Genomic DNA, 115,343 nt, shown 5'->3' on the forward strand with positions numbered 1-115,343 from the left:
GCTAAAAGAATCATAAAATCCATTTTCCATATTTACCATATATTGATGGCTGACTTTTTAATGAAAATTTGGCACACAAGTTAAGTATAAAATACACATTCCTTATAGTTAATCTAAAACTCCTATATTTGGTGATATAACACCAACATTTATTCCATTTACATTCCTTATAGTTAATCTAAAACTAACCTTTTTCCTATATCGAAATATCTCATAGCACTATTTACATTCCTTATAGTTAATCTAAAACTCTGTTAATAGTCCATTGATAGCTAAATCTTTTAATTTACATTCCTTATAGTTAATCTAAAACTATTGCTTTAAATTTCTTTTTAAAGCAATAAAAAACATTTACATTCCTTATAGTTAATCTAAAACTATTATATTTTCTGCTTCTGATTTTTGAGCTGATAAATTTACATTCCTTATAGTTAATCTAAAACCTTTCAGCGAAGATGAAGTTATGTTAAAAAGTATCGAATTTACATTCCTTATAGTTAATCTAAAACGCCATTTTCCGCCAACAAACACAACACCAAGCCCAAATTTACATTCCTTATAGTTAATCTAAAACGATAATCTTTTTGACTAAGAAATTCTTTTTTTATAACATTTACATTCCTTATAGTTAATCTAAAACTTGTTGCAAGTTGTCCACCAGCGTCGGGATTTATCCCATTTACATTCCTTATAGTTAATCTAAAACCAGACCTCCTTTTTTTAATTTTTAATCACAAACCTAAATTTACATTCCTTATAGTTAATCTAAAACAATGATATGTTATTATAAATACAATACCACAGCTTTATTTACATTCCTTATAGTTAATCTAAAACGAAACTAGATCCTAGTATACTTCCAGCCGAACAGAAATTTACATTCCTTATAGTTAATCTAAAACAAAAATTCGTCAGCATAGGCACGATGGTTTAGATCTTATTTACATTCCTTATAGTTAATCTAAAACTTCATATTCAACAACGTATAGATTTTCTTTTACAAAATTTACATTCCTTATAGTTAATCTAAAACGCGTTTAATAATGATATTGTTCCACTAATTATACTATTTACATTCCTTATAGTTAATCTAAAACTAAAGACGATAATAACAAAAAAAACAGAAGAAGAAAATTTACATTCCTTATAGTTAATCTAAAACCCTAAATATTTTAATAGTTTTTCTAGATAAATAGCTACTTGAGCCAATCTATTTCTATTATATATTACTTTAATTTGCAGTACACCATCAATAATATATTTTTATATTTAGAAAAATGCCTTGTTAACATAGATATAATACTAATTACAGAAATATATTATAAAAATCGACTTACTGCATTAATAAATTATAGCCTTATTATAATAACACTGTTATCAGCGAAATTGTAAAAAGCTGACTTCTGTCCAATACAGAAATCAGCTTCTTGCTACTTAACTCTTTTTTATATTTATCCTTGACATAGAGAGCAGTTTACTATTTATTTTCTGTTCTCTTTACATCCCATATTTCATCTGCATATTGAAGTATTGTTCTATCACTAGAGAATATTCCTGCATTACATACATTTAAGAAACATTTCTTTGCCCAAGCCATTTTATTTTTATAAGCATTAAATACTTCATCTTCTGTCTTTTTAAAACTTTCAAAATCAGCTAATAAGAAATATTGATCTCCTTCTTTGATTAATGAATCAAATAAATCATCAAAGTCTCCTGTTCCTCCATCATTTAAAGTTCCATCTATCAGTGTATCCATTACTCTTCTTATTGAATCATCACTTTCATAATATGATTTTGCTTTATATTTTCCTTGAATTTCTTGAATATCCTCAACCTTTAATCCAAAGATAAAATTGTTTTCTTCTCCACTTTCTCTTACTATTTCTACATTAGCTCCATCTAATGTTCCAAAAGTAGGTGCCCCATTAAGCATAAACTTCATATTTCCTGTTCCTGATGCTTCTTTTCCTGCAGTTGAAATTTGTTTTGAAAGATCAGCTGCTGGGAATAATTTTTCTGCATATGAAACTCTATAGTTTTCTACAAAATGAACTTTGATTTTCTTACTTACTTCTTCATCTTCATCAACAAGTCTTGCTATTTCATTAATAAATTTAACTATTGTCTTTGCTCTCCTATATCCTGGGAAAGCCTTAGCTCCAAATATAAAAGTTGTTTTTGGTATATCCATTTCAGGATTTTCTTTAATTCTATAGTATAAATCTAGAATATAAAAGGCATTAAGAAGTTGTCTCTTATATTCATGCATTCTCTTAATTTGAATATCAAACATTGAATCTGGATCTATTTCTACCCCTTCAGTATCTTTGATATATTTTGCTAATTGTTCCTTCTTTGCATGTTTTATATCCATAAACCTTGTTAAGACTTTTTCATCATCTGCATATTTTTCAAGATTTTTTAATAAAGATAGCTCTCTCACCCAATCTTCATTACCTAATAGTTCTGTAATTAATTTTGATAATTCTTTATTACACAATCTTAGCCATCTTCTTGGAGTGATTCCATTAGTTTTATTTTGGAATTTTTCTGGATATAATTTATACCAATTATTTAATTCTGTTTTCTTTAAAATATCAGTGTGAAGTTGTGCTACTCCATTTACTGTATGTCCAACATGTATAGCTAAGTTGGCCATTCTAACTGTATTGTTATTAATTATTCTGAACTCTTGAATTTCTGCCCCAGCATATCCCTTGTCTTTTAATTCTTCTAAAAATCTTTTATCAATTTCTTTTATTATATCTAATACTTCTGGAAATAGTTCCTTAAATAAATCTTCATTCCATTTTTCCAAAGCTTCCGCTAAAATTGTATGGTTAGTATAAGCAAATACTTTATTTGCAACTCTTAAAGCTGCATCAAATTCAACTCCTTCTTCCTGTGTTAATATTCTTATAAGCTCAGGAATTGCAATAGTAGGATGAGTATCATTTAATTGTACAGCAATCATATCTCCTATATCTTCTGTTACCTTACCATATTTCTTTTTATAACTTCTTATTATATCTTGCAGTGATGCACTTGAGAAGAAATATTGTTGTCTAAGTCTAAGCATCTTACCTTCTTTATTAGAATCATTTGGATATAACACTCTTGAGATATCTTCTGCTCTATTTTTATCTTCTAAGGCTTCATCATATTTTTGAGCATTAAATAATGTGAAATTAAACTCTTCTATAGGTTCACATTTCCATAATCTTAATGTATTTATATTTTTATTTCCATAACCAATGATTGGAGTATCATAAGGTACTGCTTTAACCTTCATATCTTTGTAATTGATAATAACAGTCTCACAGTCTTTTCTTATGCTCCATGGATCTCCATATTTAAGCCAAAAATCCCCAGTTTCCTTTTGTACTCCATTTTCAATATATTGAGAGAATAATCCATTGCTATATCTTATTCCATAACCTGTAAGTGGTACTTCCATTGTAGCTGCTGAATCCATAAAGCAAGCAGCAAGTCTTCCAAGACCTCCATTACCAAGTCCTGCATCTTCTTCAATTTCTTCTATTTTATTTATATCAATATTAAGCTCTTCTAAAACTGCTTTAACATCTTCATATAATCCAGTTGATATCAAATTGTTACCTAATGCTCGTCCCATTAAATACTCAGCAGATAGATAAAATGCTTGCTTTCCATTTTCATATAATTCCTTTGTATCATTCCATTTATCAATTATTTCTTCCATTATTGTAAGAGAAAGAGCATTAAATATTTCAAAATCCTCTGCATCTTCAATTCTTTTTGCGTATTTTATCTTTAAATATCTCTCAATTCCTCTTTTTATTTCTTCTCTTACCACTTTTATTCACACCTTCCATACATTTTTGTATATTTATATATTTTATCTGCTAAATCACAGTTTAATATATTCTCTCTAACTCTCCATTTCCAATTTTCACCTAAGGTTGATGGTAAATTCATTCTTGCTTCATTTCCTAAATTCAAGAAATCTTGCATAGGTGCTATGGCTAAACTTCCAACACTAGACCATGCACCTCTTATGAAGCCCCAATTATATCCTTCATTGCTATTCATGGCTAAATATTCCTTACAATATTTAACATCTTCCTTAGCTCCTGTTTTTTCATACCATCCTCTGAAGGTATCATTATCGTGAGTACCTGTATACACTATGCATTTGTTCATATAATTATGTGGTAAATAATCACTTTCTTCTCTTGCATCAAAAGCAAATTGAAGAACTTTCATACCTGGGAAATCTGATTCTTTTAAGAATTCTATAACTTCCTCAGTGAGATATCCTAAATCTTCTGCTATTATATCTACTTTACCTAATTTATTCTTTATGGCTTCAAAAAGCTTCATTGCAGGTCCTTTGACCCATTTGCCATTCACTGCTGTTTTTTCTCCATATGGCACACTCCAATAGCTTTCAAAGCCTCTAAAATGATCTATTCTCAGAACATCATATAACTTTAAACTTTCTTCAACTCTTCTTATCCACCAAGTAAATCCATCTTCCTCCATTGCCTTCCAATTATATATAGGATTTCCCCATAATTGTCCTGTTTTTGAGAAAGCATCTGGTGGACATCCTGCTACAGCTTTAGGTTCTAATGTATCTTCATCTACTAAGTAATCTTTTGGATTACTCCATACATCTGCACTATCTATAGCCACATATATAGGTATATCCCCTATTATCTTAATGCCTTGCATATTGGCATAGCTTTTAAGCTTGTGCCATTGCTTAAAAAATAAATACTGTATAAAGCTCCAATATTCAATTTCATCTTTTAGCAGTAACTCACATTTTTCTAAAGTTTCTATATCTCTTCTTTTAATATCATCATCCCACTTAAGCCATGATACTAAGCCAAAGTATTCTTTTATAGCCATATATAATGAATAATCTTTTAACCATTTCTTATTTGCTTTTTTAAATGCTGCTATTTCATTGCTAATTCTAAGATTGCCACTTTCTTTATAATTTAGATAAGCTTTCTTAAGCACCTTGTATTTAGTTTTAAATAATAATCCATAATCAATACTTTCTTTATCTTTGTAATAATCTTCATCTTCATAATCTAACTTTTCTAAAATACCTTCTTCATTTAAGATGTCAAAATCAATAAAATATGGATTGCCTGCAAAGGCTGAAAATGATTGATATGGTGAATCTCCATATCCAGTAGGCCCAAGAGGAAGTACCTGCCAATAACTTAATCCTGTCCTACTTAAAAAATCAACAAATTTATATGCTTCCTTGCCAAATGTCCCTATACCAAACTTACCTGGCAGAGAAGAAATATGCATTATAACTCCTGCACTTCTATCCATGATTATCCTCCCTTAAGAATAAATAATCTATAGTAATTACTATAGGTATTCCTAAACTTTCAAAACTATTTTCTGTTCCATCTATAAAGTTTCCTCATAAACATATTATCCCTTGTAGTCTCTTTTCTTTTACAAATGATATAAACATATCAATATTAATGTATAATCATTTTGCTAGAATATCATTGTATATTTAGATTCCTTTATCTTATTACCTATTATACTGATCATTTCAGAAAAGAGTGGGTTAAAAACCCCTTTTACTAAAACACCAATATTTTTTTGTATTATTTTGCTTTAGTATTCTAGCACTGTTATTAGGGATATAATTACTATCCTTAATAAATTCTAACACCTTTTCTATTGTACTTTCTTTAACATCTGGATGATTATTAAGCGCTCTTGAAATTATGCTTACTCCAACTCCTGTCAACTTAGCTATATCTCTTATATTCATTTTTAACCCTTCTTTTGGAACAATACATCGGTAACTATTCCAAAAAATCATTAAAAAATAATTTTAATGGCTTGTACAATTATTACCACTAAAATTATTTACATATTTTTCTATATTTACATTATATTATCGTTTTAAACTGTTTTCAAATATAATATTATTTTTTTCTTTCCAAATAAAAAAAACAACCTTAAATAATACTGCACTATTAAAGTTACGTATATCATAAGCAGTGTATTTTTCTATCTTATCCAGCCTATATATAAGTGTATTTCTATGAATATATAACTCCTTAGCTGCATCACTTAAATTAAGTCCACACCTAAAAAACACTTCTATAGTTCGTATCATTTCATTGTCAAGCTTAGAAAATCCCTCATTAAATATATGATATATCTTCTCCTTCTTTTCTTCTGATACTGAATCAATAATTCCTTCTAAAATTAATTTTTTTTCATTAATAACACTTTCACTTACTTTATATTTATTAGCTAACATAAGTTTATATTCACACTCTTCAAAAGATTTTTTTAAGGCTTCATAATTTTCAATCTGGCAATAGCTTATATAATATCTACTGGTAAAATTATTAAGTAAAGCATCCTTTATTCCTATAATATGCTCATAAATTTCTTTTACTTCAGCAATCAAAAGTAACTTATCATTAATTAAAATAACTTCTATATCACTATCATGATATAACTCTTTTATATATAGATAAGCATCGTATAATTTACTTTCTATATATATATCTATTAAATAAAACTTATCTAAAAGAGCAGGCCATACTGCCGAAATTATATCTTTTTCTATATTTTTTCCTTCTAGTAATGATGTAACTATACTTTCCTTATGAATCAAAATATCTTTTAGCTTATTTTCTAAAGAATATGCCAATAAATTTAATGTACTACCAAATGCTGCTTTTGTTTTCAAGCAGCATTCGGTTCCATTAAATTTAATACTTTTACTTACTATCTGATCACTATCATCATATTCTAAAGTTTCATAAACTCCTAAGCTTTCAATTGATAATCGGAAAGGTATATTACAACATTCATAAATATTTTTTACCATGTTCTCAATACATTCCACAATATCACCTCTTAAGCACTTACATATACTTTATCTTAGATTACCCTTAAAGTTGTATCCTTATCAAATACATGTAAACTATTAGCATCTAAGTATATCTTAGCTTTTTCTCCTACTTTTAAATTCGTAGTCCCTTCTATTCTTATTGTTACTGAAGCATTTCCACATTTAGTATAAACATAACTTTCTGCTCCCATATGTTCTACAACTTCAATATCACCAACAATAGTTGAATGTGGATTATTTGCTATAAGTTCTTTGTCATCACTTAAGCTTTGTGGTCTTATACCAAAAGTAACCTCTTTTCCTATATAAGATTTTAATGCATCACATTTATCTGCTGGAAACTTGATCTTATTTCCATTAAATGATGCAAATAAATCATTTCCTGATTTTTCAATAACACCATCTATAAAATTCATTTGTGGGCTTCCCATAAATCCAGCAACGAATAAATTTGTTGGATAGTTATAAATATTTTGTGGAGTATCAACTTGTTGAATTACACCATCTTTCATAACAACAATTCTTGTACCCATTGTCATAGCTTCTACTTGGTCATGTGTAACATAAATAAATGTTGTTTGTAATTTTCTATATAATTTACTAATTTCAGTTCTCATTTGAACTCTTAGTTTTGCATCAAGGTTAGATAATGGCTCGTCCATTAAGAATACCTTAGGATTTCTTACAATGGCTCTTCCTAATGCAACTCTTTGTCTTTGCCCTCCTGATAAAGCCTTCGGTTTTCTCTTTAATAAATGTTCGATGTCAAGAATTTTAGCTGCTTCTGTAACTTTCTTTTCTATTTCATCCTTTGGCATCTTTCTTAATTTTAATGCAAAAGCCATATTGTCATATACAGACATATGAGGATATAAAGCATAGTTTTGGAAAACCATTGCTATATCTCTTTCTTTTGGTTCAACATCATTTACTAATGTATCCCCTATATATAATTCACCTTTTGAAATATCTTCTAACCCTGCAATCATTCTTAATGTAGTTGACTTACCACAACCAGATGGTCCAACGAAAACTATAAATTCTTTATCTTCTATTTCTAAGTTGAAATCTTTAACTGCTGTTACATCGCCTTGATAAATTTTATAAATATGTCTTAATGATAAACTTGCCATATATATTCCCTCCATAAATTCATTTTTAAACTCTTAATATATTTATATTGTACTTCTTGAAATTGTTTTCATCCATATGTAATAGTTACAAATTAACATATTATTTTTTGTAATAATATCTAATATGTTAATTTCTTACATATATACTTTTACTTTGTAATCATAACATAACATAAAGTTTATTTTCAATGTATTAAAGTTTCTACTCACTATATACATCAAAAAAATTCATCCTTTTTTACTTATTATTTTTTAATTATCCAAGAAGTATTTTTCATTTATTTATGGTAATTCAAAAAGAATATTAGAAATCGGTTACTATCTGTATATTCCTATATTTAAAACTCTATTATTTTTTATAATTTTACTATTTACATTTTTATAGTAATCGGTTACTATAATATTAATGGTATATTTAGGAGGTAATTAATATGCATAAGAATATAGTATCAATGTTACAAGACAATTTTATAAACGTATTTAATGTAAAGGATCAACACTTATTCTTCTCACCAGGAAGAGTTAATTTAATAGGTGAACATACAGATTATAATGGTGGACATGTTTTCCCTTGTGCACTTTCTTTTGGAACATATGGAATAATATCTAAAAGAAATGATAGAAAAGTAAGATTATATTCAATGAACTTTGAAGATTTAGGAGTTATTGAGTTTAGTCTAGATTATATGGTTTATGATAAAGCACATGATTGGGCAAACTATCCAAAAGCAGTTATAAAAACTTTTGAAAATCATGGATATAGAACTGAACACGGTTTTGATATATTATTCTACGGAAATATTCCAAACGGAGCTGGACTTTCATCTTCAGCTTCATTAGAAGTATTAATGGCTGTAATCATTAATGATTTAAACAACTTTAATTTAGATATGATATCTATGGTGAAAATGTGCCAAGAAGCTGAAAATAAATTCATTGGCGTTAACTGTGGTATCATGGATCAATTTGCTATTGGTATGGGTACTGAAGGATGTGCTATACTGTTAGACTGTAACACTTTAGAATATAGATATAGTAAAATCAATATGGAAGGATATAAAATAGTAATCGGTAATACTAATAAGAAACGTGGACTTGCTGATTCTAAATATAATGAAAGACGTTCTGAATGCGAAACTGCATTAGCTCAAATACAAACTGTTAAAAATATCAATTCTTTAGGAGAACTTACTGAAGAAGAATTTGAAGAAGTTAAGAACGTAATAACAGATCCAATAGTAAGAAAAAGAGCGAAACATGCCGTTTATGAAAACCAACGTACTTTAAAAGCTGTTAAGGCTTTAGAAAATAACAATTTATTATTATTTGGAAAACTTATGTCTGAATCTCATATTTCTTTAAGAGATGATTATGAAGTTACTGGTAAGGAGTTAGATACTTTAGTATCTTTAGCATGGGAAATGCCTGGAGTAATAGGTGCTCGTATGACTGGTGCTGGATTCGGTGGATGTACAGTTAGTATAGTCAAAGAAGAAAATGTTCAAAACTTCATAGATACTATCACTAAAAAATATACTGAAATCATCGGTTATGCTCCTGATTTCTATGTGGCAACTATATCTGATGGTGCTAGAAAATTATTATAATATATTATACAATTATTTAAATAGGCTATCCATAAAAGGATAGCCTATTTATTACTATGCAAGGTGTGATTAAATGAAGATTACTATTCAAGATGTTGCTAAAAAGGCTGAAGTTTCTGTTGCCACAGTATCTAGAGTGCTAAATGGCAACTATCCTGTAAAAGCTGAAACAAAAGAAAAAGTTCAAAAAGTAATAAAAGAACTTAATTTTATTCCTAATATACAAGCTAGAGAACTTACTAGACAAAAATCCACTGCCATAGGAGTTGTTCTCCCTAGTATTAATAATATGTTTTTCCCTGAAGTTGTTACAAGCATAGAAACTGCTTTAAAAGCAAAAGGATATTCTTTAATTCTTTGCTGCTCTAATAATGATAGAGAAGGAGAGGTAAGATGTATCAATGACCTCCTTGCACGAAATGTTGCAGGCGTAATTGTACTAGATCCTAACACTTCAAATATCAATTCAGATTTTTATAAATCAATTGCTAAAACAGTTCCTATTGTATTTATAAACGGGCATGCTTCCGTAGAAAACATATCTTCTGTTTCCAATGATGAAAGCATTGGTGCTGAGATTGCTTTAAAATATCTCATCAATAATAACCATAAGAATATTCTTTTCATTCGTGGAGAAAATAGTGCTTCTTATGATATCAAAGAAAAAAAATATATAAGCATGCTTACAAATTCAAATCATTACCACCCATCTAATGTAATTAATATCGGTAAGGGAAATGGTAGTGAAACCGTAGATAATACAATTGTATCTGTAACTAATTTCTTAACTAAAAATAGAAAAATAACAGCTATCTTTGCTTGTAATGATCTTATGGCCGTTGGTGCCATAAATGCCTGCAAAAGACTAGGCTTAAATGTTCCAGAAGATATTTCTGTAATTGGTTTTGATAATACTGAGTTAAGCAAAATAGTAGAACCTAAATTAACTACCATAGATCAAAATATGTCTCTTTTAGGAGAAAATGCTGCTGAACTATTATTAGAAAAGATAACTTATAATAATGAATTCAGCAAAAAAATAATTTTAAATAACAAACTTGTGATAAGAGAAACTGTTAATCAGCAAGGTGATTAATCTTCAAAACTAATAAAAATAACCCAGTAATTTAAAATTACCAGGTTATTTTTATTAGTTTTTCATTATCTTGCTTTCGTAAGCTTTTAATTCTATATTATTGAAGTTCTTAACCTTGTCAGTGTGGTTCATAACAAAGTAATAAGTTTCTCCATTAACTTCTCTCTTAACTACTTCAACGCCTTCTTCTGTATCTATCCATTCAATAGCTGCATCAGTAATTATCTTTGTTGCTATGGCATCCATAGTACAGTTATCAAGACCTGTTCCTATATAATAAACTTGACCTTCTTCAAAATTATTAACAGTTACAGCGCTTAAATGATTGTAGAATTCATCATTATACACAAATAGAGGTTTCGCAGTAGTAGTTTTTAACATATCTCTAAAGACAACTCCACTACCTGAAATGCCTGCAAATTCATCTATACCTTTTATATCTATCTCTTGTCCTTCTTGAAGAGATTCTATTTCTTCAACATAACCACCAATTAACTCATTATAATATGTTGGATTAAGCTCTCCAAGAGTTAGATTATTATAGTAATCTTTAATAGCCGTTCTAAAGCTAAATACAACTTTTCCACCATTTTTAACAAATTCTCTAATTCTTTCTTGAACCTCTGATTTAAATACTATCATTGTTGGTATTAATAATACTTTATATTCACTAAAATCAGTATAAGATGGAATAACGTCAATATTTATATTCTTATTATAGAATGGTCTGTAAAGTCTATATACTTCATTCTTATAATCCATTAAGAAACTTTGCTTTTGAATTCTAAATGAAGCCATAGATTCATAATCATAAATAACTGCTACTTCAGCTTTTACTTTACTATTAACTACTTCTTCATTTTCTTTAATATCCTTAAAGAAATCTTGAACTTCAAAGAATTTTCTTCTCTTTATATTATCTTGATCTAATATTCCATAACAATATTGCTCTGCACCTTTAACAGCTCCTCTATATCTAAAATACATAAGCGAATTACATCCATGAGCCATTGCTTGATATGACCACATTTTTGCTTGATTTGGTCTTGGAAGATATCCAATTACATCGTGTCCTTGAGCACCCATTATGGCTTCAGTTATCCAGAAATTTTGTTTTTTAGCACCTCTCATATAATCTAAACCACATGCTATTTCATGAGCTGGAATTGGCTCTCTTTGCCCACCCCATACTGGATAATTATTGTAAGCTACAACATCTAAATGCTGTGCAACTTTTGAAAAATCATAGCTCTTATCAAAATATCCACCTGAAAAATCATGCATTACTACAGAATCTTCACCTAATACTTCCTTTAATAAATCCACTTGCATCTTTGCATATCTTTCAACACTTAAACTTCTAAATCTTTCCCACTCCATACGTAATGAAGGATTATGAGTGGTTATAGTTTTAGCTGGAAGAGGTATTTCATCAAAGTCATTGTACTCTTGCGACCAAAATACTGTTCCCCAAATTTCATTAAGTCTATTTATATCATTATTATAAGCCTCTTTTAAATAATCTCTAAAAGCTCTCTTACATTCATCACAGAAACAAATATCGCTTCCTTCATGACCAAACTCATTATCTATTTGCCATGCAGCAATTCCTTTTTCATTTTTATAGTGCTCTGCAAGAGCTCTTATTATTTTTTCACTAAACTTATGATATGTTCTGCTGTTAAAGCAATACTGTCTTCTTCCTCCAAAAGCTCTCTTTGTGTTATCTTCAAATTCTGATAACACATCAGGATAGTTTTTTGCAAGCCATGCTGGCATAGTAGCTGTAGGAGTACCGAAAATAACTTTCAATCCCTTTTCCTTAGCTTTTGCTATCACATAATCGAAATAAGAAAAATCATATTCCCCTTCAATTCTCTCCATCATATGCCATGCAAATTCACCTATTCTTATTACATTACTACCTAATTCTATTATATTATCTAAATCTTCATTTAACATATTTTCATTCCAGTGCTCTGGATAATAATCAACACCTAAGTACATTTTTATACCTCCATTACCTTAACTCTTTTTTATAATAATTTTACCACATTTATATATGTTTTTAACTATTTTTTACTAAATTTTACTAAAAAATATTATTTAAACCCAGCCCTAAGACTGGGTTTTGTATATTATGCCATTTCAGCATTTCTTTTTTCTTCTAACTTATTGATAATTTCATCTTGGAATTGTCCTTCGATCTTATATCCTTTTTTATAAATTATAAAGGCTATAATACTTATTACTGAAGGTATACCAATCATTAAAACTCTCATACCAAATATTGTACCAGCTGTTTGAACTACATTTGCTTTATATCCTACTATTGTTAAACCTACACCGATTAACCATGCAGAAACTGCTGATGCACCTTTAACTAAAAGTGTTTGGAATGAAGCTATAATACTTTCATTTCTAGTACCAAATTTAACTTCGTTATAATCAATAACGTCAGCAAGCATAACTGTTGTTGCTCCTAAGATAAATCCTGTACCCATCTTCATGATAATTCCTGAAGTTGCTATTAATGTTGCATTTGTTGGCATAAATATTCCTACTAATAATAACATTATTAAACCAACTGCTGGTAAGTAACATGCCATTCTAAATACATTTCTCTTACTCATTTTCTTTGATATTATTGGGAATAATATTAAAGCACTGATTTCAGCAAGTGAAGCAAATGCTGTAAATACTGAATACATATTTTCATTTCCTGTAACATATTTGAAATAATAGATTGCCATACCACCTGCTAATTGAGCAACTAAGTTGTAAGCTAATACTACACCAATATATACTAATAATTGATCATTTTCTTTAATTACTTTAAACGCTTGTTTTAATGTTGTCTTTTCAGCTGATTGTCCTGATGAAGCCATATTGCAGCTACTATCTTTAACATTTACCACTGTAATTATTGATGATATAACAAATATTACCGAAATTATAATTGCTAATTTTCCATATCCTATTGTTTGGTCTCCACTACCTAGCTTATTAACCATTGCTAAACCAAATGCTCCTATAATAAGCCATGCTGAACTAGCAAAAATTCTTGGAATAACTGACATTTGATCTCTTTCTTCCTTAGTCTTAGATAATGAAGGAAGCATTGACCAGTATGGTATATCCATTAATGTATATGTCATTCCCCATAAAATATACATAACTGAGAAATAAGCATAAAGGCTTGTCCCTGTTAAATTTGGCTTTTTAAATAAGAAAATTAATACTACTGCATTAACCAATGTTCCAAGTAAAATCCATGGTCTAAATTTACCATATTTACTTCTTGTATTATCAACTATCATCCCCATCATTGGATCATTAAAAGCATCCCATACTCTAGCTACTAAAAATAAGTTCCCAACAAATAGCGGTGATATTCCAACTAAGTCTGTTAAGTAAATCATTAAGTATGATGAAACTATAGCATAAACTAAATCTTTACCTAAGGCTCCTACACCAAATGAATATTTTGTTTTAAAAGATAAATTCATATTTCCCATCCCTTTCATTTTCAATTTCACATTTATCTTTGAAACTGTTTACATCTGTTACAAGATTTATGATAACATTTTCACCAATAATTTGCAAGAGTTTTTTACTATTTTTTACTATCTTTTTTATATACATTTTACTAAAAAGTTAAAAATAGACTGTATAACCATCTTATACAGTCTTATTTTAAGCCTATTTACAAATAAATTTTATTATCTTGCTATCATAATCTCCAATTAATTTTATATCAATTCCTTGATTCATTAAATAGCTTCCGCTTTTTTCAATTTCTTCTTCATTTATTTGGAATTTATAAATTTTATCACCATCTAATCCTCTAAGCTTTACCCTTGCAGCTCTATGTCCTAACTTACTTTGAGGTAAGAATGCAAATAATAATACCTCTCCCTCTTTTAAGTATTGGAATAGGGCATAATCATTTTCAGATGTGTTTTCTAGCCTATAGAAACTTCCTTCTTGAACTATATGACGAATATTTTTATATTCATTAATCATCTCTTTAGAAAGCTCTATTTCATCTTCACTTAACTTTAATATATTACAGCCAATGCCTAGTGTACCCATCATGGCACTATGGTATCTAAATTTCATAGGTATTACTCTTTGTGATAAAAAATTTGGGCAATCTGTCACCCAAGCTCTCATGGCCTTTATTGGATAAATATATGAATAACTATTTTGAATTTTTAATCTATCATATGCATCAGTATTGTCACTTGTCCAGAAATCATCAAATATACCTAGTATACCATAATCAGTTCTTCCTCCACCTGAAGCACAAGCTTCAAATAATACATCTGGATGCTTCTTCTTTAATTCTTTTACAATATCATAAATTGCTTCAATATGCTTATACCAGATATCTTTTTCAACACCAGCTTGTGATATAGGTCTATTAGCATCCCATTTTATATAATCTATTTCATATGAAGATAACAAATTGTCTAGCATTTGGTAAACAAACTCTTTAACTTCTTTTTTAGTCATATTTAATACATATTGTCCTCTTGAAGTATCACTAGCTCTAGTTTCATAGTGATATATCCAATCTGGATGCTCTTTATATAAGCTTGCTAACGGATTTACCATCTCAGGCTCAACCCATATACCAAATTTCATATCTAACCCCTTAACTTCATCAATCAAAGGTTTTAAACCATTAGGAAATTTTTCTTCATTTACATACCAATCACCAAGACCATTATATATACAATCTCTTTCACCAAACCATCCATCATCAACAACAAATAATTCTGCTCCTATTTCCTTTGCTTTTTTAGCTAGTTTTATTTGTTCATTACAAGTAACTTTAAATTCAGTAGCTTCCCATGAATTATATAATACTGGTCTTAAACCACTTCTTAAAATATTATCATTAGCAAACTTATGCAGATTATGGCTCATTCTTTCAAAACCTCTGCTTGTATATCCACATATAATTGCTGGCGCTATAAAACTCTTTCCTGCTTCAAGAGATAATTCAAAATCAAATTCATTAATTCCCATTTGAACTAAAGTTTCACCATATTGCGTCTGTTCAACAACACCTTTGAAGTTTCCGCTTAGCTTTAAAGCTCCAAAATAAACTTCCCCTGTACTTTCTGTGGCATCTTTATCTAAAATAAAATGAGGATTATGATTATGAGTTGATATTCCTCTTCTATTTTCAATAACTACTTTTCCAAAGCTCATCTTTTGAGTGAATCTTTGTTGTTCAGCTCCCCAATGTCCACGAGTATTAGAAAAATTTAATCCTTCATATGGAATATGGAATTGAGCACTATGTATCTTTTCCACCAATACTTGATCTTTAGTATTATTTACAATTTCAACCCATCTTTCCATAAGATCATAATCATAATGTGATCTATAATGTAAATTTACATCAAAATAATAATGATTATCTTTTAATTTTATGATTAGTTCTTGTCCATTTATTTCATATCCTTCATATCGTAATACTATTTCTCTTGTCTTATCACTAAAATTAACTTTTAAACAAGTTTCTTTATATCTTAATCCTCCATGCACTGGAAACTCTTCTGGAGTTATTTCATGAACTGGATCATTAGTTGATACTTCATTTAAAACAGGCATTTGGAAGTCATTAATATTATCAATTCTATTTCCCCAATATAAATGCCTTATAAGTCCTAAATTATCAACTCCAAAGATATAAGATGTATTTTTAGTTTCAATGCTAAATATATTTTGATTTTCATTAATCTTAATTCCCATAATTTCTCCTTTTTCAATCCCTTTACTAAGATAACGTTTTCTTAATTAGATTATAATATACTCATAGTAAAAAAATCAATATTTTTACTAAATTTCATTATAAAATTTTACTATTTCCTTTAAATATGGCTCTAAGATATCATCATTTTCAAAATATAACTCATGTTTGCCATTATCAAATCTAACAAATTTACAATTTTTAGCATATTTACGAAAAGTATTATGTCCTTCATCATTTACAAAAGTATCTTTTCCTGATTGAAATAATAAAATTGGAATTTGAATTTTCTTTATATTTTCTTCTTTTTTTAATTTTCTTGTTGCTTTTATTGCTTCATTAATCCACTTAAAAGATCCTCCATTTCTCTGAAGCACTTCATTTGCTCGTAATGCATTTAAATGTCGTGAATATCTATATTGGTTTGATGTAGCTGATTCTTCTAAATTATACTCTCCATTGAAAGGACCTTGTCCAAAAATATAATTATTACCTTTTCCAACATATATAAAGAATTTACTGATTAAATAAGCCATATTTTCACTATAATTTCCTGTGTTTATTTCCATCATCGGTGAACTTAATACAGCTTTTTCAAAATATTCTTGATATTTTTCTAAAAATAAAGCTCCAATGCCTCCACCCATAGAATGAGCAAATAAAAATACAGATTCACCTTTCTTTTTCACTACTTCATCCATAAAAATCTTTAAATCCTCTATATAGTAATCAAAGCTATCTATATGAATTTGACTCTTTTCCTTAAAATTTAAATTAGATGATCTTCCATGACCTCTATGTTCTAGACCATATACCGAATATCCCATTTCTGTAAAGTAATAAATAAGTTCAGTATACTTTTCTAAACATTCAGTAAATCCATGGCTTATAACAATGATTCCCTTTTCATCTTGAACAATAAATTTTTCATAATAGATATTTATATTATTACAACCTTTAAAATACCCACTTTCCTTCTTTGTATTTAATTTTCTTTCCACATATCTAATAATTTCTTCATCTTGTCCATAATTTGAACAAAATATATTTGCTATTTCATTCATTTTTATCCCTCTTTTTAGTTTTATATGTACAACCTAATCATATATTATACTACTATTCATTGTAAATATCGAAAAATAAAGAAGTATGAACTTTTTTTAAATAATCATACTTCCTTTTCAATATATGGCTATATTATTCTCTTTACACTTTCTCGAATCACAAACTCCGATGGTACTATAACCTTTTTAGCATAGCGCCTATCATTAGAAAGTTTTTCTACCATAAGTTCTACAGCTACCTCTCCTAAGTATTCTGTATGTACAGAAACTGATGTCAATGGTGGATTAGTATATTGAGACACTATTGTATCATTAAAAGCAATTATACTGATATCTTTTGGAACTTCATATCCAGCTTCCTTAAGTCCCCTTATAACCCCTACTGCCACTGCATCATTTGATGCGAATAAAGCTGTTGGAAGACTATCATTATTTTTTAAATACTCACTTATTGAACGATATCCACCATCATATGTCATTTTACTATCTATAATAAACTGCTCATTATATAGCGATTTTTCTTTCATATATTCATTATAAAATTTCAATCTATCATCAAGACTAAATATCTTTAAATCATTTAGTGTTTTTTTTGAACCAACAAACCCTATTTTTTCATGACCCATTTTAGTAAAATAATTTAACGCTTGGAATACACCTAATTTAAAATTAGTTTTAACCCCATCATATATTTCATCATTTGGACTTGAATCAAGGAAGACTAAATTAGAAGAAATTGCTGATACTTCTTTTACTTCCTCTTCTGTAAATTTACCAATGCAAATGATTCCATTTAGCTTAGTGTCTTCAAACAATTGATAAGCTCCCCCATTTTTAAATACACTTACTACTTTTATACCTTTTTGAAAACATTGCTTTTCAACTATACTTCTTAAAAAAAGATAATATGGATCTTGCAGTTGTTGTGCAACATCAAACATTTCAACAATTCCAACTACATAGATATTCTTACTTTTATTCTTTCTTTGCTTTGCTGTCTTATATTTCAATTCTTCTGCTACTCTCAATATTTGTATCCTTGTCTCATCAGAAACTACAATCTTAGAATCGTTATTTAAAACTCTCGATACAGTAGCTAAAGAAACTCCTACCTTATCAGCTATTTCCTTTAAAGTTGCCACTTTTACCCCCTATAATGCCTTTTTACTTTATTATAATATATTTTATAAATAATTACACTACTTACATCTCTTATTTATACAGCCCCCAACTTTAATAATATGAATTTTTCTTTTAGTCTCTTCTTAATCTTATTGTATGCATCTTCACATGTACAATGGCAACAATAAAAAATGTTTCTTTATCCTTTAGTGCTTTAGTAATACTCTCAATAAAATTATCATTTATTAAATCTGAAGAAGGTGTAAATTTGAAAACTTTATTTATTAAAATTTTTGTATATTTCGCTTTATTTTCACTATTAATTTCATGCTTTAATTGTGTATACAGTAATGCTTATGATAAAATTAACACAGAAAAAGTTGTATATTTAACCTTTGATGATGGTCCTAGTAAAAACACCTCTAAAATTTTAGATATCCTTAAAACAAATGATGTACATGCAACTTTTTTCGTAATTTGTCCTTACATAGAGTCCCATAATGCTCTAATAAAACGTGCTTATGATGAAGGTAATGCTATTGGCAACCATACTCATAATCACGAATTTAAATATATATATTTATCAGAAGAAGCTTTTTGGAATAACTTTAATAAACATCAAAACTTCCTTAAAGAAATAACTGGAAAAGATTGTACAATATTTAGATTTCCTGGTGGATCTCATAACACTTTAGTTAGAAATGCTCATGGAAGTTCTTTTACAGAAAACATCATATTAAAGCTAAATGAACAAGGTATAAATTGTTATGATTGGAATGTTGATTCTGGAGATGCCAAAGGAAATAATATTCCCGCTACAACCATCTATAACAATGTAGTTAAAGATTCAAAAGATAAAGATGGACATTTAAAATCACCAGCTATCGTCCTTATGCATGATTGTATGACAAAAACAACAACTGTTGAAGCATTGCCAAAAATAATTGAATATTTTAAAGAGCAAGGTTATAAATTTGATACTTTAAATTAAAATAGGAGCTTAAATTTTTAGCTCCTATTTAATATCAAATTTATATTTACAAATTAAAATTCATATTGGCATTATATTGACCAGTAGACATTAAATATCTTTTTAATACTTTCGATGAATAAACTTTAAAAGGAAGTAAATCGCTTATATTAATAGAATATTCTTCTGACTTTATAGCTTTTCTTATTTCTTCTATAGTACTACATTCTTTATTGAAAGTAGTAAATATAGCCCCTATCTGTAAAGGAGTATGGCTATCGCTTCCTGTAACTATATTAACAGAAAGCTTTTTAGATAGCTCAATAAGTTCATTTTTAGCTTTTGTTTCCCCTTTTCTAAATATATCTTTAGCATTTAAGTCAATGGCATCTAACCTTTTTAAACTTTCTTCTGAATGCTTAAAAAGCTTGTGTCCCTTTCTACAAGGATGAGCTCCAATTTTCAAACAGTTATAAATATCTGACATATCTAGTAATTCTTCAAATTCAATCAAATTTTCTTTTTCCATGTATTGTTCTAAGATTTTATGAATATCCATTATGTCATCTCTATCTCCTGCTATTATAACGTGGCCCTTTCCTTTCACATTAACTTCTAATGCTGGGAATATAGCTACTCCATCAACCATATATCTATTTCCTTCATATATATAGTTTTCTTCTAAATATTTATATATTACATTGAAGCATATAGCATTAAAATGCTCACATAAAATTATTCCATCTATCTTATTTTCCTTGGCATATTTTATTTCATTTAAAAAAAAATTTTCATTAAAATCTTTTCTTTTACTTAGCAAACCATGAACATGGAAGTCTATGTTCATACTGTTTTCTCCTTATTAATTATTTTTTAATCTATACAAAACTTTAATTTTCATCTTATTATATGTATATGCTTAATATGAGATTTCTGCCTACATATTAATATAATAATTATTATTGTATTTTCATCTCTTTTATACTTTACAAATATATTTTTTTATATAATAATAATTCTTATATAACTTTATATTATATAGGAGGTACTTATGGAAAATATAATTTTAGAAGAAGGAATGAAAGCACCTGATTTCACACTTCCTGGTTCAGATGAAAAAAACCATAAATTAAGTGATTATCTTGGAAAAAAAGTTGTTCTATATTTCTACCCAAGAGACAATACCCCTGGCTGCTCAAGAGAAGCTGAAGCATTTAGAGATAATGCTGAAGAATTCAATAAGAATAACACTGTAATACTTGGAGTTAGCAGAGACACTATAGCTTCACATAATAAATTTATAGCTAAGTATGATTTACCTTTTGTACTTTTATCAGACAGAAGTGAAGAAGTTTGTAAATTATATGATGTCCTTAAGGAAAAAACTATGTGTGGACGTACAGGAATAGGTGTAGAACGTAGTACTTTTATAATTAACGAAGAAGGAACTATAACTAAGATTTATAGAAAAGTAAAAGTTGCCGGCCACGTAGATGATGTAAAATGCAACCTTTAGGAACTCCAATGGAGTTCCCTCCTCAATTTTTCATTCTTAATTAAATTTCGTTCCTTCTTTAAGCATCTCTTTGAATTTGTTCCACTCTACAAACTCTCCCCCCATACTCTCAAGATGATTGGTATGCATTTGACAATCTATAAATAAAAACCCTTCTTCTTCTAGCTTCTTAGCTAAAGATATCAGTGCAGCTTTTGAAGCATTGCTTACCTTTGAAAACATACTTTCTCCAAAGAAACATTTCCCTATTTTAACTCCATAAAGACCACCTACTAACTGCTCATCTTCATATACTTCAACACTAGATGCTAATCCTAAGTTATGTAATTTTATATATGCTTCTTTCATATGGTCTGTTATCCATGTACCTTCTTGACACTCCCTAATCTCCTTGCAATTTGAAATCATGGCAGCAAAATCATTATCAAAAGTTATTTTAAACTGATTCTTCTTTAAAATTTTCTTCATGGAATTTGATATTTTAATTTTACTTGTGTAAATAATAAACCTTGGTTTAGGGCACCACCATAATATTTCCTCTCCTGGATTATACCAAGGAAATATTCCATTACAATATGCTAGTATTAATCTTTCTACAGATAAATCACCGCCTATAGCTAATAATCCATCTTCTTCTGATAATTCAGGATTTGGAAATACTATTTCATTATTTAATCTAAATACTGCCATTTTCTTTTCCTCACTACTTAATTTTTTATTATATGTTGTATTATACCGTATTTCATCTGTTATAATATATAAAGAGGTGTAAAAATATGAAAAATTTATCAAAAGTACTTATAGGTATACTGGTAGTAATAATAATCATAGCTATACCAGTAGTTAGTGGCTACAATAACTTAGTAGCTTTAGAGCAAAAAGTTGATACTGCTCAATCTAATATTGATACTCAACTTCAAAGAAGATCAGATTTAATTCCAAATCTAGTGAGCACAGTAAAGGGATATGCTAACTTAGAAAGCGAAATTTATACAAATATCTCTGATGCAAGAAGCAAACTAGCAGGTGCTTCTACCATCCAAGAAGAAGCTGCTGCTGACCAGGAGTTAACTAGTGCTTTATCAAGACTTCTTGTGGTTGTAGAAAACTATCCTGATTTAAAATCAAGTTCAAATTTTCAAGACTTAACTATTGAACTTGAAGGTACAGAAAATCGAATTACTATAGCCCGTCAGGATTATAATGCTGCTGTTACCGAATATAATACTAAGAGGAGAAAGTTCCCAAGCAATATAATTGCTTCTATTTTTAATTTTGAACAAAAGCCATTATATAAAGCTAGCGAAGGTGCTGAAACTGCTCCTTCTGTAGATTTTTCAAGTTAATATATAATGAAACTTTTTAAAAAGGTATTATTAATTTCTTCTCTTTTATTAGTATGTATTTATTCTATTACCTTTGCGGCAAATACCAAATTCCCTTCAGTTACAACCAATAAGTATATTAATGATTATACTGGAACAATTTCAAAAAATTATACTGAAAAAATTATATCAATTGGTAAGGAACTTGAAGAAAAAACAACTGCACAATGTGTTATTGTAGTAATAAATTCCACTAATAATGTACCTATAGAGAAATATGCAAATGAATTATTTCGCTCATGGGGTATCGGTACCTCTGAAAAAAATAATGGTCTTTTAATATTATTAGCTATGGATGATAGAAATTGGAGAGTTGAAGTAGGTAAAGGTCTTGAAGGTGCTGTACCAGATGTACTTAGCAACAAAATTATGACTTCTTATGGAAAGCCTTATTTCCGTGATGGAAATTATAATGACGGTCTCTTGAATTGTTATTATGAATTTTCTAATAAAATTGCTGAAGAATATGGAGTTTCCTTAACTTCCCTAGAAAATATAAATGTTTCTTCTAAAGATTACAACAATAATAACTCTTCATCTAATACTTCCAATAAGGTTATTCCTGGAGTTATTATACTACTTATCTTTTTAGATATCATTTTAAATAGAGGAAGAGTATGCCGTACTTTTTTACAAATGATAATTATCTCTAGTCATCATCGTGGTCCTAGAGGCGGTGGTGGCGGATTTGGTGGTGGCAGCAGCGGATTTGGTGGTGGAAACAGTGGTGGAAACGGCGGATTCGGTGGTGGCTCTTCCAATGGTGGAGGTTCTTCAGGTTCATGGTAAAATTTTTACCCAATAATAAATAATTTTTAAATAAAAAAAAATAACCATAAGAGAAATCTTATGGTTATTTTTTATATTATTTTCTTAATTATTTGCTTAATTGAGCTTTAGCAACTTCTACTAAATCAGCAAATGCTTTTGGATCGTTTATAGCTATTTCAGATAACATTTTTCTGTTCATGTCGATTCCAGCTAATTTCATTCCGTTCATGAATTTTGAATATGATAATCCATTCATTCTTGAAGCAGCATTGATTCTAGCAATCCATAATCTTCTGAAATCTCTCTTCTTTAATCTTCTTCCTACATATGCATTTCTTAATGCTCTTATTACAGTTTCATTAGCAGTTTTAAATAATCTGCTCTTTCCACCGTAGTAACCCTTAGCAAGTTTTAATACTTTTTTATGATTTTTACGTGAATTAACCGCTCTTTTAACTCTAGCCATTCTTAGTTCCTCCTAGGTAATAATATTATAGGTATGGTAATAATTTCTTCATTGCTTTTTCTTGAGTAGTTGAAACATAAGCACCTTTTCTTAAGTTTCTCTTTCTCTTAGCGCTTTTCTTAGGATATGGCTCTTAAAAGCTTTAGCTCTTTTAAGTTTACCTGTACCTGTCTTTCTAAATCTCTTTGCTGCACCTTTATGTGTCTTCATTTTTGGCATGATAGTAACTCCCCTCTACTTTTGTTTTTTTGGCTTATCTATATGTGCAAACCTCTTTATGAAAAAAATAGAGGCAGCATGAAGCCGCCTCTACTATTTATAAACACTAGAATATCTCTTTTCTAGATATAATTCAATAGCTCTATACCTTACTAAGCTCTGCCGTAAGGTGAGAAACGGCTTGTTTCTACTTTACAAACACTATTGTATCATCTTTTTTTCACCCTGTCAATTTTTTTTATATTTATTATATATAAATTTTTAGTTAGATAACCCTTTATAGTTTGTTTTTATAATTATTTAACTTATATATATTTTTAATATACTATATGCCTAATTAACTATTTATTCTTTTTCTTTTTATTTAAATAGAAACCTACACCTGCACTTACTACACCTATTGCAGATAAAATTCCTGAACTAACCACACTACCTGTTTTTGGCAGTGATTTACTTGGTTTGATTTCTGGTTTGACTTCTGGTTTAACTTCTGGTTTCACCTCAACTTCTGGAGTCCCAGGAACTTCAACATTAGTTGGAATAGCAAATCCTTTTTGAGAAGTCGTTTCATTGCCTTCTAATGTATTCTCATACATTAAATAATAAGCTGATGCAGACCAACTGAAGTTTTTAGTATGTAATCCTTTTCCAGTTAATGGATTGTAATTTTCTCTTATTGGTCCATCTCCCATTAATCCTTCAGCATTATTGAACATCTTTTTAGCAGATGTCACTGCTTGATCATAGTAACCATAGTTCTGAAGAGCTTCAACTCCATATAAGGCTTGGTCTAACCAAACTGGTCCTCTCCAATATTGATTTGCACTGAAACTTGGATTATCTTGAGAAGCTGTTCCAAATGGTACAGTTGTATTGAATTTATTTCCATCTAACATATTTTCTACAACTTTATCTGCTTCTTCTTTAGTAGCCATTTTAGCCCATAATGGTATCCAACCTTCTGGTCCTTTTCCTCTATTAACTAGTAATTTCTTCTTTGAACCATCTTCATTTATTTGTAAATCATAGAAATATCCACTTTCTTTGTCAAACATATTTTTACTTACATATTCTCTTACGAACTCTGCTTCTTCAGTATATTTTTTAACATCTTCAGTTTTTCCTAAAACCTCAGCCATTGATTTTAAGAATCCTTTTTCAGCATAAAGGTATGCATTTAAGTCTACTGATTCTTGATTTATAGAATATCCTAAAACCCTTCCATCTTCAGATTTATTTTCAAATACATCTATACCTGTATCTTCTTCACCATATCCTCCAACATCAAATCTTGGAGCATTATCCATTCCACTTTCCCAAGCTGCTGCTAATGAAGGTTTAGAGTTTCTTTCATTCCAATTTCCACCGTCTCCTCCTCTGGCTTCATCTTTGTTATAGAATATAGCATCAATTATTGTTCCAGAATCTTGTGGTCTTAATTTATCATCTTCTTTAATTTGGTAATCAAATAATGCTCTTATATTATTTTTAGCTAATTCTCCATCAAATTTTGCTGTAGCTACTGCTTGTTTCCATGAATCCCAAGCTCACATTCCAATAAACCATTTATATGACATTGAAGGAACTACACCATCATGTAATATATCTCCTGCTGCACTTCTCCAGTTAGTAGTTAATGTCTCAATAGATTTTATAGCTGCATTTTTATAACTTTTATCATTATTCCCTTTTATATTAGCAAAAGTCTTATCTAAGTAACCTTGCCAACGAATATTATTTTCTTCAAAATATTTTTCTGAATTCTTAAACATATCTTGAATTTTTGATTGCTCTTTATTTAACTCCTCTATTGTAAATGTATACGTTTGCGTTGAATTTATTGTAAATGATTCATTTGACTTAATAACTACTGGAGCTATAAGGTTTGTTTTATAAGAGTTTCCTTCAACTATAGTTTTAGTCTCACCTTCATAATTAACTACAAATTTAGTTTCTTCTGTTGAGAAGTAGCTCCAAGTTTCTCTAATTTTAGAGAAGTTGACTTGCACTCCATTTTCAGTAGCTTGTAAGCTTTGTCCTAATTTATATACTTGGCCACCTTCTTTTTCTTTGAATTGATTAAATATATTTCCTGTCCATTCTAAGTTTAAATTTAAATCTTTATCTGTTTTATTATCAATTTTAGTTCTTATTAATGCAGTTCTATTAGAAGCAAATATTAATTCTAAAGTTAATTTAAAATCTGTTAAATCATAAGTTTGAACTAATTTTCATTTAGATTATTTACTTGTCCAATTTTCGGAGATTTTTTTGTATAAAAACAACTCCCAATAATTTTATGTTAAAATTTATTCAAATAAATTTCTCTATACTAACATATTTATTTTTTTTATATAAAATTTTAAACTATTTTTTAAATTTTAATTAAAGCCTCCTAAAAATATAAAATATCACCATAAGTAATCGTTATCAAATAAATTCTACTTCTAAATATATATTTTGTGATAAGCTTTACACTTCAGCCTTAAGACTATCTATTATTTGAGTAGGAACTTTATTTATTTCTTCTATAAATTTATTTATATTAATTCTTATTTTTGGTAATATTGGAAATATTGAATACATTTTTTATTAATGTTAGACTTATTTATATACATTTTTTTCTAGGAGGTATATTATATGGGATTTTTAAAACCTAATTTTGAAAAGGAAGGTAAAGGTGTTTCTAAAGATACACCTGAAAAGACTGGTTTCGCTTTATTTGTAGATACATTGATTAGGGAATTTTGGAATTTAATAAAACTTAATTTCTTATTTCTACTATTTTCTATTCCAATAATCACCATTCCAGCTTCTTTTGCTGCTTTAACTAATGTTTCTATGAAAATTGCTCGCCAACAACATATATTTGTATTTTATGATTTTAAGGAATCATTTAAAAAGAATTGGAAGCAATCTTCACTTTTAGGTATAATTTTTCTATTATTATTTTCATTAATAACTATTTCCTTAATTTTTTATTCTAATGCATCATCTAATAATAATCTTTTATACGTACCTTTATTTATTTGTATTTTTATTAATTTGCTATTGGCCTTTTCATTTATATACAGTTTCCCTTTATTAACAACTGTAAAATTATCCTTAAAAGATATTTTTAAAAATTCATTCCTTTTAAGTATAATTTCATTAAAAAACACTTTAATTGCTATTGCCCTAGCTATTATAATCTTTTCAATAAGCATATTTTTATTGCCATTTACAATTTTTATAATTTTCACTTTAAGCTTTAGCTTGATTGCCTTTGCCAATGCATTCTTTAGTTGGCCTGGGATACAGCAGTATGTAATAAAAAACTAAAATTAAGAAAGCAAATGAGACTAACAACGCTCATTTGCTTTCTTAATTTTACTAAATATTATATTTTGTACTTATTGGCTCAATTTTCATTAACATACTTTTATATTCAGGAAACTCTTTAATAATTCTTGCTATAAGCTTTTGGCAAAATTGCCTTCTTAAAATTTCATTAGTATTTAAAGTACTTTTATATCCCCATAAATGAGTATATCTTTTTTGCTTTCCGCTTAATAATCTCTCTATTGTTTCCATTTCATAAATCTTCAAATTCATCTTTTCTGCAACCATAGATATTATCCTCTGCTCAGCAAAAACCATATTAGTTATCCTATTGTCATCAACCTTTGCATTCTCCATAAATACTATGGCTGCCTTTGTATATTCCTTGATAAATTTTTTATCATTAAAATAAGCAAAAGCTGTATTACAAGGCTCTACTTTCCAGTTCCATGCATCATCAAAACTATACCCTTCCTTAAGATTAAAATATTCCTTCTCTGGGTATACTAAAGGATCTATTCCTTCTCTATGAATAACAGCTAAACTACTTTCTTTTATTAATTTCTCTAGTGGCTTCCATACGATAAAGTCTGTATCTATCATTGCTATAGGCCCATCTTCCATGGATAAAGCATAAACTTTCCCTGCTGCCCAAAATATCTCCTTGTTTACTAAATCATATATACCATCTAATTTACATTCTATACCTAAATCCCATATAGCTTCTATACCGATTTTTTTATAATACTCTTTTCCAGTCTTATCAGTAACCATCTTTATACTGCCATTTTTTTCTCGCCATTTTAATGCAGATAATATGGTCATCAATATTTCATAATCCTTCATTTCATAAGTGCTACTATTTATTAAATATGGTGCTGTCCAGTTTGAATGAAATGCCTTCATTAATTAAATTAACCCCTCATATCAGCTCTACCCCATAGCAACAGTAAGAAGACCCTACTTTTGAACCCTCTTTTTTTACTGCACTTGTTGAATAGAGTTTCTTTCTTATGTTTTCTTCTCTCATTATAAATAACTCTTTTTCATCTTTTATTGTGTATATCATCTTACCATCGTCTAATCTTATTGGATACCTTAACTTACTATTCATAAATTATATTCTCCTATAAATATGTTAATGCTATTTTAATAAACTTCTAATTATTCTTGTGGCATCCATATATTTTGCTATTGACTTACCATAATTTAACCTGTTTATTATTCTTGATAAAAATTCAGACATATCAACAGCATTAAACCATTTTGCTTCTCTAAGCTCTGGTGAAATATATGTTAAATTAGTTGAATATACTTTAGCAATTATTCCATCACTATAATATTCATTAAACTTTTCAAGTCCTTCCGTAAAGAAAGCAAATGTTGTTGCAACATAGACATTTTTTGCATTCCTCTTCTTTAATTCTAATGCTATATCAAGCACTGATTCACCAGAAGCTATCATATCATCAACAATTAAAACATCTTTCCCTTCAACTTCTCTTCCCATATATTCATGTTCTACAATTGGGTTCTTTCCATTAACAACTGTTGAGTGATCTCTTCTCTTATAAAATAATCCTACATCTACTCCTAATACGCTAGAATAATATATAGCTCTATCCATAGCCCCTGTATCAGGACTTATAACTAATAGTTTTTCCTTATCTAAAGATAAAGTATCTTCATTAGATATTAATGATTTTACTATATCGTAAGTTGGATATAAATTTTCAAATGATAATAGAGGAATTGCATTTTGCACATTAGGATCATGAACATCAAATGTTAATATTTCATCTACACCTAATCTTTCTAACTCTTGTAATGCTAAAGCACAATCTAAAGATTCTCTTCCTTTTCTTCTATGTTGCCTTGATTGATATAAAAGAGGCATTATAACAGTAATTCTTGCAGCCTTTCCTCTTATTGCTGATACTGTTCTCTTAATATCTTGAAAATGTTCATCTGGACCTTTATGATTAGTAAATCCAAACATCTTATATGTACAGCTATAGTTTCCTACATCGCATAATATATATATATCTTTTCCTCTAACTGTTTCTGGAAGTTTAACCTTACCTTCACCATTTGAAAAACGTATTTCATTTGTTGGTATTAATAAAGATTCTTCAGTATTTCTCTTTTGCTGTATAATTTTATTTACTTGCTCACCTAGTTCTCTACAACTTTCTAAAGCAATTATTCCTAGTTCATGATTTATTTCGCTCATTTTTTACACCCCTTCTTCTACCACTTTATTGACCTTTAGTAATTATATACTATTTTTATATATTTTAAAACATATTTTATACTAAGCATTTTATGCTTTTTTAACTTTTATTAAATAGTATTCTATTGTATTACTCATTAAATTTCTATTAATTTATCATTTACTCTTTTAATATTCTTATTAATTATGTTAAAGTTATGTATATATTTATTATAATTAGGAGGCTAAAATGAAAATAAATTACGATAAGAAATTACTCACATATTCTATTTATGTCATATTTACTGTTATATCCATATTTATTGCTATTAGTTTAGTGTCTAATATAGGTTTAATATTTAAAACATCACTCTCATTATTAACAAGTTTTTTCTCACTAATTAAACCATTATTAATTGCCTTAGTTATTTCTTATTTGTTATACCCAATAACTAAGTATTTAGAAAAAGTATTTAAAGATAACAAATTATATAAAATAAAGAAAGAATCAAATAGAAGAATACTTTCTATAGTTTTATCCTATGTATTACTAATTGGACTAATTTTTGCATTAATATGCGGAATATATTTTATGATAGGAGGACAATTATCTAAAAATACAACTATTGCTAATATACTCTCAGATATTAATAGTTATATTAACAGTGCTTCATTTTCTAGCAACACTCTTCCTCAAGCTATTAAATCACTTAATATACCTTTATTAAATACTTTAGAGCCTTACATAGTTGATATAATAACTTCTATCCAAAATTACTTAATTACTAATATAGGAAATATGACTGCTAGTATCATGTCTATTGGTAGTAGTATTGCTTCCTTTTTAATTGCTATTGTTCTAAGTATATACCTTCTTAAAGATTCTGAATACTTCATCGGACTATGGAATAAACTTTATTATTTAGTGTTCAGGAAAACTAAAGCTGGCATATACACCAAGAAAATATTCTTAATAATTCATGATGTATTTTCAAAATTTATCCGTGGACAATTATTAGAAGCAGTATTTGTAGGTGTATTATCATCTATTGCTCTTATTATTGTAGGTATTGACTATGCTGTTGTAATTGGTATAATCGCTGGAATATGTAATATGATTCCATATGTGGGTCCTATTGTTGGTACAATTCTAGCAGCTATTATGGGACTTCTTAGTGGTAATCCTATTAAGATAATATATGCTATTATAGCCATGCTTATAGTACAGCAAATTGATAATAATCTGCTAGCTCCTAAGATTGTTGGTGAAAGCGTAGGTTTACATGCAGTATTTACGATGCTTGCCATAATAATTGGTGGAAATGCTTTTGGTCTTATAGGAATGCTTATAGCTGTTCCTTTAGCTGCTTCTTTTAGAGTTTTATTTAACATCTGGTATGAAAAAAAGGTTAATCAGATTTAAAAAATGAGCATCTGTTATATTTTTATACAGATGCTCATTTTTTAACCTGAATTTATAATATGTTCCTTCCATTGCTATCCTAAATGTTAAAAAGCATCAAGATAAACTAAATTATCTTGATGCTTTAAATTATTGTGCTAATCTTGCAGTATCTCTCGCTATCATTAACTCTTCATTAGTTGGTATAACATATACCTTAACTCTTGAATCATCAGTTGATATTTCACCAATTTCTCCTGCTATTTCATTTTTCTTAGCATCTAAATTGAATCCTAAGAACTCTAATCCTTTTAAGCTTTCACTTCTAACTAAAGCTGCATTTTCACCAATTCCTGCTGTAAACACTATAACATCAATCCCTCCCATTGCACCTGCATATGCTGCAATTTGAGTTTTAATCTTATAATGGAATATATCTAAAGCAAGTTGTGCTCTTTCATTTCCTTCTTGTGCTGCTGCTCTTACATCTCTAAAATCTGATGAAACTCCTGAAACCCCTAAAACTCCTGATTTCTTATTTAACATTTCATCAACTTGTTCTATTGTATATCCTTTTTCTTCAATTAAGAAAGATATAACAGATGGATCTATACTTCCTGCTCTTGTTCCCATCATTATTCCTGCTAATGGTGTGAATCCCATAGAAGTATCTATTGATTTTCCACCTTTAACTGCTGCTAAAGAACAACCATTTCCTAAATGACATGTAACTATCTTTAAATCTTTAATATCTTTTCCCATGACTTCAGCAACTTTATTTGAAACATATTTATGTGATGTTCCATGGAATCCATATTTTCTTACACCATATTTTTCATATAACTCATATGGTAATGGACAAATATAAGCATTCTTTGGCATTGTTTGATGGAATGCTGTATCAAACACTGCTACCATTGGAATATTTGGCATTAATTCTCTACAAGATTCAATTCCGATTATATTTGGTGGATTGTGTAAAGGTGCTAAAGCAATACAGCCTCTTATTGAATTTAAAACTTCATCAGTAATTAATACTGACTCTGAATATTTTTCACCACCATGTACTACTCTGTGTCCAACTGCTGAAATTTGATCCATTGATTTAATAACACCATATTCTTCATTTACTAATGCTTCTAATACTAATTTTATTGCATCTTTATGATCTTTTATTTCTGTATTAATAACATGCTTACCTTTTCCTGGTGTCTTTTGTGTTAAAGCAGAGCCTTCAATCCCTATTCTTTCTACTAAACCTTGAACCATCGATTCTTCATTACTCATATCTATTAATTGATATTTTAATGAAGAGCTTCCACAATTAATAACTAATGTCTTCAACTCTCTTACTCCTTTTTTATTTCATGATTATATTGTACCTAACTATTATTGTACTATAAATTTCAGGAAATTAAAAATAATTCATTATTCTAATCTTTCAGAATTGTCAATCAATTTTACTATTATATGCAGTATTAAATATTATTTAGCCATTCTATATATTCTTTATCACTACTTTCATTAGTTAACTTTTCTTTTAATGCTTTAAGTTCGTTTTCCATACCATATATCTTATAGATTTCTGGTATTAATCTCTTCTTAATTTCTTCATTCTTACTCTTCATCATCACTGCTAAAGTTTGCTTTTTAAACTCTAGATATACATTTGATCCGTATTCTTTACTTTTTTCAATTCCTGAAACAAGCATCATTTTAACAGCTTGATTTTCTGGATAAGCCATAACCATATTTAAATACCAATTAAGTAAATTTCTTTCACCTAAAAGTAACTCTTTATCTAAAAACTTTCCTTGAATTAAAGTTTGAGTTAACGAATGCCCTAATGTCGCTAAATAATGTAGTACTTCCTTATCTTCTGGAAGACTATAAAACTCAATATTACTTTTCTCTGCTCCAGCTAGTTCACTTCTTAGTTCTTTTATCATTGCGTTAAATCTATTACCAAAATTATCTTTTTGAATGAACATCTCTATTTTCTTTGATGACTTATCACTCATATTATAAACAATATTTTTTATTAAGTATCCTATTTCTGCATTTATTACACTTCCTGTAATTACTATATCAGCATTTATTTTCTTACCTATATCCTCTAGAGCTGCCTCATTATATTGTTTATTGGTTATAACTGGACCGAAATCTTTAACAAATGGCATTACCACTTTATTATTATAATCTGTATAATAATTTATCATTTCACTTACATATAGAGGAATTCCTCTTGATAACATACTTGTCTCATTATCTTTTTGATAGCCTCTTATCTCTTTTTCTCTTACAGTTTCATCTGCATAAGGAAGAACTGCTATATTTCCTTTTACTTCTTTATTATTTATAAACCATTTACTTGTTTTAAGACCATACTGCCAAACGGGATTATCTAGTACCATCATATTTATTTGTACGTCTTTCTTTGCTGTAGATACTTTTTCTTCCACTTTAAGCTTATCGAACTTATTAGATATTTTAAGTAATACATTTTTTAAATCTGCTCTTTCTAACATCATCAATTTATTTAATAAACTTTCACCTTTTTGTATTTCCTTATTTTGAAGATACGCTTGTAATAAATTTAAACCTACTCTAATATCATTTTTATTAAAATCATATACTGGTTCAATTAACTCTATTAATTCTTTGCTATAACCTTTAGCACCTAATTCACCTGAAATTACAAGTAATGCTTCCTGTGTTAAATGCCCCTCACTTAAAGCAATTTTCAGAAGTTCTTTGGCACCTTCAATATTTTTTTCATTTAACTGTTGTCTTGCTAAAAGCAATTGCGGAAGCCAGCTTCCATTTATTTCACTTGCTCTTCTTAACGCATCAATATATCCTTCCATTCCATCTTTATCTTTACATATAGATGCATACCATGGAAGACCGTTGTTTTGATTTGGATTAATAGTAAGTCCTTCCCATAAAACTTCCATTGCCTTTTCTTTTTCATCTTTTCCATAATAACTCTTAGCTAAATTAGTAAGTATTGTTCCTGTCTTTGGATTACTTTCTAGATATTCTAATAATAATTCATTAGCTTTATTAAACTCTTTATTTTTTAAATAAATTATTGCTAATGTATTATAACCTCTTTCCTTTATTGTATCTATTTCTTTCAAATGCATTGCTGCATCTTCCACATCACTTATAAAATTGTTTTGAATTGCCTTTAGTACATCGTTATATAACAAATTAGCATTATCCCAATGATTTTTTAAAGCAATTGGTAGAACTTTTTCTCTCCACTCATCCATAGTAATCTGTATTCTTTTTCCATTTTGGTCAATAATATTCATCATCTTTACATTTTCTTTAGAAGATTTATCTATTGAAATATTTGTTATCTTACTTTCTCCACTATCAGTGGAGCTATTAATCTTCTTCACATTTAAATCATTTACATCTTTTTTTTTAATTTCTTCATTAGTTTTTGTACCCTGTTCTTTTTTCCCTAATATTTTATTAAATAAACTCATCTAAATACCTCACTAAATTTTATATTATACACATTTATTGTACCATAATATTACAACTTTTTCTTTTATTAATTAATTTTTATTTATTACTATAAAAACATTAAAGTTAAAGTTTTTTTACGTAAAAAAAGGACCTAAACTAGATCCTTCTTTTAAATATTATTTTCTCTTCTTATAAATTCCTAAACCACCTAATAATGATAGTACCCCAATTGCTTCCACTGGTATTGGTGCACCAGTATTAGGCAATGTTGAAGTTGATGTTCCCTTAGTACTACTTAATGTTGTAGGTGTAGTTGATATCTTATTAGCACTTCCTAAGCTTCCAATTGTTCCACCTGTTGTTCCGCCTATTGTTCCGCCTGTTGGCCAATTAATTGATGGCCAATTACCTGATGGTTTATTTATACTTATATCTATATTAATGTTATTATCATTACCAATATTAATGTCAGTATCAATATTAATATCGTTACCAGTATCTGGTAAATCAACATCTGGAAGTTCATTTTCTCCTAAAACCCTTACAACTGCTTTTCTAGTTCTACAACTATCAGCTGTAGAAACTGTAATATATGCTTTACCAGGTGCTATAGCAACTACATTTCCATTTCCATCAACTGTAGCTACTTCTGGATTACTACTGGTAAATACTACTTCACCAGGTGAATGTAATACATTGATTGTATAGCTTTCTCCTACATGAACAATCCTTAATATATTATCAATTACAAAAGGTTGTATTAATACATCTTCATTTATACTAACTGAATCTTCTGTAATGTCTGGTGTAACAGAAATATCTGGTGCTTCTGAAGTTTCTGGGGACTGTACTGATGTTTCAGGAACAGTTATTTCAGGAAGTTCACTTACAATTTGCTCTACTGCATCTTTATAAACATTACCTGCATTATTTACATAATCGCTCCAATTAAAATCAACTGTATTATTAGTTGTACCTTCTGTTGCACTTTCATCGGCATTATTAGTAAATGAGTAATTATTAATATACTCTATCATCTTATTTTGCACATTAGATAAGGCTTCATCATTTACTGCTGCATTGGCTTCTATTGAAAATCCGCTAAAAGCAATTATTGCCATTAAAATTAATTTTCTTTTCATTCTTATTCCTCCCACAAATTAAAATTAAGCCTGCTTTAAATACCTTCATCCCCTTTAAACCAACTTTTATTTTTTAATATAGATTCACTTTCTATAGTTTATATTACCATATTTTATATTATTTTCCAATTATTTTTTTTATTCCTTTTTAGAAAAAAGAACTGTAGCACTAAATAATTAGTGCTCAGCTCCTTTAAATTATCTATAGATTTTTAAATTTAGCTAATAATTTACTAAAAAATCCTTCATCATCTGTTTTAACTGTTTTTTTATTCTCTACTTTACTACTCTTTTTATTTTCTGCTTTTATGGCTTCTGTCCTCATAATAAATTTAATATTGCCAGTCATATTTTCATTTATTCCTGAGTATAATCCATAGTCATCTGCCATTTTCACTAACTCATTTTTTACATCTTTCAATTCCTCTATAGAATCTACTGCCTCATTTCCCAAATTACAAATTTGATCTAGCCCCTCTTCTTTTATCTGCTTTGTTCCATCCACAAGCTTACCTGTGGCTTCTAACACCTGTTTTGATTTATCTCTCAATGTGCTAGTACCACCTGCTAATTCACTACTACCTTCAGCAAGCTTTCCTACTGCATCACTTAACACTGATCCTCCATCAGCAAGTTCATTTCCTCCTTTTGCCAAGGCTTCAACGCCTGTACTTAATTCGCTTGAAGCAGACTCTAATGTCTTTCCTCCTTCTGACAAGCTATTGCTTCCTTCTGCCAGCCTACTTACTCCATCTTTCAAAGTACTAGTTCCTTCAACTAACTTACTACTTCCTTCCGCTAACCTATTTACTCCTGATTCCAATTCACCAGAAGCACTTTTTAAACTTGAGCTTCCTTCTGCTAAATTACTTGTTCCTACATATAATTCATTAGCTCCATTTACCAAATCATTACTTCCAGCATATAAATTAGTAACTCCTTCTTTAATTTGCAAAGCACTTGTATTTATATTATCTGCTCCATTAACAAGAGCATCAAAATTTTCCATAAAAGAGTTGGAGCCCTCTGACACTTCACTTAGCCCTCCCTCAAGCTGACCTGCTGCTAATAATGCTTCATTAGATTTACTTATAACTTCATCTATTCCTTCTCTTTGTGCTGTTGATACATAACTTAAAGAATTACTTATATTAAGTAATTGTTCTGCTGCCTCTGGATTTGATTCTTTTATAGCTTCATATACCTGATTTATTTGAAGATTTAAACCATCTATAATATCAGTAGAATCTCTTAGACGTCCTATATCATTTATTCCTTCACTTAGTCCAATCTTAAGTTGGGAACTGCCATCTTTTGCTGCCTTAATACCAAAATCTATTTGATTATATCCATCTCTTAAACTCTTTATACTAGATGTAAATCCATTTACCCCTTCTGTAAATATACTTTCTGAATCATTTAAACTTGCTAACCCTTCATTTAATGAAGTAGCGCCAGCAGCTAATGTTTGCATATTATCATTGACAGTATTTATTCCATTATCTACTGCAGTTATTCCTCCTTCAAGTCCTGGAATCTTACTTTGCAATTCATTTAATCCACTATTTAGTTCTGTTGTTCCATTATATAATTCCGGTGCTTTATTATTTATTTGACTAATACCATCATTTAATTCTCTTGCTCCATCACTCATATCCTTAATACCCTGAACTAATTCAGGAGACTTTCCATACAATTGATTTATTCCATCCCTTAATTCTATCATTCCAGCTTTTATTGTAGGAATCTTATCATTTAGCTGTGATAATCCACTATTTAAATCTTCACTGCCTGAAGCAGCCTTGTCTACCCCTTCATCGAATAAAATGTAATTTTCTTGTAACTCTTTTTGTCCATTTAGTAGTTCCTCTCCACCTTCTTCTAATTGATTTAATTTATCTTTTATATCTGAAAAAGATTCTACTTCATCTAATCCATCAAGTTCTTCATTAATAACTGTACCCACTAATGCTATATAAGGTACTTGAAAATCTGTAGTATTTCCTTCTATCTCTATACTATCCTTTAACTGAATATCAAAAATATTTTCCTTTTTCTTAATACCCTTGGTTAATTCATTTAAATTCAAAGACTCCTCTAATCCTGGTATGGAAATTAAAGTTATCATTGAATTGCTTCCATCATCTATAATCTTCCCTGCACTTACCTTAATATTAGAGAAAACATCATTAGGCAATATACATTCTGTGGCTGTCAATATTGGAAGATATATCTTTCTATCTTCTCCTTTAATCCTCTTTGTTTCATATTTATTATTCTTTACATTAATACTTATCTTAAATGATCCTTCTTTGCCTAAAACATCTTTAGGATCCACTTCTTTATTATTAAATTCATATTTTATTTCTATACTTAAAGGAAGCTCTTTTTCACTATTGCCTTCATAATATAATTCATTAGAATTAACATTCCATTTTAAAGTCTCACCATTTATCTTCGCTTTCTCATCACTTTTAACATTTTTTATATTACTCAAAGATGATTTATCTTCAAATTCACCTAATACCTCATCACTACTTATTTTATCTGATACAATATTACTTGTTGGTTTTCCATTTTCATCTAAAATTACATATACAGTTTCATCCTTATGCATTTCCCCTGCATAAGCAGTAAAATTACTCATTGTTGTTGCCATAACAACTAAAAATACTAATTTTTTAGATAATGACTTTCTTTTCATTTACTTTTCCTCCTTCTTACATATTATAAAAGATTTACTTGTTTTTACAATTATACCTTCAAACATTAATAAAACCCCTGGTAATACAAATAGTATAACTAGCATACTTATTATTGCTCCTCTGGCCATCAACACACATAGTGAACTTATCATTTCCAATTCTGAAATAATCCCTACTCCTGCTGTAGCTCCAAAGAATGTCAATGCACTAGTTATTATTGATCTTGATGAACTTTGTAATGCTTTTATCATTGCTTCCTTCTTATCATTAGTGTTTGATAACTCTTCTTTAAATCTTGAAGTAAGAAGTATTGCATAATCTACTGTGGCTCCTAATTGTATTGTTCCTATTACGATTGATGAAATAAATGGAATTGTGGTACCTGTGTAATACGGTATTCCAAGATTTATAAAAATAGCTAGTTCTATGGCTAGCACTAATAGAACTGGTACTGATATAGATTTAAATATGACCATAATTATTAAAAATATTGCTACTATTGAAAATATACTCACCTTTTTAAAATCACTATCGGCTATTGTTACAAGGTCATTGGTAAGTGGTGCTTCCCCTCCAACTAATCCTTCTGGATCATATTTCTTCACAATCTCATTAATTTCATCTAACTGCACTGCCACTTCATTGGTAGCTGATTTATATTTTGAATTGACAATAATTCCTTCATAGCCACCTTTCTTTACCTGTTCTAATAACTCATTAGGCAAAAAGTTTTCTGGTATTCTAGATCCTAATACAGATTCTAATGCTGCCGCCATGGTAACACCATCTACATTATTTAATTCTTTAACCATTTCTTTAACCTTATATCTATCTAAATCATCTCTCACCAAGATAATGTTGGTTGATACCATATTAAACTCATTCTTCAACTTATCATTAGCAACTATTGAAGGTAAATTATCTGGCAGTGACTCATCAAGATTATAATAAACACTAGCCTTTTCCTTACCTATAGCTGCTGGAATTAATATCAATAGAGAAATTAAAACTATTACTTTATGATGTTTAATAATAAAACTACTGCTTTTTTGAAAAGTAGGTAATATATTTTTATGTTTGTACTTATGAATTACTTTATCGAAAGTTAAAACTAAAGCTGGCAATATGGTAATTGTACAAATAACTCCTATAACAACTCCTTTTGCCATTACTAATCCTATATCTTTTCCTAAAGCTAAATCCATAACACATAGTGCTAAAAAACCTGCTACTGTTGTCAAAGCACTCCCCACAACAGATTCTATGGTAGCTTCAATAGCATTAGCCATGGCTTCAACCTTATTCTCTCTACTTTCCCTCTCCTCATCATACCTATGAAGCAAGAATATTGAATAATCCATGGTAACTCCAAGCTGAAGTACTGCTGATAAAGCTTTAGTTACATAAGATATATTTTCAAAGATCACATTTGATCCCATATTATAAATAATTGCTATTCCTATACTTGATAAAAAAACAATTGGTATTACATATGATTCCATGGTAATTGATAGGATTATAATTGATAATATTACTGCTATCAGTACATAAATAGGAGTTTCTTTATTAGCCAGATCTTTTGTATCCTTTATCACCCCTGCTACGCCACTAAGAAAAGCTTGTTTCCCAGCAATCTTACGGACATCACTTAAAGCCTTTTCTGTTTCAGTACTGGCATCTGTGCCAGCAAATTTAATTATCATTAATGTGGATTTTTCTGAATAGAAAATATCTCTGATATCTTCTGGTAAAATTTCTTTTGGTACAGATAAATCTATTGCATCATCAATCCAGATAACATCATTAACCCCTTCTACCTTCTTAACTTCTTCTTTTAATTTGCTTACATCTTTGTTTTCCATATTTTCTACTATAAGCATTCCTAATGATCCACAATCAAAATCATCTTTTAAAATAGATTGTGCAATCCTCGTATCTAATTCATCTGGTAAATATCCTAAAATATCATAATTAACATCTGTCTTTAAATATCCCAATACTGATGGTATTAATAAAAGAAATGCTATTACTAATATAAGCATCCTACTTTGGGCTATGGCCTTTGATACTTTATTCATCTCTATTCCCCCTCTCGTTGTGATACATTTTAAACTGACTAGTTAGTTTAAGCAAAAGGAATTTTATGGTATTTTTTTACATTTAATCTATCCAACTTTTATTTTGCTTGATTATCACTGTAATTCTTTATTAAACAGCTTATATCTTTGTTTTTAATTAGTAGTACTAATTTTTATTAACTTTTTATTAATTAATTTTAATTTTTTCTGTATCAAGCTAAAAAGAGCCTATTTCTTATAAAATTTATTTTTTTATTATATTTACAAATTTGTAAAAGTTATTTTTAATTAAGAAATATTTTTTAACTAAAAATAAATGTTTCAGACTATTCTATAAATTATGATATTAAATATATTTTAATGTATACTATCTTTAGAGGTGATTTTATTATGAATAACAATTTAGATATCATTACTGATTCTGGACATGAAAAAATAGCCTTAGTGCTAAAATCATTGATAGTTGGTATTATTACATCATTAGTTGTTATATTATACCGATTTGCATTATCATATGCAGAAAAAATAGCCTTTAATATTTATGAATATATTTCTAAAAATAAATGGGCTATTCCTCTATGGTTTTTAATATTATTTTCCATTGCATACATAGTTGGTAAATTAATGGATAAAGAGCCTTATATCAGTGGCAGTGGTATTCCTCAAATAAAAGCTATAATGGGTGGATATATAAAAAATAGACCTGTCAGTACCATAATAAATAAATTTATCGGTGGAACTCTTTCAATTCTAGGAGGACTTTCTTTAGGTCGTGAAGGTCCTTCTGTACAACTCGGTGCTTGTACAGGCGATCTCATAAGCAAGTTTTTTAAAAGTTCAAGGCTACAAAGGCGCCTTTTAATAAGTAGTGGTGCCAGTGCCGGATTATCAGCTGCTTTTAATGCACCATTATCAGGAGTACTTTTTTGCTTAGAAGAAATATATAAATATTTTTCTCCTGTTGTTTTATTATCTACAACAGTAGCTGCTGTATCCGCAGATTTTATTTCAAAACACTTTTTTGGCTTAAATCCAGTATTCAACTTTACTTCAACTAGTGCATTACCACTTAAAAATTATTGGATTTTACTTTTTCTTGGCATAATGCTAGGAGCTCTTGGTTCCTTTTATAATTGGGCAACATTACTTACTCAAAAGTTATACAACAAAATTAAGTTATCTACTTCTATGAAATTATTAATTCCTTTTGCTTTAGCTGGTATTTTAGGACTCACATTTCCAGTATTACTATGTGGTGGACATGCAGCTCTTGAAGAATTTTCTCTAAGTAATACATTATTGCTTTTATCTTTAGTTTTTATTGGTAAATTATTATTTTCTATAATTAGTTTTGGTTCAGGAGCTCCTGGTGGAATATTCTTTCCTTTACTTATTATTGGTGGATCAATTGGTTCAATATTTGGATATATATGCATAAATTACTTTTGCATTAATGAAACCTACTTTACAAGTTTTATTATATTATCTATGGCAGGTTACTTTACTGCCATTGTCAAAGCTCCTATAACAGGTATAATTTTAATTACTGAAATGACAGGTTCCTTCAATCATTTGCTTCCATTATCAATAGTATCAATTATCGCTTACATTATTGCAGACTTATTGAACAGTGCCCCTATTTATGATTCATTAATGGAAAATTTACTGCTTAAAAATAATATTAATGAATATCATAAACATAGCAAAAAAAAAACTCTAATAACAAATATGGTTCACTATGGCTCATTAATAGAAAAAATGTCTGTTAAAGATATTAATCTTCCAGAAAATACATTAATTGTATCTATAAATCGTGGTGAAATATCTATCACACCAAATGGTAATACAATAATTAAGGCTGGTGATGAAATCATTACCATGACAAATCTTAAAGATGAATGGAAGGTTAGAAAATTTATGGATGAATTAACAGAAAAAGAATATACAGACCCAATGGAGTAATACTTTAAAAAAATAAAAAAGCTATCTTAACATTTAACTTAAGATAGCTTTTATTATCCTCTATTTATCCATACTTTTAATAATTCTTGAAATATAGCTTAAAGTATGAAAATCTCTATCAATGTTTTCTTTTATATATTTCATCCCTTTAATTAAGGTTTCCTCTGAAAATCTTTCCTTTAAAATCATTATTGATAATCCGTTTATTGAACCGTCTTTTGTATCTAATACTCTAGATTTCTTAATATATTCATTTTCCATTGCAGAAAGAATTGCCATTTCTAATTCATTATTAATATCTAAATGTGGCATTTCATCATATACTCTAATCTTAGGACTGTTTATATCAAAATTCTTTGCTGTACTTAAATCACAACCTACAAAAATTGTATTGATAAATTTAGCGTCTCTAAAATCTACATTTGCAAGACTTGCACCTTCAAAAATTGCATCTTCGAACTTAGCTTCTCTAAATTTACACCCCTTTAAGTTTGATCCTATAAATTCCGCTTCTTTAAAGCTACATCTATAAAAATTACATTTCTTAAAATGCGCTCCTCTTAAGCTGGTAAAATCAAAATTTGATCCTGAGAAATCACAATTATAACATTTACTTCTTTTTAAATTTTTATATACAAAATTTTTATTAATTTTACTTGTATTGTCATAAATAAAGTTTTCCGGTGTACTTCTATTTATTGCCATTATTACCTCCATACATATAACTTTTTATTGGTACTATTTAAATATCAATCCTTCTTATGTATAGTATATGTAGTTTTGGTAAAAGTCAACGAAATAATCTAAAAAGTCCTATTAAAAATCTCTTCTAAGTTGTGATTTTAATTTCTTCATCACTAAGTTCTATTCTTTTTTTCTTGGGCTCCATATATCCTTCTACCCTTGTAAATATATCTGTCTTATTCTCATTAGTATTTTCAATAACACATGTTCCTCCGTACATATTACAACTTTCTGATATATACTGTAACAATTCTACTGCACCTTTAGAATAATTTAATAATTTCACTCTAACTAAAAGCCCTCCAGGATTTAACGAAAACCTATAACTAATGTCTTCATTACCATAAATAAAGTCTAAATCATTAAAAACTTTAATATTATCTGGAAACTTTATATAATGAAACTCTACAATTGAAGCAAACCATCTTTTTATTTCAAAAAACATTTTTATGGTATATTGAATATTAGCAATAACTGCCTCAAACTCATCTTCATGTATTTCAATAACTTTTTGATACCTTTTTTTAGATATCTTTAATATGCTATTTAATTTAAACCACTTATCTTCTTTTTCAATAGTCAGCACCTTAAGCTTTCTTTGTCTTTTGCTATTACTTTTTAAAATATAATTGAAAGTAATCCTAGGTTTACCTTTAAAATGCTTAACTGATGCTTCAAGTTCTCCAAAATCATTAGATTCTATATAACTAGTTATCTTGTCCATATTTATTTCTCCTTAGAAATTTCTTACTTTATTATCGCCTTATATTAAGTTTTCTTAATTATGTTATCAAAAAAACATATTTTTTCCTAATATATTTGATCTATATTTATATTATAACTTTATTTTACACCTTCTTATATCTAAATATATTACAGTTTTATTACATTTTTGTAATTCTATTTTTATAATTAAAAAAGAAAAGCATTAGGTATTTCCTAATGCTTTTCATGTTGCGAGATAATCCATAAGCGGAGTTCTGTATTAAGCAATCATCTATCTAGGCTTACTGTTGCCAGCAAGCTCAAGCGACACACCACATGGCGGGACGGGCCGCCCCATAAAGCCATTACTCGGTCTTGCTCCAGGTGGGGTTTACATAGCCGATATGTCTCCATACCGCTGGTGAGCTCTTACCATCACCTTTCCACCCTTACCAATTGCTTTAAGCAAACTCAAATCCTAAGATTTTCTGGCGGTATATCTCTGTTGCACTATCCTTCAAGTCGCCTTGACTGGCCGTTAGCCAGCACCCTGCCCTTTGGAGCTCCGACTTTCCTCTCCTAGCTTAAAGCTAGCAGCGATTGCACGTATCACTCGCAAGATTTATATTATCATAAATTCTATAATAAAACAAATGTTTTTTAGATAAATTGTAAAATTATAAAAAGCATTATTATTATTAACCAACTGTAAAAACTTATGCCAGATAATAAAAGGGTCAATATCATTAAAACCAATACACAAATGCGTGCTCTTGGATTTGGAGTACTTGGTAACTTATGACTATTTTTAATAGCACAAATTACATCATTAACAGTATCTCTAACCACTTTGCCCCAATCTGTTTTTTTAGACATATGTTCCTCCATAAAAATCTTGCTTATAATTATTTATATGCAAAAATAGAGCGTAAATCGCTCTATTTAAATAAGTATTTATATAAATGTATATGGATCTTTACATTTTTTACTTTCTATAACTTCTACATCCTTAAAATCTTTATATAAACCTTCCATAACCTTTAAGAATATAGTCCACTCTGATCCAAAATGCCCTATATCTATAATGTTTATTCCCATTTCTTTATAATCTGAAGTAAAATGATATGTAGTATCACCTGTTACCACAGTATCTGCTCCCATTGCTACTGCTTTACCTATAAAATCCTGTCCGCTACCATTGATTATTGCAATCTTCTTAGCACTTTCATTACCTTTTACCAATCTTCCATGGTTAATTCCTAATGCTGCCATTACTTTTTTAGCATAATCTTCTATGGAAACTTCCTCTTCTAACAAACCTATTCTTCCTATTCCAGCTTTATTATCTTTAAAATTTACTTCTATAAGCTTACTTTCTTTTAATCCTAATATTTTTGCTATAGTTTCATTCATACCATTTTTAGCACTATCCAAGTTAGTGTGAGCAGAGTATAAGGCTATATCGTGCTTTATAAGCTCCATAATCTTACTTCCCTGTAAAGTATCAGTTGTTATACTACTTGGCTTTCTAAAAATCAATGGATGATGAGTAATAATTAAATCTACGCCATTTATTTTAGCCTCTTCAATAACCTCATTTGTGCAATCAAGAGCAAGTAATATTTTAGAAATACCTCTCTTCTTATCACCTACCATTAATCCTACATTATCAAAATCTTCCTTGATATATTTAGGAGCAAAATCTTCAATTAATTTTATAATATCACTTAATAACATCATAACTATATCACCTTATTTTATAAATAATTCATCATGGAATTTATTATACTAATTTTTTCTTCTACTTCTTTCTTTCTCAAAATAGCACTTTCGCTATCTTCAGATATGAATCCTAATATTTTAGAATAATTTTCTATTTTACTTTCTAGATATTCTTTCATTAAAGGATGTTTTTGTTTTAATAACATTGGACTTACTTCATAATAGATACTGTCTAGTTCAGTTGCATGATCTTCTGCTCTTTTAACCTTAAATAATTCATAATAAACACCTTCATCAAAACATAAATCTTCTTTTATTATTTCATAATTATTTTCATATAAGTATTCTCTTAAAACTTCTGGATTTTGTGCTGGAACTAATATTAATTCTTCTAATGAATTTACCTTTTCTATATCAGCTTCAAGAATATCTCTTATTAAATTTCCACCCATTCCAGCAATAACAACTGAATTAGCTTCTTTAATTTCTAATGGTTTTAGTCCAGAACCTAATCTAAAATCTATTTCATCTCCAACTATACCTTCAAGAATAGCATTTAATTTAGCCTTATCTAAAGGATCCTTATTTATATCACATGCAATTACCTTATCAGCCTTTTCTCTTTCTAAAGCTAAAAGGGGAACATATCCATGATCAGTTCCTATATCTGCTAAACATCCAACTTTATCTAAGCTATCTACTATAAATTCTATTCTTTTACTTACATCCATTTTTCGTACCTCTTTTTCTTCGTATTTTAAAAATATTTATCTACAAAATAAACAATTTAATTTATTAATGTACATTTTAATATTTTTATTTTCTCATTATTTTCCATGAATCACAAAATATAAAAATTAGCACCACAAGGTGCTAATTCTTAATCTAAATAATCTTTTAATTTCTTACTTCTAGATGGGTGTCTTAATTTTCTTAAAGCCTTTGCTTCAATTTGTCTAATTCTTTCTCTAGTTACATTAAATTCTTTTCCTACCTCTTCTAATGTTCTTGCTCTTCCATCATCTAATCCGAATCTTAATCTAAGTACTTTTTCTTCTCTAGGTGTTAATGTATCTAAAACATTGATTAATTGTTCCTTTAACATTGTAAAAGCTGCAGCTTCAGCTGGTGCTGGTGCATCATCATCAGGTATAAAGTCTCCTAAGTGTGAATCTTCTTCCTCACCTATAGGTGTTTCTAATGAAACAGGCTCTTGAGCTATCTTTTGAATTTCTCTTACCTTTTCTACAGGTAAATCCATAACTTTTGATATTTCTTCAGGGAATGGATCTCTTCCTAATTCTTGAAGTAATTGTCTTTGTACTCTTATAAGCTTATTTATAGTTTCTACCATGTGTACAGGTATTCTAATAGTTCTAGCTTGGTCAGCTATAGCTCTTGTTATCGCCTGTCTAATCCACCATGTAGCATAAGTAGAGAATTTATATCCTTTTCTATAATCAAACTTCTCTACAGCTTTAATTAAACCTAAATTTCCTTCTTGAATTAAATCTAAAAATAACATTCCTCTACCAACATATCTTTTCGCAATACTAACAACAAGTCTAAGGTTAGCTTCTGCAAGTTTTTTCTTTGCATATTGGCTTCCTTCTTCTATTTTCTTAGCTAATTCTATTTCTTCTTCTGAAGAAAGTAGTGGCACTTTACCAATTTCCTTAAGATACATTCTTACAGGATCATCAATTGCAACACCTTCTGGTATTGATAAATCTAATTCTAATTCTTCTTCTTCAACACCACTAACTTCGTTCATATCTCCTTGAACTTCAATTCCCATTGATTCAAGAACTTCATAAATCTTTTCAATTTGTTCAGGTTCTAAATCTATATGGTCTATTTCATCCATTATTTCCTTATATGTTAGTATACCACTCTTTTTACCTTTTTCAATTAAACTCTTAACAATAACCATTTTATTAGTTCTATCTTTATTTTCTTTTACCTTAGCTACGTTTGCTTTTGTTTTTCCTTCCACTAATCAATTACCTCCTTCATGACCACTTACCCTCTTTTTCCATTATTTAACCGTTGCATTAATTGTGATAATTTAATAGCTAATTTAATGGACTCTTCTACCTCGCCTTTACCTTCTAATACCTTTTGTTGTCTTTTTAAGTTTTCAATTTCAATTTTTAAATTTTGAGTTTTTATTTCATTAATAAAATCATCAATTTGCTTATTAACATCACCATCTAAGAATATTTTGCATTCTTTAATTTTTACTAGTTCTGCAATTGTTTCTGCAGAATCTAATTTGGACTCTAAGTAAGATATAATATTATTAATATTTTCCCCTCTACCCTCAATAATAACAGTGAAAATTTGTTTATGTTCTTCCAAAATAAAGTCTTTTTCAGATATTCTTTCCATTATATAGAATAAATACTCTGCTTCTATAATCATAAACTTAAGTAATGATCTTTCTGCCTTTATATATGCTGCTTCAGCATGTATTTTTTTTTCACTTTCTCTACTAAATCTGTTTTTGCTATTTTCCATAGCACCATTTAGCTTTTTACCTAAAATATCATATAAAGCTTGCTCTTTAATTCCTGTATTTTCAGATGCCTTTTTTATGTATACATCTTTTTCTAAAGGATTTAGATCTGCAATAATTTCCATAACATTTTGTGAATATTTAATTATTGCTTCAGTATTTCTAAAATTAATACCTTCTTCAGCTTTTCTAAGCCTGTAATCTATCAAGGGCTCTGCTGAATTTACTAATTTTAAAAATGCTTCCTTACCATTACTTTTTATGAATTCATCTGGATCTTTACCTTTTGGTATCGATAAAACTCGTACATCAAAGCCTGCATTCCTAAGTATTTCAAGTCCTCTCATAGTTGCCATTTGTCCTGCCATATCAGCATCATATGATATTACTACCTTATCGGCATATCTCTTTAATAACCTAGCCTGATTGATGGTTAGTGCTGTTCCTAAAGAGGCTACTACATTAGTTATTCCACTTTGATATAAAGCAATTAAATCCATATAGCCTTCAACTATAATAAAATATCTTTCTTGCATATTGCTTTTTAAAGCAAAATTCAAACCATATAAATTAGTTCCTTTTTGAAAAACTAAAGTTTCTGGTGAATTCAAGTATTTAGGCTTTGAGTCATCTAAAACTCTTCCTCCAAACCCTATAACCTTTCCTCGATAATCAAACACAGGAAACATTACACGATTTCTGAACCTATCATATTTTCTACCTTTTTCCGCGTTAATAGATATTAATCCTGCTTCAGTCATAAGTTCTTCAGAAAAACCTCTTTTTCTTAAGTGATAAATAAGACTGTTCCAACTATCATTTGAATAGCCTAAACCGAACCTCTTTATAGTTTCAATCTTTACTCCTCTATTTAAGAAATATTCTTTAGATTTTTGATTATTCATTAAATTTGAAAAGAAAAATCTTGCTGCCTCTACATTTATCTTATATAACAAATCTTTTTTTTGTGCAGTCTTATTATTTTCTTTATTACCAAAATCTAAATGTATATTTGCCCTATCTGCAAGATATCTTACAGCTTCTAAAAATTGCATATTTTTTGTCTTCATGACAAATGAAATTACATTACCTGCTTCACCACATCCAAAACATTTATAAATCTGTTTTTCCTGTGATACAGAAAAGGATGGGCTTTTTTCATTATGAAATGGGCATAATCCACTAAAGCTTCTTCCTGTCTTTTTTAACTTAACAGTTTCTGAAATAATATCTACTATATCATTTTGTTCTTTAATTTTTTGAATAATTTCTTCTGAAATCTGCAAGGAGATTCCCCTCCCTACTTTATATTTAAATTAATGCACATTATATAATTCGACATATTTTAATAAATTCCTTCTCAATTTATTTAAAATTTATTATTATGATTTTTTAATCATAAATACTTATAAAACTATATTTTATAACATATATTCTACCCTAAAACTCTATTTTAAACTGATTTTTCTAAAAAATTACAAACTTAGGTACATAAATTTTATTAAAGGTTGCTAAGCAATAATCATCACTCATTCCTGCAATATAATCTGCTACAGCTCTTTTAGTTCCTTCACTCTCTTCTATTTTTTTATATACATCTGGCAGTTCATTAGAGTTTTTAACATAGTAATTAACTAACTGCTCTAATACAAATTTAGCTTTATTTCTCTCTTCTTTTAAATGTGCACCTAAATATATATTTTTAAACATAAATTTTCTTAATTCAATCATAGCTTCTTTAACTTCTTTGCTTTGAGCTACACCATATTTACCATCACCAATATTCTTGATTGTCTCTTTAATAATATCATTTACTAAAGTATCTATTCTTTCTGAACGGCTATTTCCTAATACGCGTATTATTTCTTTGGGCAAAGATTCCTCAGTTAAAAGTCCTGCTCTAATAGAGTCATCAATATCATGATTTAAATAGGCTATTTTATCACTATACCTAACTATACGACCTTCTAAAGTCTTTGCTTCTGAGGTACTTTCCCCCAGCCCGCTATGATGAAGTATTCCATCGATAACTTCTTCTGTCAAATTAAGACCTCTTCCATCATTCTCTAATCTCTCCACTACTCTTACACTTTGTTCGTTGTGCCTGAACCCTTCATCTAAAAAAGCATTTAACACTTCTTCTCCATTATGAGCAAATGCTACATGCCCTAAATCATGTCCTAAAGCAATGGCTTCTATCAAGTTTTCATTAAGACCAATACCAACTCCTATAGTTCTTGCAACCTGTGAAACTTCTAGTGTATGCGTAAGCCTAGTTCTATAATGATCTCCAAAGGTCTTTATATATACTTGAGTTTTATGCTTTAACCTTCTAAAAGACTTTGAGTGAATTATTCTATCACGATCGACCATAAAACAAGTTCTAACGTTGTCACTTTCTTCTGTTACCTTTCTTCCAGAACTATTTTTACTGAAAGTTGCTTCTCTTATTAATGTCAAGTCCTCAAACTTTTCTATTTTTTCACGTATTATCATTTAACTCACCTCAAAGTAATTTATTCTATAAGTATCTCAAAATTCCTCTATTATTATATAAATAATATATACATCCTAATGAATGTATATGTATATTTCCAATATAATTCTAATATTATTATAATGAATATTGATGAAGGAGTTTTAATATGATAAATTCAGAAAATTCTTCAATAGATGAACTTTTGACAATTGATACTATTAAAAATAATATTTTACCTAAATATTCTATATATAATGCTGATATAAATACTGTTAAAATCAAAGATACCACTAAGCAACGGGCTGTATTTAAGATAAATTATAATAATAATTGCTATTGTATAAAAAAGGTTTATTATGATGAAGCAAATCTTTTATTTGTGTATTCTGCTATGGAATGGCTATATAGAAACGGTATTAAAGTCCCAAAACTTCTCCCTGCAAATAATGGTAATAGGTTTGTTATATATAATAACATGTTATTTATTTTAACTTATTGGGTAGAAGGAGACAAGTGTGATTTTGATAATATTAATCATCTTTATTTATCATCTAAAACTCTTGGCAAAATACATAAAACAAGTAAGAATTTCACTCCAATTTTTGGCAGTGTCAAAAGACAATCTTTAGATGATTACCACCTTACACTAACTAAACATTTAAATTCAATTTTGAAATGTGCTAATTTAGCTAATAATTATCAGGATAAGTTTTCTAAAATATTTCTGAAAAATTTAGACTACAATTTAGAACTTGCCAAACTTGCCCTTTCTTTTACTTCATCTATGGATAAAGATGATTTATCCACCTCGCTTTGCCATGGTGACTATGTAAATAAAAATATAATAATTAATAAAGATTGTATATGGATAATAGATTTTGATAAATGTTCTTATGATTATTGCTCACATGATATCGCCTATTTCTTAAGAAGATTATTAAAACGTCCATCTTCTAACTGGAGCACTTATCTTACTTTAAAAGTTATTGATTCATACTTAGAAAATAATTCTTTAACTGAATCTGATTTTAAATATATTTTAGCTTATATTGCTTTTCCTCAAAAATTTTGGAAAATCTCAAGAGATTACTATAACAATATCAAGAAATGTAATCCTATTTCCTTTTGCACATTGCTTGAGAAAGGCTTAGAAAGAAGTGAAACTCAATTAGATTTTATCTATAGACTTGTTCGAATTTTAAAAGATAAATATTCCATAAATATTTTATAAAATTAATAAGAGACTATATCATTTCTAATATAGTCTCTTTATTAATTATCTAGGATTTTTAACTTGAGCTTGTGCAGCAGCAAGTCTTGCTAGAGGTACTCTAAATGGTGAGCATGATACATAATCTAAACCAACATTATGACAGAATTCAACTGAAGATGGGTCTCCTCCATGTTCACCACAAATACCTAATTTAATACTTGGTCTTGTAGCTCTTCCTTTTTCTGCTGCCATCTTAACAAGTTGACCTACACCAACCTGATCTAATTTAGCAAATGGATCTTGTTCATAAATCTTTCTTTCATAATAATCATTTAAGAACTTACCTGCATCATCTCTTGAAAAACCAAAAGTCATTTGAGTCAAATCATTAGTACCAAATGAGAAAAACTCAGCTTCTTTAGCAATCTCATCAGCTGTTAATGCAGCTCTAGGTATTTCAATCATTGTACCTACGTGATATTCTAATGTAACACCCTTTTCATTCATTACAGCCTTAGCAGTACTATCAACAATATCTTTAACAAACTTCAACTCTTTAACTTCACCAACTAATGGAATCATTATTTCTGGTACTATATCATACCCTTTTTCATTCTTAACTTCTATAGCAGCTTCTATTACAGCTCTAGTTTGCATTTCAGCTATTTCTGGATAAGTTACAGCTAATCTACATCCTCTATGACCAAGCATAGGATTGAATTCATGTAATCCCTCCACAGTAGCTTTTAATTCATCGAAATCTAATGACATCTGTCCTGCAAGTTCTCTGATTTCTTCATCACTATGAGGAACAAATTCATGTAGTGGTGGATCTAAGAATCTAATAGTTGCTGGTCTTCCTTCCAAAGCTTCATACATGGCCTTAAAATCTCCTTTTTGCATTGGAAGAAGTTTTCCAAGTGCTCTTCTTCTTTCTTCTTCTGTTTTAGCAACAATCATTTCTCTCATTGGCATAATTCTATCTTCATCAAAGAACATATGCTCAGTCCTACATAATCCAATACCTTCTGCACCAAATTCAACAGCTTGCTTTGTATCCCTTGGAGTATCAGCATTAGTCCTAACTTGAAGCTTTCTTATCTCATCTGCCCAAGACATAAATGTTGCAAAATATCCTGATATTTCTGGAGTAACAGTCTTAATTGCTTCTCCATAAATATTACCAGTTGACCCATCAATAGAAATATAATCCTTGTCAGTATATACCTTACCTCCAACTTCTAAAGTTCTCTTTTCTTCATCTACTTTTAATTCTCCACATCCAGCTACACAACAAGTACCCATACCTCTAGCAACAACAGCAGCATGTGATGTCATTCCTCCACGAACTGTTAAAATACCTTCAGCAGCTATCATACCTTCGATATCTTCTGGTGAAGTTTCAAGCCTTACTAAAACTACCTTTTCACCTTTCTCTGCTCTTTCCTTTGCTTCTTCTGCTGTGAAAGCTATCTTTCCACAAGCAGCACCTGGTGAAGCTGGTAATCCCTTAGCTATTTCCTTAGTATTTTTAAGTGCTGAAGCTTCAAAGGTTGGATGTAAAAGTGAATCTAATTGTTTTGGTTCCACCTTTAAAATAGCTTCTTCTTTACTTAACATACCTTCTGAAACTAAGTCAACAGCAATCTTCAAGGCTGCTTGAGCTGTTCTCTTACCATTTCTTGTTTGCAAGAAGAATAACTTTCCTTCTTCAATGGTAAATTCCATATCCTGCATATCTTTATAATGATTTTCAAGTTTATTAACTATATCAATAAACTGTTTATACAAAGCTGGATTTTGCTCATTTAATTTAGTGATTGAAAGTGGTGTTCTAATACCTGCAACAACATCTTCTCCTTGTGCATTCATTAAATATTCACCATATATTCCTTTTTCACCTGTAGCTGGATTTCTTGAAAAAGCAACACCTGTTCCAGAAGTATCTCCCTTATTACCAAATACCATCTCTTGAACATTAACTGCTGTTCCCCATTCCCCTGGAATATCATTAAGTCTTCTATAAACTATTGCTCTTGGATTATCCCATGATCTAAATACAGCAGTTATAGCTTCAACTAATTGTTCCTTAGGATCTTGTGGGAAATCTTTTTTCATTTCCTTTTTATATAAATCCTTAAATTTAACTACCAATTCCTTCAAATCATCTGCTGTTAATTCAGTATCATAATGAACACCTCTCGCCTCTTTCATTTCATCAATGATATTTTCAAATAGCCTTTTTTCAACACCCATTACAACATCTGAAAACATTTGCACAAAACGCCTATATGAGTCGTAAGCAAACCTTGGGTTATTTGTTTGCTTTGCTACCACTTCCACTGCTTCATCATTCAAGCCAAGATTTAAAATAGTATCCATCATTCCTGGCATAGAAACTCTTGCACCTGACCTTACAGATACTAATAGTGGATTTTCTAAACTTCCAAATTTTTTACCTGTTATTTCTTCTAATTTTGCAATATGATTTTGAATTTGTTCAAGAACTTCTTCTGAAATTACTTTTCCATCATTATAATATTTATTGCAAGCCTCAGTTGTAACAATGAATCCTTGTGGAACAGGAATTCCTAATATGGTCATTTCTGCTAAGTTTGCTCCTTTACCTCCAAGTAGGTTCCTCATTGTTTCATTTCCCTCTTTGAAAAGGTAAACATACTTTTTATTATTCATCTCAATACTCCTCCGATCATTTTAATCTATAAATGTATATACTATCGAAGCTTAGCTCCGTAGCGCACTTAAGTATAAAAGCTTTCATAAGCCTTTATTTTGAGAGTAATAATAAATACTTATAAATAACCTATTTATAAGTATTTAAATTAGCTAAAAGCCACTATTAAATAGCTCTTATCCTACGTATGATATAAACCCTTTTCTTTTGCAGTTAATTTTATTAACCTTAGTTCTCTTCCCCTAATCCTGCAAATAGTTTTGTAATATTTGTCTTTGACATCTTACCAACTATCTTAATTACTTCCCTAGAACCATCATCACTTTTTACCTTTTCAACAATTGGTATACTGTCTATTTCATGTTCTATTATTTTTTTAGCTAGAATTATTGCACTATCGTCCCTGCTACCACATATTATGTTAGGCATTCTTGTCATTATTACACCTACAGGTACCTTATGAATATCAGTGCCACCAATAGCTATCTTTAAGAAATCCTTTCTAGACACTGCTCCAACTAAAGCATCATTATTTTCTACAAATAAAGTTCCTACATCGTTTAAAAATAAATATACTATCGCATCGTAAACCATAGTATTTTCATTAACGGTTACAGGCTTTGACATTACGTCTCCTGCTCTTATTTTTAGTAGGTTTTCCAAGACATCTCCATTGGTTTTTCGTCCTAAATAAACATATCCTACTTTAGGTCTTGCATCTAAAGTCCCTGTCATTGTTAGTATAGCCAAATCTGCTCTTAAAGCTGCCCTAGTAACACCTAGTTTTTCGGCTAAATTTTCACTAGTTATAGGCTGTCCCTCTTTGACTAACTTTATTATTTCCTCTTGTCTTTGTGAAAATTTCAAATTAATCCCTCTTTCTAAACAAATAGAAATATTCAGATAACTTTTATATTTTCATATTTACAGTATAATTATAACATTTTATCTTTTTTTTTCTATGCTGATTTTTCTGAAAATTCAATCAAATTATCTGAATACATATAGTTTATCATTATTTCAAATGAAATATCTCTATTTTTCTTTTATTTTCTTCGCTATTCTTTTTTATCATCTATATCTTCAAATTTAACAGTGTAAGTAAACGTATTTTCACCTAGGTCTGTATCCTTATTTTTTGAAGTACTACTGCCTATATCTACATTAATATCTTCAAATTTTTCTTTTACTTTTTCTGTTAAGTCTGCTGCTTTTTCTTTTACATCATTAACAGTCTTGGTAATGTATTTGTTTACGACTTCTACATTTCCATCACTCTTTGTTATTTCAATAGTAACTTGCGTTACCACCGCAGCCACTACTACAAAAGCTAAGATTGGCGGAATTATGATACTGATTATACCAGCTGCAATTCCTGCATTTACTGGAACATCAACTAATACCTTTTCATCCTTTGATACTCTTATTCTAGATATATTTCCCTTGTTAATAAGTTCTTTAAGCCATACCTTAAATTCTTCAATAGTTTCTGTAGTATTATTTCCTGCCATTTTATCATTAGAGGAATTTTCATTTTTCATTTCATCTTCTAAAAGAATAATTGCATCTAAAACATCGCCTTTAGTATGCTCTAATGTTTCTTTTGCCTTAGCATAAGATACTCCTGTCCTTTCCCTTACCTGATCAACTTTTTCAAGTGTTATTTCCATACCTATCACTCCTTTATATAACTTAACATTTCCAAGCTCTTTGGTCTTTTAGAGTAATTATTAGCAATTATATTAGTAACCACTCTTTCCATCTGCTTTTTTATTTCATTATTTACGTTTAGCCTATATACTTTATCCATTGGTGTATTCTTTAAAAATCTCAATGCATTATATGCAGGTTTGCTGATAAAAAAACCATATTCTTTATTGCATTCATCACAAACTCCACCATAATGTGATAATGATATATAATCAGCTACTGCTATCTTATTTTTACAAATACAACATTTATCTAACTCTAAGTTATATCCTGTTGCTTCTAAGAGCCTTAGTTCAAATGCTCTTACCAGTAGCTCATAATCTAGTACATCTGTATTTAATAAATAAAGACAGACCATAAATTCTTTAAATAGTGTAGCATTTGTTTCATCACTTTCTACACATATATCAATTAGTTCACATAAATAAGATGAATATGTTAACTTTTCCAGATTATTCAATAACCCTTGGAATGAATTTATTATTTTTCCTTCCTGAAGATTATATAAATTCTTGCCTTTAAATAACAGATATTCACCAAAACATAGAGGTAGTGTAACTGATAAAAGCTGGCTTTTACTTCTCTTTGCACCTTTAGCTATACAAGTTACCTTACCTAACTCCTCTGTATACATCCATAGCAGTTTATCATTTTCCTTGTAATCTTGTACTTTTATAATGACTCCCTTAGTTTTTACCAGTGCCAAAACTGTCCATCCCCTATTATTTTAATTTCTTATATCCTAATTCCTTAAGTAGTAAATTATTATCTCTCCACTCTTTTCTAACCTTAACCCATATTTTTAAGTTTACCTTTGCATTTAAAAGTTTTTCTATTTCATATCTTGCAGTTTCACCAATTTTCTTTAGTACTGCTCCATTTTTACCTATTATTATTCCTTTATGTGATGTTTTTTCACATATTAAGTCTACTTCTATATGATATGTTCCTTTTTCATTTTGCTTCATTTGTATTATATCTACAGCTATACCATGTGGTACTTCGTCTCTTAAATTTCTTAATGCTTTTTCTCTTACTATTTCTGAAACTATAAATCTTTCTTGTACATCTGTTATCATATCTTCTGGATAGAATTGTGGACCTTCTGGAAGATTCTGAACCATAAGCTCCACTAAAGTATCAACATTTTTTCCTCTTAAAGCTGATATCGGTATTATTTCTTTAAAATCATATTCTTTTGAATACATATCAAGTGTTTTTGCTACTCTTTCATGAGTATTTTCATCAACCTTATTCACAACTAAAAATACTGGAGCATTTTGTGATTTTAATGCTTCAATGATAAATTTATCACCTTTACCAATTTCATCACATGGATTAATAAGGAATAAAACTAAGTCCACTTCTTTAATGGAATCCTTTGCTGAATTAACCATATACTCACCTAATTTATGTTTAGGTTTATGTATACCTGGAGTATCAACAAATACTATTTGATAATCTTCCCCAGTAAGTATTGTTTGTATATTATTTCTAGTAGTTTGTGGTTTATTAGATACTATAGATAATTTTTCACCCATTATTTTATTTGTTAACGTTGATTTCCCAACATTTGGTCTTCCTACAATTGTTACAAATCCTGATTTAAACATCATTTCCTCCTGTTTACTTAAGTCTCCTCTTGAGATTTTTTACGCTAATACATCTTTTATTGAACTTTATTATATACTATTTCCTCAATTTATTACAGCTTAAATATTGTAAATACTAATAATGTCAGTAAAATACCTAAAAGTCCACCTACTATTACTTCAAAGACAGAGTGAACTTCTGAATCTACCCTACTTTGGGCAGTAATAAAAGCCATAAGATAAGCTAGAATTATGCATATAGGTTTCTCTGTTATAAGGGATATTGCTGTAGATAGTGAAAATGCTAATGCACTATGCCCACTTGGCATTCCTCCCTTAAGTGGCGTTCCTTCACCAAAAATTGCTTTAACTATCACCGTTGTTATTATTACAATCACAAGAGCTATAAATATCATATATGGCTCAGATTTTTTTACTTTATGGACAATCTCATAAGAAAATTGTGATAACTTATCCCAAAAAACTATGTAACCTACTAAAACTGCATTTATTGCAGTAATTAGAACTGCACCTGCTGCTGTATTCTTAGCTACTTTTGACAATGGATGATAGAAATTTGTATTTAAATCAACCACTGCTTCAATAGCTGTATTAATCATTTCAGCAACAATAACCATAGTTATGGTTATTGCTAAAGCTAAAAACTCACCCTTAGATATATCTAAGAAAAAACATGCACCTAGTACCAATACTGCTGCCACCAAATGAATTTTCATATTTCTCTGTGTTCTAGCAGTATCAACAATCCCATTTATTGCATGATTAAAACTCTCCAGCATTTTCTTCATTCCCATTAATCCTTCAACTCCCTAAAAATTACCTACCTTGAAATATTTAATTCTCCTAGTAACTCTTCTTCTCTTTTTCTCATAATTAATTTGTCATCTTCCTCCATATGATCATATCCTAGAAGATGTAATATTGAATGTACAACTAAATATGATACTTCCCTTTTATATGAATGATTATATTCCTGACTTTGTTCTAACGCTCTTTCTAATGATAAAACTATATCACCTAAAACTAATTCGTCGCCATCTAAAAAAGTTTCATCAAATTTGTAATCCATATAAACATCTTTAAAAAACTTTTTGTTTGGATAATCAAGCATAGGGAATGATAACACATCGGTTGCTCTATCAATATTTCTTGTTTCTCTATTTATTTCTCTAATCCCATCATTATCTACAAATAGTAATGAAATTTGATACCTACAATTTACTTCCTCTTTTTTTAATACAAAATCACATACTTTCTCTAAAGAATTAATAAATTCTTCATCAACATTTAATTTTTCTTGTCTATTATCAGTATAAATCATTTTTAAACTCCTTTTATGTATACTTCTAAAATGATTAATTTTACAAATCATAAATAAATAAGAAGGCTTTCACCTTCTCATCTACTTTTCCTCCTTCGGATACTCTATCCTTTTATGATAAAGTCCGTTTAAAACTTTTAAAAAACATTTCTTTATAGTAGCAATATCTTTTAAAGTTAGTTCACAGTCATCTAATTGATGAGAATTCAACTTATCATTAATGATATTATTAACCATATCTTCTATTTTTTCAATAGTAGGCTCTTTGATTGAACGTACTGCTGCTTCAACACTATCTGCCAACATTACTATCCCAGCTTCCCTTGAACTTGGAATTGGTCCTTCATATCTAAAATCCTCTTCCTTAACATCATCTGGATTATCTGCATTTTTCTTTGCTGTAAAATAGAAATATTTCACCATAGTTGTTCCATGATGCTCTAATATTATATCTTTTATAACTTTAGGTAGTTTATATTCATCTGCTAACTCCCCACCATCTTTTACGTGAGAAATAATAAGTGATGCACTTAAATTAGGATTTATTCTATTATGAGGATTATCCTGACCAATTTGATTTTCTCCAAAGAAAAGAGGTCTTACTATCTTTCCAACATCATGATAATATGCTCCAACTCTTACAATTACTGAATTAGCATTTATTTCTTCTGCTGCCACTTCCGCCAGATTAGCTACCATGATACTATGGTGATATGTTCCTGGTGCTTCCATCAAAAGTCTCTTTAATAACGGACTATTAGGGTTTGCCAGTTCTAACAAACTCATATTAGTATTTATATTGAAACTTGATTCTAAAAATGGTAGCATACCTATAGCAAGAATTCCTGAAATAACAGAACTAACAGCTACACAACTTGCATTTTTTAATATTACAGTTATATCACTTGATAAAAGCATTCCTGTAGCAAAAACTACTATAGCTGCTACTATTCCTACATATACCGTTGAGTATAATATGTCATTTCTTTGATTAGCTCTTTTCAATGTACTTACAGCAACAATTATACTTAATAAAGCCATAAGAATAAATTGTGGATTGAATTCAACTATGATACTTACCAAAATTAGATTTATTATATTTATTAAAAGAGAGATTCTATAATCTATCAGCACTGCCATAATCATTGGTACACAAGCAATAGGAATTATAAAAATCGATAAACTCTTTAAACCAAAAGATAATATAAGTGTTATTATATTAAGCAATAAAATTAAAATAGCCATCTTATAATTTTGTGCTATTTCTTTCTTTATTATGAAATACTCCAACACAAAAACAGTCATCACTAAAACTCCTAATATTATATAAGTAACCAGTGAGCCTCTTCCCATATAATCTCCAACTAGACCTAATTCAGTAAGTATTTTTATTTGCCTTTCTGTAATAGGCTCACCTTCCTTAACTACTGTCTGATTCTTTTTAATCATCACCTTTTCTACAGATTTAAGAGCTTCCTTAATTAATTCTTCTCTTTTTTCAGTATCTTCTACATAATTAGGCTTTATCTGGCTATTAATCATTTTAATCATAATAGATTTAATATTTGCATCGATCTCAGTATCTAATATTTTTTCTTCTGCTACTTCTTTAGCAGATTCTAATTCTTTATCATTGTCTTCAGATATGCTATCTGCATATACCGTATCCAGTATATTTAGCATTATTCTTTGAATCTCTGTATCTTTTTCAACTGTCAAACCTAGCAATGCTTTGTATTCTGTATCACTAAGTGTAAAACTTCCAAATTTCTTTAATGCCGTTATTTTTAATGTTTCATCCTCTTCACTACTTTTTAAATTAATTAATTTATTAAAAAAATTTGTTATATTTTGAAAAGCTTCTATTTTTACATCAGTCTTTAAAGAAAACTGTTTAGGAACTAATTCCCGTGCTTCATTTTCTTTCACTTCAGTAGCCTCTTCATCTACAATATCTCTTGTAGCCTTAATATCTTCACTTGCTATATCTCCCTTAACTAAATTGTACTTTTTAGGAGTTACAGCAGTTAATAAAATGAAATAAGTAATAAAGATAAGTGCAGAAAATATATAGAACTTCTTCCAATTTCTTTTACTATTATTTTGTTTTTTCATCATTTAAATCACCTTCTCATCCTTTAGTAACCTCAATACTCTACAACCTCATCACTTACAATATTTTGTTCTACAACAAAAACGACTTTTATGTTTAAGTATTCATCATCAATTCTTTCTTTTGTGACTATTTTATCTATAATTTTACTATCCCTTTTTAAATCCTTAGACAATGATTTTTCTAAAGTATCTAAAACCGATTTAACGCCTTCACTTTCAGTAATTTCAATGGTGGATGCTACTCTTTCATAATATATCACTTCATTAAATATTTTGCCACTCTTTTCTATTTTATCATACTTTTCAAAATCTTTTGTAGATTTTTTAAGATATATTTTCTTACCAAAAAGCTCTATATAAATATCTAAATCTTTGTTTCCACTTCTCTTATATTCAACTCCTGATATTTTAATATTCATTTCCTTTTCATAAAATGTATTAGCAATAACCATACCACTTGGTCTTACTACATATTCTCCACCTTCATTACCATCTATCCCTTCAATAACTACTGCACCTTTTTTTACTATATCATCATTTTTTACAACAGCTCTTCCTGAATAAGTATAAATCCTCTTTATCTGACCATCCATATCAGCCACAAGGTTACCATATTTATCTTCATCTTTCACTGGCGGATTTACTTTTTCAGTAATTACAACCTTTAATGTTGACCCTTCAACCCTTACCCTTAACCACAAAATTTCTGAATTTAAGCTTTCTAATTTCCTTTCTATTTCTTTTTCATCTAAAGAGCTTTTCCTTACCCCTGGAGATACTCCTATTTCCTTAAGTTGTTCTCTTATTTCAAAGGGTGTAACATTCTTCCCTACAGTTATATCTATAGACCATATATACGTTGATAAAAAATATATAATTGCAAAAAACACTACAACAGCTATTACTATTGAATATCTCTTCTTCATCTTTCCTAGTAAAAATATAAGCCCTTTTCCTTCTAATACTCTTACCTTACCACCAACAGAACGTACTACCTCACATAATCTACCATAATTTATATAATCTACTTCCAACCTTAAGGTAGTTATATTTACTTTTATAACTTTACTTACTGCTATATTTTGAAGCCATAGTATATTAAGTATCTTCTCTATATCTTTTACTAGTATTTCAACTTTTATTTTCCCTTTTTTTATCCCTTCCATATATTAAACATCACTCCCCATACCCTATATAATCAAAATATCCACTTATAATCAAAGTAGAAGTAGCTATATATAATATTTCAAAAGAATTTCCTTTTATCGTTAACGGCTCAAGACTTGTTTTTATTTTTATTTCATTCTTTTCAAAAATAAGTATTCCCTTATGATTTTCAATAGTTATTTCGTTACGCCCAATTACAGTAATCCTAGGTACATCTAAAACAATTTCCTTAGGCATTTCCAATTTATCTACTAAAACCTTTTTTCTCTTTTTTAGCTTATCTTCCATGAGACCTCTCCTAAATAATATTCCTTCAATGTACTTTATGTTTATGTAACTAATAAAATCACAATTTATATAAAAAAGTATCTAGCAAAAATTATTCATATTTTTGCATAAAAAAAGGACTCAATATAATTGAGTCCTTAAATATTTAACATTATTATCTAACTATTTAATTTAAAACATAATCTATATGAACTATAAGTCTCTAATTCACTTATGACAAAAGCTTATCTATGCTTTATGCTATTTTGCCAATTTAAGTAGCTAAGCTTCTTACGACCGTAAAATTTATCTTCTTTAAAATGCTGAGGAAGGCACTTCATAAAATATACATAAATATATTTTATCATTCCTTTTTTGAAGTCTAGCAAATATTTAATCATTGCTTACTTCTCTCTTTCTAATGAATAATCTCATTGTCTTAAGCATAATATATAGACCAAAAAATAGTTTTATAAATCCTACTTGAACTTTCTCTTTCTCGCAGCTTCTGATTTCTTCTTTCTCTTAACGCTTGGTTTTTCATAGTGTTCTCTCTTTCTAACTTCTGAAAGAACTCCAGCTCTTGCACATTTTCTCTTAAATCTTCTTAATGCGCTTTCAAGTGTTTCGTTTTCTCCAACTTTGATTTCTGACATCTATTATCCCTCCCTCCGCTAGCTCAATTTAGTCCGACAAACTAAAGCTACAGGCTTAATAACACATACTATATTATACTATAGTTTAACTTAAAATGTCAATAAAATTTATTTTTCTTATTAGCCTGGTGGCCACTTCATATCCCTTGCACCTAACACATGGAAATGCATATGTCCTACAGTCTGACCACCCTGTTCTCCACAGTTATTTACTATTCTATAGCCCGTTTCATTAATTTTTAACTCTCTTGCTATTTTATTAATAACAACAAATATATGTGAAACAACTTCTGCATTTTTTTCTGTTATATCATTAGCACTTACTATATGCTCTTTTGGTATAACTAAAAAATGAACTGGCGCTTCTGGACTAATATCATAAAAAGCTAATACTTTTTCATCTTCATATATTTTTTTTGAAGGTATTTCACTTTTTATAATCTTACAAAAAATACAATCACTCATAAACTTCACCACCCTTCTTTATAATTAAACGTTATAGTAATTAGTTAAGTAGCCTTTGGATAGTTAAACACTTCCATAGTTAAAATTAATACTTCACTAATTAATAATCGTAGCGTTATTCAGTGTTTAACTATAAGAGATCTCCAATAGCATATTCTCCCTCTGCTTTTTCAATCTTTATATCTACTATTTTACCAGTTATATCTGCTGCCATACAATCAATCTCAACTTTTATATAATTTTTCGTATACCCTTCAAATATATTAGGTCTATCTTTTAATTCTTTTTCAACTAAAATATCCATTTCTTTTCCTACAAACTTTTCAATAAAGTCATGTTCATTTTTGTTACTAAGTTCAATTAAAAGCTTACTTCTTTCATCTTTAGTCCTTCCATCAATTTGATTAGGCATATCTGCTGCCTTTGTACCTTTTCTTGGACTATATTTAAATACATGTGTTTTTGTCAACTTAATATCTTGTAAAAATTTATATGTTTCATTAAATTCTTCTTCAGTTTCTCCTGGGAATCCAACAATTACATCTGTAGAAATCGATACATATGGTATCGCTTTTCTTATGTTTTCTACAGCCATTTTATATTCCTCAGCTGAGTATCTTCTATTCATTCTCTTTAACACTGTATTACATCCACTTTGAAGAGATAAGTGGAAGTGAGGGCATAACTTCTTAAAACCTTTGATTTTTTCAATATTTTCTTCACTAAAGAATCCTGGTTCTAATGAACCTATTCTTATTCTTTCTATACCATCAATAGCTTCAATGTCTTCAATTATAGTAAGAAGATTTACTGTACCTTCTAAATCAAGACCATATGATGCTGTGTGTATACCTGATAAAATAACTTCTTTAAATCCATTAGTTGCTAATTCTTTTACTTCTTCTATAACTTTATTTGGGTCTTTTGAACATACAGACCCTCTTGCATATGGTATTGTACAGAAAGTACAGAATCTATTACATCCATCTTGTATTTTTAAGAAAGCTCTTGTTTTATCTTGATATTCTTCTATCTTTAAATCTTCAAACTTCTTATTTTTAAGTACGCCTTCTACATGAACTTGAGGCTCACCTTCTTCTCTAGCCTTATTTACATAATAAACTACATCTCCTTTATTACGTGTTCCAAGGACTACATCAACACCTTCTATTGCTGACACTTCTTTAGGAGACATTTGTGAATAACATCCTACAGCAGCTATTATAGCCTCTGGATTGCTTCTTCTAGCTCTACTTATAATTTGTCTTGATTTTTTATCTCCCATATTTGTAACAGTACAAGTGTTTATTACATATACATCAGCAAAAGTATCAAAGTCTACAACTTCATACCCCTCTCTAATAAATTTTTCAGCCATTGCTTCTGACTCATAAAAATTAACTCTGCACCCTAAAGTAGCAAATGCAACTTTCATTAAATAATTCCTCCTAAATCTCCAAGCTCATATTGAATTAATGAAGCTGCCGTAAAACCAGCAGTTTCCGTTCTTAAAATTCTGTTTCCTAAAGTAACTATATGAGCTCCTATTTCTTTCAATTTTAATATCTCATCTTCCTCAATTCCACCTTCAGGTCCAATAAATATTCCTACTTCACTAATTTCATTTAATGTAGCATTTTCTTCTCTTAATTTATTAATCAACGATTTTATGCCAAACCCTTCTGCATTTTCATAAGGAACAATTATTAAATCTAACTCCTTCATACTTTCTAATGCCTCATCAAAACTTATAGGTTCTAATACCTTAGGCACTATACTTCTTTTACTTTGCTTTGCTGCCTCTAATGCTATTCTATTAAGCCTATCTAGTTTTTTAAATTCACCTTTCAGTTTTACATCAACTCTTAAAGTTATTACAGGTATGAAATCACTAATTCCTAGCTCTGTTCCCTTTTGTACTATTAAATCCATCTTTTGAGCCTTTGGAAGCCCTTGATATAGGTGTATTTTAACAGGACTTTCATTGTTTACATCTAGCTTCTCAAGTATTTCAAATTCAACTTCTTGTTTGCTAGTAGAGCTTATCACTGCAAGGTATTCTGTACCTTGACAATCGTTCAAAACAACCTTTTCTCCTGCTTCTATCCTTAAAACCTTAATAATATGCTTAACATCTTCACCTATTATTTTGGCTATATTTTCACTTATTAATTCTTTAGGTGTAAAAAATTTATGCATTTTCCTTAGCTCCTATAAACTATTTTAATTTAGCTACTATACAATTCCATTCTCCATCTCTGTTCTTTTCTATAACTTCAAACCCAGTAGCTTCTAGTTTTTCACATACCATTTCCACTCTATCGTGAATTATTCCTGATGTAATAAATATACCATTATCCTTTAATACTCTCTTAACATCATCTGTTAATATACATATTATTTCTGCTAATATATTAGCAACAACAACATCAGCTTTACCATCTATTACTTCCACTAAGTTTCCTTCTAAGATTTCTATGTTGTTTAATTTATTGTATGTTACATTTTCCTTTGATGATTCAACAGCTACTGGATCTAAATCTACCCCAACTGATAATTTTGCTCCTAATTTAGCCGCTGCAATTGTTAATATTCCTGAACCACATCCTACATCAAACACTGTAGCATCTTCATTTACATATCTTTCTAATGCCTGTATGCACATTCTTGTAGTTTCGTGAGTTCCTGTACCAAATGCCATGCCTGGATCTAATTCAACCACTAATTCATTGCCCTTTGGCTCATACTCTTCCCATATCGGTTTAACCACTATTCTTTCTCCAACTAAAACTGGTTTATAATATTGTTTCCAAGTGTCAGCCCAATCTTTTTCATATTTAACTTCACTTTCAACCTTTCCTTCACCAACGTTTATTCCCAGTTCTTTTATTTCATTAACCTTTTCTTCTATATATGTAACTATCTCTTCAACATTATCTTCTTCTGAGAAATAACCTTTTACTACAGCTGCTTCTCCTCTATGTTCTAAAACATTAATATCAGCAAAATCCCAAGTTAAAGGTCCTTGCTCTCTTCCTAATATATCATTAGGGTCTTCTATTGCAACTCCCTTACAATCTAATCCATAAAATATTCCTGCTATTGGTTCTAAAGCTTCACTTATTGTTATAACTCTAACTTCTACCCAAGTGCCATTCATCTATATCATCCTTTCTTCTTTTTAACATAATGACTAATACTTTATTTTACACGGTATGACAAATAAAGTCCACCCTATTTAATTGAAATTTGATAATGGATAATTATCTATATTTTAAAATCTAATATAAAAGGAACTCATCAGAGTCCCTTCCTTAATTTTTCATTTTCAATTACTAACTTATCAATTATTTTAGTTTGCCACCATATCCTTATTGCAATCTTCAATTTCTCCTTCCTCTATCTTATCATTTTCCTTTATCCTTCCATTTGCTATATTAAACAGTATTGAATTAGCAGCAATAAACAACATACCTAACTGAGGCGCATAAACACTACAATCTACTAGTCCTTGAATTATAACCATCATATTCAAAGCAGTTAATAAACATACATAATGATCATATCTTATATATATTATCATCAAATCTTTAAAAATTTTAATTTTAACAAAAATATATATACTAAATGCTAAAATTCCACCAGAAACTAAAAAAGTTAACCAAATATTATGTGAATGAATTACATTGCCATTATTATACATGAAGTCAATTCCATGCTCTAATGTTCCTAGTGCTCCCCATCCTAACAACGGCTTTATTAAAAACATTTCAGCTGAACCAAACCAAATATCATAACGAGAACTAAAAGATGTTCTCAATTCATCTATTACAGTTATTGAATTAATTCTTCTTTGAAAAAACACAAATGATACTATAACAAATATAATGGTCATAATCATTATTATACTCTTCTTAGTTTCTCTATTTTTATCCACCAAAAAATAAGCTCCCATAGATGATAATAGAGCAATAAAAGCTCCTGTTGATTCAGTTAGTAGTAACGCTACAGTCATAAGTACCAATAAAAGATTTAACTTTTTATTTTCAGTTTTATCACTATGACCATCTTTTAAAAACATGGCTATTAGTATCATACTGCCAAACCATGCACCTGTCATATTAGGATTTCCATATGTACTAAATATTCTATGATTTTCTTTCCCATTAAAAATAAATACTATCTTTTCTACAATACCAATTAAAGCTGTTAAGGATGATAGCTTTAATAATAACCTTAAAACATCATTCACCCTCTTTTGAGTTACAAAATATTTCTGACTTAATATGGCTATCCCTATATAGATTAATAGTAAAAAAGAGCCACATACAGATAAAATGCTTGCATTCACCACCCCACTAAGGAAAAAGCATAAAAAAAGTAACATCAAACTTACAGTTAGATAGTTTTTAAGCACCTCTGCTTTTTTCTTATATAAGATATATATCCCATATATTCCAGGTATAACTGCTGTAAAAGGTGATAATACTACCATTAAAACAAATAAATTCATAATAACCACCATTAAGATATTATTTTTGAAATCAGCTAATTAATCCTTCAAATAATATTCTTTAATTCCTTATTGTTTTTGGTATTTACTTTTTACTTATTAATATTATTAACCTTTAAGTGTAAATCTATAATTATTTTAGAGATAGTTTTTAATTTTTACTAAAAAATAATAAAGGCTTAATTACAATTTTATTTATAATTAAACCTTTTTATTCTTTATTTATTATATTGTAGAATTATGAATTTAGTCTTTATCCCTTGCTCTGTAAACATTCTTTCATGCTCTGTAACTACATTTCCTTCAAATCCACTGTTATGTAAATCCCTTGTGATAAATTTTGTTTCCAAATTACATTCTTTAAAGTATTCTAAAGATTCATCAAACAGCTCATCATCATCTGTCTTAAACCAGATTTCTGAACCATCCTTTAAAAATTTTTTATATTTTTCAATTTGTCTAGGATGAGTAAGTCTTCTTTTTTTATGTCTATCTTTTGGCCATGGATTACAGAAGTTAATGTATATTCTACTTATTTCATCACCGTCACCTAACATGTTATCAATTATAGCAATTTCTTGTGACATTAATGCAACATTATCTATTTCTTGCCCCTTTTTCTCATAAGCTGCTTCAATATTTCTCTTAGCTAACACTAAAACTTCATCTTTTATATCTATAGTAATATAGTTCTTATCAGGATTTTCTGAACTATGAACAGCCATGAATGTTCCTTTTCCACATCCTAATTCCATGTATATAGGCTTATCATTGCCGAAAAACTCTTTCCATCTTCCTTTATACTCACTTGGATTTTGTATAAAGAACTTACATGCCTCTAATTCTGGTCTAGCCCAAGGCTTTTTACGCATTCTCATATTTTTTCACTCCAACTTCCATCTATAATCAATAAATTCCTTCTAACTATTCCTTGCTATAAATTAATTATACAGATTTATAGACTTATTTCAACAACAAAAGAAAGTTAGACTTTATAAAATACTTCTATAAACATAGAAATATTAATCTAACTTTCTTTATACTATATATTCTAACTATTATATTTTTCTACTAGTTCTTTAAAATCATCATTTTTAACGCTTATATATTCTCTGAAACTCTTATTACTTTCTTTTAAAATATTAGATAGTTCTAGCATAAATTTAGGTATATCTCGTTTTAAAATTTCTCCATATTTTTCAGCTAATCTAACTTCATTTGCTTTATGACTTCCATCAACAAATAACTCAAAACATTCTAATAATTCATTATCTACTCTTTTTTTCTTTCCAGCAAAACCTATTGCTCCAATTTCTTGAGCACCACAAGAATTTCCACATCCTGATATATATACTTTTGGAAGATACTTAGTATCTCCTTTATTTTCTTTTACATAAGTAATCATTTCTCTTAAAGTGTCTTGACTATCACAAATTCCTATTTGGCAAGTTGGTACACCTATACATGAAATACTTTGTTCGAAATCACTTTCTCCACCCATATCTTTAGTAATTTCTAAAAGATCTTTAGCTTCAACTCCATTAAGGTTTCTAAAATATATTCCTTCTGTTTTAGATAATCTTATCTCTGGTGATTCACATGTTTCCAGTATCATTATTATCTCTTTTAAATTTTCTAATGCTATTTGCCCTCCAACTGGATGTAAATATACACTATATAACCCTTCTTGCTTTTGCTCAATTAATCTATTATCAATAATATCAACTTTTATACCTTTTTTTGTATTTTTAATTTCTTCACACTCTAAACTTAATCCACCTTTAGCTTTAGCTGCTTCCACATGTTTCTTATAACATTCTATAAAACCTTCTTCACCTAATTTTTCAACTATATATCTAATTCTTGCTTTACTCTTATTTTCATAATTACCTTCTGAAATAAAGAAATCTACCATTCCTTGAACGTAATATAAAACTTCATTTGCATCTATTAATTCTGGATAAACTAACGCTTTTTTAGGATTTCTTCCTAGGCCTCCCCCTACATATACTCTAAAGCATTTTTTCCCTTCATTATTTACAGCCATAAATCCTAAATCTTGAACTGTACAACATGCTGTATCCTCTTCTGAGTTAGAAAATGCTACTTTTATTTTTCTTGGTAATTTATATGAAGTTATTCTCTTCATAAAATAATTATCACAAGCTATAGCATATTGAGTTACATCAAATGCTTCATTTTTATCTACTCCAGATAAAGGAGATAGTGCTACATTTCTTGGATAATTTCCTCCAGCACCTCTTGTAAAAATATTATAATTTAATGCCTCTTCCATTAAGCTACATGTATCATCTATAGTCAATCCATGATATTGAATAGATTGGCGTGTTGTAAAATGTAAATATTCTACTTCATATTTATTAGCCCATTCATATATTTTCTTTAATTGATCTAAGGCTATAACTCCAGAAGAGGTCCTAAGTCTAATAACAAAATCTTTTTGATTTCTTTGAGCATATACTCCAAATCCGCATGATATTGATCTAAAATCCATTTTTGACATATTCTTATTTAGAAATTCATACCCATTTTCTTTAAAAGGCTCTATTTCACATAATATCTCTTTTTTTATTTCTTCCATTGCTTCACCTCATACTAATCTTTTCTATCTTTACTATGCCTTCTTATTTAAATAAATATTCAAAATATATTATATATTGTTTTCATATTTCTACAATATTTTTTTTATTTTTTATTATATTAAAGAAGTAAAAATTTTATAAATTCCATTGATTTTTGTAATTTTTTTCTATAAACTTAACTTAAGTAAACATATACATAAATTAGGAGGATAATATGGAAAAAGAAACACAATTTGATTCTGAAATATCAATTAAAGAAAAATTCAAAGCTTTATCTCCCAAAGAAAAATATAGCTATATATGGGAATATTATAAAATTCATATAATTATTACATTACTTTCTATAGTAGGACTAGCTTCTTTCATTCATACAATGATGACTAAAAAATCTACTTACTGTACCATAACTTATTATAATTCTTATATAGATGAAAATCAGTTATACTCCCTTAGGGATACACTTAATGATCTACTTATTGAAAATCCTGAAAAGTCAACAATACTTATTAATCCTATCTGGAGTGACTCAAATACTGGATATAGATTAACCCCTACTGAAGAAATCGCTATAAAAATAGCTGCTAAAGAAATTGATCTTGCCATTGTTAATGAAGAATACTTCAATGCACAAGTATCACAAGATATGTTTGAAGATATCTCCACTATAGATGGTTTTGAAAACTTAAATATTCCAGAAGAACTGCTTGTTAAAGCTTCTGACTCAAATGATACTGAAGGTATATATGGTATTAAAATAGATTCTTTAAATTTACTTAAAGAGATTGACTTTCCTTCCAAGGATAATATCCTTACAATCATTGTTAACTCCGAAAGAAAAGAACATGCCATGGAGGTTTTAAATGTATTAACGAAATAAACAGCCTGTCGCTTTAAATACAACAGGCTGTTTTTAATTAAAATATATCTATTTTTTAAAGATGTTTTTAAATCCTTTTTTGTGTTGAACTTCAACATTGTCTGGTTCTTCTCCGCAAGCTTCCATAAATGCTTTTAATGCTTCCACTTGCTTTTCATTTAAATTCTTAGGAATTTCAACTACAACTTTTACGTACTGATCTCCTCTTCCTGAACCATTTACTCTTGGAACTCCTTTTCCTTTTAATCTGAAAAGTGTACCTGATTGTGTTCCTGCTGGAACAGTATATTTAACATCACCATCTACTGTAGGTACTGTTATTTCACATCCTAATGCAGCTCTAGACATAGATATATGAGTATCTATATAAATATCATGTCCACGTCTATCAAATTTACTTGATCTAGCAACATTGATTCTTACATATATATCTCCTGGAGGCCCTCCGTTAGCACCGTGCTCACCTTGTCCTCTAAGTGGTAGTACATTTCCTGTATCAACACCTGCTGGTATCTTAACATTTATCTTTCTACTCTTTCTTACTTTACCTTTTCCTGCACATGAATGACATGGTTCTTCAACTACAGTTCCTCTACCTCCACATCTATCACATGTAGATGTAGTTACGAAGTTTCCTAATGGAGTTTGTCTTTGAACCCTTACTTGCCCTGAACCATTACATGTTGGACATGTTTTTGGAGATGTTCCAGGTTTAGCTCCTGATCCATGACACTCTCCACAGTTTTCACTTCTATTAATTGTGATTTCTTTTTCAACCCCAAATATAGCTTCTTCAAAGGATAAATTAATAGTGTATTCTAAATCAGCACCTTTAACCGGTCCATTTCTTCTTCTTGATGAACTTCCGCCACCACCAAAGAAACTTTCAAAAATATCTCCAAAACCACCCATATCATTGAAGTCAAAACCACCAAATCCACCTGCTCCAAATCCACTTCCATCAAAGTCAGCTGATCCAAATTGATCATATCTTGCTTTCTTTTCAGGATCAGAAAGTACTTGATAAGCTTCATTTATCTCTTTAAACTTAGCTTCTGCTTCTGTATTTCCTTGATTTTTATCAGGATGGTATTTAATAGCTAGCTTTCTAAAGGCTCTTTTTATTTCATCTTCACTTGCCCCTTTTTGAAGGCCAAGCACTTCATAATAGTCTTTACTTGCCATCTACAAATGTCACCACCTTATTACAAATTTACCTTTATATAATAACATTATAATAATAATTATTAAATACTGTACTTTTAAAAAGGGAAGACGACTTTTGTCTTCCCTCTAAATTAATTTAATTATTTGTCATCTTTAACTTCAAAATCAGCATCTACTACATTGTCATCGTGAGCTGTACCAGCATCTGCATTTGCTCCACCCATATTGTTTGGATCAAATCCTTCAGCACCTTGTTGTCCTCCAGCTTGTGCATACATCTTAGAAGATATAGCATAGAATTCTTGATTTAATTCATCCATTGCTTTCTTAATTGATTCTAAATCTTCACCATCTTTAATAGCCTTTAATGCATCTAATTTAGCTGTAACCTTAGCTTTATCATCAGCAGATACTTTATCTCCTAATTCTTCTAAAGTTTTTTCAGTTTGATATACTATTTGATCAGCATTATTCTTAACTTCTATGCCCTCTTTTCTCTTCTTATCTTCTTCAGCAAATCTTTCTGCTTCTTTTACTGCCTTTTCTACTTCTTCATCTGAAAGGTTAGTTGAAGCTGTAATTGTGATGTTTGCTTCTTTTCCTGTTCCCTTATCTAAAGCTGAAACTTTAACTATACCATTTGCATCTATATCAAATGTTACTTCTATTTGTGGGATTCCTCTTGGAGCTGGAGCAATTCCTGATAGAGTAAATCTTCCTAAAGTCTTGTTATCAGCTGCCATTTGTCTTTCACCTTGAACTACGTGAATTTCCACTGATGTTTGACCATCTGCTGCAGTTGAGAAAACTTGACTCTTCTTAGCTGGAATAGTTGTATTTCTTTCAATTAATGGTGTAGCTATACCACCCATTGTTTCAATTCCTAATGTTAATGGTGTAACGTCTAATAATAATACGTCTTTAACTTCTCCAGTTAATACACCTGCTTGTATTGCAGCACCTACAGCAACACATTCATCTGGATTAACTCCCTTAGATGGTTCTTTTCCTGTAAAGTTCTTAACTGCTTCTTGAACAGCTGGTATTCTTGTTGATCCACCAACTAATATAACCTTGTCTATTTGACTAATTGAAAGTCCTGCATCTGCTAAAGCTTTCTTCATTGGTTCGATACTTCTTTGAACTAAATCATGAGTTAATTCATTGAATTTAGCTCTAGTTAAATCTAAATTTATGTGCTTTGGACCTGTTGCATCAGCAGTGATGAATGGTAAGTTAATATTTGTTTGCATTGAAGATGATAATTCAATCTTAGCTTTTTCAGCTGCTTCTTTTAATCTTTGAAGAGCCATCTTATCATTTCTTAAATCAATACCATTTTCTGCTTTGAATGTTTCAGCTATATAATCCATAACTTTGTTATCAAAGTCATCTCCACCAAGCTTAGTATCTCCATTTGTTGATAATACTTCGAATACACCATCACCTAATTCTAGTATAGATACGTCGAATGTACCACCACCTAAGTCATATACGAATATCTTTTCGCTGTGATCTGTTTTATCTAATCCATAAGCAAGTGAAGCTGCTGTTGGTTCGTTTATTATTCTTAATACTTCTAATCCAGCTATTCTACCAGCATCTTTAGTTGCTTGTCTTTCAGCATCATTGAAATAAGCTGGTACTGTGATAACTGCTTGAGTTACTGGCTCACCTAAATAAGCTTCTGCATCAGCTTTTATCTTTTGAAGAATCATTGCTGATATTTCTTGTGGTGAATATTCTTTATCATCAATATGAGTTTTATGGTCTGTACCCATCTCTCTCTTTATTGAAATTATTGTATGATCTGGATTAGTAATCGCTTGTCTTTTAGCTACTTGACCAACTAATCTTTCTCCGTTAGCTTGGAATGAAACTACTGATGGAGTAGTTCTTGCTCCTTCTGAGTTTGCTATTACGACTGGTTCTCCACCTTCCATAACTGCTACACATGAATTTGTTGTACCTAAGTCAATACCTATAATTTTTCCCATAATTATTTCCTCCTAAATTTCTATCTATTAAAATTAAACTAATTTGCTACTTTTACCATTGAATATCTTATTACTTTGTCACCTTTCTTATATCCTTTCAGGAATACTTCAGCAACAACGTTTTTATCTAAATTTTCATCTTGAATATGCATTACTGCTTGATGCATATTAGGATCAAATCCTTCTTCAACACTTATCTCTTCAACTCCAAGTTTTTCAAGTGAAGTTTGAAATCCTTTAATAGTCATTTCAATTCCTTTTTTCAAATCTTCAACGCTTCCATCAACTGCTAAAGCTCTTTCAAGATTATCTACTGTTGGAATAACTTCTTTTAATACATCTGCACATGCATCTGCATATATTCCTTCCTTTTCTTTGGCAGTTCTCTTTCTAAAGTTTTCATATTCGGCTGTAACCCTTAATAATCTATCTTTAAATGCTTCAACTTCTTTTGAAAGTTTATCATTTTCTTCTTTTAACTTTTTAACTAAAGCTAAATCAGTTTCTTCATTGTTTTCAGCCTCATTAACCTCTTCAGTACTTTCTGTTATAGCTTCTGCTTCATCAATGATTTCTTCATTTAAATCTTTATTTTCTTCCATTCAATACACCTCTTCTCACACTACTCAAGACTCTGATTTCTTAAACTTTTATTTAGTTCTTTTATTACTTGAGCCATTATTGAAATTACTTTTGAATAATTAATTCTCTGTGGTCCAATTAAACCTATATTACCAATTGGTCTTCCACCTAAACAATATTCTGCTGTTATTACAGAACAATCTTTTGCTTCTGGAATATAATTTTCATCACCAATCTTTATGGTAATATCACCACTTGGCTCTAATAATTCAATAACACAATCTTTATTACTTATAAGTTGAAGCATATCTTTGACTTTTTCAATATCGTTATATTCTGCATAATTGAAAAGATTGGTAGTTCCTTCAACTAATAAATCTGATTTTGTACTTTCATTTAAACTCTTATATAGAGCTGGAAGTATTGCATTAAATAAATCATCAAATCCCTTAAGTTCTTCCTTTATTTCATTAATCACCTGTAGATTTATTGCATCTATTGTTAGGTTTTTTAACTTAATATTAAGAACTTCATTGATTCTATCTAATTCACTTTCCATAGGCATATGTGATACTCTTATTCTATGGTTTTTTATAACTCCACTATCTGTAACTATTATAGCTACTATATTGGACTTATCAATACCTATAAGCTGCATCGATACTATCCTGCTTCTTTTCATAGAAGGAGTTTCCACTATACAAGTTAAATTAGTTAACTCTGATAATAGCACACATGCTTCTTTTAATACCTTATCCACTTCATACATAGCTGAATTAATGATATATTCCTTAATTCTAAGCTCTTCTTCTCTTGTAAGCTGTTCCCTCTGCATCAATTGATCTACATATAATCTATAGCCTTTACTGGAAGGGATTCTGCCTGCAGATGTATGAGGCTGCTCTAAATATCCCATCTCCTCTAAGTCGGCCATTTCATTCCTAATAGTGGCAGATCCTATACCTAAGTCGTATTTTTTAGCTATTGTTCTTGATCCAACAGGTTCACCTGTCACAATATAGTCGTTTATAATGGCTTGGAGTATTCTAATTTTTCTATCATCAATAGCCAATCTCATCACCCCTATTGTTAGCACTCACTAACACCGAGTGCTAATGACTACAATATCAATATATTCTTATTCGCTTTTTTTGTCAATTTCATATTTTCTCATATTATGCCACCTATTATTTACTATTTAAAATAGTGTGATTTTTTCTCTTTTTTTCTTTAAATTACTCTTATTTTCTATTCAATCTATTTTTCTAATATAAAGTCTGACATAGCCTCATTTGCTAAGCTTATTCCTTTTACCGTCAAAGATAATTTATCATCTTTTAGCTCAAGAAGACCTCTTTTAATATTCTTCTCTATTATATTTCCATATATACTGTCTATATCAGTGTTAAACTTTTGCTTAAATTCCATTTTACTTATACCTTCATTAAGTCTTAATCCCATAAACATATATTCTTCAATTTCATCTTTAATGGTATTTTTATATCTATCAATTTCAACACTTTCATTTTTTTGTATTTTTTCAATATAACTTTTTACATCTGGATTATTAACAACCCTAAAGCCATCTATATACGAACTAGATGACGAACCCACTCCTATATATTCTTTAAGTTTCCAATAAACTTTATTATGTTCACATTCTCTTCCTTCTAAGCTATAGTTAGATATTTCATACTGATTATAACCACCACTACCAAGTAGATCTTTTGTTAGTTTATCCATTTCTCTTTCCTCTTCTTCAGATGGTAAATTTAATTTATCCTTCATATGCAATGTATAAAAAGCAGTTCCTTCTTCTATGATAAGGCTATATGATGATATATGCTCTGGCTTTAAATTACAAATCTTTGCAAGGGTATCCTTCCATAAATCCACTGTTAAATTTGGCAGACCATACATAAGATCTACGTTTATATTATTAAAACCCAGTTTTCTAGCTAATTTATAATTATCTACAAATTCTTCATAAGTATGTATTCTTCCTATTATTTTAAGGAGTTCATTATTACATGACTGTAAACCAAAGCTTATTCTATTTATTCCACCATCTTTCATGGCAATAAGTTTTTCCTCATTAACTGTACCTGGGTTACATTCCATGGTAAACTCCATATCATCTACAAGCTGAAGCTTATTTACTGTTTCAAGAAGCTTTTTAATTTCATGTACTTCTAAATATGATGGAGTTCCTCCTCCAATAAATATACTTTTTATCTTATATTGCTGACACTTATTTAATATCTCTTTACATAAAGCTTCTATATAAGCTTCCCTATACCTCTCCTTTCCTGCAAAAGATGGAAAATCACAATAAAAACACTTCTGCTTGCAAAATGGTATATGTATATATAAACTTGTTTCCTTCATTCTTATTCCTCCAAATTTTTATAGCACTATAATTTTCTTTTTAACGCATTAGTAACGACGTATATAAGAAGTGGCTAATTTATTAGTATCCCATATTCTAAAAATTTTATAATTTTCTAAGCGTAAAAAAAATAATAGCCACTTACACTATGGCTATTATTATATATTACTTTATGAAACTATACTATTTTAAATCAATACTGCTTTTTTATATCCTTTTTTCATTACATAGCTTCATTTTGCTATCTTCCTTTACTAAATAGCAATTCATTGCTATGAAAGCTATAACACACAGCATACTACAAAGCAAAAAAGAAGTTCCTAATGAATAATCAGCAACTAATCCTATCAGCGGGTTAATAGCTGCAGAAACCACACTACCTATTACAGAATATATGGATAAAATCGTTGCCCTCTCTCCGGTGGTTACAGACTTATTTTCTATCTCCATGACTATTGGTGCAAACAATGCATCACTTAGTGAAATACTCATTACCGAAATAACACTTACCACTGCTGATGTTGTTCTCCACAATATCAACGTTGCTACTAAAATAATTAAATATAATATATTTATATATTTTCTTTCACCTAAGATTCTTTTAAAGTAATATGATTTCCCTGTAATCAAAGATATTATTTGAGAAAGAGCTAATATAATACCAAATTTTTTTACGTCTATACCACAACTAATATATTTATTTTGATTTAAATATACGGTTATGCCTTGTACGATTTCCGAAAATAAGGTAATTGAAATAATAAATACGATAATATTCTTATTATTAAACGTTTCTTTAAAATTCATTTTTATACTTGCATTTTTTTCATCCTTAGGAACTTCATCTAAGAACAGTGACAGTATAAATGCAATTCCATAAGCCACTATTGTAAATAACACTGTACTTTCCATAGAAATTTCAATTATAAAAACACTACTAAGTGAAGCTAGTAAAAATCCTAAAGTTGTATAAAAATTGTATTTTGAAAAAACCTTATCGCATAACGATTTATCATATATAGAATTATATAAATATGCCGAGTCACAGCCAGACAGTCCCGCTAAAGCTGCCGCTAAAAATATTCGTTCTATTAAAAAGCCTAAAAATGAACCTGAATTATAAAAAACTATCTTTGATAAAAAGTAAATAAAATTAGCAATGACCACTATCTTCTTGTAACCTATTTTATCAGCAAGCTTCCCCCATGGCACTTCTAAGATTATAACTATTATAAAGTACGCCGACTCAATAATAAAAATTTCCGTCATAGAAAGCCCTCTTTTTTGCCTATATAAAGTTGCTATAGAACCATAAAAAACTAAACTTTGTAAAAAAATTATTAAATACATTAAATATATGTTCTTCTTATTCAATTTTAATCCCTCCATTTTCAGTAGCACAAATAAACCTATAAAAAATATAGGTATTTTTCCTTAATGAAGTTTTTAAATTGGTCTAAACATATATTTATCTCTCCTTTATATTTCAACCTAATTTTACTATTTTTATAAAAAAGATGCAACAATCATATATTATAAGCATAAAAAGCCATACCAAGGAACTTTTCTTGATATGGCTCTTCATTGCCGCAAATAAATTTTTCAAAATAATGCAAAACTCAATAATTAAATCTTTATATTATTATATTTCTATAAAGTCCATATTAATAACATTATTCTTAGTAAAATGTCTTTGAGCTTCTTTTATATGCACATGTATTATTTCATTTTCAAATTTAACATCTAAGTCTTTGCAATAATCAGTAATAACAATATATTGTTCTAATAGATTACTTGAAAGAAAGATAGGTATTATCTGTCCATCTTTTCTTCTAAGTGTTTCAGTTACTAACCCCTTATTCCTTAGTTTATTACCTTTAATTCCTACATCCCTAATACTTAATTCCAGCATAAATCTTTTCTACCTATAAAAATAATTTTCTATATAATATACTTGTTCCAATGATGAATTGTGAATTATCAATGATGAATTACAGAACACTATTAATTTTTTCTAAACTCTGTGAGTTTATTCCTTAATTCATCATTCATCACTCATCATTCATCATTAAAAAAAAAGCTAGAGATTTTAAAATCTCCAGCTTTTTTACTAATCTACTTTTAGTACTGCCATGAATGCTTCTTGTGGTACTTCTACAGATCCCACTTGTCTCATTCTCTTCTTTCCTTCTTTTTGCTTTTCTAAAAGTTTCTTCTTTCTTGAAATATCTCCACCATAACATTTAGCAAGAACGTCTTTTCTCATAGCTTTAACAGTTTCTCTAGCTATAACTTTAGATCCAATTGCTGCTTGTATTGGAACTTCAAACATTTGTCTTGGAATTATTTCTTTTAGCTTTTCAGCAATTCCTCTACCTTTATGGTAAGCTCTTTCTTTAGGAACTATCATTGATAATGCATCAACAACATCTCCATTTAATAATATATCAAGCTTAACAAGTTCAGTAGTAGTATATCCTTTAAATTCATAATCAAATGAAGCATATCCTCTTGTTCTTGATTTTAATGTATCGAAGAAATCATATACTATTTCATTTAAAGGAATTTCATAGTTAATAGAAACTCTTGTTGTTTCAAGATATTCCATATCTATATAAACTCCTCTTCTTTCTTGGCATAAATCCATTATAGCTCCTACATACTCTGTTGGGGCAATAATTGATGCCTTAACAATTGGCTCTTCCATATAATCTATCTCTGTTGGTTCAGGAAGATTAGTAGGGTTAGTAAGTTCAATTGTTTCTCCATTAGTCTTAGTAACCTTGTAAACAACTGATGGAGCTGTTGTAATAATATCTAAATTGAATTCTCTTTCAATTCTTTCTTGAATTATTTCCATATGAAGAAGACCTAAGAATCCACATCTAAATCCAAATCCTAATGCTATAGATGTTTCAGGTTCAAAATCTAAAGCAGCATCATTAATTTGTAACTTTTCTAATGCTTCCTTTAATTCATCATACTTAGCACCATCTACTGGATATATACCAGAGTAAACCATTGGTACAGCTTTCTTATATCCCGGAAGAGCTTCTGCTGTTGGACGATTTGCTTCTGTTACTGTATCCCCAACTCTGGCATCTGCTACATTTTTTATAGATGCTGTTATATATCCTACATCTCCTGCACTTAATTCACTTATAGGCATTAACTTAGGTGTAAATACTCCTACTTCAGTTATATCATATACCTTATTTGTTGCCATAAGCTTTACTTTTGTTCCTGGTTTAACTTTACCATCTATTATTCTTACATAACATACAACACCTTTATAACTATCATAGTATGAATCAAAAATAAGTGCCTTTAATGGAGCATCTTCATCACCATTTGGTGCTGGAATTTTTTCTACAATTGTTTCCAAAACATCTTCTACATTTAATCCTGTCTTAGCAGAAATCATCGGAGCATCCTCTGCTTCAATTCCAATAACATCTTCAATTTCTTGCTTAACTTCATCAGGTCTAGCTGATGGTAAATCAATCTTATTTATTACCGGTGCTATTTCTAAATCATTATCTAATGCTAAATAGCAGTTAGCTAATGTTTGAGCTTCTATACCTTGAGCTGCATCAACAACTAAGATAGCTCCTTCACAAGCTGCTAAGCTTCTTGAAACTTCATATGTGAAGTCTACGTGCCCTGGAGTATCTATTAGATTTAAGATATATTCTTCTCCATCTTCTCTTTTATAGATAAGTCTTGCAGCTTGAGATTTTATAGTAATTCCTCTTTCCCTTTCAAGCTCCATATTGTCAAGAACTTGCTCTTCCATTTCCCTTTGAGTAAGAGTTCCTGTCTTTTCTAATAATCTATCTGCTAATGTTGACTTACCATGGTCAATATGTGCTACAATTGAAAAATTTCTAATTTTTGATTGTCTATTGCTTGCCATATATAATAACTACTAAAATTAGTAGTTTCTTCACCCCCATTATATTAAATCAGAGTAAATTATATCATAAATTATCCTGTCAGTGTCAAGATTCTTGGTTAATTAACAAATTAATCTATATTTTTAATTTTGTTGTTCTAACCATTCTATGAAATCATCAACAATTATGTCAATTTTACTTTTAGTTTTTTCATTCTCTTTTGTATTTTTTGTTATTTTCCCTAAAGTATTCTCTATTTTAGAAATTTGCTTAATAAAAAAACTTCCTATTGATTTAATTTTTGCTATAAATATATTATTTTTAGTTAACTTTATTTTCTTATTTCCAATTTGAACCTGTACATTATCCTCTCCTTTATCTAAATATATCTTTATATTGGCATTATCTTTTATAAACTCTGAAAAATCTTCACCAAATTCCTCAGTGATTATTTGATAATTATTAAGTGTATTGCCAAATGGAGATAATGCTTCTGTATTTTTGATATTGACTATAATACATCCTACTATAACCATACTAAAAAGAATTATATGAACAATTCCCTTCTTAAGCATAAAAATGCACCCCTTATTTTTTACGCAATTATAGCGTTTTAACATTGTAAAGGATGCACATATTTTAAATTCTTTATTCAATTAAGTATAATTTTTTATATACTCTGCTATTACCCTAGCTATATATTTAGCTGATAACTTTGCTTCTATAGCAGTATTTGCTATTGATCCATCCTCTAAAAGCAATATATTATTGCTTAAATTCAAATTAAAAGCGTTTATACCAGAATCATAAACAAAAATATTAGTACTTCTAAGAAGGCTTGGAAATAATCTATTAATAATTTCTATAAGCTTATTATCAAGCTGGGTATTACTTGAATAATTGCTACTGTTCCCAGCTACTACAAACATTACCTTAGCAACTGTTTCACCATTAATCTCTGCTGTAACAGCCTGCCTATTACTGTTTGAATCCCTATGTAGATCTATAATAAGCTTAAAATCTCCATACTGATTTAAATAAGAGCTTACTGTTTCATTAGACCTTCCATAGCAATCATTATATGAAGTATCGTGTATTGTCTTATCATGAATTACCGCTATGCCATAGCCATCTTGTAATTCCTTAGCAAGAACATCTCCAACACCAACTACATTGTAATCATTATTATCTGTATTATAATTATATCCCTCGTCTACATTTCCACCATCATAATAACTTTCATGGGTGTGAGTATGATATATAAGCACCTCTGGATTAGCTTCGTCTAATGTCTTCTTTAAACTTTCATCATATGCAGGACTTTCTTTAGCTATAGCTTCATTTTCTTCTTCTGTAATCATGGCAATACTATTGGAGTTAATTTCATATGGCTGTATACCACTGTTATTATTAGCCACTGCTCCTGTAATAGTTCTATTTATTTGTGCAAACACTGTCAATTCATTACTTACAATATCCTCAAATCTTAGATTATATAGTCCTAATGATTGTAAGATAACATTTTTTATACTTAAATTATTTTCCGCATAATCACTGGCATCATAATTTAACTCCTCCACCACTGGCATGCAGTAATTCAATAACTGAACATATGCATATGCTCCCCTTTCCCGATAATTATTTAATACCACTATGCATCTTATACAAAAAAATACTACTATAATCAATATAACCACTATATCAATGCTTATCCTATTCCGTCCTCTTTTATTTTCACCTCCATGAAAAACATAACTCATTCATAATTCACCTCACTTATACATTTATATGTTTAAGTGACATACTTATTACAAATTATAATGTTAAATATTTTTCTTATTTTAATTTAAAAATTTATTTATTTCCTCCATTTCCATTTCTGGTTGCACTGCTATATTTATTCCATCAGCTATTATCTTGGCAAGTGATTCAATAATAGTATCTATATCTTTAGGTGTTACAATCAATTCTCCTACAAAAGGAGTTAATATTTCTCTTATAAGCATTTGCTTTTCATTTTTATCAACTTTTTGTAACATAGAATAAAATTCCTTTCCCCTTTCAACTTTTCCTACAAGGTCATCAAGCACCATATCAATAGTATCATTAGCTATAGTAGCAGCATCTACAACAGTAGGTACTCCTACAGCTAATACTTTTACTCCTAAACTCTTTTCATTAATTTGCATTCTGTTATTTCCAACACCTGCTCCTGGAGAAATCCCTGTATCTCCTATTTGAATAGTTCTATTGACACGGTCTAACTTTCTTGAGCCTAAAGCATCAATACATATAACTAAATCTGGCTTAACTTTTTCAACTACCGCTTTAACAATCTCTCCAGTTTCAATTCCTGTTATGCCTAGTACTCCTGGTGCCAATGCACAAACTGACCTTACATGACTTTCTAAAGCATCAGGCATAATCTGCTTTATATGTCTTGTTACCATTATCTTTTCAACTACCTTAGGTCCTAAAGCATCAGGAGTTACATTCCAATTTCCAAGTCCCACTACAAGCACTAATTTTTCTTCAGTAACATCTGCCAATCTCTTAAGGACTTTTCCTACCACCATAGATAACTCATTCATACATTCACCATCATAACTTGTAAATTCCGGAAAATCTATGGTAATATAATGCCCTTTTGGTTTTCCTAATTCCTTTCCGGCTTCATCACTTTCTATAGTTACTGTAGTAACCTTTATATCTCCATCATTCTCCTCATCTACCCTAACTCCGTCAAGTTCTCTCTTATTTTCCTCAGTATATGCTTGCTTTGCTTCTATGGCTAAATCTGTACGTATACTTATCATTATTTTCCCTCCTATTTTTACCTTTTTTCACAACTACAAAATTATTTTCCCAAATTACTTTTAATTTCATACTTGAACTTCTAAACTTTCAATGATATAATATGATTTGTTGAAAATGAACTCGTACGCAGATTTCCCCAAAAACTGCAAGAGGCCCTATAAAAATTTAAGGGGGTGAATTGAATGGCAAACATAAAATCAGCAAAGAAGAGAATTAAAGTTACTGAAACTAAAACTGCTCAAAACAGAATGATAAAATCAGCTTTAAAAACTGCTATAAAGAACTTTGAAGCTGCAGTAACTGCTAACAACGCTGAAGAAGCTAAAACTTCATTCGTTAAAGCATCTAAGTCTTTAGACATGGCTGCTCAAAAAGGTGTTGTTCACAAGAACATGGCTGCTAGAAAGAAGTCAAGATTAGCTGCGAAATTAAACGCTATGGCGTAATCAATAAGGAGTCGGTGGTTTTTAATCACCGACTATTTATTTACATAAAAAATCACCTTTATATAAAAAAGGTGATTTTTTATGTAGTATTCATTATAAAACACTTTTTCTCTATATCTTACTTAGCCAAGAAAGTCTTAAATAGCATAAGCTCCATTTCTGTAGATTTATCTCCTGTGGATGACTTTAACTTATTTTCTGTATCAACACATATTCTAATAAATTGACCTAATTGCTTCAGTGAAAATTTATTAGCTTGATTCATAAGCTTTTCACAAACAAATTGTGGTAACCTATACTTGCTCATAAAATAATCTACTCTCTTTCCTTTGCTCATATAAATTTTAATTTCATATAACCTTTTAAAATGATTTTCAATGGTAGTTATTATAAGAATATGTTGATCTGCCTTAAATAATAAATCATCTAGCAAATCTAAAGCCCTATCAACCTTCTTATTAGAAATGTACTCTACTAGATCAAAAATATCATCTTCACTTTTATTGGCAATAAGCTTATCTATATCTTCTTTTTCAATTTCCCTACCATATGTATAGGCACATAATTTATCTATTTCGCTTTTTATTATATCAAAATTATTTTGTACCTTTTCCCCAAAATATCTTACTTGTATTTTGCCTATATTTTTTCCATTTTCCTTAAATATATCTTCTATTTTTTTATAATATTTATCCTTCTTTAGTTTATCACAATGAACTACCTTAATATATTTATCAAGAGTTCCTAACTTTTTATTTTTTTTAGGAGTATCTCTTTTATCATTAAATAAATAATACATTATTAGCACTGCATAAGGTGGAAGATTTTTTACATACTCAGAAATTTCTGAATATAATTTTGCTCCCTCTTTATCAGTTTTATCCTTTAAAAAGTTAGCTCTATATACAACAATTGCTTTTTTCTCACCAAAAAAAGGCATAGTTTCACATGCATTTTCTATATCATTAAAAGTAGTAGTTAATCCATCTAGTCTTTCATAATTTAAAGTCATAAATTCATCAGGTACTAACTTCTTTACAAGAATATTAATATTTTCTTTTATAAGTTCTTCATCTAAACCACAAAAAACATATCCCGATCCTATGTCACCCTTTTTTAACTCGCTTTCAAAACCATCTATATTAATCAATAAATTATTACACTCCTATCTTCTTGATATTATAATATCCTTTACTATCCATACATCTTTAATGTCACCTTTTGTAAAATCAATTATTTCATAATTATAATTTATTTTATCATAATTAACTTTAAGTAGACACTGTTCTTTCTCTGTCTTTATTATATAATTTTCTCCACTTGGCTTTATATAAACCCCATCTTTTATTAAAAACTTTTTAAAACTATTATCTAACCTTTCTTTAGATAGGGTTATCTTTTCTAACTTATCATTATTCGCATCTTCATTATATTGAATAAATGTCCTTTTCCCCTTAAAACTTATTACTATTGCTCCTTCATTATAATACTTAATATTAACTATAGGACTATAAACTATAATAGACACATAGATAAATACTATAATTGGGTAATATATAAATCGCTTATATCCCTTTTTATAAAAATAATATGTTATGAGCATGGCAATATAAAAATAAGCAGCTCCATAATATATATAAAATATATCAATTGTGATTTTATCAAAAAAATTCATAATATTATCCATTAAAATTATAATATATTTACTAACAAATAAAATATAATTAAAAACCATTGGAATCTTTAAAAATAATATTAGTAAATTACCTAATACTATTATGATGTTAATAAAAGGTATAATTAGTAGATTTCCTATGATTGAATTAGCACAAAATTCATTAAAATACATCATTGTTATTGGTAAAATAAAAATTTGTGTTGATAGAGTTATAGCAACTACTTGCCGTATTTTAGAAGGAATCTTATAAAACACCCTATTAATCTTCTTATTAAAAAAATTAATTCCAATAATGTTTACAAAAGACAATATAAATCCAATACTAAACAAACAATAAGGTTTAACTATTAATATCACTATTCCAGCTAATGATAAGGCAGCCATCATATTATACTGACGTTTAAGCTTTAAAGCTAAGTTAGATATAACAATCATTATATATGCCCTTATAGCTGCTTCCTTAGTACCTGAAAATAACATATAAAAAAAAGAAACAATCATTCCTAATAAATTAGATCCAAATAACAGTACAATAGAATATACCATTGTAATATGCAATCCCGAAACACATATGGCATGGGATATTCCATAATACTTCATCTTTTCTCTATCATAGCTCTCAATATTATCATCATATCCATAAGCCACTGAGGAAATTATTCCTGCTTTCCTTGCCCCTAATTTACTTTGAATTTTATCATATAAATCCTTTCTTAAGTCGTACAAATATAAAGTTAGATCCTTTTTTCTCTTCTCATATTTAATTATTGTAAAATCCCCTATTATACCTTTAGAAATATTAAGATTTCTATTAAAATTTCCTTTTGCGTAAATTTTACTACCTACAATTTCTTCTGAAGCTTCTATAGATATATTTACTTTTCTCCCCTTTATCTCTCCAATTCCCCTATTATATTTTAGTGAAACTACTCTAATTTCTTCGTTAGCTTTTGGGGTATAATTATAATAAAAAACATTATTCATAAGTGCAATTATAAGAATTATCAGTAAAAATATTTTAAGATATCTTTCAGTATTAAAAGTTATTAAAAAAAACAAGCTAGCTGCAATGAGAATTGCTGCCAGCTTATTATAATAATAAATTTCATATGTAAATGATGCCAATATAAACACTATAAATATGTATAATAACGGATTATTATAATAAACACCACTTTCTTTACTCATGACAACACCTCAATTAAATTATTGCCATTTTTTCGAAAACCAAATCATTGTTACGTATACTAAAAAGGATATTAATATAATACTTATTGTAAATATATTTATTAATACGTCCTTCTTATAAAGAAATATTGTTCCTATTATTACAATAATTATATATAAAGCTGTATATATAATATTTTTATATTCATATATATTTTTAAATTGATTTCTATACAAATAAGTAAGAAAATTTATACACATTATTAAAAATACCACAATTTCAATATTTTCTTTCATTGCTAATATAGCTACTATTGTCACTACATTATATATAACTGCATTTAACAAACTATGTTTATTTTCTATATTATTTATTGATAAATTATTTAAAGCTAATAGAACCATTGGTATTAGTAATAAATTTAAAGAAATAATGCTACTATTTTTAAATAATATCTTATCGTCAATAAAATAATAAGCATACATCATAAATATTTGAGATAAAATAAATTGCATATATATACTATTAGCATATTCAATTGACTTTCTTACTTCCTTATCCTTTCTCTTAAGGTGTAATAATGCTTTAATAGAACTTTTTTCAGTATATATATCACATATATGCTTTAATATTTTGGATGCTTTTGCTTTTCCTATGCCTATATTTGACATAGATATCAATGATAAATCTCCTAAGGTTTCACCTTCCACAGCAACCTTAAACCCATCGTTATAAAAAGCATTTACAATCTTCAACTTCTGATCAGGCTTAAGTCTACAAAATATTCTTGCTTTTGATACTGTTTTATAAAATTCTTCTTCAGACATATGGCTTAACTCCACACCAGAAGTAACTTCCTTAGATGATGATATAAGACCTATATTTCTTCCTAATATTTCTGCACTTATCTTATTGTCTTCACAAAATAATAATGGTAATATTCCATCATCAAAAAGACTTTCTATATCTTCTTTAACATCTTCAACTATAGAATTTTTAAGTCCAAATAATCCTACAAGAACCATATTACTTTCTATATTTTCTTCTTTTGATGGTTCATAGTTAAATCTTCTATAAGCCATTGCTTCAGTAATTAGTCCTTCCCTTGAAAAACATAAATCAGCAAGCTTTATCTTATTTATTTCTTCTTCTGTTAATGGGTATTCTACACCATTAATTAATATATTTGTACATTTAGAAAGTATTTTATCAAGACTACCTCTAGATGTAGCTCTAAATCCTCTAGAATTTTTAGTTACAGTAGTTTTTATACTATTTGTTGAATTAACTTCTGTTCTAAATTTAAATCTATTTTCCCTAGCAATTTTATCTTTATCAAAATCATATTTTTCACAAAATCTTATATACGCCTCTCCAAAAATATCCTCTTCATCTTTTGTTTCATGATAAATATTGCTTGTTGTACAACAAATACCAATCATTCTTAACAAATCACTATTTCCTTTATCTAAATCTTTTGCTAAAAAAGAAGTTTCATTGTAAAATATTTTTTCAACTTCAGCTGTATCTTCTGTTATAGAACCAAACTTTTCAACAAAAATCACCTTAACTATATCACTATCTTTTAACGTAAAAATATTATTTACATAAATATTATCTTTTTCTAATTCTTTAGATATAATTTTATCATATATATAATAGATAAGTGGATATATAAATGCTGTTGATATAAATAAACAATCTAATAAAATCTCTTTTTTAATATATACCTTCCCTGGAACCACAAAAAACAATATAACAGAAATTAATATTCCTATAATATTTATTTTACTTATAATTCCGTCTATTTCTTTAAAACCTAAATTTTTCTTTAAATCATATCTATCTAAAGCTGATAATAATTTTCCTAAATGTGTATTCATTCCTGTAGCTATAACTATACCAGTTCCACTTCCAGATTTTATAATACTTCCTCTAAATAGTATGTTACTTATATCACTTAATGAAGCAACATTATTATCAAGCATAGCTTCATATTTATCTTTTAATACCTTATCACCTGTTATATTTCTTTCATTAACTTTTAAATTTTCTGCTGATATTATTCGTAAATCTGCTGAAATAAAAGAGTTTTCCTTAAATAAAACTATATCTCCTATAACTAGGTCTTCTGCTGAAACTATTCTTTCAACACCTTCTCTTAAAACTGTTACATCACTAGTATTAAGATTACCTAGCATTTCAATATTTTTTTTATTCTTTAAACTATACCACCAAGTATGTATTATACTTAATGAAAATGCTATTAATTCTATTAATAAAAATATGTATTGTTTACTCACTATAAACAATATAATTACAAATAAATATATAAAACTACTTAAACTAAATAATTTCTCTAATAATGAACGTCCTATACTTTTTCTATTAGGAATAATTACTTTATTGTCTCCATATTGTTCTCTTCTTACGATACAATCATACTCCATTAACCCCTTATATACATTACTGCCTAAAAGCTCTACAACTCTTGTCCAGCTTTTCTGATAATATTCTTTCAAATGTTACACTCCTTTTAAAATAATAACCGTTTATAAAAGTAATTATAAACGGTTTTAATATTTTTTTAAAGTATATTAATTTTTTTATCAAACTATTCTTTTGTCTTAGGATTAAATAAACATGCCATTAGATAACCAAAAAATATCGCTGCCGTTATTCCACCAGCAGCACCTTTAATACCACCAGTAAAAGCACCTAACAATCCATCTTCCTGTACTGCTTGTATTGCAGCTTTAGCTAGACTGTTACCAAAGCTTGGAAGAGGTATTGTTGCTCCTGCCCCTCCTATATCTACTAATTTATCATATATGCCAAAGGCTCCAAGTACAGCACCTACTGTAACAAATATAACTAGGATTCTAGCTGGAGTTAGCTTAGTTGTATCCATCAATATTTGTCCAGCAACACAAATTAATCCACCTACTATAAACGCACTAACATATTCCATTTTTTACATTCCCCTTCAAAAATATTATTCATATTCAATGGCTACTGCATGAGCTATCCCTGGAATGCTTTCACCTTGTAAAGTACTAGTAGGACTCATAAGCGCTCCAGTTGAAATTAAAAGTAACTTCTTTATTTCTTTTTTCATAAGCCGCTTATAAAAATATCCACACATTACTACAGCTGAACATCCACATCCACTTCCACCTGAGCAAGTATTTTGAGTTTCATTATCAAAAATTATATCTCCACAATCAACATAATTTTTTGATAAATCATAGCCATATTCCTTTAACATCTCTAAAGTCATCTTTTTCCCTATCTTCCCTAAATCACCAGTAGCTATTATATCGTAATAATCTGGAGTTCTACCTGTATCTTTAAAGTGATTATATAATGTATCCACAGCTGCTGGAGCCATAGCCGCCCCCATATTATTAGCATCTTTTTCACCATAATCCTTTACTATACCTGTTGTTATGTATGTAACCATAGGAAAATCTCCTTCTTTAGAAAGCACCATAGCGCCTGAGCCTGTTACAGTCCATTGAGCTGTTGGTGCCCTTTGAGAGCCATATTCTAATGGAAATCTAAACTGTCTCTCAGCTGAACTAAAATGAGATGAAGTGCTAGCTACTACATACTTAGCAAAACTTCCATCTATGAATAAAGCTGCCATACTCAAAGATTCTGACATAGTTGAACATGCTCCATAAAGTCCAAAAAAAGGTATATTTAAATCTCTAGCAGCATATCCTGATGAAGTTATTTGATTTAATAAGTCTCCTGCAAATAAATAATCAATATCCTCTTCTTTTATATTTGCATTATTAATTGCCCCCTTTATAGCTGTATACATCATTTCTGACTCTGCTTTTTCAAAACTATCTTTACCTAAAGTATCATCACTTATGACTTCATGAAAATATTCACCTAATGGTCCCTGCCCTTCTTTAGGCCCTACTATTGAATAAGTTGAAATAATTTTAGGATTACTATTTAATTTAATGGTCTGATTACCTATTTTTTTCAAATCATTCTCCATTCCATAGACTCCCTTCTCTTATAGTATTGAATAATAAAGTAGCAAATAATAAATTATACCTATGATTACAGATGAGCCAATACCATATACAAGTACTGGTCCTGCTATGGTAAACATCTTTGCTGCTACACCAAAAACAAACCCTTCTTTTTTAAATTCAATAGCTGGTGATACCACAGCATTAGCAAATCCTGTTATAGGTACTACCGTTCCTGCCCCTGCAAAATTAGCAATTTTATCATATACACCAATCCCAGTTAATAATGCCCCTAAAAAAACCATTATTATTGGAAGCCATATCTTTACATCATATTCAGAAATACCAAAAGCCTTTAACAATTCAAATATTCCTTGCCCAATGGTACATATAGTTCCACCAACAAGAAAAGCCATTATAACATTCTTTATGTATTTTGGTTTTGGCTTGGCCTCTTGACTTAGCTTATCATATTTAGCTTTAATAGCTTCCTCTTTTTTAGAAACTCTGCTCATATTTACCCTCCTTACTAATTTGAATTTAGTATTCCCAATTATTAAATTATATATATCACTTATAAATTTCTCTTACTAATTATTATTTTTTAAATGTTATCCTAATAAAAAAACAGCTACAACATTAAAATTGTTATAACTGCTCATTAATAAATCGTATTCATTTTTATCCTTCTTTCGTTTACTATAATTCTTCTAATTGTTTCCTCATTTCCAAGAGCACTTTCTTTTCGATTCTCGATACTTGAACCTGACTTATTCCAAGCATCTTAGCCACTTGCACCTGCGTCTTATCTTTAAAATAGCGAAGCATAATAATTTGTCTTGATTTGCTATCTAAGTTTTGAAGTACATCTTTTAAAGCAATTCTATCTACCACACTATTGTCTTCAATATTAACTTCACTTATCTTGTCTATTAACAACACTGGTGATCCATCATCTTGATGAATAGTATCATATAGATACTGAAGATTTGCTGAAGATTCCATAGCAAGTACTATATCTTCTTTATTAAACCCTGAATACTGTGATAATTCTTCAATCGTAGGCTCACGATTTAACTCTTTAGACAACGCTTCCCTATCAAAATGTATTTTTCTTGCAATGTTTTTGACATTTCTGCTAACTTTAATTATTCCATCATCTCTTAAAAATCTTTTTATTTCCCCCATAATCATAGGGACTGCATATGTGGAAAACTTAACATTAAATTTTACATCAAAATTCTTTATTGCTTTTACCAATCCTATGGATCCTATTTGAAATATATCTTCATAATCGTATCCTCTATTAATAAACTTTTTGCTTATTGATGATACCAACGGAAGATTTATTTCTATTAATTTATTCATAGCTTCTATATCACCTGCTTTCGCAAGTGGTAATAGTTCCGAATTACTTGAATAACTATATTCATTTTTTAAACCTTTACTATTCATAATACCTTCCCTAACCATTTTAATTAAATTTTTTTGACATAATAACTGTTGTTCCTTTTCCTTCTTCACTAGTAACTTGTAAAGTATCCATAAAAGTATCCATCACTGTAAATCCCATACCTGACCTTTCTAAATCTGGCCTTGATGTATATAATGGTTCCATTACCTTTTCAACATCAATTATACCTTTACCATAGTCTATTACCTTTATAATTACATTATTTCCAGAAATACAAGCTTCTATTCGTATTATTCCATCTTTTTTATTTTCATAACCATGAATTATAGAATTTGTAACAGCTTCTGATACTGCTGTCTTCACATCTGCCATTTCATCTATAGTTGGATCAAGTTGTGCTATAAATGCAGATATAGCAACTCTGGCAAAACCTTCATTTTGTGATAAACTTTGAAATTCTATACTTATCTTATTATCTAACATTATATTTCCCTCCATTACATACTTTCCATAGCTTCCTGGACATTTTTATACGGTTTAATGATCTTATATAATCCAGATAAAGCAAAAACTTTATCGACTCTTTTATTTATTTCTACCACTGATATATGTCCAGCTTTATTTTTCAGCTTTCTATATCTTCCTATAACTACACCAATTCCAGAACTATCCATAAAGGTTACATTTCTGAAATTTAATATAACTTTCTTAATATTATCTCTATCAATTCTATCATCTATCTTAACCCTTACCTCTTCCGCACTATGATGATCCAGTTCTCCAATTAGCTCAATAATTAAAAATCCGTCTACATTTGAAAATTTTATATCCATATTGTACTGCTCTAACAAATAGAGTATCCTCCCCTTCTTTTATTTACTTTTTTTACCATAAGTTTAATTTAACATATTTTCTGTTTTGTAGTCAATGTAAATAAAAAATAAAAAATAAAAATAGAACCTTATAATAAAACTATCATAATTAGTTTCCATATAGGTTCTATCCTTATTTTATTTAGCACTATACTTTTTAAGTTCCTTCTTTATATCTTCATAAAACATTTCTAAAGTTTGTCCTTCATCAAGCATTAAAACTTCTATTGCATCATTTAAATTTTCCATTGTGTATATGTGGAATTTATTATTAATTATAGCTTCTTCAACTTCTGGCAAGATAATAAGTTCATCTCTATTGGAAGCAGGAATTAAAACTCCCTTATTTTCTATAGTATCCATTATTTTACACACCTTATAGAATCCCTCTATCTTTTCGCTAACGCCTCCAATAGCCTGTACTTCTCCAAATTGATTTACAGATCCTGTTACAGCTATATTTTGCTTTACCTTATATTTAGATAATGCTGATAATAAAGTAATTATTTCTGCTATTGATGCACTATCTCCATCCACTATGCCATAAGTCTGTTCAAAGCTTACGTGAAAATCAACTGGAATGCTCTCATAAGCATTTAATAAACTGCTTAATAATCCACGAAGTATGCTGATGGATTTTTCATGAATTTTGCCACTTAAATTACTTTCCTTTTGTATATCTACAATACGACCAGTACCCCTATATGCCACACAAGTTATCCGAATTGGTCTACCAAAAGAATAGTAACCGGTATCCAATACAGCAAGTCCATTAACTGAACCAACTTTTTCACCAGTTAAGGTTATAAGTATTTTCCCCTTCTTATACATCTTAATAAATTCTTTTTCAATAAATTCTTCTTCGTAAGCAATCTTCATTACATCTTCCTTGGTAATAACATAATCACCTTTTTCTTTTACATATATATCTGTAAGTTGCAAAAGCTTATCTAGAGTATAATCTTCTATTAAAATATTCTCTCTGCTACTAGCCTTTCTACATAAATACTTTATTATCTCACTAACTGCATCTTCATTAATTTTCAAGATTTCTTCTTGTTTCACCTTCTGATTTATTCTATCTTTTAATGTATTAATTGATCCTTCAGTTATTTCAACTATATCTGGAATTTCCGTTCTTAGAGGAAATAATTTTCTAAAATCTTCATCTGAATTATACAATATATCATATGAATCATAATCGCCTATCAATATAACTTTAACTTTTATTGGAATAGGCTTTGGCTTTAAACCATTTATATTTATGAATTCCACAAGATTCTTATTTGAATCTATAGTTACTTTATTTGATAACAGTATCTTTTTGAGATAATAATAACTAAGAGAATTCATTATTAAAGAATTTAGTCTTAGAATAAGACAACCTTCATTAGCTTTTAGAACTGCTCCTGCACTTATTAATGATATATTGGTTACATACATTCCATTATGATTTTCATATTCTACAGTTCCTATAAGATTATTTAAATTAGGATCTTCCTCATAAATCACAGGTGGTACAAAATTGTTACTATTATCCACAATTACTTTCACATCATATTTATTTAAAATTCTATATATTTCATTTTCGTCATCTTCAATACTCATGGTATAGCACTCAACTATATCTTCTTCAATGCATGTAAATAACCTTTCAAGATACTCATAAGAATCATCATCAGTAATAAATTCAAGCAAAGCATCATCTTTAAGCTCTTCCATCTTATTTGATAAGAACTTTGTATAAAGTTTTTTTAAACGCCTAATAGATTTTAACTCAATATCTCGTAGTTCTTCTAAAATAGTTTCTGCTCTCTTTTTTAGATTTCCAGCTTTGCTTACAATTATATCCTTGTGATTATCTTCTAAATTATCATATTCCTTTTCTGTCATGGTTTCTTCTTCATTATTTAAAGGTAAAAAAGCAAACCCTTTACTGGTGGCTTTCACTTCAAATCCCTCATCTTTAGCCATCTTAATCAGTTCATTAAGATAATCATTCCTCTTATTTTCCACTTCTTCCACCAAAAAATCTTTTTCATCATTAGTTGAATCGCTATAAAAGTCATCTATTACATCTAAATACGACTTTTTTATATTACTAACTGTCTCCTTTAGTTTTTTTCCTTTTCCATTAGCAACAAAAATAGCTTCAGGCTTATTTTCGTCTTCCAAGGTTACATAACATATGTCTTTAGGTGGCTCTAACTCCTTATATTCATCTTCAATGAAATTAATTAACTCTTTAAGCTTCTTTTTTGAAAATGAATCTACTAAATATAAATTGTATCCTTCCTTTGTAATCTTTAATGCTCTCTTTATCTTAGCAAAAGCCTCTTCATATTCTGATACATTATTTGACTTTTCTATATTTTTATCTATTGATATATCAAATTTAATTTCATTTGGAGTTAACTCTCTTTTCATATACTATTCCACTTGAAAAGCCTTAAGCTTTTCTAAAGCAGTCCCTCCTTACATAGCTCTATACTATATTAATATTCTCAAATTTTTTTTTTAGTAAATTATTTTATAAGCGGAGGTTTATTTTTTTATTTTTCTTTTAGTAAATAAACTTATTATTAAAATAGTGTTAATTGCTGTACATCTTCTTCCCTAATACTTGATAATGTAACTCCTATTAAGCGGATGCGGTTTTCCAATTTCTCTTCATGTAAAATATCCATGGCTGTTTTATAAATAATCTGATAATTATTAGTGTATGTATTTAAAGTCCTGCTTCTTGTATGATTCTCAAAAACAATGGTCTTATATTTTACTGTTATTGTCTTTATATAGATATTCTGCCTTACCAATGTTGCCGCAAGCTCCTTACAAAATTCCTGAATATAAGGTTCTAGCTCCTCTATTTCATCAGTATCAAACTTCAATGTGGTTTCTCTTCCATAGGATTTTCTATCTCTATTAACTTCCACAATCCTCTTATCAATTCCTCTTATTCTCTCATAAATATCTAAACCACTCTTTCCTAAATATTCTAAAAAGAACTCCTTATTTAATGGATATAAATCCTTAATAATATATATACCCATATTGTTTAATCTTTGTACCGATTTTTTTCCTAGTCCATGTATTTTAGAAATAGATAGTGGTAATAATATTTTTGGTATCATATCCTTATCTATGACTTTTATACCATTAGGCTTATTCCAGTCTGATGCTAATTTTGCTAAAAATTTATTATAAGATATTCCTATGGATAATGTTAAACCAATTTCCTTTAAAACTCTACTCTTAATATATATTGCAGCTTCCATACCACTTAAAAATCTGCTATTAGTCACATCTAAATATGCCTCATCAATAGAAAGAGGCTCCACAAGCTGTGTCACCTCTCTAAAAATAGCAAATATCTTATTGGATATTTCTTTATATCTATGATATCTTACCCTAACAAAATGTCCCTTTGGACATAACCTCTGGGCCATAAAGACTGGCATTGCAGATTTTACACCAAACTTTCTTGCTTCATATGAACATGTTGAAACAACTCCCCGTTCACTTACTCCTCCTACTATTACCGGCTTACCTCTAAGCTGTGGATTATCTAACTGCTCCACAGAAGCAAAAAAAGCATCCATATCTACATGTAAAATTATTCTATGCATTATTACCACCTTAACTTAAAGCTTCTTCAAATATACCCTTATTCTTACTATTAATAAAAGATATTACTCCATGGGCTAAAAGTTCATCTATATATCTTCTCTTATCACTTATAGTACAAAAAGATACTATTACTACTGCAATTATTGTTCTAAAGCCCTTATCTAAATAAAATTCATATTCAGCTTCCTTATCACATAAGTCTTCTATGACACCTTCAACTAAATCTACAGTTCTTCTAGGATTTGTGTTAGACAACACTCCTACTAAAGGTAAAAATTGATTGGCTATCTTTATATCTCTCTTTTGTAATTGTAACAAAAATTCCATATTTCTATACATGTGACCTGATGATCCATTTAAAATCATGGCATTTGATAGCCCTTGAACACCATTTTTAGTTCTTATATTATAATCAGCCACATGATCATAAACATTTTCTATAAAATCATTTACTACTTCCACTTCTATATTATTAATACTCCATAGTGCACATAATAAATAATCATCTTCATTAGTAATATTATTATACTTTTCTTTTAATAAAATATATGATTCCTTTAGCTTGTACACTATATCATCTTGTTTCCTTGGATTGCCATATCTTCCTATAACATATGCTGTCAGCACTAAATGGCTACATGGTCTAAAACCATTTTCCTCAAGTTTTTCCATAGCACTAAACATATTTTCTATTATTTCTTGTTGCATATCCTTATCTGTTGTCGCAATCAACAATGATATTATATATAATATATCTCCTCTAAAGGGTGACATTCTTGGTGTAACAGCTTTAATTTCTTTCCTAATTTCCTTTATTCTATCTATTGGTATCTCTCTTTCATAATGAGAAAAAACCAGTGATGCAAAGTGATTTAATATATCACCATCATTTTTTAAATACTCTTTAGCTAATCTGTAATTATCTACAGTTCTATCTATCCTATCAACAAGAAATTTTTCCATCCCTTTATCTCTCCCCGTTAATTTATATAACTTAGTTATAAATAATTTCACTATAATTATACTATGCTTTTGTGACAAAATTGCAACAGTTCATTAAAATTTAATTCTTAAAAAAATTTAAGAATTAAGGGCTCCTGTAGGAACCCTTAATTAAAAAATATTTGAATTTATTTATAAAGAGTACTGAATGATAATATTGCTTGCAACATCAATCATCTTACTACCTGTATCCATACTATTTTTTTGGATAATCCTAAAGGCTTCCCTTTCCGTTAAATTTTCACGCTCCATTAAAATTCCCTTAGCTCTTTCAATTATTTTTCGTTCTTCCATGGTGGTTTCTAATTTATTTACTTTTTCTCTCAATTTAGACACTTTCTTATTACTTTGGCATATTAAATCTAAAGAACTTATTAAAATTCCCTTAGAAATAGGATTGGTTATACAAAATATATCTGTTTGTTCCTGTACAAATGATCTATATGTCTCATTTACTATTGCCAAAAAACTACAATTATCAGCTAATGTATTATATACATCCAAAATTGTCATATCATTTAGCTTATAGCCAATAATTACAATTTCAGGGTCCAAAGCTATACATTTTCTGATTAGATCATGCCCTGAGTTGCATGTAGCTAAAACTCTGTATCCTGCTTCAATTATCAGTGAGCCAATTTTTTCTGCTGTATCTAGATTCTGAAGTGCCACAATTACTCCCCTTTGATCATTCATTTCATACCCCACCTTTATGACCTAGTATTTTGAAAGATAACTAGTTATTTCCCACTGGTGTACCTGTGTTCTATAATTATCCCACTCAACCTCCTTGGCCCTAATGTAATATTCAAAGGTGTTCTTTCCTAAAGCTTCTTTCACAAGATCACTTTTTTGCATATATGCAACTGCTTCATGTAAGCTTTCAGGTAAACTTTCTATATTTTCTCTCTTTCTTTCTTCTCTATTTAGATCAAAAATATTTTTATCAATGCATTTAGGTGGTTCTAAATTGTATTTAATACCTTCTAATCCTGCTAATAAAAGACATGCTAAGACAAGATATGGATTTGAGCTAGGATCTGGAGATCTAAGTTCTATCCTAGTTCCCTCTTCTCTGGCTGATGGAACCCTTATAAGTGGACTTCTATTTTTAGCTGACCATGCAATGTATACTGGAGCTTCATAGTCCGGCACCAATCTCTTATATGAATTTACTAAAGGATTTGTTATTGGACAAATCTCTTTAATATGCTTAAGCACACCACCTATGAAATTATATGCCACTGAACTTAAACCTAATTCATCCTCTTCATTATGAAAAGCATTTTTCCCATCTTTAATCAGTGAAATATTTATATGCATTCCTGATCCATTAACTCCATGTAATGGTTTGGGCATGAAAGTTGCATATAACCCATGTCTTTGAGCAATTGACTTAACTACGTATTTAAATGTAGCAATATTATCTGCTGTAACTAATGCATCAGCATATTTAAAATCTATTTCATTTTGTCCTGCAGCCACTTCATGATGTGAAGTTTCAATTTCAAATCCCATATCTTCTAAAGCAAGAGTCATATCCCTTCTGGCATTTTCACCTAAATCTATAGGTCCTAAATCAAAATAACTTCCTTTATCATTAGTTTTTAAGGTTGGATTACCATCATTATCAACTTCAAATAAAAAGAACTCACACTCTGGCCCTACATTCATTGTATATCCCATATCTTTTGCTTTATTAATTGCTTTTTTTAGTATATATCTAGGATCTCCTTCAAAAGGAGTTCCATCAGGCATATATACATCGCAAATTAATCTAGCCACTTTCCCCTGTTGCGGTCTCCAAGGAAAAATTACAAATGTATCTAAATCAGGTCTTAAATACATATCTGATTCTTCAACTCTTACAAAACCATTAATTGATGATCCATCAAACATACAATGATTATTTAATGCCTTTTCAAGTTGTCTGTCAGTGATGGCCACATTTTTAAGAGTCCCTAATATATCTGTAAATTGAAGTCTTATAAACTTAACGCCATTTTCTTCTACCATTGCTAAAACATCTTCTTTTGAATAATGCATATAATGCCCCCCTTTGTTTTCAAAAAAGACAATAAATTATGTCTTCATAGTCAGTAAAATGTTAATCTTGTCCAATTTCTTATTAATATTATATACATTCATTAGAAAAACTACAATCTTCTAATTATCACTATAATATTAATAAGTTATTTTTTTAAATAACTACTAAAATATTGAATTTATTTTTATACTAATATCATTTTTTTTCATACTTTTATTATTTTTTTATTTTTCACTAATGTTCTTTTCTTATACAAAGTAAAAATCATATAAAATTATTTGCAAGATATACAATATTTGTGTAAAATATTTCTAATATTATATTATTATTACAAATAATAATTCTATTGGGGGCTATTAATATGAAAACAATTGTAACAAAGTTTGGTGGAAGTTCTTTATCTGATGCCAATCAGTTTAAGAAAGTAAAAAATATATTTTTTGCAGATGAAGCTAGAAAATTCATTGTTCCATCTGCACCTGGAAAAAGACATTCAAAAGATTTTAAAATTACAGATGTCTTATATCTTTGCCATGGTCATATACAATCTGGTATACCTCTAGATGATGTATTTAAACTTATTAGTGAAAGATATGAAAGCATAGTTGAAGAATTAAATATAGATTTAAACATCCAGGATTATTTAAATATTGTAAAAGAAGATTTAGAAAATGGGGCTTCTAAAGATTATGCTGCAAGTCGTGGCGAATACTTAAATGGATTAATACTTGCTGAATATTTAGGTATAGACTTTATAGATGCTAAAGATGTTATAAAATTTAATAGATATGGTACTTTAGATAATGAGGCCACTGAACTTAAACTTAAAGATGCTTTGTCTAAATCTAAAAAAGCTGTTATTCCTGGTTTTTATGGTTCTGACCCTGAAGGTAATATTGTTACTTTTTCAAGAGGAGGATCCGATGTCACTGGTGCATTAGTGGCTGCTAATATTAACGCTGATTTATATGAAAATTGGACAGATGTATCAGGATTTCTTATGGCAGATCCCAAAATCGTTGAGCATCCCATGCAAATTAAAAAAATAACATATAGAGAGCTACGAGAATTATCATATATGGGGGCATCTGTATTACATGAAGAAGCTGTTTTTCCTGTGAGAAATGCTGGAATACCTATAAACATAAAAAATACCAATGCTCCTGAAGACAGTGGAACATTTATTGTAAGTTCTAGGGAAAATTCCTCTAATAGAACGCTTACTGGTATAGCTGGTAAAAAAAACTTTACTGTTATTTCTATCGAAAAAGCTATGATGAATACAGAACTTGGTTTCTGTAGAAAAGTGCTTTCTATCCTTGAGCAAAATAATGTTTCTTTTGAAAATATGCCTTCAGGTATAGATTCAGTATGCGTGGTCATATCAGATTCTGAACTTAAGAATAAACTTGAAATTCTTGTAGATGAAATTCAGCGTTCTTGTAACCCAGATTCTGTAGTAGTTCATCCTAATATGGCTCTTATTGCAACTGTTGGTGCTGGCATGGCCAATAAAAAAGGTGTTGCTGTAAAAATATTTGATGCTTTATCACAAGCTGATATAAATGTGAGAATGATTGATCAAGGTTCTAGTGAAATCAATATCTTAATTGGTATTGAAAATGAAGATTTTGAAAAAGGTATTAATGCTATCTACAATTCATTTAGTGATGAATATCTAAATGTTGTACCTATTAAATCAACATCAGCAAATTAGAAAAATTTTACAAACTAATACCACAAAATAAAACGGAGCTATTCAGCCCCGTTTTCTTATTATTCAACTGATTTTAAAGATTCAACCATGCTTATATTATTAAGTTTTCCATACATAGATACATTAACAAGTAAAGTAAATACTAAAGTAAATGCTGCTGCATATATAAAGCTTATACCATGAATAGATCTACCAAACATAACTATATCCATTTCAATGGTAGAAACTATATAATTGCTTAGGAAAATACCCATTACTAATCCTACTGCAATACCTATTACCGATAAAACGATATTTTCTCTATATACATAATTGGCAGATTCTTTTTCAGTAAATCCTAACACCTTTATTGTAGCAATTTCTCTCATTCTTTCAGCTACATTTATATTTGTTAAATTATATAAAACAACAAATGCTAATGCTGCTGCACAAATAATCATAAGCACTACTACTGAATTCAAACTTGATATTATATCTTCAAAACTTGATATTACATAAGAAGTTGAAGTAACAACTAAAATATCATTTTTCTTTAACCAATCCTTAGCAACTTCATCTTCATGAGCTTTACCATCTTCAGTAAGCTTTAATAAAGCTGTATTAAGCTTTAAATCTTCCCCAAACTTTTCTTCATACATCTTTCTAGATAAATATACGTAATTATATACATAATTTTCTACTATACTAGATATTTTTAAATCAACAGTTATTCCAGCATCATCTCCTACAGTTATAGTATCTCCTACAGAAAGATTTAAAAGTTTGGCTAGCTTTTCTGTTATTACCACATTATCATTGGTAAGCTCAATATTACTTTCAGAGTCCTTATCTAATAAATGTACATAGTCCTTGAATTTATCTAATGATTCTGGTACAAATAATCTTATCTGTACTTCTTTATCATCATTTGCCTTTGATCCATTCATCAAGCTTTGTTTAATCATCATTGATGATTTAACACGCTTATCTATATCAATGGAATCTTTAAGACTTTTCTTTTCATCTAAAGTACCTTCATATTTTAAGTTCATCATAGTATCATACGTAAATATCTCACCATATTGTTTAGGAACAACTACAGAAATAGAATCCTTTAAACCATATGCTGCAAGTATTAGTGCAGTACAACCAGCCACTCCTAAAACAGTCATGATAAATCTAGCTTTATATCTAAAGATATTTCTTGTAGTTACCTTTGATGAAAAATTCATTTTATTCCATATAAATGGTATCTTTTCTAAGAATATACGCTTTCCTTGCTTTGGAGCTTTAGGTCTCATTAAAGTTGCAGGATTTAGTTTTAGTTCTCTATAAGCTACTAAATATGCAACTGTACAAGTACAGAGAAGCGCACATACAACTGCTATAATTATAACTGGTATACTTATTTTAACTGCAAATATAGGTAATTTATACATTGCATCATAAGAGTGGAATATTGTCTTAGGTAAAATTAATAGTCCAACCACTATTCCTAAAATACTTCCTGTTATTGCTGCTAAAAATGCATAAAAAAAGTACTTAGCTGCTATAGTCTTATTTTCATATCCTAATGCCTTAAATGTACCTATCTGTGTTCTTTCTTCCTCAACCATTCTCGTCATTGTTGTAAGACATACAAGTGCTGCTACTATGAAGAAAAATAATGGGAACACACTAGCTATACCATTAATACGATTAGCATCTTCTGCAAAAGAAGTATACCCTGGATTATCATCTCTAGTAAATATATACCACTTACCATTGGAAAGATTTTTTAAATCATTTGATTTTTGATTTAATTCATCTTCAGCTAAAGTAAATTGAGTATCAAATTCTTTTTGTCCTTCTTCTAATTGAGCCTTTGAATCTGCTAGCTGTTTCTTTGCTTCTTCAATTTGAACTTTCCCTTCTACAATTTGCACCTTAGACTGTTCTAATTGTGCTTTTCCATCTGCAATCTGCTGTTCCGCAGCAGTCAAGTTATCTTTTTGAGTATTAATTTCATTTTGAGCTGCCTGAATTTGTGCTGCTGATGAATCTAATTGTTCTTTGGCTGCAGCAATTTGATAGTCAGCATCTGCTATCATCTGTCTTCCAGCATCAACTTGTGCAACAGCATCATTATACTGAGTTATATACGAATCAAATTGAGATTGAAGTACTGATGATAAAACTCCACCATTATCTATTATTGACTGTAAGCCACTAATTAATGGCCCATAAGTATCTAATTGAGCTTGTGCTTGATTTAATTGTGCTTCTCCAGCCTCTCTTTGTGCCATATATTCAAAATATGCTGCATTATATTGATCTACTCCAGCATTATATTCATTTATTCCTTCATTAAGTTGTTCTTCTCCAGCAACTATTTGATTCCATCCATCAGCAACTTGTGCTTCTGAGGCAGCTAACTGCTCTTCTGAAGCCTTTATTTGTGCTTCTCCATCAGTAATTTCTTGTTCTTTTTCAGCTATCGTAGCTTCTGCTTCCTGAATTTGCTTCTTCCCATCATCTAAATCTGCTTGAGCATCTGCTTTTTGAAAATCAATTTCTTTTCTTGCTGCATCTATTTGCTTCTGAGCTTGCGTAAGTATTGCTTCTTTATTTACTTCTACTCTGTCTACACCAAGACTTGATAATTTTGAAGAATAGTCTGCAATATATGATTTATAGTCATCTTCAAAGCTTGATTCATATTTTTTAGGTGTATTTACACATAAAAATACTTCTGTATATCGGCTATATGCAAAATCATCAGCAGAAATCATCATATAATTTAAGATTGATCCATCACCAACTTGTGTTATCCCTTTATCAAAAGCAATATATTGAGGACTTTCGATAAATCCTACAACCTTAAAGGTCGAAGTCTTTACTACGTCAGTTATTTCCTTATCATCGCTAGGAGAAAGAAGTTCTATGGTATCTCCTATTTCATATTTAACTGATGTATTAGAATTACTTTCAACTACACATTCACCTGATTTTTCTGGCAATCTTCCTTCTACCACATTTAGTTCATTAATAGGCTGCTTTCCATCAGAGCTTTCAGGCACAGCTTGTACCCTAACTACATTATTTGCACCACCAGTATTAACTAATAAGTCTGCTGAATAAGAAGGCATTACTTGCATAACACCTTTAAGTTCTTCTAATGATCTAATATCATCATCTTGAAAACCATAGTCTGACATAATTTTATAATCCATCAAATTATTTGCTTCAAAAAATTTATTTGCTGAATATTTCATACTTGGACTTGCAGCTTTAACTCCGACAAAAAAGCCTACTCCTAAAGCTACAATAAGTAATATTGAAATAAATCTGCTTTTAGTATCTTTTATTTGTCTGAAAAAAACCTTTTTTAAACTACTTGTCATAAAACTACGCCTCCATTACCATTCAATATCATCAATGGAGGTTAATTTTTTATTAATAACCATAGATTCTACTTTACTATTTTTAACTCTTATAACTCTATCAGCCATTGGCGTAATAGCTTGATTATGTGTTACTAGTACTACAGTCATATTTTCTTTTCTACATGTTTCCTGTAAAAGCTTTAAGATGTTCTTTCCTGTCTGATAATCCAATGCTCCTGTAGGTTCATCACATAGAAGAAGTTTTGGTCTTTTTGCTAAAGCACGAGCAATGGCAACACGTTGTTGCTCCCCTCCTGATAATTGAGAAGGGAAATTATCCATACGATCTTCAAGGCCTACACTTCTTAATGCTTCTTCTGCATCCATTGGTTCTTTACAAATTTGAGATGCTATTTCAACATTTTCTTTAGCTGTAAGGTTTTGTATTAGATTATAAAATTGAAATACAAATCCTATATCATAACGTCTATACAAAGTAAGCTCTTTGTTATTCATGGCACTTAAATCTTTTCCACCAATGATTATTTGCCCATCATCATTTTGGTCAATACCACCTAACATATTAAGAATTGTACTTTTTCCAGCACCACTAGGCCCTACTATAACTACAAATTCTCCTGGTTTAACATGAAAGTTAACTCCATTGGCTGCAGCTATAGTAACTTCACCCATTTGATACCTTTTATAAACATCCTTAAATTCTATAAAATTATCTTCCATCTAAATTAACCCCCCTTAGTATAATTTCTTCATTTTTATCTGTACAAATAGATAAGCTAAACTTATTATCTATTTCATAGTTTTTAATTTTCAATCCTTCGTAATTACATAAATACCCATCACCATTTTTTATAAACTCATTTTCCCTTAAGGGATAGTGTAATCCAACACCTAAAGCCTTACCTAAACTTTCTTTCATAGTCCAATATGTGAAAAAAGTTCTTTTACTATCATGAGAGCTATATATATCATTTATTTCCTTCATATTACATACTCTTATTACCACATAATCATCAAAACTTCTAATATTTTCAACATCTACTCCCATTTCTTCCAAACCTACAGCACAAGCAATAAGTCCATTACAATGACTTATATTAAATTTAATATGCTCTTTATTTTTAAAAGAGGGTTTGCCATATTGATTTCTCATTATAGCTTCATCCTCTATTTCTAATTTAAAAACATTTTTTATTGAATACCGTAATAATTCCTTACTATAATGCCGTTGTAATTTTATATCATTACATTTAGCTATAAAGCATTGAATCAATTTTGCTTCTTAATGTAGTTTATTACATCTGCAACTGTTATAAAGTTTCTTATATCTTCATCAGGAACTTCAATATCAAACTCATCCTCAAATCTCCCTATAATACTCATTATGTCATATGAATTTATGTTTAAATCATCCATTAAATCCATATCTGATGTTATTTCTTCTTCCTTTAACCCTAAATAATTTGCCATTATTTCTATTACTTTCTTATCCAATTTGACTTACCTCCTCTAAGAACTTTTGTCTTATTATTTTTTTAGAACTATTTTTTTCAAACTCTTCTTCTTTTATATATATATGCTGTATTTTTTTAAAGCTTGGCAATTTTTTATTTACCTTTTTCAAGTCTTCTTTTAAGATTGACTCTAACTCTTCTAAACTTTTACCTGAAGAAAAATCTTGATCTAAATATACATATGTGCTGATAACTTCACTACCTTTTTTATTCTTATCTATATAAACAAGTGATTCTTTAACATACGGCATCATTTCATATATATATCCTTCTAACTCTTCAGGGTGTACATTTTTACCGTTACTTAAAACAATTAAATTTTTCTTTCTTCCACAAATAACAAGATTTTTATCAGCGTCTATGCTTCCATAATCACCTGTTCTAAACCATCCATTAGTAAATGATTTTTCATTACTTTCATCATCTTTGTAATATCCTATCATTACATTTGGACCCTTAACTAATATTTCACCAATTCCTTCTTCATTTTTATTATCAATTTTTACTTGGCAACTGGAAAATATTTTTCCTACTGAAAAATGCTCTCCTTTTTTATTTAAATTTACACTGATTAATGGAGTACATTCTGTTATTCCATATCCATTGTGAATAGTTATTCCTATATCGCCAAAGAAAGTTATAAGTTCTGGCTTAAGTGCTGCCCCTCCACATACAATTGCTTTTAATTTACCACCAAAGTTAGCATGCACTTTTCTAAATAATAGCCTTCTTAAATCAATACCAAATTTCAATAAGAAATTACTAACTTTTATACTATTTTCAAAAACCTTTTCCACATTCATTCTTTTTAATTCGACTCTTATACTTTTTTCCATAGTTTCTAAAAATAATGGTACCATTACTTCCATTTCTGGTTTCACTAATTTTAAATTTTTAGATAAATATTTCAAACTATCATTAATAAAAATATTCATCCCCATAGCTATTGGAGCCATCATACCACAAACATTCTCATATATATGATGAAATGGTAATACTGCCACAGTATTGTGATAAATTCCAAAAGCCTTACATGATTGTTCAATATTCACCAATAAATTATTTTGACTTATCATTACACCTTTGTTAAATCCAGTTGTTCCAGATGTAAACATAATAACATTTAACTCATTAACATTTACAGTAGAGTTTTCATATACTGTATTACCTTCATTTATCAATTCTCTACCTTCATTTATTAAAGTTTGTACATCTTTATACTTATCTATATCACTTAAGCATGCTGCAAATTCTAACTTACTATTTTCCACCATTTCATCTATACTAGATAAAAATCCTTTTGAAAATAATAGCGCTGATGCATCACCCTTATCTACTAGTTTACTTATTTGTTCTGAGTCTAACTCCTTATCAAGAGGCACTGCTACTCCAACTCCTGTTATAATTGCAAGATATGAAACAATCCAGCTATAACTATTTCCCCCTACTATAGCTATATGCTTATCTTTTAACCCCATATCTATGAGTTTTGTCCCCAAAGCATAAACATCATCTCTTAACTGTCCATAAGTATAACTTACTATTTTCTTATTTTTCTTTTCTCTAATAGCAATTTTATCTTTATACTTATTACTAGAATTATTAATAATATCCCTAATGGTTTCTAGGCATTCTCCAAAGACCTCTATCACTTTATTTATCCCCCTTTATACCAACCACATAATATCTTATTAAATTCTACATTAATAAAACCTATGCATAAATCTCATCAATTATTTCACCAATAGTCTTATTAGAAGATTCAATTCCAATTTCTACTGCTTTAATCATCACTCTATATAGCTCATCAACTATTTCATCACTTACTACAGCAACTTTATATTGGAACATGAAATCTAATTCACCTGAATCTAAAGTGTCCATTATTGTTAGATATAAATTCATTGATGAACTTCCATTAAAATAATTTTGTACTTTAGCTTTTATCCTATTGTCTGTAAATATCTTTGCTGGCTGGTAAGTTATCGTAAAGTCTGTAAGAAGCCCTGATTTAATTCCTGCTTGTTTTAATACATAATCATGTGCAAGTTGATATGGAAAATCTCCATGCCTGTATAATTCAAACTGCTCTTTTGTTAGCTTTTCACATGCTTCTTTAAAAGATACTCCATATGGGCATTCTACCTTAAGTTGTAAGTTATTCACCATCATTCCTCCAGCTTTTTTTCTATCCATAGAGGATCTTCTTGCTAATACAGAATTCACCATTGACTTATCAGTATTATTTAGCTTATAAAAGTATATCTGGCTTCCTAAAATAAATAATGTTTGCTGAGATATTCTATTTTCTCTACAATATTCATTTATTTTTGCTACAATACTCTTATCTAATGACATTACTTTCTGTTTGCCTTTATATCTTATATTATTAGGTCTATATTTTTTTCCTACATATTTAGGTTCCACTGATGCAAAAACCGCTGGGTCTTTCCATTTTTTCTTAATAAACTCATAATCTCTTTGCATCCTTTTAGAATTCATATAATCTAAATCTTTTTCAATTAGAGGTATAAATTTCGCTGGCTCTTCTGGAAGTTTCTTTCCATCTTTCATAGCTAAATAAACATTAATAACATCTTTTGCATATACTGTTAATCCCCATGCGTCCATAATAACATGATTTACCTTCATATATATTCCAGTTAAATCTTCTGGACCCTTTATAATAATTACATCATATAATTCTTTATCATTATATTTAAACGGAGTACTTGTCCATTTTTCTAAAATTTCATCTATATGATCCTTTGAATAATTTGAGTAGTCTTCAATCTTTATTTCTTTAGGTTCTTCTTCTGAAACATATTGTTTTATTTGGCCTTTAACCTTTTTAAGTCTAAGCCTTAAGGCATCCATTCGCCATATAGCTTTATAAGCTGCAGCTTTTAATAATTCACAATCAATATTCTCATGAAACCAAACTGCAGTACCAATATTAACAACGTTTTTTTCAGGTATGAATTTTAATGCAAAATACATTAGTTTTTGTGATGGAGTTAAATCATAATACTTCCTATCAACCAATATTAAATCCTCCTCTAAATAAATACTATATTTCACTTATTATTTCTCTTAAAGTCTTATTAGGTGATGCTATCCCTATTTCAATACTCTTAATCATTTGTGAATAAAGCTTATCTACAATTTCTTCACTGGCCATTGCTAAATTATATTCAAACATAAAATCCAAATTTCCAGTTCCTAAAACATCTATAATAGTTAGATATACTGGAATTCCCGAACTACCATTACTGTAGTTTTGTACTCTTGCTTTAAGCATATTTTCACTTCCTACTTTAGCTGCTTGGTAAGTAAAAGATAAATCAGTAAAGTTTCCAGATCTTATTCCTACTTTTTTTTGAAGATAATCCATAACTTGTTGATAAGGATAATCTCCATGTCTAAATAATTTAGCTTGATCTATCATTATCTTATTACATGCATCAAGGAAAGATAAATCATGTGGACATTTAACAACTAATTCTAGAATATTAATCAACATACCTCCAGCTTTCTTAGATGCAACAGTACTTCTCCTTGCTAAAACATTATTTACTAAGGATTCATCAGTATTATTTAGCTTATAGAAATATAATTGACTTCCTAATAAAAATACACTTTGTGGTGAAAGTCTATTTTCTTTACAAAATGATGTTATCTTTTCTACCTTTTCTCTTTCTAAAGTTATTACTTTTAATTTAGATTTAAACCTTAAAGATGTAGCTCTATATTTTTTACCAAGATAATTTTCATCTATTGTTGCATAATTAGGTACTTTATTAAAATATTCCTTCCAAAACTCTTCATCTCTATTAAATCTTTTTGAGTTTTTGTATGCCAAATCAGCTTCAATTAATGGAATAAATGGTGCTGGTGCTTCTGGCAATTCTTTATTATCTATCATAGCTGCATATACATCCATAACATCCTTTATAAAAACAGTTAATCCCCATGCATCCATTGCTACATGATTAACCTTTACATAAATACCAGTTAAGTTGTTTTTAGCTTTAATTATAGTAATATCATATAACTCTGCATTTTTATATTTAAATGATGTTCCTGTCCAACCAGTAAGCTTATCATCAATTTGCTTTTTAGATAAATTAGTAAAATCTACTATATTTACTTTTTTAGGTTCTTCTGTGGATACATATTGCTTAATTACTCCATCTATCTTTTTTAATCTAAGCCTTAATGCATCTACCCTCCAAATTGTTTTATATATTGCCTGTTCTAATAAATCAACGTTAACTTCTTCTTCAATCCATAAGGCTGCTCCTATGTTTACTATATTCTTTTTTGGTGAGTATTTTAAAGCAAAATACATGACATCCTGAGATAATGTTAAATCATAATATTTAATACTTTCCATAAATTAATCCCCCTAACTTTTATGTTATTTTATTTTCCTGTGGCAAGTATTTTATAAATTAGACTAATTGTTATAAAAATAACTTGATTATATTATAAATTATATTTCCATTTTTTTCAATTTTTAAAAAGTATTGTTTTCTTTATTTCATTGGTCTTTATAAACTTTTACTTTCTCTATAAAAATAGAAAATGTTTCCTCAATCATAAAAATGTCTCGAAAATTTCTCTCTTTGACTCACACCTTCTCATCTCTCATTTTTCCTACCTTAACACAAAAAGAGCCCCATACAAAATCATTACAATTTCGTATGAGACTCTATTTTTCTAAACTTTTTTATAATTCTTTTCAGAACTATTTTATAAAGTTCGGAACTTTTTTATAAGTAAACAATTAAAAATAATCTTATTTAGAAGCTTCTTCTATAGCAACAGCAACTGCAACAGTAGCTCCTACCATTGGGTTATTACCCATACCGATTAATCCCATCATTTCTACGTGAGCAGGAACTGATGAAGAACCAGCAAATTGAGCATCTGAGTGCATTCTTCCCATAGTATCAGTCATACCGTAAGAAGCTGGACCTGCAGCCATGTTATCTGGGTGAAGAGTTCTACCAGTACCACCACCTGATGCAACTGAGAAGTACTTCTTACCTTCTTCGATACATTCTTTCTTGTATGTTCCAGCAACTGGGTGTTGGAATCTTGTTGGGTTAGTTGAATTACCAGTGATTGATACATCAACACCTTCATGATGCATTATAGCAACACCTTCTCTAACGTCATTAGCTCCGTAACATTTAACAGCAGCTCTTGGTCCGTTTGAGTATGGTTTTTCATTAACGATTTCTAATTTACCTGTGAAGAAATCGAAATTAGTTTGAACATAAGTGAATCCATTAATTCTTGAAATAATCTTTGCAGCATCTTTTCCAAGACCGTTTAAGATAACTCTTAATGGTTCTTTTCTAACTTTATTAGCTTTTTCAGCTATTTTGATAGCACCTTCAGCAGCAGCGAATGATTCGTGTCCTGCTAAGAATGCGAAACATTTAGTTTCTTCTCTTAAAAGCATAGCTCCTAAGTTTCCGTGTCCTAAACCAACTTTTCTGTCATCAGCAACAGACCCTGGAATACAGAATGCTTGTAATCCTTCACCAATTGCAGCAGCAGCATCAGCAGCCTTTGTGCAACCTTTCTTTATAGCTATAGCAGCACCTAAAGTGTAAGCCCACATAGCGTTTTCGAATGCTATTGGTTGAGTTGATTTAACGATATCATAAACGTTAATTCCCTTTTCATCGCAAACAGCTTTAGCATCTTCTATTGTTTTCATTCCGTATTGTTCTAATACTGGAGTGATTTGTCCTATTCTTCTTTCATAACTTTCAAATAATGCCATGATTAAATTCCTCCTTACAATTATTCGTGTCTTGGATCGATTAATTTAACAGCGTCAGCAACTCTTCCGTATTGTCCTGCAGCTTTTTCTAATGCTTCGTTAGCATCCATTCCCTTAGCGATCATTTCCATCATCTTTCCAAGGTGAACGAATTTGTAACCGATTATTTCGTTATCTTCATCTAAAGCGATTTTAGTAACGTATCCTTCAGCCATTTCTAAATATCTTGGTCCTTTAGCAACTGTTCCGTACATAGTACCAACTTGAGATCTTAATCCCTTACCTAAGTCTTCTAAACCAGCTCCTATTGGTAATCCACCTTCAGAGAAAGCAGTTTGAGTTCTTCCGTAAACGATTTGTAAGAATAATTCTCTCATTGCTGTATTTATAGCATCACAAACTAAGTCTGTGTTTAAAGCTTCTAATATAGTTCTTCCTGGTAATATTTCTGAAGCCATAGCAGCTGAGTGAGTCATACCTGAACATCCAACTGTTTCAACTAATGCTTCTTCTATTACTCCACCTTTAACATTTAAAGTTAATTTACAAGCTCCTTGTTGAGGTGCACACCAACCTATTCCATGAGTTAACCCTGAAATATCTGATATTTGTGTAGCTTGTACCCATTTTCCTTCAACTGGAATTGGAGCACATGCATGATTAGCGCCTTTAGTTACAACGCACATTTCTTCAACTTCTCTTGAATACATCATATATTGATTCCTCCCTAATTAATACTAGTTATAGCTTGTCTCATTTTTACATATGTAGACTAAGTACTTAACCGGGTCAAATTCAAGCCCACTTGGGCTAAATTCATCCTACTCTTAATATGATAACAAATGAATTTGTTACCAACAAGACTTTTTTATAATTTTTTCAAAAAAAATATTGATTTCGTCAATTTTGTATTATATAATTATTGTAATTGAAAATGATTTTCATTAATATATGATTTAATTTTTCATTTATTTAAGATTTTTTCAGTTTTTAGGAGGATTTTATGAAAAATATTGTTGAAATAGTTAATATCATTGCTAGACAAATACTTGATTCTAGATGTTTCCCTACGGTAGAAGTAGAAGTTATTTTAGAAGATGGTACTATAGGAAGAGCTGCCGTACCATCAGGAGCTTCAACTGGAATTTATGAAGCTGTAGAATTAAGAGACGGTAATAAAGAATATTTTATGGGTAAAGGTGTTAAAACTGCTGTTTCTAATGTAAATGATATAATTGCTAAAGAATTAATTGGGTATAATGTCTTTGACCAAACAACCATTGATAAAAAACTTATAGAACTTGATGGAACTGACAATAAAGGTAAATTAGGTGCAAATGCTATTTTAGGTGTTTCTTTAGCTGTTGCCAACGCTGCTGCTAATTTCTTAGGCTTACCTCTATATCAATATGTTGGAGGAGTGAATGCTAAGGTTCTTCCTGTACCTATGATGAATATAATAAATGGTGGTTCTCATGCAGATAATTCCGTTGATTTACAAGAATTTATGGTAATGCCTGCTGGTTTTAATTCATTTGATGCAGCAATTCAAGCTTGTGCTGAAGTATATCATTCATTAAAGAAAACTTTAAATGAAAAAGGATATTCAACTGGTGTAGGTGATGAAGGTGGATTTGCTCCAAATTTAAAATCAAACGAAGAAGCCATCGAAGTAATCTTAGAAGCTATTACAAAAGCAGGTTATGAACCTGGAAAAGATATGTTTATTGCCATTGATGCTGCTTCATCAGAATACTATAAAGACGGAAAATATGTTTTAGAACACGAAGGAAAGACTTTAACAGCTTCTGAAATGGTTGATTTCTTAGAAAGCTGGGTTAATAAATATCCAATTATCTCTATTGAAGATGGTATGGCTGAAGAAGACTGGGAAGGTTGGAAACTACTTACTGAAAGAATCGGTAAAAAAGTACAATTAGTTGGTGATGACTTATTTGTTACTAACACTAAGAGATTAGAAGAAGGAATTAATAAAGGTGTTGCTAACTCTATCCTTATAAAGTTAAATCAAATTGGAACTTTAACTGAAACTTTAAATGCCATTGAAATGGCAAATAGAGCTGGATATACTGCTGTTATTTCTCATAGATCTGGTGAAACAGAAGATACAACTATCGCTGATTTAGT

General features: G+C 29.2%; 95 protein-coding genes, 1 other RNA gene, 3 pseudogenes and 1 CRISPR repeat array (1 of these 100 running past the window's edge). Of the genes and pseudogenes, 14 read left to right on the forward strand and 85 right to left on the reverse strand.

What is annotated here, in order from left to right:
- Positions 1 to 91 precede the first annotated feature (91 nt).
- A CRISPR array of direct repeats spans positions 92 to 1,162; the repeat unit is 29 nt; unit sequence ATTTACATTCCTTATAGTTAATCTAAAAC.
- A 315-nt stretch (positions 1,163 to 1,477) separates the two neighbouring features.
- From BHW04_RS10150 to BHW04_RS10170, 5 genes and pseudogenes are all read right to left on the reverse strand, one after another.
- Positions 1,478 to 3,838 (reverse strand): glycogen/starch/alpha-glucan phosphorylase, encoded by a 2,361-nt coding sequence (locus tag BHW04_RS10150; protein WP_302699527.1) that lies wholly within the window; start codon positions 3,836 to 3,838, stop codon positions 1,478 to 1,480.
- A gap of 2 nt (positions 3,839 to 3,840) precedes the next feature.
- Positions 3,841 to 5,340, reverse strand: a complete 1,500-nt coding sequence (malQ, locus tag BHW04_RS10155; RefSeq protein WP_302631193.1) for a 4-alpha-glucanotransferase — start codon at positions 5,338 to 5,340, stop codon at positions 3,841 to 3,843.
- 31 nt (positions 5,341 to 5,371) lie between these two features.
- Positions 5,372 to 5,797 (reverse strand): annotated as a pseudogene (locus BHW04_RS10160) (LacI family DNA-binding transcriptional regulator); the annotation flags it as partial.
- A gap of 126 nt (positions 5,798 to 5,923) precedes the next feature.
- Positions 5,924 to 6,892 carry a PucR family transcriptional regulator gene (locus BHW04_RS10165; RefSeq protein ID WP_302631192.1) on the reverse strand — a complete coding sequence of 323 codons (969 nt, stop codon included), beginning with the start codon at positions 6,890 to 6,892 and terminating at the stop codon, positions 5,924 to 5,926.
- Positions 6,893 to 6,927: 35 nt separating this feature from the next.
- Complete coding sequence (locus BHW04_RS10170) at positions 6,928 to 8,031, reverse strand: ABC transporter ATP-binding protein (RefSeq protein WP_022211067.1); 1,104 nt, start codon at positions 8,029 to 8,031, stop codon at positions 6,928 to 6,930.
- A 452-nt stretch (positions 8,032 to 8,483) separates the two neighbouring features.
- Here BHW04_RS10170 and BHW04_RS10175 point away from each other — a divergent pair, with 452 nt between their 5' ends.
- Positions 8,484 to 9,638 carry a galactokinase gene (locus tag BHW04_RS10175; RefSeq protein ID WP_370545589.1) on the forward strand — a complete coding sequence of 385 codons (1,155 nt, stop codon included), beginning with the start codon at positions 8,484 to 8,486 and terminating at the stop codon, positions 9,636 to 9,638.
- Positions 9,639 to 9,711: 73 nt separating this feature from the next.
- Positions 9,712 to 10,734 (forward strand): LacI family DNA-binding transcriptional regulator, encoded by a 1,023-nt coding sequence (locus BHW04_RS10180; protein WP_302631191.1) that lies wholly within the window; start codon positions 9,712 to 9,714, stop codon positions 10,732 to 10,734.
- Between the two features lie 54 nt (positions 10,735 to 10,788).
- Here BHW04_RS10180 and BHW04_RS10185 read toward each other — a convergent pair whose 3' ends face one another.
- The 5 genes from BHW04_RS10185 to BHW04_RS10205 all read right to left on the reverse strand — a co-directional run bounded on the left by BHW04_RS10185 (position 10,789) and on the right by BHW04_RS10205 (position 18,707).
- On the reverse strand, positions 10,789 to 12,741 hold the full coding sequence (locus BHW04_RS10185) for a beta-galactosidase (protein ID WP_302631190.1): 1,953 nt from the start codon (positions 12,739 to 12,741) through the stop codon (positions 10,789 to 10,791).
- A 131-nt stretch (positions 12,742 to 12,872) separates the two neighbouring features.
- Entirely contained in the window at positions 12,873 to 14,243 is a 1,371-nt protein-coding gene (melB, locus tag BHW04_RS10190; RefSeq protein ID WP_186834811.1) for a melibiose:sodium transporter MelB, read from the reverse strand.
- 193 nt (positions 14,244 to 14,436) lie between these two features.
- Positions 14,437 to 16,503, reverse strand: coding sequence for an alpha-galactosidase (locus BHW04_RS10195; RefSeq protein WP_302631188.1), 2,067 nt, complete (start codon positions 16,501 to 16,503; stop codon positions 14,437 to 14,439).
- A gap of 87 nt (positions 16,504 to 16,590) precedes the next feature.
- Positions 16,591 to 17,565 carry an alpha/beta fold hydrolase gene (locus tag BHW04_RS10200; protein ID WP_022211061.1) on the reverse strand — a complete coding sequence of 325 codons (975 nt, stop codon included), beginning with the start codon at positions 17,563 to 17,565 and terminating at the stop codon, positions 16,591 to 16,593.
- A 128-nt stretch (positions 17,566 to 17,693) separates the two neighbouring features.
- Positions 17,694 to 18,707, reverse strand: a complete 1,014-nt coding sequence (locus BHW04_RS10205; protein WP_022211060.1) for a LacI family DNA-binding transcriptional regulator — start codon at positions 18,705 to 18,707, stop codon at positions 17,694 to 17,696.
- 248 nt (positions 18,708 to 18,955) lie between these two features.
- Between BHW04_RS10205 and BHW04_RS10210 the strand changes: the two genes are divergently transcribed.
- Positions 18,956 to 19,678 carry a polysaccharide deacetylase family protein gene (locus tag BHW04_RS10210; RefSeq protein ID WP_302631187.1) on the forward strand — a complete coding sequence of 241 codons (723 nt, stop codon included), beginning with the start codon at positions 18,956 to 18,958 and terminating at the stop codon, positions 19,676 to 19,678.
- Positions 19,679 to 19,724: 46 nt separating this feature from the next.
- On the opposite strand, the gene BHW04_RS10215 is transcribed toward BHW04_RS10210, so the two are convergent.
- Positions 19,725 to 20,504 (reverse strand): PHP-associated domain-containing protein, encoded by a 780-nt coding sequence (locus tag BHW04_RS10215; protein WP_022211058.1) that lies wholly within the window; start codon positions 20,502 to 20,504, stop codon positions 19,725 to 19,727.
- Positions 20,505 to 20,708: 204 nt separating this feature from the next.
- Here BHW04_RS10215 and BHW04_RS10220 point away from each other — a divergent pair, with 204 nt between their 5' ends.
- Positions 20,709 to 21,173: a peroxiredoxin gene (locus BHW04_RS10220; RefSeq protein ID WP_302699532.1), complete on the forward strand. Its 465-nt coding sequence runs from the start codon at positions 20,709 to 20,711 to the stop codon at positions 21,171 to 21,173.
- A 36-nt stretch (positions 21,174 to 21,209) separates the two neighbouring features.
- On the opposite strand, the gene aat is transcribed toward BHW04_RS10220, so the two are convergent.
- Entirely contained in the window at positions 21,210 to 21,863 is a 654-nt protein-coding gene (aat, locus tag BHW04_RS10225) for a leucyl/phenylalanyl-tRNA--protein transferase (protein ID WP_302699534.1), read from the reverse strand.
- Between the two features lie 86 nt (positions 21,864 to 21,949).
- Here aat and BHW04_RS10230 point away from each other — a divergent pair, with 86 nt between their 5' ends.
- Positions 21,950 to 22,519: a LemA family protein gene (locus tag BHW04_RS10230; protein ID WP_302699536.1), complete on the forward strand. Its 570-nt coding sequence runs from the start codon at positions 21,950 to 21,952 to the stop codon at positions 22,517 to 22,519.
- A 6-nt stretch (positions 22,520 to 22,525) separates the two neighbouring features.
- The gene (locus BHW04_RS10235; protein ID WP_186834808.1) at positions 22,526 to 23,347 is read left to right on the forward strand and encodes a TPM domain-containing protein; all 822 of its coding nucleotides are present in this window, start codon (positions 22,526 to 22,528) and stop codon (positions 23,345 to 23,347) included.
- An 88-nt stretch (positions 23,348 to 23,435) separates the two neighbouring features.
- Here BHW04_RS10235 and rplT read toward each other — a convergent pair whose 3' ends face one another.
- The 4 genes and pseudogenes from rplT to BHW04_RS10255 form a co-directional block, all read right to left on the reverse strand.
- Positions 23,436 to 23,795: a 50S ribosomal protein L20 gene (gene rplT / locus BHW04_RS10240; protein ID WP_022167232.1), complete on the reverse strand. Its 360-nt coding sequence runs from the start codon at positions 23,793 to 23,795 to the stop codon at positions 23,436 to 23,438.
- A 25-nt stretch (positions 23,796 to 23,820) separates the two neighbouring features.
- Positions 23,821 to 24,014 (reverse strand): annotated as a pseudogene (gene rpmI / locus BHW04_RS10245) (50S ribosomal protein L35).
- 341 nt (positions 24,015 to 24,355) lie between these two features.
- On the reverse strand, positions 24,356 to 25,321 hold the full coding sequence (locus tag BHW04_RS10250) for an MGH1-like glycoside hydrolase domain-containing protein (RefSeq protein WP_302699539.1): 966 nt from the start codon (positions 25,319 to 25,321) through the stop codon (positions 24,356 to 24,358).
- Positions 25,322 to 25,561: 240 nt separating this feature from the next.
- A pseudogene (locus BHW04_RS10255) lies at positions 25,562 to 26,230 on the reverse strand (hypothetical protein); the annotation flags it as partial.
- A 424-nt stretch (positions 26,231 to 26,654) separates the two neighbouring features.
- Here BHW04_RS10255 and BHW04_RS10260 point away from each other — a divergent pair.
- A complete protein-coding gene (locus BHW04_RS10260; RefSeq protein WP_302631237.1) occupies positions 26,655 to 27,335 on the forward strand; it encodes a DUF624 domain-containing protein in 681 nt (226 codons plus the stop codon).
- A 51-nt stretch (positions 27,336 to 27,386) separates the two neighbouring features.
- Here the strand turns inward: BHW04_RS10260 and BHW04_RS10265 are convergent, their stop codons facing one another.
- From BHW04_RS10265 to BHW04_RS10275, 3 genes are read right to left on the reverse strand one after another with little or no spacing between them, the layout of a single operon-like run.
- On the reverse strand, positions 27,387 to 28,241 hold the full coding sequence (locus BHW04_RS10265; RefSeq protein WP_302699543.1) for a DUF6734 family protein: 855 nt from the start codon (positions 28,239 to 28,241) through the stop codon (positions 27,387 to 27,389).
- A gap of 16 nt (positions 28,242 to 28,257) precedes the next feature.
- On the reverse strand, positions 28,258 to 28,449 hold the full coding sequence (locus BHW04_RS10270) for a hypothetical protein (RefSeq protein ID WP_022212542.1): 192 nt from the start codon (positions 28,447 to 28,449) through the stop codon (positions 28,258 to 28,260).
- A 30-nt stretch (positions 28,450 to 28,479) separates the two neighbouring features.
- The gene (locus BHW04_RS10275; protein WP_022212543.1) at positions 28,480 to 29,568 is read right to left on the reverse strand and encodes a ribose-phosphate pyrophosphokinase; all 1,089 of its coding nucleotides are present in this window, start codon (positions 29,566 to 29,568) and stop codon (positions 28,480 to 28,482) included.
- A 229-nt stretch (positions 29,569 to 29,797) separates the two neighbouring features.
- Between BHW04_RS10275 and BHW04_RS10280 the strand changes: the two genes are divergently transcribed.
- Complete coding sequence (locus BHW04_RS10280; RefSeq protein WP_302699546.1) at positions 29,798 to 30,970, forward strand: AI-2E family transporter; 1,173 nt, start codon at positions 29,798 to 29,800, stop codon at positions 30,968 to 30,970.
- A gap of 129 nt (positions 30,971 to 31,099) precedes the next feature.
- Here the strand turns inward: BHW04_RS10280 and BHW04_RS10285 are convergent, their stop codons facing one another.
- The 5 genes from BHW04_RS10285 to BHW04_RS10305 all read right to left on the reverse strand — a co-directional run bounded on the left by BHW04_RS10285 (position 31,100) and on the right by BHW04_RS10305 (position 40,357).
- The gene (locus BHW04_RS10285) at positions 31,100 to 32,293 is read right to left on the reverse strand and encodes an acetate/propionate family kinase (RefSeq protein ID WP_302699548.1); all 1,194 of its coding nucleotides are present in this window, start codon (positions 32,291 to 32,293) and stop codon (positions 31,100 to 31,102) included.
- Between the two features lie 134 nt (positions 32,294 to 32,427).
- A complete protein-coding gene (locus tag BHW04_RS10290) occupies positions 32,428 to 34,449 on the reverse strand; it encodes a tetratricopeptide repeat protein (RefSeq protein WP_302699550.1) in 2,022 nt (673 codons plus the stop codon).
- A gap of 159 nt (positions 34,450 to 34,608) precedes the next feature.
- Complete coding sequence (locus BHW04_RS10295) at positions 34,609 to 35,574, reverse strand: Ig-like domain-containing protein (protein ID WP_302699552.1); 966 nt, start codon at positions 35,572 to 35,574, stop codon at positions 34,609 to 34,611.
- A gap of 202 nt (positions 35,575 to 35,776) precedes the next feature.
- On the reverse strand, positions 35,777 to 38,278 hold the full coding sequence (locus tag BHW04_RS10300) for a hypothetical protein (protein WP_302699554.1): 2,502 nt from the start codon (positions 38,276 to 38,278) through the stop codon (positions 35,777 to 35,779).
- Positions 38,279 to 40,357: an efflux RND transporter permease subunit gene (locus tag BHW04_RS10305; RefSeq protein WP_302699556.1), complete on the reverse strand. Its 2,079-nt coding sequence runs from the start codon at positions 40,355 to 40,357 to the stop codon at positions 38,279 to 38,281. It abuts the gene before it with no gap.
- A gap of 390 nt (positions 40,358 to 40,747) precedes the next feature.
- Here BHW04_RS10305 and BHW04_RS10310 point away from each other — a divergent pair, with 390 nt between their 5' ends.
- A complete protein-coding gene (locus tag BHW04_RS10310; RefSeq protein ID WP_302631792.1) occupies positions 40,748 to 42,319 on the forward strand; it encodes a ClC family H(+)/Cl(-) exchange transporter in 1,572 nt (523 codons plus the stop codon).
- A 60-nt stretch (positions 42,320 to 42,379) separates the two neighbouring features.
- On the opposite strand, the gene BHW04_RS10315 is transcribed toward BHW04_RS10310, so the two are convergent.
- The 9 genes from BHW04_RS10315 to BHW04_RS10355 all read right to left on the reverse strand — a co-directional run bounded on the left by BHW04_RS10315 (position 42,380) and on the right by BHW04_RS10355 (position 50,504).
- Complete coding sequence (locus BHW04_RS10315; protein ID WP_302699558.1) at positions 42,380 to 43,024, reverse strand: pentapeptide repeat-containing protein; 645 nt, start codon at positions 43,022 to 43,024, stop codon at positions 42,380 to 42,382.
- Between the two features lie 124 nt (positions 43,025 to 43,148).
- Entirely contained in the window at positions 43,149 to 43,787 is a 639-nt protein-coding gene (locus BHW04_RS10320) for a hypothetical protein (RefSeq protein WP_302631859.1), read from the reverse strand.
- Between the two features lie 229 nt (positions 43,788 to 44,016).
- An RNA gene (gene rnpB, locus BHW04_RS10325) (RNase P RNA component class A) lies at positions 44,017 to 44,384 on the reverse strand.
- 44 nt (positions 44,385 to 44,428) lie between these two features.
- Positions 44,429 to 44,644 carry a hypothetical protein gene (locus BHW04_RS10330; protein ID WP_302699560.1) on the reverse strand — a complete coding sequence of 72 codons (216 nt, stop codon included), beginning with the start codon at positions 44,642 to 44,644 and terminating at the stop codon, positions 44,429 to 44,431.
- 78 nt (positions 44,645 to 44,722) lie between these two features.
- Positions 44,723 to 45,505, reverse strand: a complete 783-nt coding sequence (locus BHW04_RS10335) for a Nif3-like dinuclear metal center hexameric protein (protein WP_302699610.1) — start codon at positions 45,503 to 45,505, stop codon at positions 44,723 to 44,725.
- Positions 45,506 to 45,525: 20 nt separating this feature from the next.
- Complete coding sequence (locus BHW04_RS10340) at positions 45,526 to 46,221, reverse strand: tRNA (adenine(22)-N(1))-methyltransferase (RefSeq protein WP_186834854.1); 696 nt, start codon at positions 46,219 to 46,221, stop codon at positions 45,526 to 45,528.
- Positions 46,222 to 46,370: 149 nt separating this feature from the next.
- The gene (gene rpoD, locus BHW04_RS10345) at positions 46,371 to 47,486 is read right to left on the reverse strand and encodes an RNA polymerase sigma factor RpoD (protein WP_022212556.1); all 1,116 of its coding nucleotides are present in this window, start codon (positions 47,484 to 47,486) and stop codon (positions 46,371 to 46,373) included.
- Positions 47,487 to 47,512: 26 nt separating this feature from the next.
- Positions 47,513 to 49,294 carry a DNA primase gene (gene dnaG, locus BHW04_RS10350; RefSeq protein WP_302699563.1) on the reverse strand — a complete coding sequence of 594 codons (1,782 nt, stop codon included), beginning with the start codon at positions 49,292 to 49,294 and terminating at the stop codon, positions 47,513 to 47,515.
- Positions 49,295 to 49,475: 181 nt separating this feature from the next.
- Positions 49,476 to 50,504, reverse strand: coding sequence for a deoxyguanosinetriphosphate triphosphohydrolase (locus BHW04_RS10355; protein WP_186834856.1), 1,029 nt, complete (start codon positions 50,502 to 50,504; stop codon positions 49,476 to 49,478).
- A 149-nt stretch (positions 50,505 to 50,653) separates the two neighbouring features.
- On the opposite strand from BHW04_RS10355, the gene BHW04_RS10360 reads away from it, so the two are divergent.
- Positions 50,654 to 51,718 (forward strand): CotS family spore coat protein, encoded by a 1,065-nt coding sequence (locus BHW04_RS10360; RefSeq protein WP_022212559.1) that lies wholly within the window; start codon positions 50,654 to 50,656, stop codon positions 51,716 to 51,718.
- 45 nt (positions 51,719 to 51,763) lie between these two features.
- On the opposite strand, the gene ppdK is transcribed toward BHW04_RS10360, so the two are convergent.
- From ppdK to BHW04_RS10450, 18 genes are all read right to left on the reverse strand, one after another.
- Complete coding sequence (ppdK, locus tag BHW04_RS10365; RefSeq protein WP_302699565.1) at positions 51,764 to 54,394, reverse strand: pyruvate, phosphate dikinase; 2,631 nt, start codon at positions 54,392 to 54,394, stop codon at positions 51,764 to 51,766.
- A 229-nt stretch (positions 54,395 to 54,623) separates the two neighbouring features.
- On the reverse strand, positions 54,624 to 55,262 hold the full coding sequence (locus BHW04_RS10370; protein ID WP_022212561.1) for a helix-turn-helix transcriptional regulator: 639 nt from the start codon (positions 55,260 to 55,262) through the stop codon (positions 54,624 to 54,626).
- Between the two features lie 191 nt (positions 55,263 to 55,453).
- Complete coding sequence (locus BHW04_RS10375) at positions 55,454 to 56,065, reverse strand: DUF4342 domain-containing protein (protein WP_022212562.1); 612 nt, start codon at positions 56,063 to 56,065, stop codon at positions 55,454 to 55,456.
- A gap of 5 nt (positions 56,066 to 56,070) precedes the next feature.
- A complete protein-coding gene (gene recO / locus BHW04_RS10380; RefSeq protein WP_022212563.1) occupies positions 56,071 to 56,811 on the reverse strand; it encodes a DNA repair protein RecO in 741 nt (246 codons plus the stop codon).
- 16 nt (positions 56,812 to 56,827) lie between these two features.
- A complete protein-coding gene (era, locus tag BHW04_RS10385) occupies positions 56,828 to 57,718 on the reverse strand; it encodes a GTPase Era (protein ID WP_022212564.1) in 891 nt (296 codons plus the stop codon).
- A 92-nt stretch (positions 57,719 to 57,810) separates the two neighbouring features.
- Positions 57,811 to 58,512: a diacylglycerol kinase gene (locus BHW04_RS10390; protein ID WP_186834858.1), complete on the reverse strand. Its 702-nt coding sequence runs from the start codon at positions 58,510 to 58,512 to the stop codon at positions 57,811 to 57,813.
- Positions 58,513 to 58,538: 26 nt separating this feature from the next.
- Complete coding sequence (ybeY, locus tag BHW04_RS10395; protein WP_302699569.1) at positions 58,539 to 59,039, reverse strand: rRNA maturation RNase YbeY; 501 nt, start codon at positions 59,037 to 59,039, stop codon at positions 58,539 to 58,541.
- Positions 59,040 to 59,120: 81 nt separating this feature from the next.
- Positions 59,121 to 61,154 carry an HD family phosphohydrolase gene (locus tag BHW04_RS10400; RefSeq protein ID WP_302699571.1) on the reverse strand — a complete coding sequence of 678 codons (2,034 nt, stop codon included), beginning with the start codon at positions 61,152 to 61,154 and terminating at the stop codon, positions 59,121 to 59,123.
- Between the two features lie 32 nt (positions 61,155 to 61,186).
- Positions 61,187 to 62,320, reverse strand: coding sequence for a sporulation protein YqfD (gene yqfD / locus BHW04_RS10405; protein WP_302630954.1), 1,134 nt, complete (start codon positions 62,318 to 62,320; stop codon positions 61,187 to 61,189).
- 10 nt (positions 62,321 to 62,330) lie between these two features.
- The gene (gene yqfC / locus BHW04_RS10410; protein WP_022212569.1) at positions 62,331 to 62,609 is read right to left on the reverse strand and encodes a sporulation protein YqfC; all 279 of its coding nucleotides are present in this window, start codon (positions 62,607 to 62,609) and stop codon (positions 62,331 to 62,333) included.
- Between the two features lie 458 nt (positions 62,610 to 63,067).
- Positions 63,068 to 63,244, reverse strand: a complete 177-nt coding sequence (gene rpsU, locus BHW04_RS10415) for a 30S ribosomal protein S21 (RefSeq protein WP_003441547.1) — start codon at positions 63,242 to 63,244, stop codon at positions 63,068 to 63,070.
- 120 nt (positions 63,245 to 63,364) lie between these two features.
- On the reverse strand, positions 63,365 to 63,709 hold the full coding sequence (locus tag BHW04_RS10420; RefSeq protein WP_022212570.1) for a histidine triad nucleotide-binding protein: 345 nt from the start codon (positions 63,707 to 63,709) through the stop codon (positions 63,365 to 63,367).
- A gap of 130 nt (positions 63,710 to 63,839) precedes the next feature.
- Positions 63,840 to 65,144, reverse strand: coding sequence for a tRNA (N(6)-L-threonylcarbamoyladenosine(37)-C(2))-methylthiotransferase MtaB (gene mtaB / locus BHW04_RS10425; protein ID WP_186834860.1), 1,305 nt, complete (start codon positions 65,142 to 65,144; stop codon positions 63,840 to 63,842).
- Positions 65,144 to 65,908 (reverse strand): RsmE family RNA methyltransferase, encoded by a 765-nt coding sequence (locus BHW04_RS10430; RefSeq protein WP_022212572.1) that lies wholly within the window; start codon positions 65,906 to 65,908, stop codon positions 65,144 to 65,146. The genes mtaB and BHW04_RS10430 overlap by 1 nt, the downstream gene beginning before the upstream one ends.
- Before the next feature lie 19 nt (positions 65,909 to 65,927).
- Positions 65,928 to 66,869: a 50S ribosomal protein L11 methyltransferase gene (gene prmA, locus BHW04_RS10435; RefSeq protein ID WP_186834861.1), complete on the reverse strand. Its 942-nt coding sequence runs from the start codon at positions 66,867 to 66,869 to the stop codon at positions 65,928 to 65,930.
- A gap of 192 nt (positions 66,870 to 67,061) precedes the next feature.
- Positions 67,062 to 68,222, reverse strand: a complete 1,161-nt coding sequence (locus tag BHW04_RS10440; RefSeq protein WP_022212574.1) for an O-antigen ligase family protein — start codon at positions 68,220 to 68,222, stop codon at positions 67,062 to 67,064.
- Positions 68,223 to 68,440: 218 nt separating this feature from the next.
- The gene (trmB, locus tag BHW04_RS10445; RefSeq protein ID WP_022167190.1) at positions 68,441 to 69,100 is read right to left on the reverse strand and encodes a tRNA (guanosine(46)-N7)-methyltransferase TrmB; all 660 of its coding nucleotides are present in this window, start codon (positions 69,098 to 69,100) and stop codon (positions 68,441 to 68,443) included.
- A gap of 173 nt (positions 69,101 to 69,273) precedes the next feature.
- Positions 69,274 to 70,824, reverse strand: coding sequence for a nitrite/sulfite reductase (locus BHW04_RS10450; RefSeq protein WP_291661650.1), 1,551 nt, complete (start codon positions 70,822 to 70,824; stop codon positions 69,274 to 69,276).
- Between the two features lie 215 nt (positions 70,825 to 71,039).
- On the opposite strand from BHW04_RS10450, the gene BHW04_RS10455 reads away from it, so the two are divergent.
- Entirely contained in the window at positions 71,040 to 71,702 is a 663-nt protein-coding gene (locus BHW04_RS10455; RefSeq protein ID WP_302630950.1) for a hypothetical protein, read from the forward strand.
- Positions 71,703 to 71,750: 48 nt separating this feature from the next.
- On the opposite strand, the gene dnaJ is transcribed toward BHW04_RS10455, so the two are convergent.
- From dnaJ to gpr, 11 genes are all read right to left on the reverse strand, one after another.
- A complete protein-coding gene (gene dnaJ / locus BHW04_RS10460) occupies positions 71,751 to 72,887 on the reverse strand; it encodes a molecular chaperone DnaJ (RefSeq protein WP_302630949.1) in 1,137 nt (378 codons plus the stop codon).
- A 122-nt stretch (positions 72,888 to 73,009) separates the two neighbouring features.
- A complete protein-coding gene (gene dnaK, locus BHW04_RS10465) occupies positions 73,010 to 74,866 on the reverse strand; it encodes a molecular chaperone DnaK (RefSeq protein ID WP_022212579.1) in 1,857 nt (618 codons plus the stop codon).
- Positions 74,867 to 74,904: 38 nt separating this feature from the next.
- Positions 74,905 to 75,468 carry a nucleotide exchange factor GrpE gene (gene grpE, locus BHW04_RS10470; RefSeq protein ID WP_302699576.1) on the reverse strand — a complete coding sequence of 188 codons (564 nt, stop codon included), beginning with the start codon at positions 75,466 to 75,468 and terminating at the stop codon, positions 74,905 to 74,907.
- Between the two features lie 20 nt (positions 75,469 to 75,488).
- On the reverse strand, positions 75,489 to 76,520 hold the full coding sequence (hrcA, locus tag BHW04_RS10475) for a heat-inducible transcriptional repressor HrcA (RefSeq protein WP_186834868.1): 1,032 nt from the start codon (positions 76,518 to 76,520) through the stop codon (positions 75,489 to 75,491).
- A 185-nt stretch (positions 76,521 to 76,705) separates the two neighbouring features.
- Positions 76,706 to 77,836, reverse strand: a complete 1,131-nt coding sequence (gene hemW, locus BHW04_RS10480; protein ID WP_302630947.1) for a radical SAM family heme chaperone HemW — start codon at positions 77,834 to 77,836, stop codon at positions 76,706 to 76,708.
- Between the two features lie 208 nt (positions 77,837 to 78,044).
- Complete coding sequence (locus tag BHW04_RS10485; RefSeq protein ID WP_302630946.1) at positions 78,045 to 79,211, reverse strand: MFS transporter; 1,167 nt, start codon at positions 79,209 to 79,211, stop codon at positions 78,045 to 78,047.
- Positions 79,212 to 79,479: 268 nt separating this feature from the next.
- Positions 79,480 to 79,749: a hypothetical protein gene (locus BHW04_RS10490; protein WP_302630945.1), complete on the reverse strand. Its 270-nt coding sequence runs from the start codon at positions 79,747 to 79,749 to the stop codon at positions 79,480 to 79,482.
- A gap of 198 nt (positions 79,750 to 79,947) precedes the next feature.
- The gene (gene lepA / locus BHW04_RS10495; RefSeq protein ID WP_302630944.1) at positions 79,948 to 81,753 is read right to left on the reverse strand and encodes a translation elongation factor 4; all 1,806 of its coding nucleotides are present in this window, start codon (positions 81,751 to 81,753) and stop codon (positions 79,948 to 79,950) included.
- Positions 81,754 to 81,876: 123 nt separating this feature from the next.
- Entirely contained in the window at positions 81,877 to 82,308 is a 432-nt protein-coding gene (locus tag BHW04_RS10500) for a hypothetical protein (RefSeq protein WP_302630943.1), read from the reverse strand.
- Between the two features lie 81 nt (positions 82,309 to 82,389).
- Positions 82,390 to 83,493 carry a stage II sporulation protein P gene (gene spoIIP / locus BHW04_RS10505; RefSeq protein ID WP_302630942.1) on the reverse strand — a complete coding sequence of 368 codons (1,104 nt, stop codon included), beginning with the start codon at positions 83,491 to 83,493 and terminating at the stop codon, positions 82,390 to 82,392.
- 81 nt (positions 83,494 to 83,574) lie between these two features.
- On the reverse strand, positions 83,575 to 84,549 hold the full coding sequence (gpr, locus tag BHW04_RS10510; protein WP_186834872.1) for a GPR endopeptidase: 975 nt from the start codon (positions 84,547 to 84,549) through the stop codon (positions 83,575 to 83,577).
- Positions 84,550 to 84,732: 183 nt separating this feature from the next.
- Here gpr and rpsT point away from each other — a divergent pair, with 183 nt between their 5' ends.
- On the forward strand, positions 84,733 to 84,996 hold the full coding sequence (rpsT, locus tag BHW04_RS10515; RefSeq protein ID WP_022167175.1) for a 30S ribosomal protein S20: 264 nt from the start codon (positions 84,733 to 84,735) through the stop codon (positions 84,994 to 84,996).
- A 118-nt stretch (positions 84,997 to 85,114) separates the two neighbouring features.
- Here the strand turns inward: rpsT and holA are convergent, their stop codons facing one another.
- The 14 genes from holA to glnA form a co-directional block, all read right to left on the reverse strand.
- Positions 85,115 to 86,146, reverse strand: coding sequence for a DNA polymerase III subunit delta (gene holA, locus BHW04_RS10520; RefSeq protein ID WP_186834873.1), 1,032 nt, complete (start codon positions 86,144 to 86,146; stop codon positions 85,115 to 85,117).
- Positions 86,147 to 86,161: 15 nt separating this feature from the next.
- Positions 86,162 to 87,862, reverse strand: coding sequence for a ComEC/Rec2 family competence protein (locus BHW04_RS10525; protein WP_302630941.1), 1,701 nt, complete (start codon positions 87,860 to 87,862; stop codon positions 86,162 to 86,164).
- A gap of 18 nt (positions 87,863 to 87,880) precedes the next feature.
- Entirely contained in the window at positions 87,881 to 90,364 is a 2,484-nt protein-coding gene (locus tag BHW04_RS10530) for a P-type ATPase (protein ID WP_302699581.1), read from the reverse strand.
- A 92-nt stretch (positions 90,365 to 90,456) separates the two neighbouring features.
- On the reverse strand, positions 90,457 to 90,813 hold the full coding sequence (gene spoVAE, locus BHW04_RS10535) for a stage V sporulation protein AE (RefSeq protein WP_022212519.1): 357 nt from the start codon (positions 90,811 to 90,813) through the stop codon (positions 90,457 to 90,459).
- A gap of 24 nt (positions 90,814 to 90,837) precedes the next feature.
- Positions 90,838 to 91,857, reverse strand: coding sequence for a stage V sporulation protein AD (gene spoVAD / locus BHW04_RS10540; protein ID WP_022212520.1), 1,020 nt, complete (start codon positions 91,855 to 91,857; stop codon positions 90,838 to 90,840).
- 18 nt (positions 91,858 to 91,875) lie between these two features.
- Positions 91,876 to 92,349 (reverse strand): stage V sporulation protein AC, encoded by a 474-nt coding sequence (gene spoVAC / locus BHW04_RS10545; RefSeq protein ID WP_302630939.1) that lies wholly within the window; start codon positions 92,347 to 92,349, stop codon positions 91,876 to 91,878.
- Between the two features lie 184 nt (positions 92,350 to 92,533).
- The gene (gene sigF / locus BHW04_RS10550) at positions 92,534 to 93,289 is read right to left on the reverse strand and encodes an RNA polymerase sporulation sigma factor SigF (RefSeq protein ID WP_022212522.1); all 756 of its coding nucleotides are present in this window, start codon (positions 93,287 to 93,289) and stop codon (positions 92,534 to 92,536) included.
- Positions 93,290 to 93,308: 19 nt separating this feature from the next.
- The gene (gene spoIIAB / locus BHW04_RS10555) at positions 93,309 to 93,731 is read right to left on the reverse strand and encodes an anti-sigma F factor (RefSeq protein WP_022212523.1); all 423 of its coding nucleotides are present in this window, start codon (positions 93,729 to 93,731) and stop codon (positions 93,309 to 93,311) included.
- Between the two features lie 14 nt (positions 93,732 to 93,745).
- Positions 93,746 to 94,081, reverse strand: a complete 336-nt coding sequence (gene spoIIAA / locus BHW04_RS10560) for an anti-sigma F factor antagonist (RefSeq protein ID WP_302630923.1) — start codon at positions 94,079 to 94,081, stop codon at positions 93,746 to 93,748.
- A gap of 177 nt (positions 94,082 to 94,258) precedes the next feature.
- Entirely contained in the window at positions 94,259 to 96,547 is a 2,289-nt protein-coding gene (locus tag BHW04_RS10565) for an AAA family ATPase (RefSeq protein ID WP_022212525.1), read from the reverse strand.
- 155 nt (positions 96,548 to 96,702) lie between these two features.
- A complete protein-coding gene (locus BHW04_RS10570; protein WP_302630924.1) occupies positions 96,703 to 97,749 on the reverse strand; it encodes a DNA polymerase IV in 1,047 nt (348 codons plus the stop codon).
- 10 nt (positions 97,750 to 97,759) lie between these two features.
- On the reverse strand, positions 97,760 to 98,713 hold the full coding sequence (locus BHW04_RS10575) for a DUF4003 family protein (RefSeq protein WP_302630925.1): 954 nt from the start codon (positions 98,711 to 98,713) through the stop codon (positions 97,760 to 97,762).
- Between the two features lie 171 nt (positions 98,714 to 98,884).
- A complete protein-coding gene (locus BHW04_RS10580; RefSeq protein WP_022212528.1) occupies positions 98,885 to 99,448 on the reverse strand; it encodes an ANTAR domain-containing response regulator in 564 nt (187 codons plus the stop codon).
- A 21-nt stretch (positions 99,449 to 99,469) separates the two neighbouring features.
- Positions 99,470 to 100,798, reverse strand: coding sequence for a type I glutamate--ammonia ligase (gene glnA / locus BHW04_RS10585; protein WP_302699586.1), 1,329 nt, complete (start codon positions 100,796 to 100,798; stop codon positions 99,470 to 99,472).
- A 362-nt stretch (positions 100,799 to 101,160) separates the two neighbouring features.
- Between glnA and BHW04_RS10590 the strand changes: the two genes are divergently transcribed.
- Positions 101,161 to 102,516, forward strand: a complete 1,356-nt coding sequence (locus tag BHW04_RS10590; RefSeq protein ID WP_302699588.1) for an aspartate kinase — start codon at positions 101,161 to 101,163, stop codon at positions 102,514 to 102,516.
- A gap of 59 nt (positions 102,517 to 102,575) precedes the next feature.
- On the opposite strand, the gene BHW04_RS10595 is transcribed toward BHW04_RS10590, so the two are convergent.
- From BHW04_RS10595 to BHW04_RS10635, 9 genes are all read right to left on the reverse strand, one after another.
- Entirely contained in the window at positions 102,576 to 105,878 is a 3,303-nt protein-coding gene (locus BHW04_RS10595) for an FtsX-like permease family protein (protein ID WP_302630928.1), read from the reverse strand.
- A 15-nt stretch (positions 105,879 to 105,893) separates the two neighbouring features.
- A complete protein-coding gene (locus BHW04_RS10600) occupies positions 105,894 to 106,601 on the reverse strand; it encodes an ABC transporter ATP-binding protein (protein WP_022167153.1) in 708 nt (235 codons plus the stop codon).
- The gene (locus BHW04_RS10605) at positions 106,591 to 107,034 is read right to left on the reverse strand and encodes a 4'-phosphopantetheinyl transferase family protein (protein WP_302699591.1); all 444 of its coding nucleotides are present in this window, start codon (positions 107,032 to 107,034) and stop codon (positions 106,591 to 106,593) included. Before BHW04_RS10605 ends, BHW04_RS10600 begins: the two co-directional genes overlap by 11 nt.
- Before the next feature lie 116 nt (positions 107,035 to 107,150).
- Positions 107,151 to 107,375, reverse strand: a complete 225-nt coding sequence (locus BHW04_RS10610) for an acyl carrier protein (RefSeq protein WP_302630930.1) — start codon at positions 107,373 to 107,375, stop codon at positions 107,151 to 107,153.
- Positions 107,368 to 109,047, reverse strand: a complete 1,680-nt coding sequence (locus BHW04_RS10615; protein WP_302623097.1) for an AMP-binding protein — start codon at positions 109,045 to 109,047, stop codon at positions 107,368 to 107,370. Before BHW04_RS10615 ends, BHW04_RS10610 begins: the two co-directional genes overlap by 8 nt.
- Before the next feature lie 61 nt (positions 109,048 to 109,108).
- Positions 109,109 to 110,440: a condensation domain-containing protein gene (locus BHW04_RS10620; RefSeq protein ID WP_302623098.1), complete on the reverse strand. Its 1,332-nt coding sequence runs from the start codon at positions 110,438 to 110,440 to the stop codon at positions 109,109 to 109,111.
- 25 nt (positions 110,441 to 110,465) lie between these two features.
- Positions 110,466 to 111,791 carry a condensation domain-containing protein gene (locus BHW04_RS10625; protein ID WP_302623099.1) on the reverse strand — a complete coding sequence of 442 codons (1,326 nt, stop codon included), beginning with the start codon at positions 111,789 to 111,791 and terminating at the stop codon, positions 110,466 to 110,468.
- Between the two features lie 405 nt (positions 111,792 to 112,196).
- Positions 112,197 to 113,195, reverse strand: a complete 999-nt coding sequence (locus BHW04_RS10630) for a GGGtGRT protein (RefSeq protein WP_186834896.1) — start codon at positions 113,193 to 113,195, stop codon at positions 112,197 to 112,199.
- A gap of 20 nt (positions 113,196 to 113,215) precedes the next feature.
- Positions 113,216 to 113,908, reverse strand: coding sequence for an iron-sulfur cluster assembly scaffold protein (locus BHW04_RS10635; RefSeq protein WP_186834897.1), 693 nt, complete (start codon positions 113,906 to 113,908; stop codon positions 113,216 to 113,218).
- Between the two features lie 290 nt (positions 113,909 to 114,198).
- On the opposite strand from BHW04_RS10635, the gene eno reads away from it, so the two are divergent.
- Positions 114,199 to 115,343, forward strand: partial view of a phosphopyruvate hydratase gene (gene eno / locus BHW04_RS10640; protein WP_302630931.1) — the 5' portion only. 151 nt of this gene lie beyond the right edge of the window; 1,145 of the gene's 1,296 nt are visible here — the first part of the coding sequence; the start codon lies at positions 114,199 to 114,201; the stop codon falls past the right edge of the window.

Origin of the sequence: Clostridium sp. 29_15, from assembly GCF_001916075.1 — a bacterium.
Classification (GTDB): domain Bacteria; phylum Bacillota; class Clostridia; order Clostridiales; family Clostridiaceae; genus Clostridium; species Clostridium lentum.

Coding starts and splice junctions, on each gene's coding strand:
- BHW04_RS10300 (WP_302699554.1), bottom strand. CDS start 38,278: ATGAAAAGAAAGTCATTATCTAAAAAATTAGTATTTTTAGTTGTTATG.
- BHW04_RS10310 (WP_302631792.1), top strand. CDS start 40,748: ATGAATAACAATTTAGATATCATTACTGATTCTGGACATGAAAAAATA.
- BHW04_RS10375 (WP_022212562.1), bottom strand. CDS start 56,065: ATGGAAATAACACTTGAAAAAGTTGATCAGGTAAGGGAAAGGACAGGA.
- BHW04_RS10180 (WP_302631191.1), top strand. CDS start 9,712: ATGAAGATTACTATTCAAGATGTTGCTAAAAAGGCTGAAGTTTCTGTT.
- BHW04_RS10315 (WP_302699558.1), bottom strand. CDS start 43,024: ATGGCAATAAATAGAAGTACACCGGAAAACTTTATTTATGACAATACA.
- BHW04_RS10280 (WP_302699546.1), top strand. CDS start 29,798: ATGAAAATAAATTACGATAAGAAATTACTCACATATTCTATTTATGTC.
- trmB (WP_022167190.1), bottom strand. CDS start 69,100: ATGAGAATGCGTAAAAAGCCTTGGGCTAGACCAGAATTAGAGGCATGT.
- BHW04_RS10215 (WP_022211058.1), bottom strand. CDS start 20,504: ATGAACATAGACTTCCATGTTCATGGTTTGCTAAGTAAAAGAAAAGAT.
- BHW04_RS10355 (WP_186834856.1), bottom strand. CDS start 50,504: ATGATAATACGTGAAAAAATAGAAAAGTTTGAGGACTTGACATTAATA.
- BHW04_RS10200 (WP_022211061.1), bottom strand. CDS start 17,565: ATGAATGAAATAGCAAATATATTTTGTTCAAATTATGGACAAGATGAA.
- spoIIP (WP_302630942.1), bottom strand. CDS start 83,493: ATGAGTTATGTTTTTCATGGAGGTGAAAATAAAAGAGGACGGAATAGG.
- BHW04_RS10335 (WP_302699610.1), bottom strand. CDS start 45,505: ATGTTATTAAGTGATATTATAAAATTAATTGAAGATTTTGCTCCTAAA.
- dnaK (WP_022212579.1), bottom strand. CDS start 74,866: ATGGGAAAAATTATAGGTATTGACTTAGGTACAACAAATTCATGTGTA.
- spoVAE (WP_022212519.1), bottom strand. CDS start 90,813: ATGGAATATGTTAGTGCGTTTATAGTAGGTGGATTAATTTGTGTTGCT.
- BHW04_RS10490 (WP_302630945.1), bottom strand. CDS start 79,749: ATGCTGGAATTAAGTATTAGGGATGTAGGAATTAAAGGTAATAAACTA.
- BHW04_RS10500 (WP_302630943.1), bottom strand. CDS start 82,308: ATGCTTAAGAAGGGAATTGTTCATATAATTCTTTTTAGTATGGTTATA.
- BHW04_RS10305 (WP_302699556.1), bottom strand. CDS start 40,357: ATGAATAAAGTATCAAAGGCCATAGCCCAAAGTAGGATGCTTATATTA.
- BHW04_RS10590 (WP_302699588.1), top strand. CDS start 101,161: ATGAAAACAATTGTAACAAAGTTTGGTGGAAGTTCTTTATCTGATGCC.
- BHW04_RS10185 (WP_302631190.1), bottom strand. CDS start 12,741: ATGTACTTAGGTGTTGATTATTATCCAGAGCACTGGAATGAAAATATG.
- rpsT (WP_022167175.1), top strand. CDS start 84,733: ATGGCAAACATAAAATCAGCAAAGAAGAGAATTAAAGTTACTGAAACT.
- aat (WP_302699534.1), bottom strand. CDS start 21,863: ATGGCAGTATTTAGATTAAATAATGAAATAGTATTTCCAAATCCTGAA.
- BHW04_RS10630 (WP_186834896.1), bottom strand. CDS start 113,195: ATGGCATTATTTGAAAGTTATGAAAGAAGAATAGGACAAATCACTCCA.
- malQ (WP_302631193.1), bottom strand. CDS start 5,340: ATGGATAGAAGTGCAGGAGTTATAATGCATATTTCTTCTCTGCCAGGT.
- BHW04_RS10230 (WP_302699536.1), top strand. CDS start 21,950: ATGAAAAATTTATCAAAAGTACTTATAGGTATACTGGTAGTAATAATA.
- dnaJ (WP_302630949.1), bottom strand. CDS start 72,887: ATGGCAAGTAAAGACTATTATGAAGTGCTTGGCCTTCAAAAAGGGGCA.
- grpE (WP_302699576.1), bottom strand. CDS start 75,468: ATGGAAGAAAATAAAGATTTAAATGAAGAAATCATTGATGAAGCAGAA.
- prmA (WP_186834861.1), bottom strand. CDS start 66,869: ATGAATGGCACTTGGGTAGAAGTTAGAGTTATAACAATAAGTGAAGCT.
- BHW04_RS10360 (WP_022212559.1), top strand. CDS start 50,654: ATGATAAATTCAGAAAATTCTTCAATAGATGAACTTTTGACAATTGAT.
- BHW04_RS10565 (WP_022212525.1), bottom strand. CDS start 96,547: ATGAAAAGAGAGTTAACTCCAAATGAAATTAAATTTGATATATCAATA.
- BHW04_RS10595 (WP_302630928.1), bottom strand. CDS start 105,878: ATGACAAGTAGTTTAAAAAAGGTTTTTTTCAGACAAATAAAAGATACT.
- BHW04_RS10625 (WP_302623099.1), bottom strand. CDS start 111,791: ATGGAAAGTATTAAATATTATGATTTAACATTATCTCAGGATGTCATG.
- BHW04_RS10455 (WP_302630950.1), top strand. CDS start 71,040: ATGGAAAAAGAAACACAATTTGATTCTGAAATATCAATTAAAGAAAAA.
- rpsU (WP_003441547.1), bottom strand. CDS start 63,244: ATGTCAGAAATCAAAGTTGGAGAAAACGAAACACTTGAAAGCGCATTA.
- BHW04_RS10320 (WP_302631859.1), bottom strand. CDS start 43,787: ATGGACAAGATAACTAGTTATATAGAATCTAATGATTTTGGAGAACTT.
- sigF (WP_022212522.1), bottom strand. CDS start 93,289: ATGAATAGTAAAGGTTTAAAAAATGAATATAGTTATTCAAGTAATTCG.
- BHW04_RS10575 (WP_302630925.1), bottom strand. CDS start 98,713: ATGGAAAAATTTCTTGTTGATAGGATAGATAGAACTGTAGATAATTAC.
- ppdK (WP_302699565.1), bottom strand. CDS start 54,394: ATGAATAATAAAAAGTATGTTTACCTTTTCAAAGAGGGAAATGAAACA.
- BHW04_RS10220 (WP_302699532.1), top strand. CDS start 20,709: ATGGAAAATATAATTTTAGAAGAAGGAATGAAAGCACCTGATTTCACA.
- BHW04_RS10605 (WP_302699591.1), bottom strand. CDS start 107,034: ATGAGAAATCAATATGGCAAACCCTCTTTTAAAAATAAAGAGCATATT.
- BHW04_RS10175 (WP_370545589.1), top strand. CDS start 8,484: ATGTTACAAGACAATTTTATAAACGTATTTAATGTAAAGGATCAACAC.
- spoIIAA (WP_302630923.1), bottom strand. CDS start 94,081: ATGGATATAAAATTTTCAAATGTAGACGGATTTTTAATTATTGAGCTA.
- BHW04_RS10260 (WP_302631237.1), top strand. CDS start 26,655: ATGGGATTTTTAAAACCTAATTTTGAAAAGGAAGGTAAAGGTGTTTCT.
- BHW04_RS10340 (WP_186834854.1), bottom strand. CDS start 46,221: ATGGATGTAAGTAAAAGAATAGAATTTATAGTAGATAGCTTAGATAAA.
- spoVAD (WP_022212520.1), bottom strand. CDS start 91,857: ATGGAGAATGATTTGAAAAAAATAGGTAATCAGACCATTAAATTAAAT.
- melB (WP_186834811.1), bottom strand. CDS start 14,243: ATGAATTTATCTTTTAAAACAAAATATTCATTTGGTGTAGGAGCCTTA.
- BHW04_RS10235 (WP_186834808.1), top strand. CDS start 22,526: ATGAAACTTTTTAAAAAGGTATTATTAATTTCTTCTCTTTTATTAGTA.
- BHW04_RS10570 (WP_302630924.1), bottom strand. CDS start 97,749: ATGCATAGAATAATTTTACATGTAGATATGGATGCTTTTTTTGCTTCT.
- BHW04_RS10400 (WP_302699571.1), bottom strand. CDS start 61,154: ATGAAAAAACAAAATAATAGTAAAAGAAATTGGAAGAAGTTCTATATA.
- BHW04_RS10195 (WP_302631188.1), bottom strand. CDS start 16,503: ATGGGAATTAAGATTAATGAAAATCAAAATATATTTAGCATTGAAACT.
- spoIIAB (WP_022212523.1), bottom strand. CDS start 93,731: ATGTTAGATAATAAGATAAGTATAGAATTTCAAAGTTTATCACAAAAT.
- ybeY (WP_302699569.1), bottom strand. CDS start 59,039: ATGATTTATACTGATAATAGACAAGAAAAATTAAATGTTGATGAAGAA.
- BHW04_RS10580 (WP_022212528.1), bottom strand. CDS start 99,448: ATGAATGATCAAAGGGGAGTAATTGTGGCACTTCAGAATCTAGATACA.
- mtaB (WP_186834860.1), bottom strand. CDS start 65,144: ATGAAAGTTGCATTTGCTACTTTAGGGTGCAGAGTTAATTTTTATGAG.
- BHW04_RS10270 (WP_022212542.1), bottom strand. CDS start 28,449: ATGAATAGTAAGTTAAGGTATCCAATAAGATTAGACGATGGTAAGATG.
- era (WP_022212564.1), bottom strand. CDS start 57,718: ATGTTTAAATCAGGATTTGTAACAATTGTAGGAAGACCAAATGTTGGG.
- yqfD (WP_302630954.1), bottom strand. CDS start 62,320: ATGGAAGGGATAAAAAAAGGGAAAATAAAAGTTGAAATACTAGTAAAA.
- gpr (WP_186834872.1), bottom strand. CDS start 84,549: ATGATAAGTATACGTACAGATTTAGCCATAGAAGCAAAGCAAGCATAT.
- BHW04_RS10440 (WP_022212574.1), bottom strand. CDS start 68,222: ATGAATTTATTTGTTTTAATGGTAGTATTATCACCTTTTACAGCAGTT.
- yqfC (WP_022212569.1), bottom strand. CDS start 62,609: ATGGAAGATAAGCTAAAAAAGAGAAAAAAGGTTTTAGTAGATAAATTG.
- BHW04_RS10600 (WP_022167153.1), bottom strand. CDS start 106,601: ATGGAAGATAATTTTATAGAATTTAAGGATGTTTATAAAAGGTATCAA.
- BHW04_RS10265 (WP_302699543.1), bottom strand. CDS start 28,241: ATGAAGGCATTTCATTCAAACTGGACAGCACCATATTTAATAAATAGT.
- BHW04_RS10525 (WP_302630941.1), bottom strand. CDS start 87,862: ATGAGTAAAGAAAGTGGTGTTTATTATAATAATCCGTTATTATACATA.
- glnA (WP_302699586.1), bottom strand. CDS start 100,798: ATGCATTATTCAAAAGAAGATGTTTTAGCAATGGTAGAAGAAAATGGC.
- hemW (WP_302630947.1), bottom strand. CDS start 77,836: ATGAAGGAAACAAGTTTATATATACATATACCATTTTGCAAGCAGAAG.
- BHW04_RS10635 (WP_186834897.1), bottom strand. CDS start 113,908: ATGATGTATTCAAGAGAAGTTGAAGAAATGTGCGTTGTAACTAAAGGC.
- BHW04_RS10170 (WP_022211067.1), bottom strand. CDS start 8,031: ATGGCAAGTTTATCATTAAGACATATTTATAAAATTTATCAAGGCGAT.
- lepA (WP_302630944.1), bottom strand. CDS start 81,753: ATGGCAAGCAATAGACAATCAAAAATTAGAAATTTTTCAATTGTAGCA.
- BHW04_RS10450 (WP_291661650.1), bottom strand. CDS start 70,824: ATGGAAGAAATAAAAAAAGAGATATTATGTGAAATAGAGCCTTTTAAA.
- BHW04_RS10420 (WP_022212570.1), bottom strand. CDS start 63,709: ATGAGTGATTGTATTTTTTGTAAGATTATAAAAAGTGAAATACCTTCA.
- BHW04_RS10250 (WP_302699539.1), bottom strand. CDS start 25,321: ATGGATAATGCTCCAAGATTTGATGTTGGAGGATATGGTGAAGAAGAT.
- BHW04_RS10330 (WP_302699560.1), bottom strand. CDS start 44,644: ATGTCTAAAAAAACAGATTGGGGCAAAGTGGTTAGAGATACTGTTAAT.
- rplT (WP_022167232.1), bottom strand. CDS start 23,795: ATGGCTAGAGTTAAAAGAGCGGTTAATTCACGTAAAAATCATAAAAAA.
- BHW04_RS10295 (WP_302699552.1), bottom strand. CDS start 35,574: ATGAAAAGAAAATTAATTTTAATGGCAATAATTGCTTTTAGCGGATTT.
- BHW04_RS10290 (WP_302699550.1), bottom strand. CDS start 34,449: ATGAGTTTATTTAATAAAATATTAGGGAAAAAAGAACAGGGTACAAAA.
- spoVAC (WP_302630939.1), bottom strand. CDS start 92,349: ATGAGCAGAGTTTCTAAAAAAGAGGAAGCTATTAAAGCTAAATATGAT.
- BHW04_RS10430 (WP_022212572.1), bottom strand. CDS start 65,908: ATGCATAAATTTTTTACACCTAAAGAATTAATAAGTGAAAATATAGCC.
- BHW04_RS10275 (WP_022212543.1), bottom strand. CDS start 29,568: ATGAGCGAAATAAATCATGAACTAGGAATAATTGCTTTAGAAAGTTGT.
- BHW04_RS10390 (WP_186834858.1), bottom strand. CDS start 58,512: ATGGGAATGAAGAAAATGCTGGAGAGTTTTAATCATGCAATAAATGGG.